Below are 110,644 nucleotides of genomic sequence, written 5' to 3' on the forward strand. Positions count from 1 at the left end.
TCAGGCAGCCGTCGCCCAGGAACACGTAGGTGCGGTGGTCGATCACCTCATGGCCCGGCCGGTTGAACTCCTCGGCCAGCAGCTTCTCGGCCAGGGCCATACCCACCGCGTTGCTGATGCCCTGCCCCAGCGGCCCGGTGGTCGTCTCGACGCCGGGCGTCACGCCGACCTCCGGGTGCCCCGGCGTGCGCGAATGCAGTTGCCGAAAGCGCCGCAGCTCGTCGATCGGCAACGCATAGCCGCTCAGATGCAACAGCGCATAGAGCAGCATCGAGCCATGGCCGTTCGAAACCACAAAGCGGTCGCGGTTCATCCAGCGCGGGTCAGCGGGGTCGTGCCGCAGGCGATGGCGCCACAACGCCTCCGCGATGTCGGCCATGCCCATCGGCATGCCCGGGTGGCCGGAGTTGGCGGCTTGCACGGCATCCATGGCCAGCGCGCGGATGGCGTTGGCGCACTGCGTGCGCAAGGCGAGGTTTTCAATCGTCATGCGAAGGTCCAGTCGGGTTCGTTTGCGAAGTGCGCGAGGTGTGGTGTGTGTACGGGCGCTCGTGTGTTCTGCTAGATCGCGTAGGACTTCTTGCGGCGCTCCATGAGGCGCAGGATCATCGGCGTGAAGATCAGCTGCATTGCGAGCTCCATCTTTCCGCCCGGCACCACCAGCGTGTTGGCGCGCGACATGAAGGAGTCGTGCAGCATGCTCAGCAGATACGGAAAGTCGAAGCCGATCGGATTGGCGAAGCGGATCACCACCAGGCTCTCGTCCGGGCTCGGAATGGTGCGCGCAATGAACGGGTCGGAGGTGTCGACCACCGGCACGCGCTGGAAGTTGATGTGCGTGCGCGTGAACTGCGGGCAGATGTAGTGCACATACTCGTTCATGCGGCGCAGGATCACGTCGGTCACGGCCTCGGTCGAATAGCCGCGCGTGTTCTTGTCGCGGTGCAGCTTCTGGATCCACTCGAGGTTGATCACCGGCACCACGCCGATCAGCAGGTCGACGTGGCGCGCAATGTCGACCTTCTCCGTCGTCACTCCGCCGTGCAGGCCTTCGTAGAACAGCAGCTCGCTGGCGGGCAGCGTTTCCCATTCGGTGAAGGTGCCGGGCTCCTGCTTGTAGGGCGCGGCCTCCTGCGCGTCGTGCAAGTACTTGCGGCTACGCCCGGCGCCACATTCGCCGTAGTCGCGGAACAGCGCCTCGAGTTCCGCGAACAGGTTCGCGTCCTCGCCGAAGTGGCTGAAGTTGCGGTTGCCGGCGGCTTCGGCTTCGGCCATCGCCCCCTTCATGGCGTTGCGGTCGTAGCGGTGAAAGCTGTCGCCCTCCACGATCGCCGCTTTGACGCTCTCGCGGCGAAAGATGTTCTCGAAGGTTCGCGTGACGGACGTGGTGCCCGCGCCGGACGAGCCGGTAATGGCAACGATGGGATGTTTGGCTGACATGGTGGCCTCGGAGAGATAAAGAATTCGTACGGGGCCGCACGGGCTCGACCCTGTTGTCTTGTGGCTGGCGCGCTATTGCGCTGTTGTTCAGGCGGCTGTCGCAAAGAGGCCGCGCTTGCCGAACAGCGGCGCCTGGTAGGTGTCCTGCGGGTCTTCGCTGTGGTACGCCTCCACGCGCGCCACCTCTTCCGACGAGCCGAAGACGAAACCGATGCGCTGGTGAATCGACTCCGGCTCGACCGCCATCAACCGGCGGCGGCCGGTGCTGGCCATGCCGCCGGCCTGCTCGATCAAGAAGGAGATCGGGTTGGCCTCATAGAGCAGCCGCAGGCGCCCGTCGCGGCCCGACTCCTTGCTGTCGCGCGGGTACATGAAAACGCCGCCGCGCATCAGGATGCGATGCGTCTCGGCCACCAGCGAGGCGATCCATCGCATGTTGAAATCGATGCCGCGCGGACCTTCCTTGCCGGCCAGGCATTCGTCAACATAGCGCTTCACGGCCGGCTCCCAGAAGCGGCTGTTCGACGCGTTGATTGCAAATTCGCTGGTGTGCCGTGGAATGCTCAGGTTCGGATGGCTCAGCACCCATTCGCCGAGCTGGGGGTCGAGCGTGAAGGCATGCGTGCCGTTGCCCAGCGTCAGCACCAGCATCGTCGAAGGGCCGTAGATCGCATAGCCGGCGCCCACCTGTTCCGTGCCCGGCTGCAGGAAGTCTTCAGGCTTCGCATCGGCATCGAGCGTCGGCGCGCGCAGTATCGAGAAGATGCTGCCCACGGCCACGTTCACATCGATGTTCGACGAGCCGTCGAGCGGATCGAACAGCAGCAGGTACTTGCCGCGCGGATACTGCTGCGGCGGCAGGTACGGTTCTTCCATCTCTTCCGAGACCATGCCCGCCACGTGGCCGCCCCACTCGTTGGCGCGCAGGAACATGTCGTTGCTCAGCACGTCGAGCGTCTTCTGTTCCTCGCCCTGCACGTTGTGCGTGCTGGCGCTGCCGAGCACATCGCCGAGTGCGCCAAGCGCCACCTTGCGCGAAATCGCCTTGCAGGCCAGGGAGACGTCGGTGATGAGCGCGTTGAGCGCGCCCGTGGCCCCGGGGTGGCGGCGGCGCTCCTCGATGATGTACTGGGTCAGCGTGGCCTTGCCTGCAATGGGCATGATCGTCTCCTGGTTGATTCAAAAAAATCTGGTCGCTGTCGTCGTTTCTTCTTCGCCGCGAACGCCGCGCGATTCGCGCACCGTCAACAACAGCTGCTGCGGCGTTGCGACGCGCCAGGCCGGCGGCGCCCCGGCAGCCGCCGCGTGGCCGCCATAGCCCCAGGCCACCAGCGCCGCCGGGCAGCCGGTCGCGTGCGCGGCCAGCAGGTCGGCCGGGCCGTCGCCCACCATCAGCAACCGCGCGGGCTCCACACCCAGCTGGCGTGCCGCGGCCTGCAGCAGGAACGGCGCGGGCTTGCGCTGCGCCGCTGCGTCGGCGCCGTAAACCCCCGCCATCGGCTGCAGCAGACCCGCTGCATCCAGCACGGCGCGTGCCAGCGGCGTCGGCTTGTTCGTAACCACCACCATCGGCAGCGAGCGGCGCAGGCCGTCGACGAGTTCGGCAACACCCTCGAACACGCCGCCGAACTGCAATGGCGCCGCCAGAGTGGCTGCATCGAAGGCCCGGCGCAATTGCGTGCGCAGCGCCTCGTCGGCGGCAACGCCCTGCTGGCGCAAGGCCTGCAGGATCAGCGCGTCGGGGCCGTCGCCGATCCAGGTGCGCACCGTGTCCAGGTCGAAGCGCGCCAGGCCGGCCTCTTTCAGCGCGGCGTTCAACGCCTCGCGGATGTCCGGCGCACTGTCGACCAGGGTGCCGTCGAGGTCGAAGGCAATCGCATCGATACCGCTTAGATCTTTCGTCATGCGGGAGAGCCTTCCATGGCATGCCGCGGTATTTGCCGGCCCTGCAGCGCCTGGGTGCGAATGGCGTCGATGGCCTCGCGATAGCGGCCGCCGCTGAAGACCGCCGAGCCCGCCACCAGCGTGTCGGCACCCGCGGCGCCGATGCGCGCGGCGTTGCCGGGCTTCACGCCGCCGTCCACCTCCAGCCAGATGTCGCGCCCGCTGGCATCGATGCGACGGCGCACCGCCTCGATCTTCGGCAGCACACTCTCGATGAAGCTCTGCCCGCCGAAGCCGGGGTTGACCGACATCAGCAGCACCAAGTCGATCTGGTCCAGCACATGGTCGAGCACCTGCAGCGGCGTGGCCGGGTTGAGCACCAGCCCGGCCTTGCAGCCGCTGTCCCTGATCAGCCGGATCGTGCGGTCGATATGCTCGCTGGCCTCGGGATGAAACGAGATGATCGAGGCGCCCGCCTCCGCGAACATCGGGATCAGCGCATCGACCGGCTTGACCATCAAATGCACGTCGATCGGTACCGTCGCGTAGGGCTTGATGGCCTCGCACACCAGCGGCCCGATTGTCAGATTCGGTACATAGTGGTTGTCCATGACATCGAAATGGATCAGGTCGGCGCCGGCCTCGATGACCGTCGACACCTCTTCACCGAGCCGCGCGAAGTTCGCGGACAGCAGGCTGGGCGCAATGCGCATCGCCGGGGCGGAGCCGGACAACGTGGCCTTTTGGTTCTGCATCTCAACAGTCCTCGCGGTAGAGCGCCTGCACGGCATTGAGCTGCGGCGCCGTGGAGGCCATCGCCAGCAGTTCCTCGATTCCGAGCCATGGCGCACGCTGGAGTTGGCCGCCCGGCTCGCCGGGCAGCGGATCGGTGGGGTCTCCCAAACCGGGCAGCACCAGCCCGGCACCGCTGAAATCGCTGCCCTCGGTCCAGAAGGTGGGTGTGACCAGCGTCCAAAGGCCGGCACCAAGGGCGGAGCGCAGGCCGTTGGGCGAGTCTTCGATGGCGATGGCGCGCTCGGGCGGCACGCCCAGCGTGTCGAGTGCCAGCAGGTAGATGTCGGAGGCCGGCTTTTTCGCGCGCACCTGGTCGCCGCACGCAATCACGTCGAACATCGTGAGGCCGCGCGGGCCCAGCGTGGCCTGCAGCAACGCGTCGATATTGACGGCGGTGGTGGTGCTGGCAATGGCCAGCCGCAAGCCGGCGTTCTGGGCCTCTTCGAGAAAGCGCAACACGCCGGGACGCAGCGCAATGCCGCCGCGCCGCGCAATGTCGGTGTAGTGCTGCGTCTTGGCGGCATGGACCTCGGGCACGCGCTCGCGCAGCCGCCTTTTCTCCGAAGCGCCCAGGGGCAGCGAATCGATATAGGCATTCATGCGCTCCTTGCCGCCCGTCACCGACAGCAGCGATCGGTACTCGGCCTGCTCCCAGTGCCAGTCGAGCCCCAGTTGCCCGAACGCCAGGTTGAAGGCCATGCGATGCACTTCCTCGGTGTCGGCCAAGGTGCCATCGACGTCGAAAACGAGGGCTTCGATGCTCATGACTTCGCTCCTTTCGTCTGCGCGGCATCCGCCGGCGGGTTGAAAACGCGGCTCGCGAGAATGTCCTGCGCCTCGAGCGTGCAAAGCTGCTCACGGGTCAGCGCCTGTTCGCTGCCGAAGAGCCGCGTGGCGTGGCGCAGCCGGATGCGGTCGAGCGCATTGCGGATCGATCGCGCATTGGCAAAGTGCGGCTGCTGCCGGCGCAGGCTCACGTAGCGTGAGAAAGTGGAAGCCGCGCCGTCGTCGAAGCTGTAGTTCAGCCGCCCCAGCATGAGCTGCGCAATCTGCATCAGCTCGGCCTCGCTGTAGTCCGGAAAGTCGATGTGGTGCGCAATGCGCGAAGCCATGCCCGGGTTGCTGCTGAAGAAGGTCTCCATGCGGTCCTTGTAGCCCGCAAGAATCACCACCAGGTCGTCGCGCTGGTTCTCCATCACCTGCAAGAGAATCTCGATCGACTCCTGCCCGTAGTCGCGCTCGTTCTCGGGCCGGTAGAGGTAGTAGGCCTCGTCGATGAACAGCACGCCGCCCATGGCTTTCTTGATCACTTCCTTGGTCTTGGGCGCCGTGTGGCCGATGAACTGCCCCACCAGGTCGTCGCGCGTCACCGCCACCAGGTGGCCCTTGCGCACGTAGCCCAGTTGCTTGAGCACCTCGGCCATGCGCATGGCCACCGTGGTCTTGCCGGTACCCGGGTTGCCGGTGAACGACATGTGCAGCGAAGGCGGCTGCGACTGCAGCCCCTGCTCCTGGCGCAGCTTGTCGATCAACAGCAGCGCCGCGATGTCGCGGATGCGGCCCTTCACCGGCGCCAGGCCGATCAGCTCGGCATCGAGCTGATCGAGCAGCGCCTTCACGCCCGACGACTCGAAGAGCTGCTTCGGCGCGGTGGCGACGGCTGGGGTGACGGGAGTTTCGGTGGCGTCCATGCGTGCCTCTGGCAATGTCCGTGGGGCGAAGTCCGCTCAGTACCGGCTGCCTTCGGGCCGTGCCTGCACCGCATAGCTTTCGATGCTGTAGCGGATCGTGCGGCCCGGCTCCTCCGAGCGGATGAGGCGAAAGCCCGGTTCGTTGGAAGGCCGGTTGACGATGAAAGACATCACCACCGACTCGGTGCCGTGCGTCGAGTCGAACGCCGTCACGCGGATGTACTGCTGCGGAAAGGTCTTGCGGCAGGACGCGAGTTCGAGCATGACGCCGGCCGCATCCTTGATGTCGAACATCGGGTTGCCGAACATCTCCCAGAAGGTGTTGCGCGGGTGCGGGTCGTCGGTGTATTCGAGGCCGATGGCCCAGCCCTTGTCGAGGCAATACTCGACCTGGCGGCTGATCTGCTCGTCGCTGAGGTCGGGCAGGAAGGAAAAGGTGCCTTGTGTGATTCGCATGTCTGTTGCTCCTGGAGAACTGCGGAACGGGATAACGGATTCAGGGATTCAGGCCACCGACGGCGTCGGCACGTAGTCCGACGTATCGGTGGACGCGTAGTTGAAGGAGATCTCGCCCCAGGTGTCGAGCGCGGCCGCCAGCGGCGTGCACCACTTGGCCGCATTGCGCAAAATCTGCGGCCCCTCGTTGGCGATGTCGCGGCCTTCGTTGCGGGCCAGCACCATGGCCTCGAGCGCCACCCGGTTGGCCGTGGCCCCGGCCTGGATGCCTTGCGGATGGCCGATGGTGCCGCCGCCGAACTGCAGCACCACGTCGTCGCCGAACAGGTCGAGCAGCTGATGCATCTGGCCCGCGTGAATGCCGCCCGAAGCCACCGGCATCACCTTGCGCAGCGCACCCCAGTCCTGGTCGAAGTAGATGCCGCGCGGCAAATCGACCTTGGTGTGCGTGTCGCGGCACACGTTGTAGTAGCCCTGCACCGTCATCGGATCGCCCTCGAGCTTGCCGACCGCCGTGCCTGCGTGGATGTGGTCCACGCCCGCCAGCCGCATCCACTTGGCGATGACGCGAAAGCTCACGCCGTGGTTCTTCTGGCGCGTGTAGGTGCCGTGGCCCGCGCGGTGCAGGTGCAGGATCATGTCGTTCTGGCGGCACCAGTTGCTCATCGACTGGATGGCCGTGTAGCCGATGACCAGGTCGACCATCACGATCACCGAGCCCAGCTCCTTGGCGAACTGCGCGCGGCGGTACATCTCTTCCATGGTGCCGGCCGTGACGTTCAGGTAGCTGCCTTTCACCTCGCCGGTGGCGGCGCTGGCCTTGTTGACCGCGTCCATCACGAAGAGGAAGCGGTCGCGCCAGTGCATGAATGGCTGCGAGTTGATGTTCTCGTCGTCCTTCATGAAGTCGAGCCCGCCGCGAAGGCCCTCATACACCACGCGGCCGTAGTTGCGGCCAGAGAGCCCGAGCTTCGGCTTGGTGGTGGCGCCCAGCAACGGCCGGCCGAACTTGTCGAGCCGCTCGCGCTCCACCACGATGCCGGTCGGCGGGCCGGGGAAGGTCTTGACGTAGGCGACGGGAAACTTCATGTCCTCCAGCCGCGCGGCCTTCAGCGGCTTGAAGCTGAAGACGTTGCCGATGATGGAGGCCGTGACGTTGGTGATGGAGCCTTCTTCGAACAGCGAGAGGTCATAAGCCACGTAGCAGAAATACTGGCCCGGGTTGTTGGGCACCGGTTCCACCTTGTAGGCCTTGGCGCGGTACATGTCGCAGGCGGTGAGGCGGTCGGTCCACACCACGGTCCAGGTCGCGGTGGACGATTCGCCGGCCACCGCCGCGGCCGCTTCGACGGCGTCCACGCCGTCCTGGGGCGTGATGCGGAAGAGCGCGAGGATGTCGGTGTCCTTGGGCACGTAGTCGCCGTCCCAGTAGCCCATCTGCGCGTACTTCAGCACACCGGCCGAATAGCGCTTCTTGGCGTCGGTGATCTGGATTGCTTCGTTCATGTTGCCCATGGAGTGCCTCTCGAAAAGAAGGGTTGGTGCTGTCTGGTGAAGCGAATGTAGGCCGCATGAAAGATAAAGAAAAATTAAATCTTTTGACATTCACATTTGCCAAACCTAATATCACTGAATGCCTCTTTCCAAGCACGCGAGCTTTCGCCAGCTCGCCACCTTCCACGCCGTGGCGCGGCTCGGCAGCGTTTCGCTTGCTGCAGACGAAATGCACCTGACGCAACCCGCGGTGTCGATACAAATCGGCACTCTCGAGGAGTCCGCTGGCACGCCGCTGTTGCAGCGCACGGGCCGCGGCATCCGGCTGACCGAAGCGGGCGAACTGCTGGCGGGCTATGCGGGCCGCATCCTCGACCTGTGGCGCGAGGCCGGCGACGAAATGGCCATGCTGCAGGGCGTGTTCTCGGGCACGCTGCGCGTGGGCGCCATCACCACGGCCGAATACCTGCTGCCGCCCATATTGGTGAACTTCGCCAAGGAACATCCGAAGGTGAAGGTGAAGCTGCAGGTCGGCAACCGCGACGAAATCGTGCGCATGCTCGCGGGCCAGGAAATCGACATCGCCATCATGGGCCGACCCCCTGCCGAGCTGAAGACCGACTCCAGCGCCTTCGCCAAGCACCCGATGGCCTTTCTCGCGGCGCCGAACCATCCGCTCATGTCAGCGCCCATGCCCACGCTCGCCATGCTCTCGGACACGCGCATGCTGGTGCGCGAGCGCGGCTCGGGCACGCGCACCACGGTCGAACGCTTCTTCAAGGACCAAGGGCTGCCGCTGCGCATCGGCTCCGAACTGTCGAGCAACGAGGCCATCAAGCAGATGTGCGCCGCGGGCTTCGGCATCGCCTTTCTGTCGATGCACACCTGCGTGCTCGAGATGAACGCCGGCCTGCTGGGCGTGCTGCCCGTGCCGGGAAATCCGGTGGTGCGCGACTGGTACGTGATGCACCTCGCGTCACGGCAACTGCCGCAGGTGGCGCTGGCGTTCGAAGACTATCTGCGCGCGAATGGACAGTCGCAGATCCTGCGACAGCTCGGCACGCTGCCGGCGGCGGCGCACCCCGCCGCAAAGAAACGCAGCACGCGGCGCGCTGCCTGAGCTTTCCGGCGTGCAGGCTCAGACGCCCAGCTGCATCCGCACGCCAACCCACACCGCCCGCGGCGCGCCCGGCGCCACGAACTGCGCGTTGCGCCATGCATCGGGTGCCGCCACCACGCCGCTCGCGTCGAAGCCGTTGCGGCCCAGTTGGCCGGCGGTGGCATAGCGGCGGTTGAACACGTTCGCCACCTTGGCAAAGAGCTCCACGTTGCGCCCCAGCTTCCAGCGCGTGGTGAGGTCGAGCAATGCATAGCCGCCGATGCGGCCGCTGCCGCTGAAGTCGGCCCCGTCGGGCGTGTGCAGGCCGTTCTCGTTGCCGCGCACGGTCTGCCGCGAATAGACGCGGTACTGGGCGCCGAGCGTCCAGCTGGGCGTCACGCGCCAGTCGACGTTGAGCTTGAGCGAATGCGCCGGCAGGCCCGGCAGGCGGTCGCCGGGCCGCACCGCGATCTCGCCTTCGCCGACACAAGCGGAACTGGTCTCTGCCGTGCTGTTCGCTTCGGCCACCAGGCATGCGGGGGAGTCGTATCTCGCCCGCAGGTAGCTGTACGACAGCGACCAGTCGACGCGCTCGGTCTGCTGCGAGAGGCCGAGTTCCACGCCCTGGCGCAGGGTGCGCCCGAAGTTGCTGAAGTACCCGCGCGAAAGCCCGCTGCTGACGAACAGCAGGTCGTCCTTGTTGACCGTGCGGAACACCGACGCGTTCCATCGCAGACCCGGCGCAAAGGTCCCTCGCAGGCCAGTTTCGAAGGTCTGCGACACGACCTGCTTGAGCGGCGGATCGGACTGCAGCGCATTGGGCAGCACGCAGGCATTTGCCGGATCGGAGCAACCCAACTCGATCGGGCTCGGCGCGCGGCTGCCCTGGCTCCAGCCTGCATAGGCCGTGAGCTGCGGCGTGGCCTGCCATGTGAGGCCGATGGCGGGGTTGAACTTCTTGTAGCGGCCTTCGCCGTCGAGCTGGGTGGAAAGCCCGAGCAATGCGCGCCCGTCGTCACGCGTGGACACGCGGGTGTCGTTGTAGCGGCCCGAAAGGCTGAGCTGCAGATCGGGCCGCAGCGTCACCAGGTCGGAAAAATAGATGCTCGCGGTGCGGCTCTTGCCCGCGAGCAGCGCATCGGCCTCGGCCTCTTCCTGCGGCACCACCGCACGCGTGCCATCCAGGAAGCCTTCCGATTCCGTCTGCAGGAAGTGCGTGCGGGCGCGATCGACCGAGGCACCGAAGGTGAGCTGGTGAATGCCCGCGGCATAGGTCGTCTGCAGCGCCACGCCTTCGCTGCGCTGGCGCGTGTAGGTGCGGTTCTCCACGCCCGAGGCCTCGACCTCGGGTGGATTGAAGTCGTCGTTGAGGTCGCCGTTGAGCGTGCTGTAGCGCGAGCGCCGCGTGTACGCGGTCATGGAAATCGTCTGCACGTCGCTCAGGCGGTAGCTGCCATTGAACGTCAGCATCGACATGCGGTTGCCGGTCTGGTCGGGCCGTGTGTACACCTGCTTGCGGTTCTGCATGAGCATCGATTCAGGCAGCAGGCCGTTGCCCACCATGCGGTTGTCGCCATGGGTAAAGCTCAGGTCCCAGGAGAGCTTGCCGCTGTCTTGCCCCACCTTGGCAAACAACTGGCGCACACGCGACGGCGAGTAATTGCGCCAGCCGTCTTCGTTGAGCCCGCCGAGTGCGAGAAACAGATGTCCGCCTTCGGCCAGCTTGCGGCCGTGCGTGAGCTCGGTGCTCACGCGGCCGAACGAGCCGGCCTGCAGCTCCAGCTCGGTGCCGGGATGCGTATCGCCCCGCTTGGTCTGGAGCGAGAGCGCGCCGCCGAGCGTGTTGAGGCCGAACAGCGGGTTGGAGCCGGGCAGCAGCGTGATGCTCGAGATGGCCGCCTTCGGAATCAGGTCCCAGTTCACCACGTCGCCGAAGGGCTCGTTGATGCGCACGCCGTCCTGGTACACCGACAGGCCCTGCGGCGTGCCCAGCACCGGGCTCGCACTGAAGCCGCGGTAGTTCACGTCGACCTGGTATGGGTTGCCCTGGATCTCGTTCACGTTCACGCTCGGCATCTGCGTGGCCATGAAGTCGGGCAGGTTCAGGCTCTGCGCGCGGCGCAGGTGCAGGTCGTCTGCCGTCTGCACGTTGGAAGGAATCTGGTCCTTCGGCACCTCGATGCCCGGCACGGGCGTGGTGCTGACCACTTCGACAGTCGGCAGGCTGCCCGCCTGCGGCGCGGCCTCCTGCGCCTGGCCCGGCGTCGGGCAGGCTGCGGCGGCCACGGCAAGGCCGATCAGCCGGCGGCTGGTTTGCTTGTTCGGTCGGATCACGGTTTCCCTTCCTCCTCAAGTGCCGGTGCGCGTCAGGCCCAGCTTCTCCACCATGGCGCGCTCCTGCGCGAAGATTTCGCGGCACGACTGTGCGTACGCCTCCGGCCCGAGGTAATCGACCTCCTGGTCGTACTTGGCGAGTTCGTCCTTGAAGCGCTGGTCGAACATGGCCTTCTTGAAGGCGTCGTGCAGCACCCTCACCACGGCCGGAGACAGGCCGCGCGGCCCGGCCAGCCCGTAGGGCGACTTGGCCACGATGTCGAAGCCGAGCTCGCGCAGCACCGGCACCTGCGGCCAGCGCTTCGAACGCTCGCCGGAAAAAATTGCCAGCAGCCGCAGCGTGCCCGCATCCACAGCGGGCCCGAAGCCGGTGGAATTGACGCCGGCCATCACCTGCCCGCCCGCAATCGCGTTGAGCTGCTCGGCCGTGCCCTTGTACGGCACGTGGATGTAGCGCAGGCCGCGCGCCGTGAACAGCGCCTCCAGCACCATGTGCGGCGTGGTGCCGATGCCGTTGGTGGCAATGGTCAGCTCCCCGGGCCGCGCACGCGCGAATGCAAACAGGTCTTCGAGCGAACGCACGGGGCTGCCGGCCGCAACCAGCATGCCGAAGGTCACGCTCGACACCTGGATGATCGGCGTCACGTCGCGAATCGGATCCCACAGCACCTTCTGCGTGTGCGGTGCACGGAACACCGGCTGCGGCATTTGCGCGATGGTGTAGCCGTCGGGCCGCGCCTGCTGCAGCACCGGCATGGCCAGCGTGCCGCCGGCGCCGCCGCGGTTTTCGGTCAGCACCGTCTGGCCCAACGAGACGGAGGCCAGTTCGGCGAGAAGGCGCAGCGAGATGTCGGTGGCGCCGCCCGCGGGCCAGGGCACCCACAGCGTGACGGGGCGGGAAGGAAAGGGCTCGGTCGAAGCCGCCGCGTGCGCCAGCGGCAACGCGCCCAGCGCCAGTGCGGCCGCATCGCGCAGCCAGCGGCGCCGGGTGGAACCGCCCTGCCCGGTCATGGCCCGCCTCCGCTCATGGCCCGCCTCCGCCCCGCTTGGTCAGGCCGCCGAAGCCGCGCTGCGGGTCGTAGCCCCAGCACGCGAGCCCGAAGAAAACGATCAGGCAGCCCAGCACCATGTAGGGTGCCAGGCCCGGGTCCTTGCCGTAAAGCGCGAAACGAATCCACTCCACCGCGTAGGTGAACGGATTGAAGCGCGCCAGCTGGTACACCCACTCGGCGCCGGACTCCTGCAGCTTCCACAGCGGATAGAGCGCGGTCGACAGGAAGTACATCGGGAAGATGACGAAGTTCATCGTGCCCGCGAAGTTCTCCAACTGCTTGATATGCACCGACAGCAGCAGCCCGAGCGCGCCCAGCATGAGCGCCCCGGCCGCCAGCGCCACCAGTGCGTGCAGGCCGGAAAGCGACAGCAGCGGCAGCTCGGTGCCGATGAGCGCCGCCACGATCACGAACACCAGCGCCTGCAGCACCGACAGCAGCGCCGTGGCGCACAGCTTGGAGAACAGCAACCACGGCCGCGGCAGCGGCGCCGTCAGCAAGAGGCGCATCAGCCCCATTTCGCGGTCGTACACCATGGCGAGCGACGACTGCATGCCGTTGAACAGCAGCACCATGCCGACCAGCCCCGGCACGATGTAGACGTCGTACGGAATGTAGGTGTCATAGGGCTCGACGATCGCCACCCCGAACACGTTGCGAAAGCCCGCCGCGAACACGGCCAGCCACAAGAGCGGGCGCACCAGCGCCGACACCAGCCGCCCGGTCTGCTGCGAAAACTTGTACAGCTCGCGCAGCACGATGGCGCGCATTGCCTGCAGCGCGTGGGCCACGCCGCGCCGCGCCAGCGGTTCGGTGCCGTCGCCCGCGGGCGTTTCCGTTTTCAGCGCGCGTTCGGACATAGCTTCTCCGGCGCATCGGCGCCCAGCGTGTCGAGCACGTTGCGCGCATGCAGCACGCCTTCCGCCGGCGCCTGCGCGATCACGCCCTGCCCGTCGGTCAGCAGCATGGGCTGGCGCAACTGGCCGTCCCAGGCGCGAAAGCTCAGGCCGGTGCCCTTGGAACCGTCGAGCGCACTCTTGGCGATGGCCTGGGCCCAGGCCGCGTTCGGCCCCTTGGGCGCGGCGATGGCGACGGCCGCCAAGGTCTTGCCTGCCATCCAGGCGGACCAGTCGTGCGCCGTCATCGGCCGCTTCGCGGCCTTGGCAAAGCGCCGCGAGACCTGCGGTGCGCCGTAGCGCTCGAACTGCGCGTGCCACGCCAGCGCCACCAGCCCGCCGTCGCCCACCACCGGGCGCGGCAGCACGGTGCGGTAGGGCAGCGTGCGGGCGAACTCGCCGTCGCTGTCGACCACCCACACGGCGTCGTAGCTGTTGCCGGCCGTGAGCAGCAGCGGGTTGGCCAAGTCGCGCTCGCGCGGGTCGGCGGAAAGCTTGAACGGCTTGCTGGCCACCACTTGCAGACCGTAGCGCTTGATCGACGCCTGCGCAGTGGCCGCACGCAGCGCATCCTGCGGACCGCCGCCCACCAGCAGGAGCAGCTTGTTCCATTTGCGGGACACCAGCGTCTGCGCCAGCGCATCGCTGCGCATGCGTTCGCTGGGCACCAGGTGGAACATGCGAGCCCGGCAATCCTGCTGTCGCAAGCGGTCGGATGCGTCGCTCAGGTTCAGCACCGGCAGCTTCACGGCGTCGGCCACGGCCAGCGTCCAGTCGGCGGGCAAGTCGGTCAGCAGCACTGCCGCGCCGTTCTTCTCGGCGGCCACCGCCGCGGCGCGCGCCGCCTCGAAGGAAGCGGCCGGCGTGGCGGTCAGCGCCACTTCGGTTCCCGCGGCCTCGAGCTCGAACTTCGCCTCCTCGAGCGCGACCTCGAGCCCCTCGGAAAGTGGACCGCCGGAATGGCCGAGATAGGCCCGTTCGATACGCGAGCGCTCCAGGCGGGGATCGTCGTCGGGCGTGATCAGCGTGGCCTTGAGCACGGCCGCATCCGCCGCCACGGGCGCAATGAGCGCCGCAGCCAACCACGCGCCCGCACACCACCGAACCGTTGCGCGCATCCTCATTCGACGATCACGAGCCCATAGGGCACGCGCCCTACCGGAACGCTCTTGATGGCCTTGGCACCGGCCACGTCGACCACCGTCACGTCGTCGCTCAAGCCGTTGACCACGTAGAGCCGCGCCTGCGCCTTGTCGAGCGTGACGTTCCAGGCGCGCTTGCCGACCAGCACCAGCGAGCCCACCTTGCGGCTGGCCACGTCGACGAAAGCCACGTGGTTGGCGCGGCCGAGGCCCACAAATGCCCGCTTGCCGTCGTTCGTCATCTGGATGCCCACGGGCGTGATGTCTTCGGCGCGCGCGCCCTTCACTTCGAATTTCAGGGTGTCGATCACCTCGTTCGTGGCGGTCGAGACGATGCTGACGCTGGCGCCCAGTTCGTTGGTGATCCACAGCTCCTTGCCGTCGGGCGTGATCGCCATGCGCCGCGGGCGCTTGCCGGCCTTGATGTTCTTCACGACCTTGCCGCTGGCCGTGTCGATGACGTGCACGAGGCTCGCCACCTCCGAGGTCACATACAACGTCTTGCCGTCGGCGCTGACCTTGACGCCTTCCGGCTCCGCACCCACCTTGACCGAACGCAGCTTCTTGCCGCTGGCCGTGTCGATGAAGCTGGCCTCGCCCGCGTCCTCGTTCGAAACGTAGATGACCTTGCCGTCCGGCGACAGGTCGAAGGCCTCGGGCTCGTCGCCCAGCGGAATGCGCCGCACCGACTTTCCGCTCGCCGGGTCGATCAGGTCGGCCTGGTTGGAATCGGTACAGGCCACCATGATCTGGCGCTCGGGCGTCAGCTGGATGTGGCGGCCTCGCTTGCAGGTCGGGATGGTGCCCTTCACCGTCAGCGTCGCGAGGTCGATCATCGTCAGCGCGTTGTCCTTCTCGCTCGAGACGTAGGCTGTTCCCTGCGCCAGCGCGGCGCCGCTCGCGGCCAGCGCGAGCGCGCTACCGGCCGCGCGAAGCAGCGCGGCGGAGTTCGAAAGGAAAGAAAGTTGCGGCATGCGATGTCTCCATTTTTTTGACTCGGATTCTTTTTGTTTCAAGCGGTGCGCGCGATGAAGCCCGCCTCGAGCGTGGCGCCGCCAAGGAGCTGGGTCACCTCCGCCGGCGTGCCGTCAGCCAGCAGGGAACCCTTGTGCAGCACGAGCACGCGGTCGGCCTCCTCGGCCTCTTCGACCCGGTGCGTGGCCCACAGCACGCACACGCCGCGCTCGCGCACATCCGCACGCAAGGCTGCCAGCAGGTCCTGGCGCGATTTGGGATCGAGCCCGACCGTGGCCTCGTCCATCAACAGCACGGCGGGCCGGTGCAGACCGGCGCGCGCAAGCTCGACCTTGCGGCGGTTGCCGCCCGACAGCTCGCGCACCTTGCGGTCGAGGTCTGCGTCGATGTTCAGGCGCTCGCAGGCCGAGGCGATGTGCTCGTTCGCGAGCCGCCGCGGCAGGCCGTGCAGGTCGGCCTGGAACAGCAGGTTGCGCCGGATGCTCAGGTCCAGGTCGAGCGACATCTGCTGGAACACCACGCCGATGTGCCGCAGTGCAGCAGTGGCCGAGCGGCGCAGCGAATGGCCGGCCACTTCGACCTCGCCTTCGTCGGCCGCGAACATGCCGGTCAGCACCTGGAACAGCGTCGACTTGCCCGCGCCATTGGGTCCGAGCAGCGCCACGAACTGGCCTGCGGGCAAGCGCAACGACAACGACTGCAGCGCCGTGCGCGTGCCATAGCGCTTGGTTAAGTCGATGGTTCGCAGCATGTAGGCCGATGGAATGTGTCGAGCAGTTCGGGCTCCGATGGTGTTTGCCGTTTGTATTCGATCCGCAAATTCTGTGCCTCTGTCCCGTCAAGGGTTTTCACTGTGCCGGGTGGCCTCCCAGCGGCCCGCGCAGGAGCTTTCGCGGTATCTCTGCACCGGACACCCGTACTTCGCACGAGACACTTTGCGTCAAATTTGGATGCCCACGCATGGCGAGGCTGCGGCAATGCGCCGCAGCCGGCGCAGGACGATGCGTCGAATGCTCGGGATTTCCCTAGGTTCGATTCTCATTGCGGTACGTCGACGCGAGCTGCGCGAACGCGGCCCCGCCCGGGCTCCTTCCGAATGAGGCCGCAGGCCTTCGCATGGAACGCACGACGGCCCGCGAAACGATCACCGCTGGAAACGGCAGGCATGGATGTTGCGGACCGGAGCATTCGCCAAAGCGATCGAAAGATCCGCAGGCTGCTGCCAGATCGTGTTCGAAACCCACTGAAATGTGAGGAGACATTTATGAAGTTTTCCAGGCAGATCGCCGGCCGTCTCGTACGGCATATCGGCGTCGCGATGTTGGCTCTTCCGGCTTTGGCGCTTGCCAACGCCGACGTAGAGAAAAACATCGCCAACTCCAAGAACTGGGCCACGCAAGCGGGCGATATGTTCAACCAGCGCTACAGCAAGTTGAATCAGATCACCAAGAGCAACGTGGGCAAGATGCAGGTCGCGTGGACGTTCTCCACCGGCGTTCTGCGCGGCCACGAGGGTTCGCCCCTGGTGGTCGACGGAACGATGTACCTGCACTCGCCGTTTCCCAACAAGGTGTACGCACTCGACATCGAAACCCAGAAGATCCTGTGGAAGTACGAACCCAAGCAGGACCAATCGGTGATTGCCGTCATGTGCTGCGACACGGTGAACCGAGGCCTCGCCTTCGCCGAGGGCAAGGTCTTCCTGCAACAGGCCGACACCACGCTGGTGGCGCTCGACGCCAAGACCGGCAAGGTCGTGTGGACGGTGAAGAACGGCGATCCGAAGGTCGGGGCCACCAACACCAACGCGCCGCACGTCTTCAAGGACAAGGTCATCACCGGCATCAGCGGTGGCGAGTTCGGGGTGCGTGGTTTCCTTGCCGCCTACAACATCAAGGACGGCAAGCTGGCCTGGAAGGCTTTCAGCACGGGGCCTGACGAAGAAATGCTGATGGACCCGGGCAAGACCATGACCTGGACCGACGGCAAGCTTGCGCCTGTGGGCAAGGACTCTTCGCTGAAGACCTGGAAGGGCGACCAGTGGAAGATCGGCGGCGGCACCACCTGGGGCTGGTACAGCTACGACAAGGCGACCAATGCCGTGTACTACGGCACCGGAAACCCGTCGACCTGGAACCCGTCGCAGCGGCCCGGCGACAACAAGTGGTCGATGAGCATCTTCTCGCGCGACGTGGACACCGGCAAGGCCAACTGGGTCTACCAGATGACGCCATTCGACGAGTGGGACTTCGACGGGATCAATGAAATGATCCTGGCGGACATCAACGTCAAGGGCAAGCCGACCAAGGCACTGGTGCACTTCGACCGCAACGGCTTCGCCTACACGCTGGACCGGGTGAGCGGCGCGCTGCTGGTGGCCGAGAAGTACGACCCCAAGGTGAACTGGGCCACGCACGTCGACATGAAGACCGGCCGGCCGCAAGTGGTTGCCAAGTACTCCACCGCGCAGAACGGCGCCGACGTCAACACCAAGGGCGTCTGCCCCGCCGCCCTGGGCAGCAAGGACCAGCAACCCGCCTCCTACGACCCCAACACCAAGCTCTTCTACGTGCCGACGAACCACGTCTGCATGGACTACGAGCCGTTCAAGGTCGAGTACACGGCCGGCCAGCCGTACGTGGGCGCCACGCTCTCGATGTATCCCACGCCGGGCAGCCATGGCGGCATGGGCAACTTCATCACCTGGGACGCGGGCACCGGCAAGATCGTGCAGACCAAGGCCGAGAAGTTCTCGGTGTGGAGCGGTTCGCTGAACACCGCCGGCGGGATCTCCTGCTACGGCACGCTGGAGGGCTACCTGAAGTGCGTGGATGCCAAGGACATCAACAAGGAGCTGTTCAAGTTCAAGACCCCGTCCGGCATCATCGGCAACGTGTTCACCTATGAGCACAAGGGCAAGCAGTACGTCGGCGTGTTCTCGGGCATTGGCGGCTGGGCCGGCATCGGCATGGCTGCAGGCATCGACCCCGAGAAGAGCACCGAAGGCCTGGGCGCCGTCGGTGGCTACAAGGAGCTGAGCCAGTACACCGAACTCGGCGGTTCGCTGACGGTGTTCGCGCTGCCGAAGAACTGACGAGACCGCAACCCGCGAGATAGATGAAACGCGGGGCCGGGAGAGCGCACTCACGAGAGGGCTCTCCCTTGTATTTCCCACAATATCGGAGACCCTGGAGCCATGAAATTCCGTACGTCAGCGTTGCTGTCTTCCCTTTTCCTGATTGCAGGCGTGGCCTGCACCCTGGCCGTTGCAGCGCCGGACCCGGCGCCCTACAAAGTGACCGATGGCTACAAGGTGGACCCCGAAACCATGAAGGGTTTCCGTACCTGGCGCTCCGCGGCCTGCGACCGCTGCCACGGACCCAACCAGGAAGGCATGGTGGGACCTTCTCTCATCAATAGCCTGAAGACCTTGAAGAAGGAAGAATTCATCAAGGTCGTGCGCGACGGACGGCTCGACAAGGGCATGCAGAGCTTCGGCAACAACCCGGCCGTGATGGAAAACATCAACCAGCTCTATGCTTACCTGAAGGGCCGCTCCGACGGCGCCATCACACGCGCCCGCGTGGAAGAAAACAAATGACCGCCCGGCCGCGCGCTGGCAGCCCCGTTTCCTTCGGCGCTCGCCTGCGGGCGGGCCTGGTGGGTGCGGCATGCTGCTGCGCGCTGATTCCGGCCATGGCCCAGGAGACGCCGCCGCGCAAGGCGCTGCGCGTCTGCCAGGATCCCAACAACATGCCCTTCTCCAACAACAAGGGAGAAGGCATCGAGAACCGAATCGCCGAGCTATTCGGCAAGACGCTCGGGCTTCCGGTCACCTACTACTCGTTTCCGCAGCGGCTGGCCTTTTTCCGCAACACGCTGCGCTACAAGCTGCCGGGGCAAGACTATCCGTGCGACATCGTGATGGGCGTGCCTGTCGGGCTCGACGAGGTTTCGGTCACCAAGCCCTACTACCGCTCGACCTATGCGCTGGTCTTTCCGAAGGGCAAGGGCATGGACAACGTGGCTTCGGCGGAAGACTTCCTGAAGCTCGATCCGGCCAAGCTCAAGTCGCTGCGCATCGGCATCTACGACCGCTCGCCGGCCTCGCAATGGCTCAACAGGCACGGCCTTCTGGAGCAGGGCATTCCCTACAAGCTCATGAGCGCAGACCCCGCCCAGTACCCGGGCGAGATCGTCGAGCGGGACCTGGCCGAAGGCAAGCTCGACGCTGTCGTCGTGTGGGGCCCGATTGCGGGCTTCTTCGCCAAGCGCGTCAAGACGCCGAACCTCGTCGTGGTGCCGCTGAAGTCCGAAAAGGGCCTCAAGCTCGACTACCAGATGGCCATGGGCGTGCGCTACGGCGAACGCGAATGGAAGCAGCAGATCGAGGGGCTGATCGAATCCAAGGCGCCCGAGATCCAGGCCATCCTGAAGGAGTACGGCGTTCCGCTGGTCGATGCATCTTTCGGAGCGCCCAACAACTGATCGGGTCTTTCATGCGCTTCGCCATTGCCTTCCCGCTGCGCACCTCGCGCCGTGCCTTGCTGTGCGCCCTGCTCCTTGCTCCCATCGGCCCGCATGCCGAGACCGACAAGCGCGACTTCTCGCAGGCGGAGCGCCTGCTTTTCATGGCGCCGCAGCTCAAGGGCCTGCAGGCGCCCATGCTGCTGCGCTACACCTTCGGCAAGACCGGCAGCTTCGAACAGAACTTCGACGACAGCGTGACCGTGGCGCTGAGCGCCAAGGCCGACGGCCGCTGCTGCGACGCCAAAGGCGTGTTCCTCAGCGACGCGCGCAAGGTGCAGGTGCCCGACGTGCCCGCGGCCGAGGGCAACCCCGTCATCCTCTATTTTCTGGAGCATGACGTGCGCGAGATGAAGCGGCTCACGCGCGGCTCCGAATTCCACTTCCGCAAGCGCATCCGCATGGCGGTCTACCAGAATGCCGAGGTCCGCGACGTGTCGCTGCGCTACCAAGGCCGCACCATCAAGGGCAAGGAGATCGTGTTCAGCCCCTTCCTGGACGACCCGAACCGGCCCAAGTATGAAAAGTTCGCGACGAAGAACTACCGCTTCACGCTGTCCGACGCGGTGCCGGGCGGTGTCTACGGCATTCGCACCTCCGTACCGGGCGAGAACGCCTCGGCTCAACCGCTGCTCGTCGAAGAACTTCTCATCGACGGAGCGAAGGCGCCCGCGCGCTAGCACCGCCTTTCCGACCATCAGCGAACGCCATGAAAAAAAACATTCTCCGCATTCTTTGCCTTCTCGCTGTGCCGATGGCCGTGCACGGCGCACCGCGCACGAATGACTTTCCCACCGTGGACCGCGTGCTGTACGTACAGGAGTGCATCGCCGCGCATCCGGACGCCGGAAAATTCGAGATGACGAACAAGTGCTCCTGCGCGCTCGACGCGCTCGCCAAGGAAATCAAGTACGACGACTACGTGCAGCTGAGCACCGCGGCCAAGGCCACCACCATCGGCGGCGAGCGCGGCGGCTACATCCGCGATTCGGAAAAGCTGCAGGCCGACATCAAGCGCTACAAGGCGCTGCAGGCCAAGGTGAACAACGGCTGCTTCGTCGGCCCGCCGACCGCCCGCTGAGGCACTGGCGCAGGGCAAGCCATGACAGCAGGGATCGCGACACCCGCGCGCTCGATGCTTGCCGCGATGCTGCTCTGCACCACGGCCGGGGCGTCGCCGTTCGCCTACATCACCAACCAGGGCAGCCATGACGTGTCGGTGATCGACCTTGCATCGCAGCAGGTGGCTGCCACTGTTCCGGTGGGGCGGTCGCCGGCCGGCGTGGTGGCGTCCAGCCGCGCCGGCCGGGCCTTCGTTTCCAACCCCGACAGCAAGACCATCTCGGTCATCGACATGCGCCTGCAGAAGGTGGTGAACACGCTGCCCGCGGGAGACGGGCCGGTGGGCATCGACATCTCGGGCGACGGCAAACACCTGTATGTGGCCGACTGGTACAGCAGCCGCTTGCTGGTGTTCGACGCACTGGCGGCCAAAGCCTCGAAGCCCTTGGCCTCGATTGCCGTCGGCCGTGCGCCGGCGGGCGTGGCCGCGCATTCCGACGGTGCGACCGTGTTCGTGGCCGAGCGCGACGACGACAGCGTGGCCGTGGTCGACACCGCCACGCGCCGGGTGGTGGCACGCGTGCGCGTCGGCAGCCATCCGTTCGCGCTGCTCTACGACGCCCAGCGCTCGCGGCTTTATGCACTCAACGTGCAGAGCAACGACGTCACGGTCGTCGACGTGCGCGACACCCGGCGGCCCGCCGTCGTCGCAACCGTGAAAGTGGGCAAGGCGCCCTATGGTGCGGCGCTGGCGCAAGGCGGCTCGCTTCTCTATGTCACCAACCAGCATGAAGACACCGTCAGCGTGATCGACGCCGCTTCGCTGAAGGTGCTGCGCACCCTCCCCGGCTTTGCCTACCCCGAGGGCATTGCCGCGCACGGCGACCGCGTGTATGTCGTGAACTGGATGGACGACAACGTGCAGGTGCTCGACGCCGCGAGCGGACAGAAGCTCAAGACCATTGCCACGGGGCAGAACAGCCGCGGGTTCGGCGCCTTCATCGGCGCGCCCATGGAGCCCTGATTTTTTTCAACCGACCCTTCTCTCATCTTTCATCACGGACGTTTTCCATGCCGACTCAACCTTTCAGCCGACGAACTCTCTCCGTCCTGCTCGCATCCGTTCTGCTCGCCGCATCGGCTCCCGCTCTCGCCCACGGCCCGACACGCCAGAAGGTGAGCGAGAAAGTCACCATCGAGGCGCCGGCCGATGCCGTGTGGGCAAAGATCAAGAACTTCAATGCACTGAAGGACTGGCATCCCGCGGTGGCGGACAGCGCCGCAGACAAGGGCAACGCCGAAGGCTCGGTTCGCACCGTCAAGCTCAAGGACGGCGGCACGCTGGTCGAGACGCTCGAAAGCTACGACGACGCGCAAAAGAAATACAGCTACCGCGCGAAGGACGGCGGCGCCCTGCCGGTAACCAACTACACCGCCACCCTCACGGTGGTGGCGGATGGCGGCAAGTCCGTCGTCGAATGGCGCGGCGCCTTCTACCGCGGCTTTCCCAACAACAACCCGCCGCCCGAGCTCAACGACGAAGCCGCGCTCAAGGCCGTGACCGGCGTCTATCGCGGCGGACTCGGAAACCTGAAGAAGATGATGGAGTCGAAGTAGCCCCCGGGGCTTTTCGAGCACACCAGCATGGGCACCGAAGAACAACTCGAAGACTGGCGAAGCCTTGCGCTGCGCGTCGAAGGCGAAGTCGCGAAGGCGATCATCGGGCAGGCGCAGACGATCCGCCTCATCAACGTGGCGCTGTTCGCGCGCGGCCACGTGCTGCTCGAAGGCGACGTGGGGGTCGGCAAGACGACGGTGCTGCGCGCCTTCTCGCGCGCCATCGGCGGCGACTTCGAACGGGTCGAGGGCACGGTCGACCTGATGCCGGGCGATCTGGTCTATCACACCTACGTCGACGCACAGGGCCGGCCGCGCATCGACCCGGGTCCCTTGCTGCGCCACGGCGAGCGCCTGGTCACCTTCTTCTTCAACGAGATCAACCGGGCCCGGCCGCAGGTGCAATCGCTGCTGCTGCGCGCCATGGCCGAGCGCACGGTGTCGGCCTTCGACCGCGAGTACAGCTTTCCGCACATGACGGTGTTCGCCGACCGCAACAAGGTCGAGCGCGAAGAGACTTTCGAGCTGGCTTCGGCGGCACGCGATCGCTTCATGTTCGAGCTGAACATGCCCAAGCCGAGCGACCGCGCCATCCGCCAGTCGCTGGTGTTCGACACCGCGTACCACGACACCGAAAGCCTGATCGACAAGGTGGCGCCAGCCATCCTGCCCTGGGACCGGCTCAACGCCATCGGCGCGCAGGTGCAGCGCAGCGTGCGCGCCAGTGAAACCATCGAGCGCTATGTGCTCGACGTATGGGAAGCCACCGAAACGCCGCAGAAGTTCGGCATCCGGCTCGACGGCGTGGACATGAACCGCCTGATCCTGGCCGGCGCCAGCCCGCGCGGCATGAGCGCGCTGCTGCGTGCGGCGCGCACGGTGGCCTGGCTCGAGGGGCGCTCGCACCTGGAGCCGGCCGATCTCGCGGCGGTACTTCCCTCGGTGCTCGGGCACAGGGTCTTCTTCACGCCGGTGTACGAGCTGCGCCGTGCCGAGCTGTCGGAAGCCCTTGTGATGCAGATCATGGACAAGATCGCGGCACCTTGACGCCATCGAGCCCGCCATGGACCGCGTCGACGAATTCCACTACCAGCTGCCGCGCCGCTTCGGCGGCTGGCGGCCGGGTTCGCAGCGCGGCCTGAGCCAGGGCAGCGGGCAGGAATTTGCCGCGCACCGGCGCTTGTTCGACCACCCCGATCCGCGGCGCATCGACCTGCGCGCCAGCGTGCGCGACGGCCGCGGCGACTGGCTGGTGCGCATCCACCGGCTGCGCGTGGCCATTCCCGTGCACGTGGTGGTGGATGTATCGGCCTCGATGCATTTCGGCGCCGAGCGGCGCAAGATCGACGTGGTGGCCGATCTGGTCGAGGCGCTCGGCTACAGCGCCTTTCGCGCCGGCGACACCGTCGGCCTGCTGGCCTTCGACCAGCGCGAGCGCGAAGACCTCTTCGTGCCCGCCCGCCACAGCCGCGGCAACGGCAGCCTGATGGCCCGGATGCTGCGCGACTGCCGCGCAACGCCCGGCGCACCGCCCACCGACGACTGGGCACTGGCAGGCCTGCGGCGCGCCACCGAACGCCTGGTGGGCCGCGGCGGCCTGGTGTTTTTGGCTTCCGACTTTCACTGGTCGATTGCCGCGCTTGGCGAACTGCTCGCGCAGTTCGCACCGGCCTGCGTCGTTCCGCTGGTGGTCTGGGACCCGGCGGAAATGGAACCACCCGATGCACGCGCGCTGGTCGCCTTGAGCGATGCCGAAACGGGCGTGCGGCGCAGCCTGTGGATGCGTGAATCGCTGCGCACGCGGTGGCGCGCGTCGGTCGCAAGGCGGCGCGCCGAACTCACCGCCTTGTTCGACGCGCACGGCATGCCGCCCTTTCACCTGCATGGCCGCTTCGACGCCGAGGCGCTCACGCGGTACTTCATGGAGACGGCGGCATGAACCGTTTTCATGCGGCGATGCTGGCGATCGCGATGGCCGTGGTGCCAGCCGCCCACGCGTTCGCAGCCGACCCTGCCGCGCCCGTGCCAGCCATAGCGACAGCCACAGCAGCCCCAGCAGCAGCCGCCGCCGTGGTCGAGCAGCCGCGCGCCTTCGGCCACGTGCTCGGCGATGTGCTCACGCAGCGCGTGCTGCTCGAGCAGGCCGGCCAGCCGCTGCGCCCCGCCGCACTGCCCAGCGCTGCGCGCATCGATCTCTGGCTGGAACGCAGGCCTTCGCGCACCGAGACCGATGCCGAGGGGCGGCGCTGGCTGGCCATCGACTACCAGATCATCAACGCCCCGCGCACACTGACCGGCATCTCGCTGCCAGCGCTCTACATCGCGACCGCATCGGGCCCGGCGCTGGCACTGCCTGCATGGCCGATCAGCATCGGCCCGATGACACCGCTCGAGGTGCTGGGACAAGGCGATCTGCAGCCGCTGCAGCCCGACCGCCCCGTGCCTGCGCTTCCGACCTACGCCGTCGAACGGCAACTGAAGCTCTCGCTCTTCGCACTGCTGGCCGTGCTTCTGGCGTGGCTCGCCTGGTGGGCGTGGCGCAACGCCCACGAAGCGCAGCAGCTTCCGTTCGCGCATGCCTGGCGCGAGCTGAAACGCATCCATGACCCTGCCAGCCCGGAAGCATGGCGCGTGGTGCATCGCGCGCTGAACCGGAGCGCCGGCCGCGTGGTGCACGGCGCCAGCCTGCCGCAGTTGCTGGCCGATGCGCCCTACCTGCGGCCGCTGCAGCCGCGCCTCGAAGACTTCTACCGCGAGTCGACGCGGCGCTTCTTCTTTGCCGAGAGCGCCGCCGCCACATCGGCAGAGGCCCAGGCGGCCTACCCGCTCAAGCCGCTGTGCCGCGCCCTGCGCAATGCGGAAAAGCGCCACCGGCATTGACGCCGCCAAAGCCATGCGCTTCGACCTCGCCCAGCCCTGGATGCTCATGCTGCTGCCGCTTGCGCTGCTGCCGCTCTTGCGCAGGCGCAGCGACACGCTCGGCTTCTCTTACCTGGCCTGGCTGCCGTCGGATCGCATCGGCCGCCTTGTCGGCTTTCTGTGGCGAGCGTTCGCGACAGGCGCCATGGCCTTCACCGTTCTCGGCCTCGCCGGGCCCGGGCAGTCGGGCGCCGTGGTCGAACGCGCCGGCCGCGGCGCGGAGGTGCTCATCCTCATGGACCGCAGCAGCAGCATGGACGCGACAGTGCACACCAACGGCCTGCAGACGGCAGGCCGCATGTCGCAGGAGCCCAAGGCCAAGGTCGTGCGAGACCTGCTGAGCGAATTCGTCGCCAAGCGGCCCGACAACCGGTTTGCGTTCATGACCTTCAGCACGGTGCCGATCGCGGTGGTGCCCTTCACGCAGAAGACGGACACGGTGCAGGCCGCGCTCGCCGCCACCGCCATCGGCCGCGGGCTGCCCGAAACACGCATGGGCGTCGCGCTGCTGGCCGCCATCGAGGAATTCGAAGGCCGCAGCTATTCGGGAAGCCGCGTGATCCTGATCGTCTCGGACGGCGGCGCCCAGCTCGACGAGGCGACGCGCCAGCGCGTTCATGCCGGTCTCGCGCGCGAGAAGATCGGCCTCTACTGGATCTACGTGCGCAGCGGCCCGAATTCGCCCAACCTGAACACCGAAACGGTGTCGGCCTACGGCCTCGGCGAAGAACTGGCGCTGCACCAGTTTTTCAAGACGCTGAGTACGCCCTACCGGCTCTACCAGGTGGACGATTCCAATGCCATGGCCGCCGCCATGGCCGAGATCGACCGTCAGCAGAATTTTCCGCTGACCATTCACGAACGGGTGCCGCGGCGCGACCACGGTGCGGCCTTCTATATTGCGGCGATGCTGTGCTGCGCGGGCCTGCTCGCCTGCCGTGCAGTGCAACTGCAGAGCTGGCGGAAAAACGCATGAAGCGATGTACGGTTCACCTGGTGTTCGGCGTGCTGAGCCTGTGCTGCGTCGGCGCGGCCTTGGAGCGTGGGCTGCGCCTGCGCCAGACCCAAGGCCTGAACGCGGAGATCGCCCGCATCGCCGCCGCCCCGCTCGGCAAGGACGCGGCGCCCGCCCCGCTCTCTGCGCCGCGCCAGCTACAACTGGCACAGGCGCTGGCACTTTCGAAAGCCGGCGCGCACGATGCCGCGCTCAAGGGCTATGCGGCCCTGATCCAGAGCGGCGAGCGCGATCCCGTTGCGCAACAGGCGTTGTTCAATCTCGGCAACATGTACCTGCGCCAGGGCATGGCGCAAGAGGCCGGCGCGCTGCCGCTGTTCGAACTCGGCAAGCAGCGGCTGCGCGACCTGCTGCGCGTCGCGCCGCAGGACTGGGACGCGCGCTACAACCTGGAGCGCGCGCTGCGGCTGGCGCCCGAAGACCATGAAGCTTTTTCCGCCGAGCAGCAGCCGGCGCACGAGCAGCGCCGGGTCCGGGTTCCGGGCTTCGTCGCCGGAGACCTGCCGTGACGCCATCGATGCCGCCGCAACGGCGCTCCGCCTGGCGGCGCATCGGCGGCACCACTGGCAACTGGCCGCTGGTGCTGGCCCTGCTCCTGCTCGCACTGGCCGTCTGGCCGCCACGCCTGCAGTTGCAGCAACCGGTGTTCAACTGGCAAGTCAGCTTCGACATCACGCAGAGCATGAATGTCGAGGACGTCGAGCTGAACCACACGGCCGTCAGCCGCCTGACGCTCGCGCGCGCCGCCATGCGCGATGTGCTGGGTGCGCTGCCTTGCGGCTCCAAGGTCGGCTGGAGCGTTTTCGCGGACTACCGCTCGCTGGTGATCCTCGCGCCGGTCGAGGTCTGCAGCCACTATGAAGAGCTGCTGGCCTCGCTCGAGCGCATCGACGGCCGCATGCGCTGGGCCAACGCCAGCAACGTCAGCAAGGGCGTGACTTGGGCGGTGCGCGGCGCCCGAAGCGTGGGGCCGGACACGGGCTTCATCTTCATCAGCGACGGACAGGAGTCGCCGCCGCTGCGCATCAACGAAACACCGCCGATGACCGACATCAAGCCCGGCGATGTGAAGGGCTGGCTGATCGGCGTGGGCGGCGATGTTCCGGTGCCCATTCCCAAGACCGGCAGCAGCGGCGAGCCCGCCGGCTACTGGCGGGCCGACGAGGTGGTGCAAGGCTCCGCGAGCGGCGGAACGCTGAACCACGAACACCTCTCGGAGCTGCGGCAGGATCACCTGCGCTCGCTGGCCGAACTGGTCGGCGTGAACTACCGGCGCCTGAACACGCCCGAGGCCCTGAAGACGGCGATGCTCGATCGCCGCTATGCGCAGTATCTGCCGGCGGACACGGACCTGCGGTGGATTCCCGCTCTGCTCGCGTTGCTGCTGCTGGTGTGGCGGTTCGCGCCGGATTTCGGCTGGCTGCGCGAGCGGCGGCCGATGATAAAGCGGGAGAAGAAAGCGACGGACCGCGTGCCGCCGCGCGGCCTCACGCGTCCGGCGTGACGAGCGCGGAAAGCCGCCGCGAATTGGCCGGATCGCGGAACACGAGCGGATGCTCGACCGGCGCCGCCGGATCGCGCGCGGCTGCATGCTCCACCGCCTCGACCACGCGATGGTGGTCCGGGCTCTTGACGCACACCGGATCGGCCGCGGCCGCATCCTGTGCCAGCAGATAGGCCTGGCAGCGGCAGCCGCCCAGGTCTTGCTCGCGCTGGTCGCAGCTCGCGCAGGGCTCCTTCATCCAGCCGGTGCCGCGGTAGCGGTTGAAGCCTTCCGAGTCGAACCAGATGTCGCGCAGGCTGTGCGCCTTCACGTTCGGAAACTCGAGGCCCGGCAGCATCTTGGCGGTGTGGCAAGGCAGCGCGGTGCCGTCGGGCGCCACGGTGAGGAACATGCTGCCCCAGCCGTTGACGCATTTCTTGGCCTTGCCCTCGTGGTAGTCGGGTGCCACGAAGAAGATGCGCATGCGTTCGCCGAGCCGTTTGCGCCAGGCATCGGTCACCTCTTCGGCGTGGCGCAACTGCTCATGCGTGGGCAGCAGCTGGTCGCGGTTCACGAAGGCCCACGAGTAGTACTGCGTGTTGGCAAGCTCGAGGTACTCGGCGCCCATCTCGTGCGCCATCTCGATGATGCGGTCGATGTGGTCGATGTTCATGCGGTGGATCACCACGTTCAGCACCATCGGCCAGCCCTGGTCCTTGATGATCTTCGCCACCCGGTTCTTCAGCTCGAAGGTCTTGGTGTGCGAGAGAAAGTCGTTCATCTCGCGCGTGGAATCCTGGAACGACAGCTGCACATGGTCCAGGCCCGCAGCCTTCAGCGCGGCGGCGCGCTGCGCCGTGAGGCCGACGCCCGAGGTCAGCAAGTTGGTGTAGTAGCCCAGGCGCGCGGCCTCGGCGATGATGATTTCGAGATCGTCGCGCAACAGCGGCTCGCCGCCCGAGAGGCCGCACTGCACCGCGCCGAGCTCGCGGCCTTCGCGCAGCACGCGCAGCCAATCTTCCGTGCCGAGCTCGTTCTCCTGCTGCGCAAAGTCGACCGGGTTGAAGCAGAACACGCAATGCAGCGGGCAACGGTAGGTCAGTTCGGCCAGCAGCCAGAGCGGTGGTCCGGGGCGGGGTGCCGCGTTCGTCATGATGCAGGTTCCCAGCGCAGCCAGTTCTGCTGCGCCGCCATTTCGACGAAGCCGCGCACCTCGGGTTCAAGCCCGGTGGTGTCGAAGGCCTGCTCCAGGTCGGCCACGATTTGCGCGACGCTGCGCTCGCCGTCGCAGCGCTTCATGATCTCGCCCGCGCTGCCGTTGAGCCGCACCATGCCTTCGGGGTACAGCAGCACGTGGCAGTCTTGCGCCGGCTCCCATTGCAGGCGAAAGCCGGGGCCGACACGGGGTTTGCTTTCGGCGGTGAGCATGGTCTTGTTCGCTGTCATGTGCTGCTGACCCCGTAGCGCGTCGCCATCGCGTCGTTCATGGCCCACAGGATGTCGAGCTTGAACTGCAGCACCTCCAGCGCGCGCTCCTGCAGCGCGCGGGTGTCGAAGTGCTCGAGCGTGATGGCCAGGCCCTGCTCCACGTCGCGCCGCGCCTGGCTCACGCGGTTGCGAAAATAGTCCAGCCCGGCCGGCTCGATCCACGCATAGTGCTCGGGCCAGGTGGCCAGCCGCTGCTTGTGGATTTCTGGCGCGAACAGCTCGGTGAGCGAAGAGCACACGGCCTCCTGCCATGGCGCACGGCGCGCAAAGTTCACGTAGGCATCGACCGCGAAACGCATGGCCGGCACCACGTGGCGCAGGTCGAGCACTTCTTCGCGCGACAGGCCCACGGCTTCGGCCAGGCGCAGCCAGGCCTCCACGCCGCCTGCGTCCTTGATGCCGCCCAGCTCGAATCCGTCGTGGTCGAGAATGCGCTGCACCCAGCCGCGGCGCACCTGCGGGTCGGGGCAATTCGAGAGCACCGCCGCGTCCTTGATCGGGATGGCGATCTGGTAGTAGAAGCGGTTGGCCACCCAGCCGCGGATCTGCTCCGGCGTGGCCCGGCCGGTGTTGAGCATGACGTTGAACGGGTGATGGATGTGATAGCTGCGGCCGCGCTCGCGCAGCTTGGCTTCGAACTCTTCACGGCCCCATGCCGGCGCAGTTTTCTCGCTACCGGTGGCTCTACGGGTGGCCGAGCGAAACGGGTCCTGGATTCTGTCGGCGTGCATGGTGGCGGCTTGCGCTTTCAGAGTTGAATCGTCATTCCGTCCTCGCACGGCTCGATGCCTGCGCGCCTGAGCGTCGCATGCTCTTCGGAGTCTTCGTCGAGGATGGGGTTGGTGTTGTTGATGTGGATCAGCATGCGCCGCGTGGCCGCGGGCAGTCGCGTCAGCCATTCGATCATTCCGCCCTCGCCTGATTGCGGCAGGTGGCCGATCTCGCGCGCACGCTTGCCGCTGACACCGAGGCGAACCATCTCGTCGTCGGTCCAGAATGTGCCGTCGACCATGACGGCATCGGCGGTTGCCATGGCGTCGAACACGGGGGGCGTGATGGCGCCCAGGCCCGGCGCATAGAACAGGCTCTTGCCGCTCTTGCGGTCGAACACGGTCACGCCGATGTTGTCGCCCGCCACCTGCTGTTCGCGGTGCGGTGAATACGGCGCGGCCTTGCCGGTGAGCGCCAGCGCGCGAAAGCTCAGGCCGGGCACGCCCGGCACCTCGAAGGCATTGCCGTCGAGCGCAATCGGGTGGCGCGCCACGCCGCAGTAATGCGAGAGCACGCGCAGCACGGGATTACCCTGACTCAGGTCTTCGGCGACCGGGTCGGTGCACCACAGCGGCAGCGGCGTGCCCCGCTCGCGCAGCATGAAAAGGCCGGTGGCATGGTCGACCTGTCCGTCGATCAGTACCACGCCGGCGATGGCGGTGTCGCGCATTGCGCGTGCCGGCTGCAGCACCGGGCTGCTGCGGATCTGCTCGAGGATGTCGGGCGACGCGTTGAACAGCACGCCGTCGGCACTGTCGTCGGGTCGCACGAAGATCGAGGACTGCGTGCGCGGTTTGGCGCGCACCGTACCCGCCCGTACACCGGCGCAGTTGGGGCAGTTGCAGTTCCATTGCGGAAAGCCGCCGCCGGCGGCCGAGCCCAGAACGGTGATGCGCATCGAATGAAAAAGAAAGGGTTAGAAACAACCCGCCCCGGGCGTACCGGGGCGGGTTGTGAAGAAGCGCGCAATCAGCGGGCGCTGACGTACATCGTGATCTCGAAGCCGAAGCGAAGATCAGTTGCCGTCGGGGTTTCCCATTTCATATCGTGTCTCCAGAAAGGTTGCACAGCGCCACACGGCGGCTGCGGGAACTTCGGTTGCTCCAATACGCATAGTGGACCGATGAACCGCGAAGACCCAGCCATGAAATCATGAATAGCACTTCATGATTTTCATGAATAGCGGCAACAGGGCCACCGCGTACCATGGCCCTCGTGCTTTCCACCGGCCTGTACCCCGAATCTCCGCCCTGGCGCACCCACGCATTGGAGGTGTCGCATGGGCATGTGCTGCACGTAGAAGAAAGTGGTGATCCGGCGGGTATCGGCGCGGTGGTGTTGCATGGCGGGCCCGGCTCGGGCAGCTCGCCGCTGCTGCGCCGCTTCTTCGATCCCACGCGGTATCGCGTGATTGCCATCGATCAGCGCGGCGCCGGCCGAAGCCGCCCGCGCGGGGCGACGGCGCACAACAGCACGGCCGAGTTGCTCGAAGACCTGCACTGCGTGCGCGAGCAACTCGAAGTGCCGCGCTGGCTCGTCGCCGGCGGTTCGTGGGGCGCCACGCTCGCGCTCGCCCATGCGGCCTTCGAGCCGCAGGCAGTTTCGGCCTTGCTGCTGCGCGCGGTGTTCCTGCCGCGCACCGAAGACATCGGGGGCTTCTTTCAGGACACGGCCGGCCGTGCGCCCGCCGCGTGGGCGCGGTTCGCCTCCGTGGCGCCTGCCGATCGACACCACGACATGCTGGGCTTCCTGGCCCACGGGCTGCAAAAGCCGGCACACGGCGGCGATGCGGAACTGCCCCGGCGGCTCGCACTCGCCTGGTGGCGCTGGGAAAAAACACTGGCCGGTGGCGCATCCGTGTCGGACGACGAGCCGCCCGAGCCCGAGCCCGACCGCGAAACGCTCGACGCGCTGGTGGACCGCTACCGGGTGCAGAGCCATTACCTGCTGCACCGCTGCTGGCTCGATGCGCCCCCGCTGCTCGACCGGCTCGATGCGCTCCCCCAGGTGCCCACCTTGCTGCTGCATTCGCGCGATGACCGCATCTGCCGGCCGGAAGGCGCGCAGGCGGTGCATGACCGCATCGCGCACAGCCAGCTTCGATGGGTCGACGGCGCGGGCCATGACCCCTCGCATCCGGCAATGGCCTCGGCCATGGTCGAAGCGCTCGACAGCTATGCGCAGCACGGCCACTTCGGCGGCGGGCCCGCCCCATGACGCTGCGCCTGAAAATCAACCTGATCGTCAGCCTGCTGACGCTGCTGTTCGTCGCCGCCATGCTCGCGCTGCAGATGCGCGCCATGCGCGAATCGGTGCACGAAGAAGTCGTGGCCGCCAATCGCGTGGCCGCGCAGTTGCTCAACCGCACTGCCTGGCTCTATGCGGCGCAGGGCACGCCGGCCATGCTGTCGTTCCTGCAGGGTGTGGGGCGCGTGCGCTCCAACGACATCACGCTGCTCGACAACGACGACCGTGTGCTCTACAGCTCGCCCACTTCGGTCTACAAGGCCGGCCGCGATGCGCCCGACTGGTTCGCCGGCCTCATCTCGCCGCCGCCCTCGCAACTGTCCATCGCCTTTCCGGGCGGCAAGCTGATGGTGCATTCCAACGCTTCGCGCGCGGTGCTCGATGCCTGGGACGATTTCGTGCTGTTGATGCTCAGCGCACTGGGCCTGCTGGCAGTCGTCAACGCGGGCGTGTTCTGGCTCGTGGGCCGCGCGACGCGCCCGTTCGCGGACATCGTCGATGCGCTGAACCAGCTCGAGAGCGGCCGCTTCGACGTGGCGCTGCGCGCCCTGCCCGGCACCGAGGCGGCGGCCATCGGCGCCGCCTTCAACCGCATGGTCGGCATGCTGCAGCAGCACATCGAAACCGAGCGGCGCGCGGTGCGGGCCGAAAGCCGCCTTTCGGAAAGCCGCGAGCTCGGCCGCTGGGTCGACCAGAAGATCGAGCAGGAGCGCCGCCTCATCGCACGCGAGCTGCACGACGAACTGGGGCAATCGGTGACCGCGATGCGCAGCATGGCCCTTTCGATAGCGCAACGCGTGCAGGCGCTCGATCCGCAGGCCGAGCAGGCGGCACGGCTCATCGCCGAGGAATCGGGCCGACTCTACACCGCCATGCACGGCATGATCCCGCGCCTGACGCCGCTGGTGCTCGACAAGTTCGGCCTGGTGGCCGCGCTCGAAGACCTGGTGGAGCGCACGCGCAACAGCCACGGCGACGTACAGGTCGAATGGCACCTGGAACTCGAGCTCGACCGCCTCCGGCTCGACACCGACACCGCACTGGTGCTGTACCGCGCCGCGCAGGAAGGCATTACCAACGCCCTGCGGCACGGCGAGGCGCACCGTATCGTGCTCGCCTTGCAGGGCGACGACCAGACGGTAAGGCTCACGCTGACCGACGACGGCCGCGGCCTGCCCGGCCCTGAGGCCGCAAGGGAAACCAGCGTAGGGCACTATGGCCTGCGATGGCTCGCCGAGCGCATCGACAGCCTGGGCGGCGAACTGCGCCTCGAACCCGCCGCACCCAGCGGTGCCCAATTGACGGTGCGGCTGCCCTTGCCGGCAACCGCCGCGGAGAACACATGACCCAGGCAATTCAGCCGACTCAGCCGATTCGAGTGATGCTGGTGGACGACCACGCGCTGGTGCGCATGGGCTTTCGCATGCTGCTGGCCGACGCGCAGATCGAAGTGGCGGCCGAAGCCGACACCGGTGAGCAAGCTTGCCAGGACTACCCGCAAGTGCGGCCCGACCTGGTGGTGATGGATCTCTCGATGCCCGGCATGGGCGGCCTGGAGGCGTTGCGGCGCCTGCTGGCCCACGACCCGAAGGCGCGCGTGCTCGCGTTGTCGGCGCATGAAGACACGATTCATCCGCGCCGCGTGCTGCGCGCGGGCGCCCTGGGCTACCTGGCCAAGCGCAGCGCGCCCGAAGCACTGATTGCTGCCGTGAAGGCGGTGGCACGCGGCGAGCGTTATATCGACGCGAACACCGCGCAAGCGCTGGCCACGGCGCAGATCGAGGGCGAGGCCAACCCCGCCGACCTGCTCAGCGAGCGCGAGTTCTCGGTATTCATTCAGCTCGCGCGCGGCATGACGGTGGCGCAGATTGCCAGCACGCTGAATCTCTCGCTCAGCACCGTGGGCTCTCACCTGTACCGCGTGAAGCAGAAGCTCGGGGCAACCAACCAAGCGGAGCTGACATGGGTGGCGCTGCGGTGGGGGTTGATCCAGGTTTAGCGCGGATCAGGTGCGCTCGAGAATCGGCCAGCCGGATTGCACGGCCCGGCCGCGCAGCCGCTCGTCCGGCGCCACCGCCACAGGGTCCGACACAGCCTCCAGCAACGGCAGATCGCTCGCCGAATCGGAATAGAACCACGACTGCTCCAGCGCCTCGAGCCGCGTGCCGCGCAGCGCCAGCCACTGGCTCACATGCGCCAGCTTGTGGACGCCGAAGCACGGGTCGCCGTCGATGCCGCCGTCCAGCGTGTCGTCGATCACGAGCGAGCGCGTGGCCAGCACGTCGGCGATGCCGAATACCCGGCCGAAGGGCTCGGCGATGAAGCGGGTGGTGGCGGTCACGATGGCGCAGAGGTGGCCCGCGTCCTGGTGCTTGCGCACCAGCGCGCGCATCTGGTCGGGCACCCGCGGCGCAATCTCCGCCTCGAACTCCGCAGCCCACTTTCGCAGCGCCGCCATGCCGAAGCTCGCCAGCGGCGCAACGCTGACGCGGTGCAGCTCGCGGATGTCGAGCGTGCCGTCCACGTATTGCTGGCAATAGCCGAGGTAGACCGTTTCGGCATCCGCCGGCAGCACGCTGCGCGCCACCAGGAAGCGCGTCCAGGCCATGCCGCTGTCGAACGGAATCAGCGTGTGGTCGAGGTCGAACAGTGCCAGCTTCATTGCATGCGGAATCGGCCGCGAACCGCCCACCTGCCCGGCCGCCCTACGCGGCCGACGCCTCGTGCGGCTCGTGCGGCTGCAGCTGAGGTTGCGTGAGCAGTTGCGCCGGCAGCACACCGCGCAGGGCGTTGCACACCACGAGCTTCTGTGCCGCGCGCAGGTCTTGCAGGTACAGGCTGCGTTCCGCGGCCTCCCATATCGAGTCTTCGATCAGCACGCCGCGCATCACGCCGGGCAGCGCGCCGTCGGACACGGGCGGTGTCCACCAGCGCCCGTCGATGCGCGCGAACAGCGTGCTGCGCCCGCCTTCGACGAGCCGGCCGTCTTCCGTGAAGAACAGGCTGTCGAAGGCACCGGCGCGTTCGGCGGCGCGCACGCCGGCATCGTAGTGCTGGCGCACGGTGGTCTTGTATGCGCCCAACGGGTTGGCATTGGGCAAGCGCTGGTCGGCGATAACGAGCTTTGCCGCGCCGGGAGGCAAAGGCGGCAACGGCGAGTGCGTGATGCCGATGCGCCCGTCGTGCGCAAGCGCCAGGCGAAGGCGCGACGGTTGGCTGGGCGAGAGCGCGGGCAATGCTTCCCGCAGCGCTTCCATCGCGGCATCGCGGCTGAACCTGAAGCCCAGTGCGCGCGCGCTGCCCGCCAGCCGGCCCAGGTGCCGGTCCAGGTAGCGGATGCCTTCGCCCGGTGTGACCAGCATGGTCTCGAAGAGTTCGAAGCCGGGGTCGAGCGCGGTGAGAAAGCGCGCCTTGAGCAAACATTCTTCGAACTCGTCGGCCACGATGCTGTCTTGCACGATGCCCGCACCGATGCCCAGGCGCAGCGGCCGCAGGCACTCCGTTTCCGCGCCGAGCGTGAGCGTGCGAATGGCCACCGACAGGCAGAAGTCGCCAATCGACGCGCCCTGCACCGGCGCATCGATCCAGCCGATGGCGCCGCAGTAAAGGCCGCGCGGTGTGCTCTCCAGCTCGGCGATCCATTCCATGGTGCGGTGCTTGGGCGCACCGGTGATGGAGCCGCAGGGGAACACCGCGCGCAGAAGTTCGGGCATGCCGACGCCGGCGCGCAGTTGCGCCTGCACGGTCGAGGTCATCTGGAACACCGTGGCGTAGGGCTCGATGGCGAAGAGCGTCGGCACCTTGACCGAACCGACTTGCGCCACACGGCCGATGTCGTTGCGCAGCAGGTCGACGATCATCACGTTCTCGGCCCGGTTCTTGGTGTCGACCGAGAGCAGGCGCGCCATTTCGCTGTCGCCCTCGGGCCCATCGACGCGCGCCGCGGTGCCTTTCATGGGGCGCGCCGTGAGCACGCCGGCATCGTGGCGCAAGAAGAGTTCGGGCGAGCAGGAGAGCACATGGGTGACGCCGCTCTCGCCCGCCTTTCCGGTGCCTTCCGGCAAGGCGATCAGCGCGCCGTAGGCCACGGGCTGCCGCTCGCGCAGCCGCCGGTACAGGGTAATGGGCGAACCATAGCTCCGGCCGTGCAGCCGGTAGGTGAAGTTGACCTGGTAGGTCTCGCCCGCGGCAATGGCCTCGTGAATGCGCGCAATGGCCGCGGTGAAAGCAGCCTCGTCGATGCTGGGGTGCAGATCCATCACGCCGGCGGGCTGCGGCTGGCCGGCCGTATGCGCTTTGCCAGCCTCGCACCGCTCGAGCTGTTCGAGCTTTTCCAGCTCTTCAAGCCAGGTGCCGACTTCGCCGGCCGAGAGCCTGGCGCATTCGCGGAACATCAGAACGCGCAATGCCGAATCGTCGTTCGGCGCGAGCCGTGCCTGCCCCGCATGCAGCAGCTTGGCGCCCCATTCGTAGTCGGCGAGCAGCACCGCGTGCAGGCCCTGCCGCAAGTCGGCATCGACCTGCGCCCACACCTCGTCGAGCCGGGCCGCGTCGGTGCACCGGTGTTCGCGGACGAATCCGGTGTGCAGCCGGCTGGTGGGCTGCTCGGGCGTCGAGCCGCAGTCGTCGAGAAGCGCGAAAGCAGGCAAGGTCAGCTCCAGTCGTCCATGTCGTGCTTGATGCGGTGGCGGTTGGCAATCAGCTCGTCCACCGAAGGCTCGTTGTTCAGCGCGCGCTGGATGGCCAGCTTGGTGGCTTCGTAGTTGGTGCGGTACATGTCTTTTTTGTCGAGGTTCTCGTCCTTGGCACAGCGCGGATCGATCCACACCAGGCTGATGATGCACAGCGTATTGGCAAGGTTCCTGGGAATGATGCCATCGATCAGGCAATCGACCACCGCGTCGGCCGTTGCGCCTTGCACCACGCCGCCGAACAGGTCGATGTTGGCCGCATCCTTCAGCGTGACCTTGGGCACCATGATGGTCGCGGGCCGCACGAGCTGGTTGCAGGCACGAATCGCAAACATCGCGGTGTGCCCTTTGCTCTGCGCCATCATGTTGGCGAAGGCCTGGCCCACCGGGCCGTCGGTCGCGCCGATCAGGATTTCCGGCATGGCATCGGTGAACTGGCCTTCCCTGGCTAGAACCGTGGCTTCACCGGCATGAAAAATGTAAGGATGCGTCATATGAATGGAGGATTCAGGAAGAGGGTTTTTGAAGAAACCTGGCGGCGGCTCACAGGCACACGATCAGCTCGCCCTTGCCATCGGCGGAAAGATCACCCAGATGGCGCTCGATGCGGCGTGAGGGCAAGCCGCTGAAAAGTCCGCCGTGGCGCGCGAGGTCGCGCGCCAGCAGCGCCCAGAAAACCGGCGTTGCGGCGCGGTTCTGCACGAATGTCAGCGCCGTTCTGATGCCTTCGGGCAAGGCCGCTCCGGCCTCCGCGAAAACGATGCTGCCGCGCCGCATGCCGTAGCCGGCATGCGCGCCGATACGCCCCCCCACGGCAATGGTGCCGGCCACCATGCGCGAGCCCAGGAAAGCGCCCGCGCCGCCATGAACCAATGCGGTTCCGCGGCGCATGCGGTCGCCGAAGCGCTCGCCCGCATTGCCATGAACGACGAAGGTGCCGCCGCGCATGCCGTCCATGCTGCCGGGCAAGGTGCTCGCGGCAAAGTCGCCGACGTCGCCCTTCACGTCGATGGCGCCGCCGGCCATTTCGCAGGCGGCCAGAAGACCGGCATGGCCTTCGATGTGCAGCTCGCCGCCTCGCATGCAGCCGCCGGCATAGTGGCCCGCGTGGCCTTCGATGCGAATGCGCCCGCTGTCCATCTGCCAGCCGATGCGGTCGAAGCGCTCGAGGTTGCCTTCGAAACGCAGCACGCCCTCCTCGCCCGGCGCAATGTCGAACAGCTCGGCCAATGCCGGCGTCTCGTTCCCATGGCTCACGGGCAATTTCTCGACCTGCGCAGCCGAAAGTTCCGCAAGTGCCCCCGGCGTGATGCCGCGCAGATCGACGCGCAATGCCGGCGCCTGCCGCAGCCTGAAATGCCATCCGCTCATGGCGCATCTCCCGCACCGAGCAGCTTGTGCAAATGAAAATGGAACGGGCCCAGCTTGCCGCCATAGTTGCCGGCCGAGATGCGCAGCAGTCCGCCGGCCGGTCCGATGGCGATGGCGGCTTCCATGCCCACGCGCATGGCGGCGGCCACGTCGGCTTCGGTCAGGCCATCGATCACGATTTCCATCACGCAGCCGATCTCCTGTACGGGCGCGCCGTCCTTGCTTGCCAGTTCGCTGCGAGGCACCAGCCCGACGAGGCTGGGGCAGAAGGCATCGTTGGTCGAGGCGTTCAGGTTCGCATAGCGGCTGCCGACCTTCGAACCGGAGCGCACCACGCCGCCTGGAAAAGGCATGACCACGTTGGGCAGTTGCTTCATCGCCGCCACCGCGGCCTCGGCGGCGGCCAGCGCGCCGTCGGTGTCGCGCGCCAGCAGCAGCAGGTTGCCGCCGCCCACGGCCTTGACCACGGGCGTGTCTTCCTGTGCGACGAACTCGCCGTCCATCACCGGCACGCGCCAGTAGCGCACACCGTCGATCACCTTTGAAATCTGCCAGCCGTCGCCGAAGAAGCGCAGGTTCTTGCCGAGCGCAGCCAGGTCGCCGCCTGCATTCCGCGGCAAGCCTGCGAACACCGCCGTGGTCGGACAGGTCAGCACGCACTGGCCGACGCGGCGCTCGAGCTGCTTGCCGAGCTCCTTGCCGGACATGGAGAACATCAGCACGCTCAAGCCGGGCCGGCCGTCAGGTGTTTCGTGCCCGCCAAGCTCGCGCTCGACGCCGGCTTCGCAACCGCAGGCGATCACCGAAGTCGCGAAGCCCGTGGCCGACACCGCGGCATGGCGCGCCCATTCGATGGTGTGCGCCGTGATGACGATGCGCGTGGCCTTCATCGGAAAGGCTTCGGCAAAGGTTTCGTCGATGACGACGCCGTTGCGCTGCAGGGCTGATGATGAAGCCGTCATGCCGCGCCCGCCTTCATGACGACGCCTCCTGGAAGCACGCGGCCGGCAGCAGGCGCCCGCCGTTGCAGCACTGGCAGAGTTCGTCGTGGCCGATGGCAATGTGGTCGAAGTTGACCGAGCCCTGCGCCGCGAGGTGCCGGCGCAGCCGCTTCTCGATGCCGCGGTCGTAGTCCGGCGCCACGAAATGCGTGCCGCCCACCGGCACCGCGGTAACGCGCCCGGCGCGCGAAACCAGCACGCCGTCCTTGAACACGTATTCGGGTGTTGCGAACATGGCCTCGCGGTTGTCGTCCTCCCGATATACCGCGATGTCGGCCGCGGCGCCCGCGCCCAGGTGGCCGCGGTCGCGCAGGCCCAGCAGGCGCGCGGGGCCGGCGCGGGTCATGATTGCGATCTCGTAGAGCGAGAGTTCGCGCGTGATCGAGCGCAGCGCGGCCTGGTCCGCCACCTCGGGGTGCAGCTTCGCCAGCTGCTCCTCGCGAAAGCTGCGGTCCATCAACAGCCGGATCAGGTGCGGGTAGCTCGTGAAGGGGCCGCCGTTGGGGTGGTCGGTGGTCAGCACCACGCGCCATGGATCGTCGACCAGCAGGAAGATTTCCAGCCCGATGACCCACTGCAGCGCATTCACGTAGCTTTGCTCGCGGTAGCGGAACGGCACCACGCCGCAGCCGGCCTCGCACTCGATGTCGGCACCGATCCACTTGCGCGGATCGGCCAGGCCCGACTGCGCGTGCTGGCGCATGGTGTCGCCCGAGGCCGTGACGGTCTGGCCGAACATGATCTGGCCCACGTCGATGCTCACGTTCTTGTTCGCGTTCACCACCTCCGAGAGCTGCAGCGCGGCCGAAGAGAACTTCTTCGGCCCCTCGGTGCCGTAGGCGTGGAACTGGATGTGCGTGAGGTGCCCGGGCAATCCGTCGAGCGCGGCGATGGTGTCGAGCGTGGACTGGATGTTGCCGGCCACGCCCAGGTTGCTGCCATGAATGTGCAGCGGATGCGGCACGCCGAGTTCGCGCAGCGCACGCGCCAGCGTGTGCACCACCTGCCGCGGCGTGACCTGCCAGTGCACGTGGTTCTCGTCGACGTCGAGCTTGCGCTGGTTGAACTTGAAGGCCGAGATGCCGCCGGGGTTCACCACCTTCACGCCCATCGCCTTGCTGGCGTTGATGGTCCAGCCCGCGTAGTCGCGAATGCGCTCGAAGTCCCAGCGCTCGGCCAGCATGCGCAGAAACAGCTCGTCGTTGCCGAGCATCACGTAGGCGCCGTGGTCGAGGATGGGCGTGTCGCCCATTTCCATGTGCGTATGGCGCGCGTTGCAGGCCATCATGGCCGGCTCGAAGGCCGCGGTGTAGCCCATCTCGACATAGCGGTAGCCGGTGGCCAGCGTGCCGGGCGTGCAGGTGCCGCAGGAGGCAAGCTCCAGCAGGTTGTCGGGCAGCGCCACGGGGTTGGCGTTGGCGCGGTGGTCTTCCGGCAGCAGCATGCGCGCAAGGTTCACCTTGCCGCCGCCGATGTGGGTGTGCATGTCGATGCCGCCGGCCATGACGATGCAGCCGCCGATGTCGATTTCCTCTGTTGCGGCTTCATTCGGCGCCAGGTCCACCATGCGGCCGTCGCGCACATGCAGGTCGCGCACTTCATCCCAGCCGTTCGCGGGGTCGATGACGCGGCCGCCGCGCAGGCGAAGTGTCGTCATTGCACGCGCTCCTGCTTCTTCGTCTTCACCGCATGCGTCAGGCGGCGGACCACATCGGCCGTGCCCGGCAGCCCGTCTTCATGCAACGGCCGCAGCGGCAGCAACACCGAGCCGTCGGTGCGAAACAAGTGGCCGCTGGAACCGATGCCGGGTGTCGACACCGGAATGAACACCTGTCCGCGCGCATTGGCCGCCCCATCTCGCGGCCGCATGCCCGGGTGACCGAGAACGATGCGCGGTATGTCGACCCGAGGCGGCGCAGGCTCGGGGCCGTAGCTCGACACCCACAACAACATGTCGACCGCGCCGCCGGCCAGCAAGCGCCCGGCATCGAAGCACAGCGGCTCATGCTCCAGGCCCAGCGGCCCGGCACGCGAGCGCAGAGGCAGGCCCGAAAGCCATGCGAACACCTGGTTCACGGTGGCGGCACCGTCTCCTCCACCCAGCGACAACGCCGCCGCGCGCGTGCTCCGGTTGAGCGTGGCGACGATGCGCTGAATGGCCTCGACAACCAACGCGCCCTGCGCCGGGAGGCGGCCGGGCTCATACACCAGCACCGAATAGCGCGCCGAGCGCAACCGCATCGACAACGCCGCGAGGTCGGCCGGCAAGCGGTCGTCGTCCACCGGAATGCGGCCCGCCACGACGGCCGCGAGCAGGGACACGGTGTCGAACAGGTCGCCGTGCACGGGCAGCATTTCGGTCTGCAGGTCGTCCCGTTCCCCGACGCCGCAGCGGCGGAAAAATTCCGGATAGCGCGCGGTGGGGTCCCCGGTCATGCAGACGATCAGTTCGGCCCGCGTTCTCACTTCCGCGAGCGTGGTGGTGAAGCCGCCGCGGTCTTGCAGTGCGCGCAATCCATGCATCATCGCCTGCCCTTGAGCGGCGTCGCAGATGGCGCCCGTTTCGCAGGCCAGCGCGTAGAGGGCGCGCGCGCCCGCGACGTCGGTTCCGAGGCCGCCGAAGAGCGGTTGGCGGCTGGCCGCGAGCAGGGATGCGGCGGCGGCAATTGCCGTGTCGAGGTCGCAGTCGCGGCCGTCGACCTGCGGCTGCACGGCGACGGGCGAACCGTCGAAGGCGGCGAGCGCGGTGCTCGCCCGCGGGCAGTTGCTGCCGACGAGCTTCAGCGACCTGCCGGGTGGCCCGACGTCGACGCCGAAGGTATCGCACAACAAGGGACAGAACGGGCAGGTCCACGGGGGATGACCGGGCTGCGCGGCGGCGGTATCGAATTCGCTCATGGGCAGGCAACTACGCAAGCCATGTGCCATTCACCGCTCAGGACGGGGCGCCTTGGTTGCCTTGGGAGGCCGCCCCGGAGAAACCCCTGGGGACGGCCCTCATGACACACACGTTGTGAGACACAGTGTTGCGCTTTTGGCGGTCAATGCGTGCCGCACGCGGCCATCGGCAGTACATGCAAGCCCCTGCCGGGATGGCACGGTTCGTGTGTGCGGCGGGTTGATGGCATGCCACACCCACCCTCGTTGCAACGGATCCGGCCGATCAGCGGCGCACCCGCGGCAATTGCAGGTCGTGCAGCGCGCTGGCGACCAGCCAGGCATCGGCGCCGGCCGCGCTGGCAAGCGCCAGGTCGTCCTGGCTGCGGATTCCGCCGGCACCGATGACCATGGCGCCCGGCGCCAGGCGCCGCACCTCTTGCAGGGTCTCCAGGTCGGGGCCGGCGCCGGAACCGACGCGCTCGAGCGTCATCACGATGAGCCGGTGCGGCCACAGGTCCACAGCGTCCCAGCAGCCGGCGTTGTCGAGGCGCTGTCCGTCGCGGCGGTCCAGCGACAGCGCGGCGCCGGGCCCGCCCGCATCGGCCCCGCCTTTCGCCGTACTGTCGAAACAGCGTTCGAGCGCCTCGCGCGAACGCAACGATTCGCTGCCGAACACGAGCACGGTGCGCGAGGCGAAAAGCCCGAGCTGTTCGCGCAGTGCCTCGCCGGCCGCGGCATCCGCCAGGCCCACGTCCAGCCAGAGTTCGATGTGGGGCAGCGCCTTCATCACATCGGACAGCACGTCGATCTGCACCGCCCCGCCCTGCAGGGCATCGAGGTCGGCCACGTACAGCTGCCGCGCCGCACAGTGGTCGCACAGGATGCGCGCCACCGTCACCGGATCGCTGCTGGCGCACAGCGCCGACACGATTGGCCGGTACGACTTGCGGTCGCCGCGCACGGCCCTCACCACCTGGCCCTGCAGCAGGTCGACGACGGGGATCAGGTTCAGTTCGGAAGTCATGGGGAAGCCTTGGGGAAAGTGCCCGGAAAGTGGATGATGAAATGACGACACGCGTTTTTGTTTACGAGTATCTCAGCGGTGGTGGCTGGAGCGACTATGGCGACGACGCGGCGGCCGATGAGCTGCTGCCGCTGGGCCTCTCGATGCGCGATGCCATGGTGGCGGACCTGATGCGCGTGGCCGATTGTTCGGTCTCGGCGGCGGTCTGCGAACCGGGGAACACCCTGCCCGCCAGGGCGATGCCGCTGCGGTCGCGCACCAACGAATCGGCTTTCGACTTCGTGGCGCGGCAGAGCGCGCTGCACGACCTGGTCTGGCTGGTCGCGCCCGAGACGGACGGCCTGCTGGCGCGGTTCCAGCGCGCGGTGGGCAATGCGCGCTGGCTGGGTTGCAGCGCCGAAGCCATCGAACTGACCGCCGGCAAGAAAGCCACGCTCGCGCACCTGGCTGCGCACGGCGTGCAAACACCCTTGGCCTTTGCCGATGCACCCGAGATAAGGCGCTGGGTGGTCAAGCCCGACGACGGCGCCGGCGGCGTTGCCACCCACGTGCACACGCGCCATGCGGATGCCCTCGAAGACCAGGCCCTGCGTACGCAAGCCGGCGCAACCTTGACGCTGGAGCCCTGGATCGAAGGTGAAGCCCTGAGCCTGTCGTTGCTGTGTACGGAGCAGAATGCCGAAATGCTGAGCATCAACCGACAGTGCATTTCGATCGATGCGCACGGAAGATTGTCCTTCGACGGCGTGAGCGTCGATGCGGTGGGCCCGGGCGACGCACGCCGTCAATCGCTGGCCGCGCTGGCCATGCAGGTGGCGCGTGCCATCCCCGGGCTGCGCGGTTTCGCCGGCATCGACCTGGTGTGGAATCCGCAGCGCGGGCCGGTGGTGATCGAGGTCAACCCGCGCGTCACCTGCGCCTATGTCGGGCTCTCGGCGACGCTGGGCCGCAACCTCGCGGCCGAGCTGTTGGCGGACCGTCTTCGCGGCGGCGTCCACGAACGGGAACTTGCACGTGCCGACGCCTGAACGAACCACCATCGGGTGGGACATCGGCGGCGCGCACGTGAAGGCCTGCCTGCTGCAGGGCGGCAAGGTGGTCGACGTGGCGCAATGGGGCTGTCCGCTCTGGCAGGGCCTCGACCACCTGGTGCAAGCGCTGCAAGCCGCGCATGCGCGCTGGCCGGTGCTCGATGCCGCACAGCATGCCGTGACCATGACGGGCGAAATGGTCGACCTGTTCCCCGACCGCGAAGCCGGCGTGCGCGGCATTGCCGCCGCGCTGGCGGCCAAGCTTCCCGCACGTCCGGGAGCCCTGCATTTCTTTGCCGGCGATGCCGGCTGGTGCGCCGCCGCTGATGTGGCCAGGCATTGGGAGCACATCGCCTCGGCCAACTGGCTCGCGACCGCGCGGCATGCCGCGCTGGTGTTTCCGCAAGGCGTGCTGGTCGACATCGGCAGCACCACCACCGACCTGATCGCCTTCGGCAACGAGCGCGTGCTGACCACCAGCCGCACCGATGCCGAACGCCTGGTGAGCGGCGAGCTCGCCTACCACGGCGTGGTGCGCACACCGATGTGCGCGTTGACCCAGCGCATCGAATGGCGCGGCCACGCACGCCATGTGATGAACGAATTCTTCGCCACCACGGCCGACGTGTACCGCCTGTGCGGCGAACTCGATCCGGCGCACGACCTGTACCCGAGCGCCGACAACGCGGCCAAGACCCTGCCCGCAACGCGCCAGCGGCTCGCACGCATGGTGGGCCTGGACGAACGCGATGCCTCCGCCGAAGAATGGCTGGAGCTGGCGCAGGCCTGGCGCACGGCGCAGGTCGAGGCCATAGGCTCGCAGTTGCGCCGCGTGCTGGCGGCTCATGCACTTTCTTCCCGTGAAGCCGTGATCGTGAGCGCAGGCTGCGGCGCCTTCCTGGTGCCGGAACTCGCAGCCGTCGCGGCAACCGGTGCATCCACCCCGCACCGCTTCGCCGCCTATGGCAACGACGTCGCAAACGTGGCCCCACATGCAGCTGCGGGCACCGCCACCTGGGCACAGGTGTGCGCACCCAGCGTCGCTGTGGCGGCGCTGTTCGAAAGGGAGCACGACTGATGTGGATCGTCAAGATTGGCGGCAGCCTCTGCTCCGATCCGGTGCTGCCGCAGTGGCTCGATCTGCTGACGCAGATCGGCGGCGGCCGCGTCACGGTGGTCTGCGGCGGCGGCACCTTTGCAGACGAAGTGCGGCGCGTGCAGGCACACTGGCAGTTCAACGACCTGGCCGCCCACAACATGGCGGTGCTGGCCATGGCGCAGACGGCTTATCAGTTGCACGCGCTGAATCCGGCTCTGCAGCTGGCAACGCGCAAGACCGAGATTCCCGACCTGTTGCGGCGGGGAAAAACGGCGCTGTGGATGCCGCTGGAATTGCGGCGCGACAAGCCTGATGGGCGCACCAGCTGGGACGCCACATCGGACACCATTGCGCTCGACCTGGCGAAGCATCTCAATGCCGAACAGCTGGTGCTGATCAAGTCGTGCGCCATTGACCCGCAGATGACACTGGCGGAGCTCGGCGATACCGGCGTGGTCGACCAGCAGTTTGCGGAGCGGTCAGGCGATGCCGCGTTTCCGATCACCCTGCTCCACAAGAACCAGCTGGAAACCATGCGTGCGCTGTTGCTGGGCGAGGCCACTTTCGCTCCGCGCTGAACGGGCCCTCCGCCCTCCGCGCAGAAAACTCAAGCCGGCATGGATTCGACGGCCTCGCCGTGCAGCAGCGCGGCCAGTGCCGCGAGCCGCTCCGGGCAGAGCGCCGTCTTGCGGTCCGCAACGCAAACGGCGCTGCGAAAGCCTGCGAAATCAGGCGCCAGCGACTGCAGCAAGGGAACATGCGCCACGCGCAGTGCGCCCGCCACGCCGACGAGCCGGCCCGATGCGCGCACCCGGGCCAGGAAGGCGCGCAACTCCGCCGTCGGCACGGCATCGAACAGGCTGCCGGCGAGCTTGTCGGCGGTGTCGGCCATGAGCGCCGGAAACCCCCGTGTGCAGGCATGCGCGATCAGCGCCGCATCGAGCCCGTGGTCGGCAATGAAGACCGGCACCACCGGCCAACCGCAGGCCGAGAGCGCGTCGAGCACCGCGAAGGCCTCGGGGCCCCGCTCGATACCGACCTTCACGTAGTCGACACCGCAGGCACCGACCGCGTCTACCTGCGCCAGGATGCGGTCCAGCGCATGCATCGGCAAGTCGCCGATCGTCGCGCTCACGGGCAGATGGATGCCGTGGGCGCGCAACGCATCCACGATGGCGCCGATGGTTGCCACGGGCAGGCCGCCCAATGCGCCGTCGCTGGGCTCCTTCAGGTCGATGAAGTCGGCTCCGCCGCGTGCGGCAAGCAAGGCTTCGTCCACGCTGCGCACGCTCACCAGCATGCGCATCATGATGCCCGCTCCGGTGTGCCGGTGCGATGCTGCGCGACAGCGGCGCGCAGCCACTCCCAGGCTTCGTGCTCCTCGGCGCCGGCGGTCTTGTCGATTGCAATCTGCAAATAGCTCATTTCGGTTTCCACTTTCTCGGGGGGCAGCATGTGAAGGCGGCTGACCAGCACGGCGCCTTCGATCACCGCGGCCTGTGCGCGGTTGAAGCCGACGAAGGGCGCATGGGTGGCCTCGTGCACGGGCACCATGCGCAATACCGGCCGCTGCACGTCGTCGCGCTGCTCGGCCAGTTCGAGTTCGACGTGGCGCAGCGCAGCCGCGAGCCGCACGCCTTCGATGCGCTCGGCCGGCAGCGTGGGCCACGTCTTGCGGCCGGTGACGCAGCCGGCGAACACGCGGGTGTCGCACACGATGTTCAGCACCGCATGGCCGGTGGCGACGATGTTGTCGTGCGTGGTCGACGGTTTGAACGGCATCAGCAGAATGCCGCTCTCCTGGTAACGGATGCCCATCGGCGCCACGTGCGGTTTGCCGCCGGGCGCCACGGTGGTGACCACGGCTTCGAAGATCTGGTCGTTCATGAGGGTGATGGCGCGGTGGTGCTCGGGGTGCTCGGGGTGCTCGGGGTGCTTGTGGCGCCAGCTTCGGCCGCGTTGTTCCTGGGTGTCTTCATGGTGGTTCCCGGTGCGCACCAGCGCGCGAGGTCTTCGGTGGGCCGTGGCGCGGCGCAGCCCCAGTCGAGCGGCTGGTCCTGCACATAGCGCTTGCCGAGCTGCCAGGCAATCTCGGCGCGGGCAAGCTCCACGCCCATGTAGAACGCATGGTCGGCATCGTCCTGCAGCTTGAGCTGAGGCCAGAGTTCGAAAGCGCCCTGCCCCAGCCGCAACCCGTCGCGGTTGTACACGTGCAGGCCGAGCGGCGAAATCTGCACGCGGAAATTCGGGTCGCGTACCTGCGAGGCGATTTCGCCGATTTCTTCCGGCGTGTCGGGGAACGGATGCTTGGCGTGCACCGTCATCAGCGCATCGCTCATGCCCTTGGGCAAGGTGCCGTGCTGGACTGCGGCATGCATGATGCGGCGCGCCCAGTCGGCCTCGCTCACCGCGCGGCGCGCATGCTGGCTCACCTGCGTGGTCAGCACCGCCGCCACGTTCAGCTCGGCGGCAATGCCGAACAGCACGGCGTTGATGCCGCTGGTGTCGGCCTCGGTAAGCTCCGTGAGGTTGCCCACGCCGAGCATGATCGGCGCATCGGGAAAGCGTTCGCGCAGCCGGTGGTAGCGCACGATGGATGCGGTCAAGCCGAACGGTATCGGGTCGAGAATGGAATCGGCCAGAAAGGCGCGGCCGCGGCGCTGCATTTGCACCACCGCTTCGTACAGCGATTCTTCGTCGGCCGGCACGCGCGGTATCAGCACCGGCGTTGCCGCCACCTCGTCGGCGATCCACAGGCTGTCGAGCGTGAGGCTCAGCAGGTAGTCGGCACCGGCCTTGCCGCCGAGCAGCAGTTCTTGCGGGTCGCTGGAGTCGACGCTGACCTGGAAGCCCGCAGCCTTCAGCGCCTGCACGCTTTCGCCCAGGTGATCGAAGCGGGTCTCGGGCAGGCAACCCAGGTCGATGACGTTGGCTCCGTCGGCCGCGAGCTGCTGCGCGCGCTCGATGATCTGGGCCACCGTGAGCCGCGGCGCATCGACGATCTCGGCAAAGATCGCGACCTCGTACTCGTTCAGGTCGACGGCGCGCGCGGTGCGGTTGAAGTGGCGCGGCAGGTCTTTCAGCTCTTGCGGCCCGCGTTCCACCGGAACGCCGAAGTGAAGACTCAAGGCCTCGACGTCGCCGCGGCAGCGGCCCGGTACCATGATGCGGTCGGCACGGCGCGGCGCGGCGCCCTCGCCTTCAGCTTCGGTGAACACGGGGGCCGCAACGCGGCGGCGGATCATGTCGGCGGTCATCAGCGCCGCCACCTGCAGACCGATCTCTCGCACTTCCCATGTGAACGGTGCCGCCTCGATCCCGGCCAGCACCCGCGTGAGGTTGGCTTGGGCAAGGCGCCCGGTCAGGAAGACGATGTGTTCCATGCGAGAGAGAGTTCCTTCAGGCGTGCATCGAGCACGGCTTCGAGTTCGGCGGGCGAGCAGACCACCTGGCAAAAATCGATGCCGCGCAGCCGCTCCACGTTGTCCAGTTCAATGCGCCGCGGACGCAGCGTGACCCAGTCGTGCGGCGACTTGGTCACCACCACGGGTTCTGTGTCACATGCAAACACGATGCCAGGAATGCCGAGCTTGCCGGCCTGGGCAAACATGTTGGTCGGCAGGGAGTCGCTGATGCCGAACGCGCACTTGGCCACCGTGTTGCTGGTGGCCGGCGCCACCACCACCGTGTGATAGACATCGTCGTAGAGCATGCCCACTGGCACGCCGCTGGCCGTCTTGTCGCGAAAGACGCGAAAGCGCGACTTCAGCGCTTCGATCTGCAGCTTGTAGATGGGCAGCACCTCCTCGGCAGCAGCCGAGAGGAACAGATCGACCGACGGCAGCCGCGCTGCAAGGGCCAATGATTCTTCGAGAAAATGCCCGGAGCCCGTGACGCACCAGGCCAGCCGCGAGCGCGGCGGCGACGCAGGCAACGGCGGCTCGCCGTCTTCCATTGCCAGGGCCGCGCCGCGCGGATCGATCTTGTCCGTCCCCGATGAGCCTCCGTTCGTCATGTCTGGCGAGCCTGCCGGCTCAATCGGGTGGAGAGATTTCGATGTGAAGCTTGTGGAGTTTTCGGTACAAGGTGTTGCGGCTGACATCGAGCGCCTTGGCCACGTTGCTCACGTTCCAACGGTGCTGCTCGAGCATCTGCAACAGCACCTGCCGCTCGTTGGCCTGAATGGGGTTGAGTTTGACGGCCGGTGCCGCATCGGACGGCGCTGCGTCCGGCGCCGAGGCATCCATCGGCTCCGATGCGGCGGGCAACGCGGCATAAGCCGGTACGGGCGAAGGCGCAACCCTTGCAACCAGCGAAGGCAGGTGTTCGCGTGTGATGGTCTTGCCGTCGGACAGCGCGGCTGCGCTGCGCAGCACGTGGCGCAATTGCCGCAGGTTGCCCGGCCACGGACAGGCCATGAGCATGCGCTCGGCATCTTCACCGAGCCTGCAGTCGCTGCCGCCCTCGTCTTTCAGCACGTCGTGAATCAGCTCGCGCTTGTCGGTGCGGTCGCGCAATGGGGGCAGGTCTAGTTCGATGCCGGCGAGACGGTAGTAGAGGTCTTCGCGAAAGCGGCCTTCGCGCACCAGGCTCGGCAGATGCTGATGGCTCGCGCTTACGAGCTGGAAATCGACCGGGTGCGTCTCTTCGGTGCCGAGCGGCGTGACCTGGCGCTCGTCGAGCACGCGCAGCAGGCGGGCCTGCAACTCGAGCGGCATGTCGGCAATTTCGTCGAGGAACAGCGTGCCGCCGTCGGCTTGCAGAATCTTGCCGCGCCGGCCGCTGCGCTGTGCGCCAGTGAAGGCACCGGCCTTGTAGCCGAAGAGCTCGGATTCGATCAGCGTCTCGGGCAGGCTCGCGCAATTGACGGCGACGAAGGCACCTTCGGAATGCGGGCTGCTCTCGTGGATGGCGCGCGCAAAAACCTCTTTGCCCGAACCGGTTTCGCCGCACAGCAGCACGGGGGTTCGGCGTGCGACCACGCGCCGCGCGGTGTCCAGGTGGGCAACGAGCCGCGCATCCTTGAAGGTGCGGATGCCCGGTGCACGCGCAGCGGCCACCGGCCGCAACGGCGCACGGAAGGAATCGGTGCCCGTCTCCGCCACCATGGGAGCCGTGCCCGCGCCGCCGGCACGTGCACGCGCCGGCACGGCCGCGTCGGATGCCGGCCGCCGCGCCACCGCGAAGAACCGCAGTGCCGCATTGGCCCGGTAGGCCACCACCGGATGGAATGAAGAAGAAAGACTGCGCTGCACGATGTCTTCGAGCGAGGTCTGGAACAGATCGTCGATGCGCTGCGTGCGGATTTCGTCCATCGACTGCAGGCCGAGCTGGAACAAGGCACTGCGGTTGGCCGCCAGAATGCGCCCGTCGTCGCCGACCGCGAGCTTGCCTTCATGCAGCGTGTAGACGAACTCCGGCCGGCTGTGAAAGTGCAGCGGATGCGCATTCGAAAAGCGCTTGTCGATGAGCCGGTTCTCGATCATGCGTGCCGTCATGCCGAGCAGCACCAGCACGTGCTGCTGCATGAGGCTGGAGCGGCTGGTCACGTCGAGCACGGCGATGATCTCGCCGGACGGATCGAACACCGGCACCGCTGAACAGGTGAGCTGCGTGAAATGGCTGAAGAAATGTTCTTCGCGCCGCACGGAGATCGGGTGCGCGGCCGCAAGGCAGGTGCCCATGCCGTTGGTGCCGGCTTCGGCCTCGCCCCACATGCCGCCGGCGCGCAGGCCCATGGGTTCTGCTTCAGCGGCGAACTCGGGCGAGGACACCATGTGCACGATGACGCCGTCGGTATCGGTCAGCACCACGGCGGACTCCGCATCCGCGAGCTGCTGGTAGAGCGTGGTCATCTCGTAGCGCGCGCATTCGATGACGTCGGCATGCTGGTTGCGCCGGCTTTGCAAGGCCGACGATGCAATGATCACCGGCTCCCGCGGGCGACCCGGATCGAGCTGGTACTGGTTGAGGCAGCGGCTCCACGAGCGCGTGACCAGGTCGTTGCCTTCTTCGTGAAAGCCTCGCCTCACCACGTCGAGCACACGGTCGGCATGTCGGTCGCCCTGTCGCAGCGTCAATGTCATTGGATGTCTCCAGCGCTTTCCATCGTGTCTCCTAGGTCGGTCCCATTGTTGTCCTTGCCGACACGTCGCACACCCGGTGAAACACCAAGCAGTGAAAAGCGCCGGAGGCGGATCCGCTCTCTGGCCTGCATTTTGCGTTGATGACTCCCGCCTGGGGGAACCGGCTCGCCAGCAGACACACTTTCAAACATATTCGTATTCACTGGAGACATCACTTGAACACCAGCCTGCGGCCTTCCATTGGCCACTTTCCTTCAAATGCTCCTCTTGCTTCCAGCGAATCCGCCGCCACCGGCGAGGCGACTACATCTCCGAACACCACACCCATGGACGTGATCTTCATCGAGGGCTTTCACGGCAACACCGTGATCGGCATTCATGAATCCGAGCTGCATCACGCGCAGCCGCTGGTGATCGACGTACACGCAGGTGTGCCCCGTGCGCGCGCCTGCGACACCGACCGCATCGGCGACACCATCGACTACGGCCTGGTTCGCGAACGGCTGCTGCGGCTCATGGCCGAGCACCGGCTTCAACTGCTGGAAGCCTTCGCAGAGGCCATCGCCGACATCCTGATCGACGAATTCGGCGCCAGCTGGGTCCGCGTGAAGGTCGTGAAGCCGCGCAAGTTCGACGATGTGCATGCGGTGGGTGTCCAGATCGAGCGCCATGCCGCAACGCACCGCGCTTCGAAGCCGGCTCACAGCGCAACCGTGCTGAAGTTTCTGGCCAGCGGCATGGTGCCCGCCAAGCACTGAACCCGACTCTGCCGCGCGATGCGGCACAGGCAAGGAAAAAGAAGCCGACCCGGTTCACGCGTCGGCTTCTTCCCTTTCAGGGCCTCAGAGGTGCTCAGAGGTGTTCAGAGGTGCGCGGCGAACGGGTGTGCCGTCGTGCCCTTCTTGTCGACCACTTCGGCGGCCGTCGGCGAGCCGGTCACTGCGCGCTGAATGGCTTCGCGGGTGGCCTGGTAGTTGTAGTCCTGGATCTTCTTGTCGTCGTCGGCAAGCCAGTGGATGAACACGCCGACGCAGATGAACAGGTTGTCCGCTTCGGCCATGGGGATGGTGCCATCCTCGACGCTGTCGGCTACCGCCAGTGCCACGGCGCGCTGCGCCGGCCCGAACATCTGCACCGCCTGTTTGGCGCCCTTGATGGTCACTTTGTTGAACATCACGGTCGCCGGCTTGGTCAGCAGGTTGGGCGCTACGACTGCGAGCAGCGAGGTGAAGCCGTCCTTGTTGTTCGTCAACGCGTTGGCGAAGGCGGTCTCGACAGCGCTGCCGCGCGGTCCGATGATCAGGTCGATATGGGCTACTTCGTTGCCGTCGCCGACGAGCGATTCGCCCACCATCAGTCGATCTATTTTTGCCATGGTTTCGGGTCTCCTCTTAGAGGTCCAAGGTGGTTAGGGTCATTACGACACCGGTCAGAACGACCAGCGCAATGCCATGGTTATCACGATCCGTGCCATCCGCCGGCCGTGCCGCGGGCGGGCGCCGCGCAGGACCGGATCCACCCCGACAGCAGCAGCGCGGCCACGGTGAAATCGGCGCTGGTTCCGGGGTTGACGCTTGCAGCCTTGAGAGAAACGTCCCAGGCGGCGAATTCAGGGTCTGCATCGAGCGCGGCGCCATCGCCGGCGCGCTCGCGCCAAGCCTGCGCCGCCGTCATGACAGTCTGTGCCACGCGCTCGCCGTGTTTTCGAACAATGTGTGAATCGGGAAAGGCACTCAGGCAGGCCAGGTAAAGCCGTTGGACAGAAGCCACAGTGGCGGCATCGGGCGGCGCATCGGTATCGGCCGGCGCCTTGCCGGAACCCGCTTGATGCACCGGGGCCTGGAATGCGAGCGCGAACAGATCCGCGAAGCCGTCGCGGTACTGGCGCGCAATGAGGTCGCGGTCCGCGGCGAGCGCCATCGCGGCGCGCAGATCGACGCTGGGCGCGTCGTGCACGTCTTCCTCCGGCGCGCTCCCAAGGCCACCCGGGTGTGCGCGCGCAATGGCGCGGTAGGCGGCACGGGCATCGTCGATGTCGAGCGTGGCCAGCACGGACTCCACGGCCGCACGCAATGCCGCAGGCGTCGCGGCGGCGGGGTTCAGCTCCACGGCCAGCGCAACGGGCGCGCACAGCAAGAGAATGCCGAGGTTGGTGTTGCACGCCGCCACGGCCCAGGTGGCCTCTACAGCGGCTTCGATGCGTTCTCCCACGCGCAGCCCGGGCTCGAACAGCGGGCCAGCCGCGGCCTTGGCACTGTCGATGAACATAGCGGCCTGCATGCCGTGACCGGGCGAAGCCTGGCTGACATTGCCCGGTTTGCGCACCGCAACATCGAGCCAGCAGGCGCGCAGGAAGCAGGACCGCGCCCGTTCGATGGCCGCCTGCCGGGCGTTCATCAGGCGCGGCGCTCCGGCGGCAGGCTCTCCTGCACGTGGCGGCGGGTCTGCGCCATCTTGCGGTCGAGCAGGTCGTCGACGATGGCGCGGGCAATGTTGAAGCCTGTGACACGCTGCAGGCCCTGCCATGCTGCGACGCCGTTGACCTCGATCACCTGGATCTTCGGCCCGTTGGCCGCGGCGATGAGGTCCACGCCCGCGTAGTCCATGTCGAGTGCGCGCGCGGCCCATTCCGCCAGTTGCGCGAGTGCCGGCTCCAGCCCGGCGGGCTCGCAGCGTGCGCCCTGGGCCACGTTGTGGATCCAGTGCGTGCTGACGCGCCGCATCGCGGTGATGGCGCGCCCGCCCACCACCAGCACGCGCCAGTCGAACCCGGGCGACGCCGTCGGCGGAACGAAGCGCTGCAGATAGGCCAGGCCCGCGTAGCGCGCGTCGATGTCGGGCATGGGATGGTGCACACCGTCGACCTCGCCCACGAGCTGGAGGTTCTTTCCCTGCGAACCGAACAAGGGCTTGAGCACCAGCGCATGCCCCGCGGCCGTTTCGCGCATGGCGATGCGCCGGGCCTGCGCCGCCGATTCGGTGGCCCATGTGGCGGGTGCTGGAATGCCCGCGGCATGCAGCAGCAGGCTGGTCATCGACTTGTCGACCGAGCGCTCGATGGCGCGCGCATCGTTGTAGACCGGCACGCCGAGCTCGCGCAGCGCATGCAGCACGCCAAGACGCTTGGTGACCTGCTCGAAGCTTCCGCCGGCGATGCCGCGCACCAGCACCGCGTCGGGCAACTCGCGGCCGTAGCCTGGAATGACCAGGCCGTGCCACGCGGCGGTGGTGTCGATGCTGCAGTCCGCCAGATCGACGCAGCGGCCCACCGCGCCGCGCGCGCGCAATGCGGCCTGCAGCTGGCGCGTGTGCCAGCCGATCTCGTCCGTCATGATGGCGATGCGCGTGGTCATCGAATGGCCCTCATGCTTGCTGCAGCCACAGGCGCTGCAGCAGCGCCATGTCGGGTGCACCGCCGTGCCAGGTGTTGCCGCTGTCGATGTTGCTGACCCACACCTCGGCCGGAGCGAACAACGCGCCGTCGATCTTGTAGAAGTCGTACTCGACCTCCTTGAAGATGTCGGCAAACGAGCGCCCATAGTCGCGTGAATTGCCGGAGGGCAGCGCACGCGCGAGCCCGCGCGCCGCATCGTCGTCGCCGCGAACCGTGAGGTGAACACGGCCGCCGTACAGAATGGCGTCGTTGGTGCGGCCCATGGCTTCGACGCCGTCGGCGCTCGGCGACGGCAGCGGCGCGGTGGCAGCGCCATCGACGATGTTGGCGAGTGCAAAACCCAGTTCATGCGCCTTGTGCAGCGCCACCTCGAGCACACGCGCCACCACCTGCGTCGTGCCTGCGAGGCTGGTGGTGGGCGTGAGGATCAGTGTCAGCGCCTCGGGGGCCAGGTCGCAATCGCGCAGGAGCTTGTCGATGATGATCTTCGGCGGTGCGCGATCGACTTCCAGCACCAGCACGCCGCACTGCGCGTGGTCGCGGTAGTTCAGTTCGGCAAAGAGTTTTTCCTTCACCGCCAGCGCGCGCGCCGGTCCGGAGCCGAGCGAAAAGAATTTCTTGCCGCCGGTCTCTTCCTTGGTTGCCGCCAGGCTCCACCCCGCGTACTGGCTGCCAAGGCAGGCCAGCACTGGCTGCGAGCTGCGCACGTCAAGCCACGTGGGCCAACCCTCGGCGTCGCCGCCGCTGCGCAGGTTCACATGCCCAAGGCCGCCCATGCAGATTTCACCGACACGCAAGCCGGCTGCGATGCTGCCCGGCGCCTCGATGCCGGCATCGACGATGTGCGCGCCGGTTTCGTCGCGGCGCACCTGCAGCCCGAGCGCATCGGCATCGGCCAGCAGGCGTTCGACCAATGGCCGGGCCATCAGATTGACGCTCAGGCCCGCGGCGGCCGTGGGCGGTGATGTGTTGCTCATGCCAAGGTCTCCAGTGATTTCAGCAGCCGCTCGCGGCTTTCGTTCAAGCGGGCGCGCACCTCGTTCGCACTCGTGCCGCTCACGGTCAGGGTGCACAAGGGGTCGTCGATATCGAAGCGCTGGCCGGCACCGGGCAAGTCGCGAACGCCGGGCCATGCGGCGAGCTGCCGCGCCGCGGCCGCATCGAGCTCCATGGGTCGCCGTGCGAACACGATTTCGATGCCTTCCGTGTCTTCCGTGTCTTGTGCGCCCTTTTTTCCCTGCGTACGCGAAGGCGTTGATGGCAGTTCGCCATGCAGGCAGGCGCGCAGATGCGCCTGCATCAGGCCCGGCGTGCCTGCCGGCCAGCGGTAAAGGCTCATGCTCGCCGGCGGCCTGGGGTTGACCTCGAGCACGCCGATGGTCTCGCCGTCGCGCATGAAGTCGAGGCTGCACAGGCCGCGCAGTTCGAACTCCACAGTCAATGCGCGCGCAATCGAAGTCACGCGGCTTGCAATGTGCTCCGGCACAGGCACCGGCCCGACGGCACCGCAGAACACGAAAGGCCGCGTGCCGAAACGGCGCACGTTCATTTCGTTGAAGCCGAGCACGTGAACATCATGGCCGTTGGCAATGAAGGTGGCCGACATCGGGAGCCCCGGCATCTCGCGCTGGAAGTAGTGGTGCGAAGTCGGCGGCTCGTCCATCGACCACGGCGCGTGGCGAACATGCCATCCGCCGCAGCCGTGTGCGTCTTTCATCAACCACCCCGCGGGGTCTTCGGGCGGCTGCAACAGAACCTGCGGATACGGCATGACGTGCGCCGCAAGAAAGCCGAAGAAAGTTGCCGGATCGCGCAGGCGGCGCACGGCATCGGGTGCGGTGCCAATCAGCGGCAGCACGGCCGCGCCCTCTTGGAGCAAGTCGGGCTCGCCTTCGAAGCCGCTGCCCGCGATCCAGCCCACCACCGGGTCGCCGCCCTCGCCTTCTTTTGCCAACTGGCGCAATGCGGCCAGCACGCTTGCGGCGTCGATGTGCAAGCTGCCCGGCGCGCCGATAGGCAGCCAGCGCGATGCGGCGCGGAGCGTATCGATGTCGCCGAACAGATCGAGCGCGACGACCTTGAACCCCTCGTTCGCCGCAGCCTCGGCCATGGCGCGCGCGGAGATGGCGGCAACGGCAATCGTCTGCATTTCGCGGGCGTGCTTCACGCCGTCTTTGCGGCTTGCTCGACCAGGAATGCGCGCGCGACCGCAAAGGCTTCGGCGAAGCCCAGCACCTGTGCTTTCTCGGCTTCGCACATCTGCACCAGCAGGCGATGCTGCGTCTGGTACTTGACGTTGCCTACGGCCAATGCACCGATGCCGACGGCCTGCGTGCCGGCCAGCGGCTTGGCGTCGTCCATCACGCCGACGCCCGCAATGCCTTCGGGCGGCACGGCGTTCACGTCGGCCGCGACCTTGAGCCGCGTCGCGGCACCGAGTGCCTCGCTGGAGACCACCTGCACGCCCGCGGCCGCGCAGGCCAGCAGCACGTCGGCATCGGCGATGGAGCGGCGCACGGCATCGGGGTCGCCGCCCGAAAGACCGTGCAGCTTCACGCCGAAGCGCTGCCCGGTTTCGTCCGCCGCTTCTTGCGCCGCATCGATGCCGTTGCGGCTGGACAAGTACACATCGGCGCCGGCCTGCGCCGCGATCACGCCGGCCACGCGGCCCACCGGCCCGGTGCCGCCAAGAATCACCACGCGCTGGCCTTCGAGGCCCTGGGCGTGGTGACGCTTCAAGGCGGCCTCAACACAAGCCACCATGGCCGCAGCCGTGGTGTAGGCACCGCTCGGGTCGGCCATGAGCGAGACGATGAAAGGCTTGACCATCGAGGTTCTTGCGCGCTCGAGCATGTCGGCCGCCAGCTGTGCATCGCGCCCGCCGATGAAGATGCCGGTGCGCGCAACGCCCTTCGGCCCGCGCGAGAAGATGGTGTCTTGCGTCAGCCCTGTGATGCGGTCGAGGGCCACATCGCAATAGGGCACGATGATCTGGTAGCCCGCGTCCGCCGCCATGTTGATGTCGAACGGACTCATCTGACGGCCGGGGGTGAACATGTGAAGAATGCGGGGACGTTCCATGAGAGCCTGCGTGGGTGTGGAGAAAGGTTGATGTGTTCAGCGCGTGCGCGGCTCGGCGATGCGGTCGCGCACCACCGCACCGCTGTTGCGGCCCGAGACAATGTGCAGTTCCAGCTGCGGCCCGATGCGCCCGGATGCCCGCGCGGCATCAACGAGCACCTGCGCCTGCGCCTCCGAAGGCACGATCGCAAAACCGGTAGGCCCCCAGGAGCTCTGGCCGATGGCGGCGCCTGCACGGCTCGCATCGGCGAACCATTGCATCAGCCGCGCGACCGCGGCGCTGGTGAAGATACCGCCCTGCGCCGGCGCGAAGTGCTCGCCGAGCAACTGCTGCATGCGGTTGATGCCTGCGGCGAACGGCGCAAACTCCGCGCTAGCAGCGGCAGGCAGAACGCGCATCAGTACCTGATGGCAAATATCGGCAGCGGCCCCCTGCGGCAACGGCGGCAAGGCTGCAATGGCTTGTTTTTCCGCACCGCCCGAAAGGCCGCGATGCGCAAGGTCCTGAACGACCACGATGCGCCAAGCCTGTGGAAACGCAATGCGCGACAGCAGCGGCGCAGGCAGGCCGTCGGGCCCGGGGCCGCCATCGAGCAGCAAGCCGCCGGTATCGAAGCCCGCGATGCCGATGCCCGAGCGCAAGCCCCGGCCAAGCCAGTGCGCCAGCGTCGCAGTGCCCAGGTCGAGGCCATGCCATTCGGCAAAGGCCCGCCCGATCGCCGACGCGAGCTGCGTGCCCGAGCCAAAGCCCGCGTGCGGCGGCAGCACCCGGCGCAGCCGCAGAGACAGCGGTGCGTGACAGCCACTGCGCTGCCTCAGCCGTTCGAGATGCGCTGCCGCGCGATCGAGCTCCGCCTCCCCGGCCGGCGTGTCAGCCGCCAGATGGTCCGCAGCAGACGCGGTGAGTTCGAGCTCGGTGGTGAACCCGTCGATGACCAGCCCGAGGCTTCCGAATGCGCGCCCCAGCGAGCCGGAAGGGTCGAGAAACCCGAGGTGCAGGCGCCCGGGAGCACTCACGCCCACCGTGCGAACACTCAGGTCATGCCGGGGAGCGAGGGCGAAGTCGGCGGAGGTCATGGGCGGGTTTGGGCGGCGTGACGAAGTCATGGACCTGCTTGTCATAGCAAGGGCCGTTCCGTCCGTGCGCCCACAGGGTGGCGCCGCAGCTTTGCGCACGCGCAAGACGGGCGATGTCCCAGGAGCGTGACAATGTGTCACGCCCTCCGTCGGCAAAGGAGATGGCTGCCGCAATGCAGCCGAGCGGGCTACCGAAGAAGCACCGTGCCCGAGGGCGTGGCGGCGCCGGCCGGCGGATGCGGCTCGAGGGTCAGGCCATGCATCTTCGCGAACGCACCGGGCGAGCATCCCCTGTGCTTGCGAAACACCAGCCCGAAGTAGGCAGGATCCGTGAAGCCGCAGTTGTAGGCGATCTGTGAGATCTGGGTGTTCGAGATGCCGGAGGTACGCAGCATCCGCATGGCGGCCTCCATGCGCTCGTGCTGTACCGCATCCAGAAAGGTCATGCCGCGTCCGGCGCTTGCGAAGGCCTTGTGAACGTAGCGCACTGAGACGTTGAAGTCGGCTGCAAGCTTGGCCGCGCTGACTTCCGGGTCTGCGTAGTGATCGCGAATCCACATGCGCATTCGGGCATGCAATGCGCGATCGCGCGCGGAGACCGCTTCCACATCGTATGCAAGCTTGTTCTGCGAGAGCGCCATCGACAGCATCGACAACACGTGCTCACCGACCAGCTCGCGCTCGAACGGACTGGCAGCGGCATTCAGATGCTCCAGGCTCATGGCGCGCAGGTAGCTTGCCAGGACATTTGTCCATCCCTTGTCGCCCTTGAGCGCGACAGCCGAGGCATTGCTCGCATCGGGCAGCCAGCGCGTCACGAGCGACTGCGACAACCCGATGATCCAGGCATCGGTGCCATGATGCGAGCACAGCCGCATGGGCTCATTGGAGTCGATGATCAACATGTCGTTGACACCGATGGTGGCGCTGCGGCCTTGCTGCTCGCTGGTGGTGAAGCCGTTGTTCAGCTTCACCAGAAGGTGAAAAGGGTACTCGGCGGCTTCCTGTATGCGGCTGGGCACGCCGCGGTACACATCGAGCGGGCTTCCCCGGGCCCGCATGAAAGTCACACCATTCGCATTGACGACCGACAGTTCCTGGCGGAAGGTGTCGCGCTCGGGGCTGTCGTAGCTTGTGAAGCCGCGCTTGGTGCCCATTTCCTCGGCCCAGAACGCAAACTTGTCGCGCGCCGACAGCGCATCGGTGTCGATGCGCAAGATGGCGGAGGGCTTTTCATCCATCATGGCTTGGGCCTGCGGGATTATTTGGCAACTGCTAACAGTTTGCAATCCGGACATCTTCTGAGCCGTGCCGTCTATCGAGCCGCGCAGGCCTTACCAGCCGCCGGAAGCTTCAGCAGTTGCTTTTCGCCTCTTGCGAAGCCAACTTGACGCATTGCGCCGCAGCATTTCGCGATGCCGGCGACATGGCAAGCCACGTCAAAGCCATGGCTTGGCCGGCCAGAAAGCCGATCAGCACACCCGCAAGGGTTGTTCGCCATGTGCGAAAGAAGGAATTCGCGTCAATATTCCCGCGCCACGGCGATGGAAATTGGTTCACCACTCACCCGTTTCGCGCACGCGCTGGTCGAAATCCATCCGCTCCAACCGCTCCAGTTGCTGCATTCGCTCGAGCACGCGCTCTTCATTCGTGCGCGGTGTTCCGTCGAGCCTTGCAAGGCTGCGCGAGATCCTGGCCCATAGCGAGCGGGTTTCCGCAGGCTTCTGCCGGCGAGCGGTTCTTGAAGTGTGGACCAGACTTTTCATGGTGTTTCGTTTGGATAGACGTTCGATCTGGAGAGCAACGCTGTTCCGAACAAAAACGCGTACCGCGTACGAATTGGAAGAGGCCCGAAATCGGTCATTTCGCACACTGGCCGCTGCAGACTCGCCTTCATGAACGCTCATCGCAAACTCGCGCAGTAGCCCCGGCTCGAATGGCTGCGAAACCGTTCGGGTTCGGCCCTGGGCAGGCCTTCAGGCCGCGGCAACTCCGCCAGGAACATCGAAACGACCAGCGCCGCCGCACGCTCGAACTCAAGCACCTGGAGCACGCTGTAGTGCCGCCCCTGCCGACGGCCGTCGGCACTGGGCAAGCCCCGGACTTCGAGCAGAACTTCGGCGGCCAGGTCCCGGTCGCTGCGCGGCTTTCCGTTGGAAACGAGCCAGTTGTCGATGTTGTCGCTCGGCATGTACCGAAAAGCGGCAATCACCGGAACATATTTGCATTCCTCTCCAATCAGGATCGGCAGATCCATCGGACGGCTGAATTTCTCGTTTTCAGCTTTGAGCATATTTGCTCCTTTCTTGAATGCGTGCCGCGAATGGGCCGGCCAATTGCTAAAGCGCCCTGGCAGCCTGGCTCAACTGGTAGCCCGTGCCCCAGATCGACTGCAAGCTCAACCCATGCTTGCCCGTGCGCAAGCCGAGCTTTCGGCGAAGGCACGACATGTTGGTGTCGAGCGATCTCGATTGCAGGTCGAACCCCCTCTCCCACACGGTGGACCAAAGCCACTCGCGGGTCAGCGGCCTGTCGATATTGCGAAAAAGCTCCATCGCCAGGTCGAACTCGATCGGCCGCAGCTTGACCTCATCGCCCGCCACATCCGCCTTTCCCAAGGGCAAGACGAAGCGGTAGGCGCCCCACCCGACCACGCGCTCCGGCACAGGAATCCGGTGCTGGCCGAAGAACGATTCCAGCATCGCGTATGCACCTTCGAACGTGCTGGGGGTTGCAACCACGGTATGGAAGGCATCCGAATACACATCGGACAGCAACCGGGCCTGGCGCTTGGACGTGCTCAGAACCAAGGGAAGGTAGGTTCCCAGGCTCTTTCGCACCTGCGCCACGAGCGCCCTCGCCTTTTGCGCGTCTTCCGGGCACATCAGCAGCACAGCGCCGAAGGGCGCCGCCGAGCTGCCGCATTCCTGCAGCAACTCGGGCACGCCGCCAAAGGTGACGGGCGTGTGCCCGAGCCTGCGAACGGCGCGACGCACGCGCTCGCGGGTTTTAGCGGTGGAATCGACTATGGCAATGCGATATCCACCATCACCTTCGCGCAGCACGGCTTACTGTTCCCCAGACACCTCGATGTCCACGCGCCGGTTGGGCTGCAGGCAGCTCACCAACTCCGGCGTCTTGCGCGTGCCCGGGCATTCCGCCACCGGTTGGCGCTTGCCCATGCCCTGCGTGCGAATTGCCCTGCCGTCGATACCCTGCTGTACCAGCAGTTCGCGCACGGTGTTGGCCCGCGCGAGCGACAGCGCATCGTTGTACGAATCGCTGCCCAGGCGGTCCGTATGGCCCGTGACGCTGATCGCCGTCAGCGACTTGACATTGCCCTTGATGTCGCGGGCCAGCGCCTCGACCTTGCGCCGGCCTTCGGGCATCAGGTCGGCCGCACTTCCGCCGTCGAAGCGAAAGAGGCCGTCGGCGCCCAGGGTCACCTTGCGCAGCACCGGAGGCGGCACCGGGACGGGTGCCACCGCAGCTACCGGCTGCGCCAGCACGTCGCCGCAACCGGCCGGCAGCCAGTGGAAGGTCTGCGCCTTGTAGTCCTTGTCGAAAATCGCCTTGTACTGGCAGGTGGTGACCCCACCGTCGGCCTTGCGAAAGTGGAAGATGTAGTCCCACTCGCGCGGGCCGGCCATGCCTTCCCTGAAGTGCGGGCGGCCGAGCAGGTCGTACAGCTGGTCCTTCGTGACGCCAGGCGCCACGGCGCGCAGGTTGGCCAGGTTGGGGAACGTGCCCTCCTTGAGCCAGGCGTCGTTGTCGATGCTGGGGAAGACCACTTCCGTGGCCTTGCCGTCATCGGTGATGCCCTTGCTCACATAGGAGCTGCAGCCCTGCAGCACCAGCAGTGCCGCGGCTCCCGCTGCAATGGCCGAGAAGCGATGAAATTGCGTTTTCGTCATGATGATGTTGTTCCTGTTTTGATGCGGCCGGCTTACCAATGGAAGCCCGCACCGGCCGACACGCCGACCTTGCCGCGCGAGTTGGCCGAGCCGCTGAACTTGACAATCCAGCGACCGTTGTCCGACAGCTTGGAGACGCCGATGGCCAACGCGGCCTGGCCGTCGTAGCCCGCCACGCCCGCGGCCAGCATGCTCTTGCCCGGGATGTAGGCTTGCGGCATGCCCGCCATGGCCATCGCGCCCGCCGTGCCGGCACTCGCATCCCTTGCCGCCCCCTTGATGTCGCCGCGCAACTGGTTGACGCGCGAGTCGGTGTACGCGTTGGCGCCGGCGATGCCGCTGTTCAGTTGATTGACGTTGACTGCATCGTTGCCGGCGACGCCCGGTGCCACGTTGTGGATCGTGGTCGGGCCCGTGTTGTTGCCCAGCGTCACGTTGTTGTAGTTCACCGAACCATCGGCGTTGGTGTCGTACTTCACACCGCCGGCCTGCACCGCCTGCAGCTGGCGCACGTTCACCGCGTCGGTGGCTTGCGTGCCGCCCGCCACATTGGTGATCTGCCGCTCGTTGCCGGCGCTACCCACCGACACCGCGCCCTGCGTGGAACCCACTGCGGTGTTGGAGAACAGCTCCTTGCCGCCCGCCATGCCCGCGCGGTCGGCCGTGGACCCCGCGCCCAGCGCCACGCCGTTGGCAGCCGTCGCCAGCGAGCTGTTGCCCACCGCAATCGAGCCCGCGCCTTGCGATACAGCCTGCGGGCCGATGGCCACGCTTTCCGCGCCCGCGGCATTCGAATCGGCCGCCGCCGAGTTGGCGTGGAAATACTTGATGCCGGCGCCGCCGATCGCGATGTTGTTGATCGCCTGGTTGGTCGCGTAGAGCTGGCTGCCGTTGATGGCGTCCGTGCTGGTCGCGCTGATCTGACCGGCTGCCACGTTGGTGATCTGCCGCTCCTGCCCCGCGCTGCCCACGCTCACCACGCCCGCCGGTGCTGCACCTGCGAAGTTGTAGGTGTCGCCGCGGATGGTCACGCTGGGTGTCGCCACCGCCGTGCCGGTGGTCGAGCTGTTGCCCAGTGCCACGCTGTTGGCGGTGGTGGCCGTGGCCCCCGTGCCGACGGCCACGCTGCTGTTGGCGCTGACCGAGGCGCCAGAACCGACCGCGGTGCTGTCGGTGCCCGAGGAAGTCGGTGCCACGTAGGTCGTCGGCGAGCCGATGATCCACTTGCTGGCTGCCGCAACCGCGTTGCCGTTGACCGCGCGCAGCTGCGCCACGTTCACTGCATCGCTGTCAGCCGTGCCGGCCGCGACACCATTGATCTGGCGGAAGATGCCGTTGGCAGCATCGCCCACCGAAACCGCCCCACGCGTCCCGGTGGTTGCATTGATAGCATCAATTTGCGTCTGATCGGCCGGCGGGGGAACGTAGCCGGCAATGCCTGCCGCTTTTCCAGCAACCGACTCACTACCCAAGGCAACGCCACCTACAACGGTGGTCGTCGCACCGGCGCCAATTGCAATCGCCTGATTCTGATTGGCTTGCGCAAGCGTGCCCAGGCTGATCGTCTCGTTGGCTGCCTTCAGAATCCCTGCTTCTCTACCGATGGCAATGTTGTCGTTGCCTTGTACCTGCAGACCCGCAGCGCGCCCGAGCGCGACGTTGTTGTCGCCTTGAACATTCTGGCCCGCCTGATAGCCGTTGGCTGTATTGGAATCACCCGTCACGCCACCACCCGACTCTCGCCCAGTGGTCGTGTTGTTGTCTCCAGTCACATTCATGCCTGCGCTCGGACCCACTGCGGCGTTGTAGTCACCGGTCACGCGCCCTCCTGCACCGTGACCCAGGGCAGCGTTGTCGTGGCCCGTGACATTGCTGCCCGCGCCGAAGCCAACACCCAGGTTGTAGTAGCCGTCGACCAAAGAACCTGCGTCAGTGCCCACCGCGATGTTGTCGAAGTTGTTGGGCGAGGCCGTCGCGAGCTGCCCGGCATTGGTGCCGATGGAGATATCTCGGTTGTTGGTGGCCTGCGCGCCATCGCCCATGGAGATCGAACCGCTCCCGCTGGCTGCCGCATCCACACCCGCCGCCAGCGAATTAACGCCTGTGGCACCGTTGTTGGTGTAGTTGCCGCCCTGCGTACCACCGTCGTTGACGCTGTAGTAGTGCGTTGCGCCGGCATCGACCTTGGCGGTGAGTGCATACAACTGGGAGCCGTTGATGGCGTCAGTGCTGGCCGTGCCGATCAGGCCGGCAGCCACGTTCTGCACGCGGCGTTCCGCGCCCACCCCGCCCACGCTGACCACGCCCACTGGCGTGCCGCCGGCGTAGTTGTATGTGTTGCCGTTGATGATGCTGCTGCTGTACGCCGTGGTACCCGCGGTCTGGGCGGTCAGCGCGCCTTGCATGGCAGTGTTGCTGCCCAGCGCCACCGAGTTGCTGAGGGTGGTGGTGATGTTGTTGCCCAGAGCGAACACATCCGTCTGGCCCGCGGCCAGCGTGTTGTTGTTGCCAACCGAGTAACTATTCGCCGCATTGATGATGCTGGGGTCGCCGAAGGCACCCGAGTTGGCGCCACTGACGATGTTGCCCGTACCGATGCTGATCGACTGCACGCCGGTAGCCTGCGCGCCATCACCAATAGCGATGCTCTGCTGGCCGCTGGCAGTCGCCTGGAAGCCTACCGCCGCAGCGCGAAAGCCCGATGCGGTACTTCTGCGACCCAGCGAAGTAGAACTATCGCCGGAAGCATTCGCCTGTATACCCAGCGCGGCTCCGTTCGCACCTGCATTCGTCAATACACCGATGGCCGTGCCTTGCATTCCAGCGGTGGCATCCGCACCCACTGCTGTGCCGGCATTCCCGGTGGCATTGGCGCGGACGCCGAGTGCCACGCCATCGCGATGCGCCACTGAATCGACGCCTATGGCAGTGCCGGTAAAGCCATCGGCCAACGCATTCTGTCCAATCGCGGTGGCGCTTTCCGCCAGCGCTCTGGCGTTGTAGCCCACCGCCGTAGCCTGGAAACTGGTCGCTTGAGCGCCAACGCCCGCCGCCAGCGAATTCGTGCCCGTGGCGCCGTCGTTGGCGTAATTGCCGCCCTGCACGCCGCCGTCGTTGACGCTGTAGTAGTGCGTGCTGACTGCGTCCTGCGCCGCCCGCAACTGCGCCACATTCACCGCATCGGTGTCTTGCGCACCTGCCGCCAGGTTGGTGATCTGGCGGGTGCCGCCGTTGCCGCCCACGCTCACCGCGCCCAGGGTGCTGACCCAGGTAGACGAAGTATCGGTGGAAGGCAGGCGCGTGGCTGGGTCGTAACCCACCACGCCGGCCGCCGTGCTGGCCACCGAACCGCTACCCAGGGCCACGCCGCCCGCTACGGTCACATCGCTGTTGGAGCCCAGCGCCACCGCATTGGACACGTCGATGTTCACGTTGTTGCCCAGTACGAACACATCGCTGGCGCCGGCAGCGATGGCGTTGTTGTTGCCCACGCTGTAGCTGTCGGCGCCATCGATGATGGACGGGTCGCCGAAGGCACCCGAATGAGCGCCGCTGACTACGTTGCCCGTACCAATGCTGATGGATTGCAGACCGCTGGCTTGGGCGCCGTTGCCGATAGCGATGCTTTGCTGACCGCTCGAAACCGAAGTATCGCCTATCGCTACCGAAAACTGGTCAGTTGCTCTGGACTGCCAGCCGAGCGCCAGTGCATTCGAGCCAGAAGCCGTGCCTCTGCCGAACGCGGCACTACGCTCGCCGCTTGCCTCGGAAAAGTATCCCACTGCCGTGGAGGAGATACCGCTGGCCCTCGCCACCACGCCTACGGCCGTGGCATCCGACCCCGCAGTCGACTGTACGCCTACGGCAGTACCGTTCCCGCCGGCCGTGGCGTTATGTCCCAGGGCGGTTGCGTCTGGGGCGCTGGCATTCGCGCTATGGCCCAACGCGGTGCTCCAGGTTCCGGACGCTCTGGTGCCATCGCCTACCGCGGTCGCGGCGATAGCTGTGGCACGAGCGTCGAAACCGACAGCGGTCGAAGTGGACTCGGTCGCGGACGCTCCGAAGCCGACGGCGGTTGCCTCCTCTGCAATCGCCTGAGAGTTGCGACCCAACGCAGTCGTGTTGAGGGCGGTGGACTGGGCGGCATCGCCTATCGCGATCGCACCGTCGCTTGAAGCGTTGGCAAGCCCGCCAATCGCCAGACTGCGCCACGCAGTCGCCTGGCTGCCGGTCCCGATGGCCGTCGTATTCAGCCCCGTCGCCGTGCTGCCGAAGCCCAGCGCGATCGAACCCTCGGTGGTCGTCCCTGCGCCCGTGGCAACAGCGTTATGGCCGATAGCGATATCGTTGGCCTGATTGGTCTGTGCATCGGTACCGATAGACACCGAATCGGGCGCATTGTTGGCCGACCCACCCAGCGCGATGGTGCCGGCGCTGTTGGTGACCGTATTCAGCGCACGCGCGCTGCCGTAGAAGAACGTATCGGCTGAATTCGTAACCGGCTGCGCATACGCACCGGCCGTACCGCCGTAAGCGAGACCATCCGGTGCGAAGACGACCGAACGAACGGAGCCGCTGTCCAGCCTCACGAAGTTATTGCCCACCAGGATGCCGGACTGGGCACTGTTATTGAGTTGGGTGCCAAGCGCGATCGCGTCGGTGGCGCCTGCGCTGCCTACTACGGCGCCGTTGCCGATGGCAATGGCATCGCTGCCGCCCGGCACTGCCACCGTGCTTGCGCCCGGGCCATAAGCGGACTGGGCCGGACCGCCCGTGCCGCCATCCAAACCGCCAGCAGCAACCTGCCCGGCGGCTACGAACGCCATGGCAGCCACCGCCAGCACGCGCGACGAGCTCTTCTTGCCACGCCCGCTCGTGAGTTCAGACGCCGCCACCCAAGCGCCGAGCGCCTCATTCCAGATACTTCGATATGACTTATTCATTACATGCTCCTCAATAATTTGACAACAAACATCCAGTTAATTTCACAAAGAAAGGTTTTGAAAAATCCCAAATGCCTCGCCAATTGCCAATTGCGCAGTTGACAATTAAATTGACATTTGTCCAAAAATCCCAAAGCCGTGCTCGCACTTTAGTTACTACTGGCTGGGCCTGATATCAAATATGGGAACAACAACTATGAAGATCGTGCACGGAGAGGAACCAATGCACGAAGTTAATTAACGATTGATGTATGGAGGGGCTGCCTGTGCCCCGCAGCGAGAGCCGGCACCTCAGTTCAGCAGGAGCGTGGAACGCGCTCCTAGTCGCACCGGAAACGGGCACTTTTGAATTAATAAATGACCAAAGAACCACCAAAGTTCCCAGCACATTGCACGCTGCAGGATTCGTTGGATGGAGATCCGCAAGCGGATCAGTTCGCTGACAGCCGATACCGTGTACGTAGCGTCGTCGGGTTTCAATGGAGCTGCGCGGCCAATTTCCCTTCTCGTTCTTGAGCCGATGTGTGAATAAATTCACACTATTCGGTCGAAAATGAGAAGCATGTCTCAGTTAATTGTCTTCGGTGCCCGGAATCGGATTCGGGGGCAATGGAGTTTTTTCCAGACTTTGGGTCTGGCCAGGAAGGCCGATGTCCGAGCGCCCCCTGTTTGACGCAAAGGCCCGCGGCGAGCAGCCGTACCTTTTGCGGAAAACAAGCCCGAAATAGGCGGGATCGGAAAACCCGCAGCGGTATGCGATTTGCGCCACGAACGTGTGCGAAACCGAGGCGGTTCGCAGCATGCGCACGGCCGCCTCGAGGCGCTCGTGCTGCAGCACGTCCAGAAAAGTGATGCCGCGGCCGGCGCTGGCAAACACCTTGTGCACGTAGCGCACGGACACATGAAAACGGGCGGCCAGCTTGGCGGCGCTGACGTCCGGGTCTGCGTAGTTGTCGCGAATCCAGTTGTACATGCGCAGGTGAAGCGCCCGGTCGCGGGAGGACACCGCATCACTGTCGCGCAAGAAGCCGTTTTGCGAAAGCGCGAACGAAAGCATGGACAGGATGTGTTCGCCGACCAACTCCTGCTCGAACGGGCTGCCGATGGCCTGCGCATGGTCGATGCTCATGGCGTTGAGGTAGGCGGCCAGCAGGCTCGACCAGCCCTTGGTTCCATCGAGGCGCTGGGCCGCCGCGGCTTCCGCGTCTGGCAGCCATCGCGCGACCAAGGGCTTTGGCAAGCCGACCAGGAGGGAGTTGGCGGCCACATGCGCCTGCATGCGCATTTTTTGCAGCGAATCGATCAGCACGAGATCGCCCGTCTGGACGATGGCCTCGGTGCGCTGCTTGATGGTGGAAGGCCCGTCGCCAACCTTGAGCATGAGCTGGAACGGATGCAACTCCACGTCCTTGATCTGGCCAGGCTCGGCCGACGACGACACGGGGCTCCCGCGCAAGCGCGCAAGGCTCAGTGAGGATAGGTCCACGATGCTGAGCCATTGATGAAAATCGTCTCGCTGAGGGCTCTCGAGGCCGACATAGCCGACGCTCTTGCCGAACTCGTCGGCCCAGTAAGCGAAGCGGTCTTCAGGGGGCAAATGCTCGGTGTCGAAACGTTGCACGAGCGGTGGGCGATCCGGCATTAAGTACAGATTGGTTGGGTGCTGAACCGAGTGATTTCTTCGCCCATGGCAACGCCTTGCTGCGCAATGCGACACGCGGGAAAAGCGGCCCTCTGCGAACGAGAAAACCAGGCAGAGCGGCTCTTGCCTGGCGCGCTGCGCGCACGTCGGAATCAACGCGGGCAGAGGCAGGACGTTAAGGAAGCGGCTTCGATTCAAGAAGCCAAAAAAGCGAACGAAAAGTATGAAGATTGCGCACACGCGAAGAGAACTTCACGAATGCACTGACTGCTTTGCGCAGACGTCGTTCGGCTTATGGGATACGGGCCCTGAACCGGGCCCCGAGATCGACGAAAACCTTGGTGCTCGTTTGCTGCAAGGCCGACTGCTCGCAGGGGATACAAACTCCTGCCTGCCGCTCAGCGCACGCAGGAGTTTTCTGGCAACACGAAGCGGCCGCCGCGTGCCGCGATTCGATGAGGAGAACGCGCCGCGAAGCGCGCTCCAAAGAAGCTATGGAATCAGCGCAGCACGTAGCCGCTCAAGCGCCAGCTGCCGTCGCGATCGAGGCGAAACGTCGTCATTTCGCGCACAACGCGATTGGCGGCATTCGCGAATCGCGTTTCGTATTCAACGTTGACATACTGGCCGGCCAGTTCGGCGTCCTCGTTGGCGACGGTCTGCCGATTGACGGCAACCCAGGTGCGCTGCTGCGCCGCGCCGAGCGGCGAGCGCGACTGGCTCACCTGCTGAATGAAATCGGAACGCGTGACGCGCTTCTTGGCGGCGGGTGTCGCGCCGTCCCAGAGCTCACCGACCTTGCCCTGGTCCACCATTTGAATCACCTGCAAGCCGCCGCGGACCATGTTGGTCGGGTCTGCTTCCTGGGCCGATGCAAGCCCCATGCATCCTGCGGCCATCGCTGCACCGAGCAGCAGTTTTTTTGCCAGTATCATTTTTACTCCCACGGTTGGTAGTTTCGTTGCGCCATGTCGCATGGATTGCGCCACAGCAATGCAATCGCCGGCCGATAAATCGGCCGGGCGATGACGACTGTAGCTCAAGCTGCAGCTCGTCAGAAGTTCAGCTTGACGCCCACTGAAGCTTGCACCGTGAGCTCCGAGGCAGCAACCCACGTACTCGTGGCCGCACACCAGACGCTTCTGTAGACGATGTTCATCTTTTTCTTATCCCCGAATGGAAGAAAACAAAAAAACGGCGACCCAGATAACTGGTTCCGTTCATGTAGTGAGTTGGCTATGCGTTCAAGCGGGCGGATTGGCAGTGGATCGACGGACATCGGTGCAGCACGGCGACTCGCAGCCGTCGACAGAAGTTGCCCAACGCGGTGAGTTGCAATGGCAAACAAAATGCCACAAAATGCGGCCACCCATGGCTCTCCAGCCCTACTCCACCCAGCGCCGCCTCGGCAACACCGGTGGCCCTGTAGCCGCCGGAAAAAGGTTTTCGTTCTGGATCGATAACACCACCAGTGCGAAGCGCGAACATTCGAAGCGAGGGCGTTTTTGGCAAGAACTCAAGGCCGTCGATGTCGGCAGCCTGGCTTTCATGTGGGTCCGAGGCAATGCGGTGGATGTGAGCGATGTCATGCACAGCCGCATGAAAGACGCCACCTCTCACCCGCTGTACCTGGTTCTGAAGCTCAACACCTTCACGACGAACGAGACCAACGACATCGTGCTGGTCGACGCCGCTCGCTTCCTGAAATTGCGCTCGCCTGCCTGCACGGACATGTGGTTCATCGGATTGCCGCATTCGCTGGTCACGCGCTGGCTGCCCGGCACGGACGGCCCCGTGGCAAAGATTCTCAAGGGGCACGAAGGCTGGTCAGGTTTGCTCTCCGCTTACTTGCGAGGGCTGAACTTCAATCATCTGCAAGGCATTGCAAGCTCGTTCGAGCAAGAGCTGCTTGGAGAACATGTTCTGTCGATGCTTTCTTTTGCGCTGCTCCAGAACGGGCAGGCAAGCAATGGGGATCCGACTTCCGCGCGCAATCGCGCCCTGCACGAGGACATGTGCCGCTGGATCCGGGACAACTACGCAGACCCGGGCATCAGCGCAACCAGGCTCGCGAATCAATTCCATTCGTCCGCGCGCTACGTTCACAAGGTTTTCGCCAATGCCGGCCGAGGAATGACGTTTCGGGACACGGTGCAGCAGGTTCGGCTCGAGGTGGCCGCGCAGATGTTGCGCGCGCCCCTGACACCGGCGATGACCGTGGCGCAGATTGCCCACCGATGCGGCTTCTCCGACCCCGCGTACTTCGGGTTCGTATTTCGCAAGCGGTATGGGTGCACGCCCCGAAGCTTTGTGCCTGCCCTTCCCGCCCCTTCCGGGCCGGCTGATCGCGCGGGCTGATAGGCCGCGGCCTCAGCCCTCAGCCGGCCTGCGAACGCTGCCACTTTCCGCGCTCTCGGTTCGGCTCAGGAAACCGGGTTGGCTCTGTTCATCGAAGGATTCGGGTGCGCCGCTTAGCTGATAGCCTTGGCCCCAGATCGCCTGCAGCCTGGAACGCAGGCCGAGCTTCCGGCGCAGGCCCGAGACGCTGACATCCAGCGATCGAGAAGCGGGGCCGTTCTCTTCTTCTTTTCTTCCCCAGACATTCGCAAAGAGCCATTCGCGCGTCAAGAGCCGGTTGACATTGCGAAAGAATGCCACCGCCAGATCGAACTCCCGGGGGCGCAGCTTGATGGGAGCACCGGCAAACTCCGCCTTGTCCTGATCCATGACAAAACGATAGCCCTGCCATTCGAGGATTCGCTCCGCAATGGGCACTCTGCGGCGCAGCAAATCGGTTTCCAGCAGACGGTAGGTGTCTTCGAACGATGATGGCGCGTGGACCACTGTGGAAAGGGCGTCCGCATGAAGAACCGACATGACTCGGAACTGGCTCTTGGATGCGCTGAGAATCAGGGGCACCCGGCCTCCCAGAATCTCACGCACTTGGGCGATGAGCGGCTGAAACACGGCAGGGTCTCTCGGGCATGCGAGCAGCAAAACGTCGAAGGTGCTGGCGGCATCGCCGTGCTCTTGCAGTTCGTTCGCGCTGGTAAAGGTTACCGGCACATGGCCCAGCCTGCAGATGGCACGGCGCGCCAACTCTCTGGTTCGAAGTGTCGGATCTAGTACAGCAATTTGCAAAATGGACTCTCGCGGTCAATCGCTTCCTGACGGAAAGCAGTGGAGTCGGAGTTGCACTGCGAAGCAGATGACTGCTCGCAAGCGTTAACGAATTCCGACCTGACTGGAGAATCTAAAGAACCTGGTTGCTTGAGTCCGCAAAAATCGTGCACCATCTATATGCAAATTTGTGCATACCCTCGACGAACTCGAAAGAAGCGCAAACTAAGTCCGCAAAAGGATGACTTGATCCTTTTCACAAACACTCTTCGTCGGAGCAGGAAATAGTTTCAAGCCTCGCACCGAGGCACAACATATTTCACAGTTCGGCGGCCGATTCGTGAAAAGCAGCCGCTGCTGTCGTCCTGCGGACCTTCCCTTGAGTTGTTATCAACAGATTGCAATCGCGCCAGTACCAACCACGCCGATTGCCGTCTCCACTGAAACCACTCTGAAAGGTCTATGAAAATCAAACTCCTCTCCCTCGCGCTGGTCGCCGTGCTCGCCGCAGGTTGTGCAACCGAGCAAGGCACCCATACCGCCGTAGGCACCGGTACAGGCGCCGTGGTCGGTGCGGGCGTCGGCAATCTGATCGGACGCGACAAGAAGAGCACCGCCATTGGTGCGGCGGTTGGCGCGGCAGTCGGTGCAGGCGTCGGCTACAACTGGACGGCAATCCGCAACAAGCTCTCGGGACAGACCGCCGGTACCGGCACGGAGATTACCGAGCAGCCCGACGGCTCGCTGAAAGTCAACATTCCGAGCCAGGTGACATTCGATACCGACAGCGCCACCATCAAGCCTTCGTTCCGCAGCGTGCTCGACGGCGTCGCCCAAACCATCTCGCAGGAACCCAGCGTCAATGCGCAGGTGATCGGACACACCGACAGCACCGGCAATGCGGACCACAACATGGCGTTGTCGCAGCGCCGGGCGCAGAGCGTGGAGGCCTATCTGGGCGACCGCGGCATTGCAAGAACCCGCCTCACGGCGGACGGCCGTGGACAGACCCAGCCGGTGGCAAGCAATGCGACCGAAGAGGGCCGCACGCAGAACCGCCGCGTCGAGATTTATCTGAAGTCCGTGCAGAGGTAAGAACGAAAAAGAATGGAGCGGCCGTTGCCGCGTCGGCGGAGCAGGCGCCGCTCCATCGCATCGTTCCATGTGCATTTTCTGCACAAGTCTTGTCTCGCCGAATGGCTATCGCCCTGGATGAATGGTCCCTACGCTACGGGCCTTCACATCCAGCGGAGAGCCCCTCATGAACCACCCCAGCATTCGCACCCTGACAGGTGCCAGCGCCACGACACAGATCGATCCCGCGTCCACGGCCCTGATTGCCATTGACTTTCAGAACGAATACTTCAGCGGCAAAATGCCCATCCCCGACGGCATGGCCGCCATGCGCCAGGCCAAGCGCCTGATCGAGCTGGCCGACAAGCACAAGATGCCCGTGTTCCACGCGCAGCATGCGGCACCGGCGGACAGCCCCATCTTTGCCGAGGGTGGAAAGTTCTTCGAGATTCATGCGGACATTGCGCCCGCCGCCCACCACATGGTGCTGAAGAAGCCAACGCCCAGCGCTTTCGCGGGCACGGGGCTTGAAGCACAACTGCAGGCCCGCGGCATCAAGACGCTGATCATTACCGGCCTCATGACGCACATGTGCGTTTCGGCCACGGCCTTCGACGCCGCACCGCGCGGCTATCACAGCATCATTGCGAGCGACGCCTGCGCCACCCGCGACCTGGACCAGGAAGACGGCGGCGTATTGAGCCACCGCGACTTGCACCGCGCCGCATTACGCGGCGTATCGGATGTGGTGGCCGAAGTGCGGACCACCTCCGAGCTGCTGGCCCTGCCCGTTCACGGCTGAGCCCGCACAAACCGAACAGACCGAACCACCCGAACAAACATCCGAAAGAAAACCATGAAGAACATCATCAAGAACTTGACCGGCGCATCGGTCTTTCTCGCCATCGCGGTCGCAGCGGCCTCGGCATCGGCCGCCTCCCCGACGAAGAAGAACAGCCACAAGCCCGCTACCGCCGCTGAGGCCCTCGTCTCTCTTCCGGCCAAGGACATCACGTGGCGCGAGATTCCCGGCACCGGGGGCATCCGTGCCGCCGACGTGCGCGGCAGCATCACCGGCCAGGGCCCTTACGAAGCGTTCGTGGAGTTTCCCGCGGGCAAGAACAACCCGCATCATTTCCACACCCAAGGCTTGCCCACGGTTGTGTTGAGCGGCGTCTTCTACGCGGTCTTCGAAGACGGAAAGAAGGTGCTGTATCCCGCCGGATCGTATTACTACATTCCGGGCAAGCTGCCGCACTTGAGCGGCTGTGAACCGGGCGCCAACTGCGTGCTGTTCCAGTACCAGCGCGATCACTTCGATCTGGTTCCTACCGCCAAAGCGGAAAAATAACCGGGACAGGCTCCGTTCGCTTCGAGTTGATGCGCGGGCTAGGCAGGCATTCCTGGCGCGCAAGGCGCCGCTTGCCCTACCAGCGCGGCGCCCGATACTGGTTCGCGGCAAAGTCGACGAAGGCACGCACCTTGGGCGAAAGATGGCGGTTCTGCGGATACTGCACATAGAGCGCCAAAGGCTGCTGCTCGAACTCAGCCAGCACGCGAACGAGATCTCCACGCTTCACGTCTTCATGCACCAGAAACGCGGGCGAAGCGGCAAGGCCCGTTCCTGACATGGCCGCAGCGCGCAACGCAATGCCGCTGTTGGCCTGCAGGCTTCCGGTGACAGCTACGACATGGGCACTGCCATCCGGCCCGATGAAGCTGGGCTGGCTGGATTTTTGCGCGAGCGAATAGACCAGGCAGTTGTGCTGCGCCAGGTCGGCCGGCACCAAGGGCGTTCCGTGCTTCTGCAAATAACCGGGCGAAGCCACCCACCACTCTTCGCAGGTTGCCAATCGCTTGGTAATCAGGGTGGAATCCGACAGCGCATAGGCCAGGCGCAAGCCCACATCGAAGCCCTCTTCAATCAGATCGACGAAACGGTCGTTGCAGACCAGATCGATCGTCACTTTGGGATAGGCGGCGATGAACGCCGGCAACCAATGCGCGAGCTCCTGCAGACCGAACGACATGGGCGCGTTGATGCGCAGCACGCCAACGGGTTGCGCTTGATGCCGCGTCACTGCCAGCGCGGCTTCCTCTAGCTGCTCGAGAATTCGCGTGCTGTATTCATGGTACGTCTGCCCGGCCTCGGTCAAGGCGAAGCGGCGTGTCGTCCGGTTCAGCAGTTGAATGCCCAGCAGGGCTTCCAGTTGCGTGACCTGCCGCGAGACGACCGTGTGCGAAACCTGCAATATCTTCGCGGCGGCGGAGAAGCCGCCAGCAGTCACTACGGTGTGAAACGCCTTCATTGCGGCGATTTGGTCCATGCAGGTTTACTTTTTTGGAAGGTAGAGACGAATGGTAGCGGCGCGGCACAATCTCCCGCGTGCCGCTCTTCAAACACCGCCTGCCTGCCGGTCTCCTATCCCTCGCGTCCCTCGCATGGGGTCCCGCTCTCGCCGCGCCCATGGTGGCGCACGCGGCCGAGCCGCTGCTTCTCGTCACTTCGCCGGTCGCGCTGCAGGCCGCTGAAAAGTCAGGCGCCGGTTTCGCGCGCTGGTTCGGTGAGGTGCCCGTTTCTTCGCCCGACGGCATCGCGAACAACCAGGTGCTGATGCGCTCGCAGGCCTGGCAATCCATCGCACGCCCGCTGAACGAAAGCGTCGCGCGCATCCAGCGCAGCGACAGGCAGGCCGGCGTCGGCATCTCGCGCTATCCGCACCGGCTGTTCGATGCGCGCTGGCTTGCCAGCCCGGATGCCTTCTTCGAACTGGTGGGCGTCGCCAACCGCATGGACCGCCGGCCGTTCCAGAGCGGCGCCTGCGGCGAGACGCGGCTGGTGTACCGGCTCGCCTATCGCACGCCCGCGATGCAGTCCCGCCTGCCGATGACCGTCAACGTGGAATTGCGCGGCGACGCGCCCGATGCCGACGGCAGCTGCGCCGGCACCGCACGGCGCTGGCAACCGCCGCAGCCTTCGATGACGGACGAAGCACTCGGCCGCTGGCTGGTGTCGCCCCAAGGTCCGCTGGCACCGCAGCGCCTTGCAACCGCACGCATTGCGCAGATCACCACCAACCTGCAGAGTGTGCGCTGGCCCTCCGCGGTGCGACCCGACCTCGGCGGCCATGCGGAATACATGCTGCGCGCCTTCCGCTGGAACGCAGGCGCACAACGCTTCGACGTGGCCCCGCTGGAGAACACGCCCGATGTCGCACGGCTCAAGGCCAACACACCGTTGCGCAAGGAACTGCAGCAGTGGCTGCAGCAGTCCGCCAACCTGCGCGCACTGGATGAAGCCACGCTGCAACTTCCCGAAAAGTTCTTGGCGACCGAAGCCGTCTCGGTGGCGCCACGCGGTCTCGAGCGGCTCGCGAACCGTCCGTTCGCCCAGGTCTTTTCAGCCGGCGAGTGGCAGGCCGTGCCCGGCAGCCGCACGCTGCAGTCGCCGCAGGCCGTGCTGCGGCGGCTCGACGATCTCAGCTGCGCGGGCTGCCACCAGAGCCGCGCGGTCGCGGGCTTTCACCTGCTGGGTATCGACCGGCGCGGCGCATCGCGCACCTTCACCGCAGGCAATGCACTCGCGCTGCCGCAATCGCCGCACCTGCAGGACGAACTGGCGCGGCGCGGTCGCTATGTGCATGCCGCGCTTTCGACACCGCAGCCCGATCCGTTCCGGCCGCTGGCCGAGCCGGACGACTCGAATGGCGTGATGGAAAAGGCCACGGTCGGCGCAAGCTGCGAGCCCACCCGTATCACGCAGTCGGCCAACCCATGGCTCGACCGCGCCGAGAAGCTGCCACGCGTCGCCTGCGAAGGCGCCCACTCCGTCTGCGAGAAAACCTCGGTCGGCTTCCCCGGCGGCATGTGCTCCGGTCCGTGCGATCCGCTCGACAAGAACGGCACCTGCGGCGGCATCGCCATCCTCAGCGACTTCAACCAGTGCCTGGCCGCGAACAAACCTTTTGGTGAATGCCTGAGCAAGCACACGCGGCCCGGCAACCTGCGCAGCTGCTCTGCGCAGCAGCCCTGCCGCGACGATTTCATCTGCGCGCAAGCGGAAGGCCAGCCGGAGGGCCGGGGCGCCTGCATTCCGCCCTACTTTCTCTTCCAGATGCGGGTGGACGGTCACTCCTGACCGTGAAAATCGGGAGACCGGGCAACCACTGCGCGTATCTCCTGCATCAGGGCCCGTGCGCCCGGTGACGGAAACGCGCCGAGGCGCTGGCTGAGCCCAATTTCGCGCCGCGTCTCCTCGAGCGGAAAATCCAACACCACCAGGCTGCCGTCGCGAATTTCATAGCGCAGCTGATGGGCCGAGATCGCGGTCAGCATGTCGCTTTCGAGCAGCAGGCCGCGCAGTACCGCAAGGTCGCCCGTTTCGACGACGGGTATGGGCGGTGCCTCCCGGGCCGCGGAGAAAAAGCGCTCGAGCAGCTCGCGTCCCGGCGTGCCGTGCCGCGAGAGTGCCCAGGTCGCCTGCCGCAAGGCATCGAAGTCGACCTGCGCGGCGCGCTCGAGCGGATGGCCGGCGCGGGCGATCACCGAAATGCGATCCACGAAAAGCGCTTCCTGCTGCAGGTCCTTGGCCGCGGCGCCGCTGCGCAGCGCGCCGAGAATGAAGTCGATGTCGCCGCTTCGCAGCGATGCCGCCAATGCGTCGTAAGGACTTTCGACCGTGGCAATGTGCAGCCCCGGATGGCGCGCGACGAGCGATGCCATCGCGAGCGGCAATATCTGCGTTCGGCCGAGCGGCAGTGCGCCGACCGTCACGCTGCCCTGCAGCGTGCCTTCGCTGGCTGCGATGTCGGGGCCGATGTGGCGCAGCTCCGCAAGCACCCGCTTGAAGTAGAACGCCACGATGTCGCCCGCCGTCGTTGGCACGAGCCCGCGCGACTTGCGCTCGAGCAGCGGCAGCCCGAGCCCGTTTTCGAGGTCTTTCAACGCACGGCTGATGGCCGGTTGCGTGATGCCGAACCCGCGCGCGACAACAGGCATGTTGCGCTTCTCCACGAGGCTCGCGATCACGGCGAGACGCCGGCCGTTGAGGATCGACGCAAACAGCGAATGCACGTCGGCGGCTGCCCCGATGCCGCCGCGCGCGACGAGTTGGGCGCGCGCGTCCTCGAACTCGCGCTCGATGCGGCGCGCGCGCACCAGCACCAGGTCGCCGTACGAATTGAGCGCCATGCCGCGCGAGCCGCGATCGAACAACGGCCTGCCCAGCGCGCTCTCGAGTTCGGAGATGGAGCGCGTCACGCCCGAGGCCACGCGGTACAGCTGCTCGTCTGCGGCCCTGGCAATGCTCCCGGCCGCGGCCACGGCCGAGAACGCGCGCAAGTGCCGCAGGTTGATGCCGAGTGCGCCAGCATGCGTCCTGTCGATAACTTTGTCTCGTTGATTCACGGGCTTGGCTTCTTGCGGATGTTCTCTCTCTCTCGGGGTGGCCCTATCAGAGCCGGGGTAAACCCTGATCGATAAAAAAGTCTGATGGTAGAGCAACCCGAACTCAGCCCGCACGATCGCTGCGCAAACCACACTGCTCACACGCGCTGCCACCTTCACCGCAACCCAAGCAAGCAACCAACGGAATTGCAAATGATCATCGACTGCCACGGCCACTACACCACGGCGCCCAAGGCGCTGGAGAACTGGCGCAACCAGCAGATTGCGGGCTTGAAAGACCCCGTGCTGAAGCCCCGCGCCGCCGACTTGAAGATCAGCGACGACGAGCTGCGCGAGTCGATCGAGACCAACCAGTTGCGCCTCATGAAGGAACGCGGCAGCGACCTGACGATCTTCAGCCCGCGTGCAAGCTTCATGGCGCATCACATCGGCGATTTCGAAACGTCGTCGACCTGGGCCGCCATCTGCAACGCGCTGTGCTTCCGTGTGAGCCAGTTGTTCCCGGAGCATTTCATCGGCGCGGCCATGCTCCCGCAGTCGCCGGGCGTGGACCCGCGCAGTTGCATCCCCGAACTGGAGCGCTGCGTGCGCGAGTACGGTTTCGTGGGCATCAACCTGAACCCCGACCCCTCGGGCGGCCACTGGACTTCGCCGCCGCTGTCGGACCGCCATTGGTATCCGCTCTACGAGAAGATGGTCGAGCACGACATTCCGGCCATGGTGCATGTGAGCACGAGCTGCAACGCGTGCTTTCACACCACCGGCGCGCACTACCTGAACGCCGACACCACGGCCTTCATGCAATGCCTCACGTCGGACCTGTTCACCGACTTCCCGACGCTGCGCTTCGTCATTCCGCATGGCGGCGGCGCTGTGCCCTACCACTGGGGGCGCTTCCGTGGGCTGGCGCAGGAGATGAAGAAGCCGCTGCTCAAAGACCACCTGCTGAACAACATCTTCTTCGACACCTGCGTGTACCACCAGCCGGGCATCGACCTGCTGACGCGCGTGATTCCGGTCGACAACATTTTGTTCGCCAGCGAAATGATCGGCGCGGTGCGCGGCATCGATCCGGAGACCGGCTTTTTCTACGACGACACACGGCGCTACATCGACTCCACACCCATGCTCGACGACGACGCCAGGCACAAGGTGTTCGAAGCCAATGCACGCCGCGTGTACCCGCGCCTCGACCGCGCACTCATCGCCAAGGGGCTCTGATCTCATGTCTTCTTCCAACACTCTTCAACAGCTCGGCGTCGTTCACCGCAACGTGGTGCGCGCGGATGCCACCGCGGTCGAAAAGCTTTCGCGGTTCGGCGTCTCCACCGTGCACGAGGCGCTCGGCCGGCTCGGGCTGATGCAACCTCGCATCCGCCCCATTCATCCCGATGCGCGCTTCTGCGGCCCCGCTGTCACCGTGCTGCTGCAGCCCGGCGACAACTGGATGCTGCATGTGGCGGCCGAGCAGATCCAGCCCGGCGACGTGGTGGTCGCAGCTTGCACCAGCGACAGCACCGACGGCTTCTTCGGCGACCTGCTCGCCACCTCCTTTCAGGCGCGCGGCTGCAGGGGCCTGGTGATCGACGGTGGCGTGCGCGACGTGCGCGATCTCAACGCGATGGGCTTTCCCGTGTTCAGCCGCGCGATCCATGCCAAGGGCACGATCAAGGCCACCCTCGGCTCGGTGAACGTGCCGGTGGTGTGTGCAGGCGCCCTGGTGTACCCGGGCGACGTGGTGGTGGCCGACATCGACGGCGTGGTGGTGGTGCCGGCTGCGCGTGCGCATCAGGTGGCCGATGCGGCCGAAACCCGCGAAGCCAACGAAACGGCCAAGCGCGAGCGCTTCGCGGCCGGTGAGCTCGGCCTCGACATGTACGCCATGCGCGAGCCGCTCACCCAGGCGGGCCTGCGCTACATCGATTGATCTGGAAAAAGAACCCCTTCCATCCGCAAAGCAATGAAGACGAACACAATTCGACGCCAGGCTCTGGCGTTGGCCGGCCTGCTGGCGCTCGGCATCTCTTGGGGCACGGCTGCGGCCGACGCCTACCCTTCGAAGCCCGTGAAGATCCTGGTCGGCTACAGCGCCGGCGGCGCGGTGGACGCGATTGCCCGTTCGGTCGGCCAGCGGCTGTCGATCATCCTCGGTCAGCCGGTCATTGTGGAAAACAAGCCGGGCGGAGGTAGCGCCATCGCCGTCAAGGCGCTGATCGCAAGCCCGCCCGATGGCTACACCCTGATGCTGGCCGCCAATGCGCTGGCGGTGAACCCTTCGCTGTTCCAGCCGGCGCCCTACGACCTGGAGCGCGACCTGACGCCGGTAGCAAGCGTGGGCCGCGTGCCGGTGGTCTTTGCCGTGCGCGAAGGCGCGGCGATCAAGACGCTGCCCGAGCTCGTGGCGGCAGCCAAGGCAAAGCCGGGCGGCGTGACTGTCGCCACCCCCGGCAACGGCTCGACGCCGCACCTGGGGATGGAACTGTTCCAGCACACCGCAGGCGTCTCGCTGCGCCACGTGCCCTACAAGGGCGGCGCGCAGGCCATCACGGACTTGCTGGGCGGGCACGTCGACCTGGTCGCCGTCAACGCGCTCGAGGCGCTACCGCTGGCGAGGTCCGGAAAACTCAAGGTGCTCACGGTGATGAGCGCGGAGCGCGCCGCCGTTCTTTCGGGCGTGCCGACCGTGGCGGAGTCGGGCTACCCGGACTTCGAGGCCAGCGTGTGGTACGGCTTCATCGCGCCCCCGGGGCTCCCCAAACCGATTCAGGCCAGGCTGCATGAGGCGGTGCAGAAGGCGCTCGAATCCGCAGAGGTGCGCGACCAGCTCGCCGCGGCGGGCGGCACGGCCCTGCCCGGACCGACAGCGCAGTTCGACAAGCTGATCAAGACCGAGGCGGTGCGCTATGGCAAGCTGATTCGCGAAGCCAACATCAAGCCTGACTGAGCCATGCCCGTGGCAGGACTTTGCCGACCATCATGACGACAACCCTTCAAGGCCTCTGCTCGATGGCAACCCGGGCGCTGCTCGAAGAGCTTGCCGCGGCGCATTCGCATCGTACCGGCGTGGCCGCTTCCTTTGTGGCAATGGGTGGCGTTGAAGCCGCCCGGCGCGTGGCCGCGGGCGAACAGTTCGACGTGGTGGTGCTGGCTTCGGACGCCATCGACAAGCTGGTTGCCGCAGGCAGGCTCGATGCAGCGGGCAAAGTGGACCTGGCGCGCTCTGGCGTGGCTGTGGCGGTGCGCGCCGGTGCCCAGCGGCCTGACATTTCCACCGGCAACGCATTGCGCAGCGCAGTGCTGGCCGCGCCGCGCATTGCCTATTCGACCGGGCCCAGTGGTGTGGCCCTTGTCGCGTTATTCGAGCGCTGGGGCATTGCCGACGATGTGCGAAGCCGGCTGGTGCAGGCCCCGCCGGGCGTGCCGGTCGGCTCGCTGCTCGCGCGCGGCGAGGCGGCCCTGGGATTTCAGCAGCTGAGTGAGCTGATGGGCGTCGAAGGCATCGACTTGCTCGGCCCGTTGCCGCCGGAGATCCAGATCACCACGGTGTTCTCGGTCGCTCCGGTCATCGGCTGCACGCAGCCTGAGGCCGTGCGCGCGCTGCTCGAATTCATGGCTTCGGCCGAGAGTGCCCCCATCAAGCGCCGTCACGGCATGGAGCCGGCCTGAGCGAACGCGCTTCAGGCGCTCAGACCTCCTCCTCGTACCACCGGTCTTTTCCCAGCATGACGCGGTGATGCCCGTGCCCCGCCGGCATCATCGGAAAGCAGTTCTCCTGCGGTGCGACTTGCACGTCGAGAAAGAAAGGGCCCTCGCTCTCCAGGCATTCGGCCAGCGCCGACTCGAGTTCGGCCGGTTCCGACACCCGCCGCGCGCCCCAGCCGAAGGCCTTGGCCAGCGCCACGAAATCGGGCAGCGCCTCGTTCCAGCTGTGGCTCAGCCGGTTGCCATGGTTGAGCTCCTGCCACTGCCGCACCATGCCCATGTAGCCGTTGTTGCACAGCACCAGCTTCACCGGCGTGCGATGCTGCACCGCCGTTGAAAGCTCCTGGATGTTCATGAGCACCGAGGCGTCGCCGCTCACGCACACGACAAGAGCCTCCGGGTGCGCAACCTGCGCGCCGATGGCCGCCGGCAATCCGTAGCCCATGGTGCCGGCACCGCCGGAGGTGAGCCAGCGCCGCGGCCGCTCGCAGCGCAAGTATTGCGCGGCCCACATCTGGTGCTGGCCCACGTCGGTCGACACGATGGCGTCGCGCCCGCCGATGGCCTGCTGCAGCGATGCCATCAGCTGCTGCGGCAGGATGGCATCGCCGCGCGGCGCGAAGCCCAGGCAATCCTCCGCGCGCCAGCGCTCGATGCGCTGCCACCAGGGCGCAAGCCGCTCGGGTGCAGCAAAGTCTTCGGCGGGCAGAAGTGCAAGCAAGGCTTCGACGATGGCGCCGCAATCGCCAACCATCGGCACATCGACCTTCACCACCTTGTTGATGCTGCCCGGGTCGATGTCGATGTGGATCTTGCGCGCATGCGGGCAGAACTCGTCGAGCTTGCCGGTTACGCGATCGTCGAAACGCGCGCCGACGCACACCACAAGATCGGCCTCGTGCATCGCGAGGTTGGCTTCGAGCATGCCGTGCATCCCCAGCATGCCGATGAACTTCGGGTCGGACGCGGGAAAAGCGCCGAGCCCCATCAGCGTGAGCGTGCAGGGTGCGTGCAGGCGGCGCACCAGCTGCGTGAAGGCTTCGCACGCGGCCGGCCCCGAGTTGATCAACCCGCCGCCGCCATAGAGCACCGGCCGGCGCGCCGTCGAAATCAGGTCGGCCGCGCGCTGCAGCATGGCGCGCGGAGGCAGCGCCGCCTTCCCCATGCGCAGCGTGCGCAGCGCACGCTGCGGCCTGGGTGCGGTGCCGTGGCCAAGCCGCGCGAGCTGAATATCCTTCGGCACATCGAGCAGCACCGGCCCCGGCCGACCGGAGGCGGCAATCTCCAGCGCGCGCCGTACCAGCTGCGGCACATCGTCGGCCGCGCGCACCTGCTGGTTCCACTTGGTCACCGAGCGGGACATGCCGAGCGCATCGCTCTCCTGGAAAGCCTGAGTGCCGATCACCCCCGTGGCCACCTGGCCGCTGATGCACAGCAGCGGCACCGAATCGCTGATGGCATCGAGCAGGCCGCTGATGGTGTTGCCTACGCCCGGCCCTGAAGTGACGAGCACCACGCCCACGCGCCCCGTGGTGCGCGCATAGCCTTCGGCCGCATGCACCGCCGCCTGCTCGTGCCGCACCAGCACATGGCGCAGCCGCGGTTCGCCGTGCAGCGCGTCGTAAAGCGGCAGCGCAGCGCCGCCGGGGTAGCCGAACAGAGTGTCGACACCGCATTCGACCAGCGTATCGAGCAGGGCCTCGGCCCCGTTACGCACGCGGGGCACGTGCCCGGGAGCCGTCGGCTGAAGGGGTGGGGAGGAAGCGGGAGGAAGGTCGAGCAGTCGCATGCCGTCGATTCTTCCGGCTTTGATGCAGAATTTGCATCTTTCTTTTGGCTTCTTTGGCTCAAATCATGAAAATCAATCGTCAAACAGGCGGAAATGAAGAAGGATCTTTCGACAAGACCGATCTGGCGATCTTGCGGGTGCTGCTGCTCGACTCGCGCAAGACGCTGCAGGACATCGGCAACGAGGTCGGTCTCTCGCCCACCAGTTGCTGGACGCGCATCAAGAAGCTGGAAGCCACCGGCGTGATCAAGCGCTACACCATCGACGTCGACCCGGCCAAGCTCGGCTATCACGACTCGGTCATCGTTCAGGTCACGCTCGAGAGCCACACCGACGAAACCCTGTACGACTTCGGCCGCGTGCTCGCGACCATTCCCGAGATCCAGGAGGCCTACCTGGTGTCGGGCGACTACGACTACTACATCCGCATCGCGGTGCGCGACACGCGCGACTACGAGCGGCTGTTGCGCGAAAAGCTCTACAAGATTCCCGGCATACGCCACAGCAAGTCGCACTTCGTCCTGCGCGTGCTGAAGGAAACGAGCGTGCCGCTCATCTGACGGCGCGCCCTCCCCCTCCCTTGCCCGGGTTCAGAGCCTGATCAGCTCGACCCGCCGGTTCTTCGCGCGGCCCGCCTCGTTGTCGTTCGGCGCGACCGGTTCGGCCGCACCGGCACCACGGGTGGTGAAGCGGCGCGGGTCTACGCCGGCCTTCACCAGCGCGGCGATTACCGCGAGCGCTCGCCGCTTCGACAGGTCGTCGTTGTGCTTCGCATCGCCCTGCGCGTCGGTGTGGCCCACCACCGAGAGCTTCAGCGGCGGATTGCTGCGCATGAGCTTGGTCATCTCGTCGAGCGTAGGCTGCGACTCGGGCCGGATGATGTCCTTGTCGAGGTCGAACAAAATGCCGTAGAGGTTGATGCGCCCCGTCTCGGCCAGGCTCTTCTGCATGGCCGAGGCGTCGACGAACACGATCTTGTCGCTCTCCATCGCCTTGCTCTCCACCACCCGCACGAAGGCATGGTTGCCGACCTCGGCGTTGTGCTCGGCCAGCGCGATGCTGGCGTAGACGGTGCCTGTGGGCCCGGCCTTCTTCGCGAGCAGATAACGGCCGCTCACCGAAAAGTAGTTGCGCACGTAGTCGCCGCGGCTGCCGAGCCGGGGCCACTCGGGATCGTCGAACGCCAATGCAAAGTCGTACGGCGTGGTGGTGTTTACGCTGTTGGGCCGCGGCTTGTAGCAAGAGGCGTTGGCCGTGCCGCAGGTGAACAGCACCTCGAAGCCCTTGGCCTTCAGGCTGGCCTCGTAGTTGCGCTGCACCTCGAGCAGCGAACGCTCGCCGGGCAGCTTGTAGTGATAGAGCGAGACCTTGCCTTCGAGCTTCAGCAGCTCGGGCTTGCCGCCGCCCCAGTTCTGGAACGGCTCCTTGATCAGCCCGACCTCGTCGTAGGCCGTGACCTTGGTACCGTCCAGCACCGCGCCTTCGTAGCGGCCGACGAGCGGATGGTCTTTCTCGGGCGCGGCGGCCGAGGCAGCCAGGCAAAGCAAAGCCGTGGCAGCGAAGAAGGCGAGCTGTTTCATCGGAGCGTCGGGGAGAGCGGCAACGCTCCGGATGCTAGGCCGGGCGATGGCGGTTGTGCATTCGACGGACGGTCTATGCCGTTGCGGATGCGGGCGGGCCGGCGTGTCCTACGTGCTTCGCCTCGTCGGGCCTTCGCCTCGGGCAACGGGTTGTTCAGCGCTCAACTGGGTGCTGAGGTATTCCGCGCAGCCTACAGTTCGAGCTGCTCCCACGGTTTGCGGGCCCACTCGTACTTCTCGCACGCATAGGACACCAGGGTATCGACGGCTTCATCAGCGCTGATGGGCTCGGGACTGCGGTAGTGCGCCCCAGTGGTAACCAGCTGGTGCTCCAGATGAAATCCCTTGTGATCGGCGAACACCTGCATGTAGGTTCCCCCGCGCCGTTCAATAACCGCGAATGCAGACGGCTTGTCTTGAAGCAACGGAACCCAGTGACGGATGTTGGCTTCGTCCGCAGGCTCCGCCACGCCGAACTCGGGGCAATCGAGCATGGGCTGTTGGTATTCCGCGCCGATATCGAAAAGAAGGTACTCCTGTGCGGTGGACGCACCGTTCCTGAAGATGGCGATGAAGAAGCAATCCCTGATGTCGAGCGGCACATGAACCAGCAGTGCATCGTGCGCCTTGGAGCGGCGGGCAAAGACTCGCGCCAATTCGGGAGCCGTCCACGCCTCCAGTTTCAGGGGCTCACGAAGGCTTCGCGCAAGCTCCACGGCATTGCGTTTGACCGCATCGCTTCCAGCGTGATCCTCGGTGCCTCCTTCGAGCAGGTCGAGGTACTCGTGGAGTTGCATGAGCCTCGAAGGAGGCGGCTTCGGTTTGCGAGAAAAGAACATGTGGATGTAGCTCCCATCAACCCGGGATTCTGTCGCAAGACCGGGTGACTGCCATCTACAAGCTCGCCGCAATCTGCTCCCGCAGCCACCTATGCGCCGGATCGCGATGCCGCCGCTCATGCCAGAGCATGGCCATCTCATACCCCGGCACCTCCAGCGGCGCCTCCACCACGCGCAGCCCCGGCGCGCCACGCGCCAGCCGCTCGGGCAGCATCGCGACCATGTCTGTGCCGGCCAGCACCGACATCATGAAAAGGAAATGCGGCACTGAGAGCGCCACGCGCCGCGTGAGGCCATTCTCCGCCAGCGCCTCGTCAGTGGGCCCGACGAAGCCGCCGCCACCCAGCGACACCACCACGTGCTCCAGCGCGCAGAACTGCGCGAGCGTGGGCCGGCGTTTCAGCCGCGGATGGCCGGCCCGCCCGGCCAGCACGTAGCGCTCGTTGAAAAGCACGCGCCGGTGCAGCCCGGACGGCGCGCCCACGCTGGTGTGAAAGAACAAATCGATCTCCCCCTGCTCCAGCTGCCGCGCCATGCGTGATGGCACCGCCTCCACCACGGCCAGCCGGGTGTTCGGCGCGGCGGTGCGCAGTCCGGCGAGGACCGGCAGCAGGATCGCCGACTCGGCATAGTCGGCCGCGGCCACGCGCCAGATGGTGGTTGCTTCCGCGGGATCGAAAGGTTTTGTGGGCGCCACCGCACGGCCCAATGATTCCAGCGCTTCGCGCAGCGGCTCACGCAGCTCGTCCGCGCGCGCGGTGGGTCGCATGCCGCGTTGCGCGGGCACCAGCAGCGGGTCGTTGAATACCTCGCGCAGCTTGGCGAGCTGCACGCTCACCGAAGGCTGCGACAGGTTCAGTCGCTCGGCGGCGCGGGTCACGCTGCGCTCGGCCAGCAGCACATCGAGCGTGAGCAGAAGATTGAGATCGAGCCGGTTGAAATTGTTCACCACTATTCCATGAATTTTGAATATTCATTTCCAATATAGCTCGATGCTCCCTAACCTGCATGCATCTTCATTCAATGAAACATGCTGCCGTGAAAATTCTTCTTGTTCATGCCCACCCCGAAGCCCGTTCGCTCAACGGTTCGCTCAAGCAATTCATGGTGGAACGCCTTGTGCAGTCCGGACATGAAGTGCGCGTGTCCGACCTGTACGCGATGCAATGGAAGCCGACGCTGGCTGCCGATGACTTTGAACACATCGATCCGGGCGCCTACTTCGATCCGATAGCCGACTCCCAGCGCGCCTTCGAGGCCGGGACCCAGCGCGATGAAGTCGCGGCCGAGCAGGCCAAGCTGCAATGGGCCGATGCCGTGATCTTCCAGTTTCCGCTGTGGTGGTACACCATGCCCGCCATCCTGAAGGGCTGGGTCGATCGCGTCTACGCCTATGGTTTTGCCTATGGCGTGGGCGAGCACTCCGACAGGCATTGGGGTGACCGCTTCGGCCAGGGGGTGATGGTCGGCAAGCGTGCCATGCTCGTGGTCACGACCGGCGGCTGGGACACGCACTACAGCCCGCGAGGCATCAACGGGCCGATGGACGACCTGCTGTTTCCCATCCACCACGGCATCCTCTACTACCCGGGCTTCGACGTGCTGCCGCCCTTCGTGGTCTACCGCACCGGCAAGGTCGACGCACCCGCCTACACGCAGATCACCGAAGAACTGGGCCGCCGGCTCGACACCCTGTGGACGACGGACCCGATTCCGTTCCGTCCGCAGAACTTCGGCGACTATGAGATTCCCGCCCTGACCCTGCGCGACGAAATCTCACCGGGCGAATCGGGCTTCGCGGTGCACACCGCGCCGAAGAAGAACGCGCGTTAGGGCGGCGCCGGATTGCCGCTGCCCTACCCGACTACCCGGCCGATCGACTACTGGACTACTCGGCCTCGATACCGGCGGCCTTCACGATGCGGCCCCACTTCTGCGACTCCGCCGTCTGGAACTTGGCAAGCTCCTCAGGCGAGGTGGTGAACACCTCGGTGCCCGTGGGTTCGTAGAAGGCGGTCTTCGCGGATTCGCTCTTCGCGGCCTTCACCAGCAGCTCGTTGAGCCGCTTGACCACGGCCGGCGGCGTCTTCGCGGGTGCATAGGCCGCGAACCAGTAGCCCATTTCGTAGCCCTTCACGCCGGCTTCGGAAATGGTGGGCACGTCGGGCGCAAGCGGCGAACGCGCGGCGCTCGAAACGCCCAGCGCGCGCAGCTTGCCGCCCTTGACCTGCGGCAGGCCCGTGGCCGCGTCGGTGATCATCATGTGGATCTGCCCGCCCAACAGATCGGTAACGGCCAGCGTGTTGCTCTTGTAGGGCACATGCAGCAGTTTGATGTCGGCCATCTGCTGCAGCAGCTCGCCCGCCATGCGGCTCGACGAACTGCCGCTGCCGAAGCTGTATTTGCCCGGCTCCTTCTTGGCGAGCGCCACGAATTCGGCCACGCTCTTGGCCGGGAACGACGGGCTCACCACCATGATCTGCCCGCCTTTGCCCAGCGCGGTAATGGGCGCGTAGTCCTTCACCGGGTCATAGGGCAGCTTCTTGAACAGGTGCTCGTTGGCGGCATGCGTGGTGTTGGTGGTGATCAGCACGGTGTAGCCGTCGGCCGCCGCCTTGGCCGCCTGCTGCGAAGCGATAAAACCGCTGGCCCCCGCCTTGTTGTCGATGACGACGGGCTGCTTGGTCTCCGCGGTAATGCTGTTGCCCAGCGCACGCGCGATCTGGTCGGTGGCCGTGCCGGCCGCGAACGGCACGACGAAGGTGATGGGCTTTTCTGGGAAGGCCTGCTGCGCCTGGACCAGCAGCGGCGCCAGGGCCAGGGCGGCGGCCGAAAGGGTCAGGGAACGTCGTTTCATTTTTTTGTCTCCGGATGGATGGGTAAGGGAAAAAGAAAGGCTGCTGCTACGGCCCCGCCAGCAACGGCACGAGCGTGCGCGGCACGCGAATGGGCATGTCGAGCAAGAGGAACGACAGCGCCTTGCCGTGCGCGTCGAGGTTCAGCGCATCGTTGACGCCGCCGTCGAGCACCGCGTCGAGCACGAAGTTCATTGCATGCAACCTGGGCAAGAGGAAGCGCTGCACCCGTGCGGGCGCGCGGTGGCGGAACTGCGCCGACACGCTCTCGGGTGTGAGCTGTTCGGCCAGCAGCGGATAGAGATCCGCGTGCCAGGCAATCACGCTGATGTTGGAGCGGTCGCCCTTGTCGCCGGTGCGCCCATGGGCGGCGCGGTAAAGCGGTACTTCGATGATGTCTGCCGCCGTGTTCATGCCAAAGCCTCCGCGCCAAGCAGTTCGAAGCGCACCGCCACCGCTTCGCGCGGCAGCAGGCAGGACAAGGTGTTGAGCCGCGGCGTGAGTGCCGTGCGCACGCCGCCGCCGCCCGCGGGTCCGCAGGTGTAGAGCGCCATGACTTCGCGCGTGAGGCGCTCGGCTTGCGCGCGGTCCGCATGCGTGGCCGCGACGCGCAGGCGCACGTCGCGCAGGCCCAAGTCGGGGGTGTCCTCGAGCATGCGGCCGGCATCGTCACCCAGAATGCTCAGCGCGCCGATCAGGTCCACGCGCAGCGCGAGGCCGTCGAGCCGCTTGCGCAGCACGTCCGCCGCGAGCCGTGCGCGCGCTTCTGCGCGTGGGCCCGCATACGAAATTTCTCCCTCGGCGAGCCAGCCGCCTTCATGGCAGACATTCACCTTGTAATGGCTCGGCCGCGTATGGCCGCGCACGCCCGACAGCGCCACGCGATTCGCGACGCCCGGCTGCTGCTCCACCGCGGCTTCGGCAATGTCGGCCACCACATCGGGCGTGAGGTAGGCGCTCGGGTCATGCACCTCGTACAGCAACTGCTCCTTCACGGTGGCTGCGTTCACGAGCCCGCCGGTTCCGTGGGCCTTGCCGATGGTGCAGTGGCCGTCGGCATCGATCTCCGCAATGGGGAAGCCCACCGCTTCGAGGCCCGGCACATCCTTGTAGCCAGGGTCGGCGAAGTAGCCGCCGCAGACTTGTGCACCGCATTCGAGCAAGTGGCCGGCCATGGTGGCGCGGCCCAGCCGGTGCCAGTCGTCGGTGCGCCAGCCGAAGTGGGACATGGCGGGGCCGACGGTGAGTGAGGGGTCGGCCACGCGGCCGCACACCACGATTTCCGCGCCAGCGTCGAGCGCTGCGGCAATCGGCTCTGCGCCGATGTAGGCGTTGGCGCTGACGATGCGAAGGCCCTCCATCTGAACGCCGAGCGTTTCATGCAGCAGCGGGCGGTATTCGGAACCGGAGAGGTCGTCTCCCTCTACCACCGCGATGCGCGGCGCGGCAGCTCCGAGTTCGCGCGCCATGCGGGCAATGTGGCGCGCCGCGGCGCGCGGGTTGGCGGCGCCGAAGTTGCTCACGATGCGAATGCCGTGCGCAAGGCAGCGCGCCAGCACGGGCCGCAGCATGGCATCGAGCAATGGCTCGTAGCCGGCATCGGGGTTGTCGCGGCGGCGCAGTTGGGCAAGCGCGAGCGTACGCTCGGCCAGCGTTTCGAAGATCAGGAAGGCGCGTTGCCCCGCCGGGCCGCTTGCGAGCCGCGCGATCAGCGTATCGACCACCGGTCCGGCCGCGTCGGTGCGGTCGCCGGAAAAGCCGGCCGCGCAGCCGATCAGCAGTGGAGGCGATGCAATGGCGTTCATTGGAGCGCACTTTAGGCAGGCCGCCGTCATCCGTAAAATCGAAAATTCGGATCAATTGATCTGAATTTCGGATTACATGCCCCAACAAGGCGGAGGCGTCATTGGTCGAGCCGGATGCCGACCTTGGCAATGATGGCGCCCCATTTGCGGCCCTCGCTGTCGATGAAGGACCTGAATTCGTCGGGCGAGCCGCCGCCAACCACAAGCCCCTGGTTGGCCAGCAGCGCGCGCACGGCCGGCTCCTGCAGCACGGTGTTCACATCGGCATTGATCCGGCGAACCACCTCGGGCGGCGTGCCGCTCGCGGTGAACAAGCCGTTCCAGGCCAGCGCCTCGAAACCCGGATAGCCGGACTCGGCCACCGTGGGCAAGTCTTTCATCAGCTCGGAGCGCTTCGCGCTCGTGACCGCGAGCAGTTTGATGCGCTTGCCCTGGATGAGCGGCAGCAGCGCCGGCGCAACCGTGAACAGCGCCTGCGTATCGCCCGCCGCCACCGAAAGCCCCGCCGGTGGCGAGCCCGCGTAAGGCACGTGCACCGCCTCGATGCCGGCGGTGCTGCGAAACAGCTCCATCGTGAGATGCGACGAACTCCCCGCCCCCACCGACGCATAGCTGAACCCGTTGCCCTGCTTCTTCGCCCACGCCACGAACTCCGGTAACGTGTTCGCGGGATTGCCGGCCTGCACCGCCAGCACGTTGGGCTGCGAAGTCGTGAGCACGATCGGCATCAGGTCGCGCGCGGGCGCATAAGGCATGCGGCTGTACATGTAAGGGCCGAAGGCGATGGGCCCGTTGAACCCGATGCCGAGTGTGTAGCCGTCGTTCGGCGCCTTGGCCACCGCATCCATGCCGATCAGGCCGCCCGCTCCGGGCTTGGTCTCGATCACGATGGGCTGCTTCCACATCGTGCGTAGCCGATCGGCCAGCGTACGGGCGATGAGGTCGAGCGAACTGCCAGCCGGTGCGGGAACGATCACGCGCACGGGCTTCGCCGGCCATTCCTGTGCGGAGGCGCACACGGCCAATGCGCAGCCGAGGAGGAACACGGCGAGCTTGTGCTTGTTGTTCATTTCGGTCCTTGCTTGATCCGCTGATCCGGACCGGCAACCTTAGCTCAGCCGTTGCTCCTCCGGCACGCCCAAAGCAAAAAACCGGGCCTGCGTTCGCAGGGCCGCGATGGCCGTTACCCACAACGCCGAGGTCAACGTCCCATGCTCTCCATCAACCGCCGGCTGGGCTTTGCGGCGCACAGGCATGATGCGGTCTACCAGATCGGCCCGGAAAGCCTGAGGGCCTTCCTCTCGACCCGCCCGCTGGAACCGACGGAGCGGTATCAATGAAAGCACCACCACGACTGCAGTCGCTGGTCGACGAAGGCCTTATCGACACGGTGGTACGCCAGCTGATGAGTGGCAAGGAAGCCATGGTCTACGTGGTGCGCTGCGGCGACGAAACGCGCTGTGCCAAGGTCTACAAGGAAGCCGACAAGCGCAGCTTTCGCCAGGCCGTGGACTACACCGAGAACCGCCGCGTGCGCAACTCGCGCGAGACGCGCGCCATGGCCAAGGGCACGCGCTTCGGCCGCCAGGTGACCGAGGCCATCTGGCAGAGCGCCGAGGTCGACGCGCTCTATCGCCTGGCGGCGGCCGGGGTGCGCGTTCCCGTGCCCTACAACTTCCTCGAAGGCGTGTTGCTGATGGAGCTGGTGACCGACGCCAACGGCGACGCGGCGCCGCGGCTCAACGACGTGGCCTTTACGCCAGAGGAAGCGGTGCAGCACCATGCCAGCCTGTTGAAAGAGGTGGTGCGCATGCTGTGCGCGGGCGTCGTGCACGGCGACCTGTCGGAGTTCAACGTGCTGCTGGCGGCCGACGGCCCGGTGGTCATCGACCTGCCGCAGGCGGTGGATGCGGCGGGCAACAACCACGCCAAGCGCATGCTGCTGCGCGACGTGGAGAACCTGCGCAACTTCTTCGGCCAGTTTGCGCCGGAGCTCCTGGGCACGCACTACGGCGACGAGATCTGGCACCTGTACGAGCGCGGCCTGCTGCGCGTCGAATCGGTGCTGACCGGCACGCACGTGCGCGATACCGGCCCGGTCGACCTGGGCAACGTGCTGCGCGAGGTGGATGATGCGCGCGAGGAAGAAGCGGCGCGGCGAGTGCGCATGCAGCTGCCGCGGCTATAGCAATAGCTTGCTGGCGCCGGCTGTCATGGCCGTTCTTTTCTCAGGTCGCGCAGTTGCTCTTCGGCGTGTTCGAGTTCCGAGCGAAGCGCGCGGATTTCCTTCTCGAGCTTCTCGATGCGGGCCGCGCGGCTCTGCGGCGACTCCGATGCCTGGCAGCGCGTGCGCAGCGACGCCAAGGTCTCGGCGAGTTGTCGGCGGCGCAGCATCTGGCCCCTTGAGCGAGCCAGGTCCATGTCACGCTCGAGTGCGGCTTCTTCCGCCTGGCAAGACGCCCCTTCCGCTTGCTTCGCCGGCTCCGACGGTTGTGCGAAGACAGGGGTTGCCAGGGTCAACGCAACAGTCAGGAGCCAAGGTTTCACGCGCGGCTCCCGTCGCACTCTTGAGGGCTACCGAGCCAATCGAAATCCATTGCGACTCCCGTTGCAGTTGCGGGTACAAGCGCCCGCGTTGGGGCGCATTCTGTCTCAGGTTGGAGAGAAAGGCCTCACGCCAGTTCCTCTATCCGGAGCGAGGTCACCGCGCCCGCTACCGCCGGGTGCGCTTGCAGCGCGTGCAGTGCCAGGTCCATCTCGGCTTGCCGCACCGCGTGCGTCAGCACCAGTACTTGCGGGCCGATACCGGGCTGTCCGGCGGCCAGCGTCACTTGCCGAACCGGCAGTTGCCGGCCCGCGAGCCAGCTCGCCACCGCCTCGATGCCGCTGGCAACATGCACGGGCACGCGCAGGTAGTGCGGGGAACACACGGCAGCGCGAGGAAGCACCGGCAAGGCATTCATTGCATGCGCATGAAAGCCAAGGTGCGGCACGCGCTGTGCAGCGGTGGTGCCGGCCAGCCGTGCCACGTCCACCAGGTCGGCAATGACCGCCGATGCAGTCTGCTCCGACCCGGCACCCGCGCCGTAGTACATCGTCACGCCCGCGGCATCGCCCTTGACCATGATGCCGTTCATCGAGCCGTTCACATGCGCCATGAGGTGCGACGCGGGCACCAGCGCGGGCTGCACACGCAGCTCCATGCCCTCCTCACTTCTTCGCGCCACGCCCAGCAGCTTGATGCGGTAGCCCATCTGCTCGGCACAGGCCACGTCCGCCCGCTGCAAGGCGGTGATGCCTTCCACCTGCACGTCGGCGAAGCGCACCGGGGTGCCGAACGCATTCGCGGCCAGCAGCGTGAGCTTGTGCGCGGCGTCGATGCCCTCGATGTCGAAGGCCGGGTCGGCCTCGGCATAGCCTAGCGCCTGGGCCTGCGCGAGCGCGGCGGCGAAGTCCAGGCCTTCGTCCTTCATCTTGCTCAGGATGAAGTTGGTGGTGCCGTTGATGATGCCGGCCACCCACTCGATGCGGTTGGCCGTGAGGCCCTCGCGCAGCGCCTTGATGATGGGAATGCTCACCGCCACGGCGCCTTCGTAGGCGACAGCCACGCCATGCTCCCGTGCAGCCGCGAAAATTTCGGCGCCGTGCACGGCCAGCAGGGCCTTGTTGGCCGAGACCACATGCTTGCCGTGTGCAATGGCAGCCAGCACCCAGTCGCGTGCGGGGCCTGTGCCGCCGGCCACTTCCACCACCACATCGACATCGGGGTGCGTGGCAACTTGCAGCGGGTCGTCCGTGAGCGGAATGTTCTCGCCCACGATGCCGGCCGCGCGTGCCAGGTTGCGTGCCGCGACCATCACCACCTCGATGGGCCGGCCGGCGCGGCCTGCGATTTCAGCCTGGTTGCGGGCCAGCACGCGAAACGTGCCCGCGCCGACGGTGCCGATGCCGATCATGCCCACGCGCAGCGCGCGGACGGCCGCGTGGCGGCTGGGCAGGGGTTCGAGAGACTGAACTGGATCGCGGTACATGGAAATCTCCGGACAAAAAAACAAAAACCCAGCTGCCAGAGCTGGGTTTCAATCATTCGGAGAAGAAGAGCGATACACCAGGTGGCTGCCGAAACGGCCACCTGCGCGTGCTCAGGTGGCCGCGGTGGTAATGGTGGTAATCATTCGTGCAACCAATGCCCCATTCGCCCGCGCAAAGGCAGGCGGCATCATGCGGGCCATGGAGGCGGCGCAGACGGTGGTGGGGAAGAAATGGCACGACATGGGAGGGCAAGTGTACAGGAGCCTGCCGGAGCGGTTCGCAAAGAATCCCGAACCAACCTGCGGAAATATAGGAGCAGGCCTACAGCACACGGCCCGCCAAAAGCCTAGTGTGGTGACCAAAGAACTGCACTACCCCAGGAGGCAGCATCATGAAGCACTTCGTCCTAGAGCCCCGCATGCGGTCGAGCATCGGCGGCGCCTTCTACCCCACAGGCTATTCGATGGTGATGTTTCCGAGCGCGGAAGACGCCAACCGCATCGGCCATCGCCTGCTGGAGAAAGGCGTGAGCGGCGACGAGATCTACCTGATTCCCGCGGCAACGGTCCTGGCGGAGATCTCACCCACCGTGAGGGAATCTGACGACCCGCTGCCATCGGCCGGCACCGAAGCGGCCACTGTGCGCGCCTACACCCACCTGGCGCGCGAAGGCCACACCGGCCTGCTGGTCAGGACCAAGAACGAAGACGCTGCCAACCACCTGATGGAGGTCGTGCGCACCGTGCCCTATTCGATCGCGCAGCGCTATCGCACGCTGGTCATCGAAGACCTCTGAAGCGTTCCTGGATGGCGGTTCACACCGCCGCCACGGCTCGCCGCACCACGTCGCGGGCCATGGCCTGCGCCAGTTCCTGCTCGCCCAGGAAGACAGTTGCCGCCGTTTCCTGCGTGAGCAGGCGCGCTTCGTCTTCGTTGTGGCTGCGGATCACGGTCTCGATCGCCGGATTGAGCGTGCGCGCAATTTCCATCATCTGGCGCACGTTCATGGCGTCCGGAGTTGCGACCACCAGCACGCGGGCACGTGCAATGTGCGCCTGAACCAGCACGGCCGGCTCGGCCGCATCGCCCCACACCGCCGCAATGCCGGCCTCGCGCAGCTTCTCGACCAGCTCTCGGTTCTGCTCGGCCACCACGTAGGGAATGTCGTTCGCCTCGAGCTCGGCCGCAATGCGGCGCCCGACGCGGCCATAGCCAACCAGCACGACCTGCCTGGACAGGTACCTGGCCTCGGTGGTGGTCGGCAGTTCGGCCAGCGGATGGTCGTGCGATTCGAGCTCCCGCGCCAAGGGGAAACGGGCATACAGCCATTTTTGCAATGGCGCGATCAGGCTGAACCACAGCGGATTGGTGGCAATGGAAATCAGCGCGCCGGCCAGGATCAGGCTCTGGCCTTCGACCGGCAGCACACCGAGCGATACGCCGAGCCCCGCCAGAATGAACGAGAACTCCCCGATCTGCGCGAGGCTCGCGCTCACGGTGAGCGCGGTGCCCAGCGGGTAGCGAAACACAAGCACCAGCGCACACGCGGCGAGCGACTTGCCCAGCACGATCACGCCCACCACCGCCAGCACCTGCAAGGGACGCTCGATAAGCACCGAAGGGTCGAAGAGCATGCCCACCGACACAAAGAACAGCACCGCGAACGCATCGCGCAGCGGCAGCGACTCTTGCGCCGCGCGGTGGCTGAACTCCGATTCGCGCATGACCATGCCGGCGAAGAAAGCACCGAGCGCAAACGACACGCCGAACAGTGCCGCCGACGCAAAGGCGATGCTGACGGCCGCCGCTATCACGCACAGCGTGAACAGCTCGCGCGAGCCGGTGCGCGTGACCTGCCAGAGAATCCAGGGGAAGGCCCGCCTCCCGACCACGAGCATCAGCGCCACGAAGCCGCCGACCTGCAGGAGCGTGAGCCCGAGCGTCTGCCACAACGGGTCTGCGGAACCTGCAGCCTCGCCGCTTCGACCGCCCAGGGCCCCCGCGAGCGGCGGCATCAGCACGAGGACCAGCACCATGGCCAGGTCTTCGACCACCAGCCAACCCACGGCGATGCGGCCCGTGAACGAGTCGAGAATGCCCAGGCTTTCGAGCGCCCGCAGCAGCACGACCGTGCTCGCCACCGACAGGGCCAGCCCGAAGACCAGCGCTTCGCCCCAGGACCATCCCCACCAGAGCGCCAGCGCGCCGCCGAGCAGCGTGGCCACCGCAATCTGCGCCAATGCCCCCGGCAAGGCGATCTTGCGCACCGCCAACAGGTCGTCGAGCGAAAAATGCAGGCCCACGCCGAACATCAGCAGCATCACGCCGATTTCAGCCAGCTGCGCCGCAATGCTCCCGTCGGCCACGAAACCCGGCGTGAAGGGCCCGATGATCACGCCCGCCAGCAGGTAGCCCACCAACGCGGGCAGCCGCAATCGCACCGCGAGAAAACCGAACACAAGCGCCAGCCCGAGGCCGGCGGCAATGGTGTTGATCAGGGAAACGCTGTGGGGCATCGCTCCATTTTGCAGGAACGAATGCCGGCCTTCTATTTCACTCGGCTGCTGATGGCCCCTTGAGCGACCTTGATCGGCCCTTGATCGGCTCTCAGTCGGCCATCTTGCTGACGCGGGCGCCCTCGAGCACTTCCGGCTCCTGGGACTCGACCCAGTTCTCGTTGTTGAGCCCGGCCTGCAACCGGGTTTCGTCGAGCTCGTTGGTCCACTTGGCCACCACGATGGTGGCCACGCCGTTGCCGATCAGGTTGGTCAGCGCGCGCGCCTCGGACATGAAGCGGTCGATGCCCAGAATCAGCGCCAGGCCGGCCACCGGCACATGGCCCACGGCCGACAGCGTGGCAGCCAGCACGATGAAGCCGCTGCCGGTCACGCCCGCCGCGCCCTTCGAGGTCAGCAGCAGCACGGCCAGCAGCGTGATCTCCTGGGTCAGCGTCATCGGCGTGTTGGTGGCCTGCGCAATGAACACCGCCGCCATCGTCAGGTAGATGGAGGTGCCATCGAGGTTGAACGAGTAGCCGGTGGGAATCACCAGGCCCACGCAGGCCTTGTTGGCACCCAGGTTTTCCATCTTCTCCATCATGCGCGGCAGCACCGATTCGGAGGACGAAGTGCCCAGCACGATCAGCAGTTCTTCCTTGATGTACTTGATGAACTTCCAGATGCTGAAGCCGTGAAAGCGCGCAATGAGCCCCAGCACTACAAAAATGAACAGCAGGCAGGTCAGGTAGAACGTGCCCATCAGCTTGCCGAGCGAGAACAGGCTGCCCAGGCCGTACTTGCCGATGGTGAAGGCCATGGCACCGAAAGCGCCGATGGGCGCAAGCTTCATGATATAGCCGACGATCACGAAGAGCACGTGCGAGCCCTTCTCGATCACGTCGAACACCAGCGTGCCGCGCCCGCCGAAGCGGTGCAGCGCAAAGCCGAACAGCACCGCAATGAGCAGCACCTGCAGGATTTCGCCCTTGGCGAAGGCGTCGACCACTGTGCTGGGGATGACGTTCAGCAGAAAGTCGACCGTGCCGGTCATCTTGCCTGGACCGGTGTAGGCGGCAATCGACTTGGTGTCGAGCGAAGCCGGGTCGATGTTCATGCCCGCGCCGGGTTTCAGCACGTTGACCAGCAGCAGCCCGACCACGAGCGCGATGGTGCTCACGATTTCGAAGTACAAGAGCGCCAGGCCGCCGGTCTTGCCGACCTTCTTCATGTCTTCCATGCCGGCGATGCCGACCACCACCGTGCAGAAGATGATTGGCGCGATGATCATCTTGATGAGCTTGATGAAGCCGTCGCCGAGCGGCTTCATGGCCTCGCCTATCGCGGGATAGAAGTGCCCGAGCAGCACGCCGATGACCACCGCGGTGATCACCTGAACGTAAAGGGAGCGGTAGAGAGGAAGTTTCTGGGTCGGTGTGGTTGTTGTGTCTGCCATGTCGTTGCCTCCAAGGGGAGGGAAACTTTATGGCCGTTCTCGCGGCTTTCCATTCGTAGAAGCCACATCGCTGGAAACAAAAAAACCCGCCGAAACGGGTCTTTCGATCAGGTGCCAGTCAGCATGCTTAGTGCATGTGGAGCCCGCCGTTGACCGAGAAATCAGCCCCGGTGGAGTAGCCGCCTTCGTCCGTGGCGAGCCACGAGATGATGGAGGCAATTTCGCTCGGCTCGCCCAGGCGCTTGACCGGGATGGTGGCCACGATCTTGTCGAGCACTTCCTGGCGGATGGCTTTCACCATGTCGGTGCCGATATAGCCCGGGCTCACTGTGTTGACCGTGACGCCCTTGTTCGCCAGCTCTTGCGCCAGCGCCATCGTGAAACCGTGCATGCCGGCCTTGGCCGCCGAGTAGTTGGTCTGCCCCGCCTGGCCCTTGGCGCCGTTGACCGAGCTGATGTTGATGATGCGGCCCCAACCCTTCTCGACCATGTCGCCCACCACCTGCTTGGTGACGTTGAACATGCTGTTGAGGTTGGTCTCGATCACCGCGCTCCAGTCTTCGGGCGTCATCTTCAGGAACATGCGGTCCCGCGTGATGCCGGCGTTGTTGACGAGCACGTCGATGGGACCGTGTGCCGCCTTGGCGGCGGAAAACGCTTCGACCGTGGATTGCCAGTCGCCGACATTGCCGACCGACGCGTGGAACTCGAAGCCCTGGGCCTTCTGCTCGGCCAGCCATTTGGCATGGTCGCGCGTGGGGCCGCAGCCTGCGACGACAGTGAACCCGTCTTTATGCAGACGCTGGCAGATGGCAGTTCCGATGCCACCCATGCCTCCGGTGACATATGCAACTTTCTTGCTCATGAAATTTTCCTTGATGTGTGCGAAGCAAAAGCCTGAACGGCCGCCTTCACTCTAGCGAGTTTCGAGCCATCGTTCTCTGAGGAAAACACTGAGCCAAGCTTGCAACCAGCTGTCACGGCACGGCCAATATGCAACCAGATGCGCGAGTCTGTACCTTCTTGCTCGTTTTCGCCGCGCGTCAGGAGTTCGAAAGTATGACTTTCAACCCGCGGCACACCCCGCTGGCGACGAGCGCGGTGACAACAAGCATTGCCGCCGCGTGAACGCCAACCGCCGCAAGCGCCAGCATCAGCGAACCCGATGCGCCCGCCTCCCGCGCGGCCGTCTCGCCCATGCACAGCGGAATGAGCGCAGGTACCAGCATCAACCCGGCGCCGTGCGCGGTGGCCATCATGAAAGACCAGAGCGCCACCCCTGCATGCCCGGCCGGCGCGCGCACCGCCTTGGGTGTGCGGCCCGAGAAGTGCAGCACTGAAAAAACGACGACCAGGCAGCCCGCCACCACTTGCATCACCACGCGGTCCATCGACATGCCGAACGCGACCGCGGCCGCCACCAGCGCAACCGACGCGGCATGCCCGACCGCGATGGGCACCAAGGCCCGCAGCGCCTGGCGCCGGTCTTTCGACCGCACGCCCCAGGCGGCGGCCCACATCCAGCCGGTGGCAGGGTTCAGGCCGTGAAGGGCGCCGACACCCGCCACCACCAACCACGACCAGAGGTTTTCCACGGCATGCCTTCGCGGTCAGCCTAGTTGCCGGTCAGTTCGACGGATGGCAGCACGCGTGGGCTGCTGCCGGCTTTGCGGCCGGCGCCGGCTGGTAGCGGTCGTGGTGCCGCACCCAGTCCATGGTGTAGACCGCGTTGTGCTCGTCGCGGCCCTTGGGGGTGAGATCGAGCAGGTTGTATGTGCCCATCATCACTTCGACGCCGCGCTCGTAGGTCGAGTAGGTGTGGAAGATCTCGCCTGCGTCGTCCTTGTAGAACACGCTGATGCCGGGCGCTTCCTCTGCCGGGAACGGCCGCACGCTGTAGTTGTAGTAGACCTCGCCCCTGCCCTCGGCCCACTCCTGCGACTTGAAGCTGACGCCGAAGTCGTAATTGAAATCGCTGCCATGCGCCGACACCCATTTGAACTCCCAGCCCATGCGCTGGCGAAAGCGCTCGATCTGGTCCAGGGGCGCGCGGGAGACGACCAGCAGCGTGACGTCGCGGTGTTCGAGGTGCACCTGCATCCCGCCGATGTGGTCGGCCATGTAGGAGCAGCTCGGGCAGCCCTGCTCCCAATCGGGGCCGAGCATGAAGTGCTGCACCAGCAGCTGGCGGCGGCCTTCGAACAGATTGGCGAGCGCGCGCGGGCCCTCGGCCGTGTCGAAGGTGTAGTTCTTCTCGACGCGCGTCCAGGGCAAGGCGCGGCGCTCGCGGGCGATCTGGTCGCGCAGGCGCGTCAGTTCCTTTTCGCGGGCCAGCAGCGCCTTGCGCTGGGCAAGCCATCGGTCTTTGGACACGACGGCATGGTTCACGGTGCTGGCTTCGGCAATGGCGGTGTTCATGGTGTTCAGCTCCTTGGCTCGATGAATCGTTTCGGAGAGAGCGGCACGGTCAGGACCTGGCGGCCGCCTTCGGGCGCCGCACGGCGCGGACTTTTCCGCTGCCTCCGCCGCCGCAATAGAAGAGGTCGGCCCCGTCGGATTCGAGCCCGCTCACGCCGGTGCCGTGCGGCATTTCCAGCCGCTCGAGCACGGCGCCGTCTTCGGGGTCGATGCGGCGCAGTTCGCTCTCGTCACCCTCCCAGGTGCCGTGCCACAGCTCGCCGTCGACCCAGGTCACGCCGGTGACGAAGCGGTTGGACTCGATGGTGCGCAAGACGGCGCCGGTCGCCGGGTCGATCTGGCGGATCTTGCGGTCGCGGTACTGCCCCACCCACAGGCTGCCCTCAGCCCAGGTGAGCCCCGAGTCGCTGCCGTTGCCGGGCGCGGGAATCGATGCCACCACCGTGCCCGTGACCGGATCGATCTTGTCGATGCGCGCCTCGGTGATCTGATAGAGATGAGTGCCGTCGAAGGCGGTGCCGGCGTCACCGGCGCAAGCCAGCGTGCGCGTCGTCTCGCCGCTCGCGGGATCGAAGGCGATCAGCCCGTCGCGCGTGGCGGCCCAGACACGCTGGCCGTCGTGGGTCACGCCGCCCACGCTCGCCTCGCCGGCCAAGGGGCCGTACTCGCGGACGATTTCGGCCGCACTTGCCGTGACCTGGGTTTTGCCCTTGCTTGTCTTGTTGCTGCTGTTGCTCATCGCTGCTCCTTGTTTGCGCCCCGGATCGGGGCCTTGGAGACAACTCTATTCAATCGGCAGCGCCGCGGGGAGTAACAAGATCGTCGTGAATCCAGTCAGCGGCGGCGCAAGCCAACGCTGTGCCCGCGCCCGCCCGATGGCGCGCACGCGCCCGGCGGCCTCCAGCTCGGCGAGCGCACGCTGAACGGTGCGCTGGCTGGCTCCCAGGGCCAGTGCCAGTGCCGAGGTCGACCAGGCCGCCCCGTCGGAGAGCAGCGCCACCACCGACGCCTGGTCACCGTCGATGGGCGGTGCCAGCACGACGACTTCGCGCTCGCCGTGCGCCTTGAGGACGAAACCTCGCGAAGTAGCCTCGATGCCGGCCAACGGCGCCACGAGTGCGCGCAAGCGGCCGATCTCGACCCGCAGGCGCGCGCGAAGCGTCTCGTCGGGGTGGCGGGTGTTGAAGGCGTAGGCAATCAGGCCTTCGCGATCGACGTCGCCGGGCCACGCCTCGGCCAGCGCGCGCGCCAACGCGAACAGTACCGGCCGGCGCGCCAGCGGCCGCCATGCCTCGCCCGCCCCCACCCCGCGGCGGCAGGCATCGATCACCAGCGCGTCCGAGGCCAGGAGCGCCGCGACCTCGTCCAGGCGCAGCGTCTGCTCGCCCCCGGCGGAGAGGCGCCGCGCGGCGGGACGGTCGAGCGCGGCCCGCGCCTCTGCCACCTCGGCCAGGAGCGCCGGCACCTGTGCACGCTCGGCCGCATCGTGCGCGCGAGCAAGCGCCGCCTGCGCCGGCCCGGTGCGCAGCGATCGCAACGCCAGCTCGGCCGCGGTCAGCTCGGCCACCGCCGCCAGCGAGGGCGGCAGGCCGCGCGCATCGAGCGGCGCCAGCGCAGCCGCGGCCTCGTCGAGCCGGCCGAGCAGCAAGAGCTTGCGCGCCGCAATCAGCCGCGCCTGCAATGCGTTGCCGTGATCGGCATGCGCCTCGAGCGTGGCCGCCGCGGCCGCGAGCGAGCGCGGCGAGCCACCGAGATCACGCATGGCCAGCGCCACCTCGGCCTCGGCGACCACGCAGCGGGCGCGCGCCAATTCCTCGTGGGCGCCAAAGCCTCGGGCGGCCCGCCGCAGGAGCTCGCGCGCACGCGGATGCTCGCCAAGCTGCGCCATGGCAATGCCGCGCAGCGCCAACGCAGGCGGATCGTCGCGCAAGGCAACCCGCTTGAGGGCGCCGAGCGCGTCGCCGGCGGCAAGGGCTCGGGCGGAGGCGGCAATCAGGGAATCCATGGCGACAGATTAACCCGCCGGGATGGTGTTGTTATTTCCATTTCTTCCTTTAGAGTTGCACAGTGCAACCATATTGAAAGGATGCCGAGCCTTGAAACCATCCAACGCGCAGGCCGAGCTGAAATTTCCCAGGCCGCTGGTCACCGTCGACGTGGTCATCTTCACCGTACTGGAAGATGCACTGAAGGTCGTTCTGGTACGCCGCCCGAGCGATACCGACGATCCTTTTCCGGGCCGCTGGGCCTTGCCCGGAGGGTTCATCGATGTCAACAAGGACGCCACCCTGCTCGACTGCGCCTTGCGCAAGCTGCGGGAAAAGACCGGCGTTTCCGCGCCGTACCTGGAGCAACTTGGCAGTTGGGGCGATGCGGGCCGCGACCCCCGGGGCTGGTCGACCACCCATGCGTTCTTCGCGCTCATGCCCAGCCAGGACCTCGTGCTTGAGAAAGGGGCGAATGCCGCGCAAGTCGAGTGGATCGACGCCGCTGCGGCCGCCCGCAAGCGCCTGGCTTTCGATCACGCCGAAATCCTGGAGGCCGCCATCGCCCGCCTGCGCAGCAAGGTGGAATACACCTCGCTTCCCGCCTTTCTCCTGAACGAACCCTTCACGCTGCCGCAGCTGCAGCACACCTACGAAGTGGTGCTGGGCCGCCCGGTCGACAAGAGCGCGTTCCGCAAGCGCATGCTCGACGCCGGTTTCATGGAGGAAGCCGGCACCGTGGAAGGTACCTTCGGCCGGCCGGCCATGGGCTATCGCCTGCGCGACCGGTCCCAGGCGGCCCTGTTCCCCCGCACATTCAGCCCGCGAGACTCTGCGGAGCCCGGTGCTTGACTTCTTCCGAGTAAGTTGTACTATACAACCCATATAGTTGTACAGTACAACTAAACCGAGAACACCATGAAGCAGAACATCCAACTTCTCCTGATCGATCCGCAAAACGACTTCTGCGATCTTCCGGCCAGCTGGCTTCCGGCTGATCCGTCCACCGGCGCGCAATTGCAGCCGGCGCTGCCGGTCGCGGGCGCCCACGCCGACATGCTGAGGGTGGCTCAGCTCATCCGCGAAGGTTCGGGCGGCATCGGCGGCATCACCATCACGCTGGATTCACACCACAGGTTCGACATTGCGCATCCCACGTTCTGGCAGACGCGCGATGGCGCCGATGTGCCGCCTTTTACGTCGATTACGGCGGCACAGGTAAGCGCCGGCGACTACCGCCCGCGCGACCCCGCTGCCCTGCCCCGGGCGCTGGCCTACATCCACGAGCTCGAGCGCCGGGGGCGCTACACGCTGATGGTATGGCCGGTGCATTGCGAAATCGGCAGTTGGGGCCACAACGTGCACGCGGCCGTCAAGGACGCCTACAACGCCTGGGAGGATGCACAGCTGCGCGTGGTGGAAAAGGTCGGCAAGGGCAGCAACCCCTGGACCGAGCACTACAGCGCGATCCAGGCCGAAGTGCCGGATGCGGACGACCCCGCCACCCTGCTCAACATGCCGCTGGTCGAATCGCTCGACCGCGCCGACCTGATCGTCATTGCCGGTGAAGCCAGCAGCCATTGCGTGAAGGCCACCACCGAGCACATTGCCGCCAACCTGCCTTCGGGCAGGCCCGCCAAGCTGGTGCTGGTCACCGACTGCATGAGCCCCGTGGCCGGCTTCGAGGCGCAGCACCAGGCGTTCTTGCAAGACATGAGCAACCGCGGCGCGCAGCTTCGCACCGGCGCCGAAGTGCTTTCCATACTGGCCGCCAACACCTGACCGAAAACACCCGACCGAAAAGAACGGCGAAGGACCGCACCATGCAACCCATCATCCAAAGCCTGCTGGACACCGACCTGTACAAGTTCACCATGTGGCAGGCCATGCTGCACAGCCACCCGCAGACGCAGGCCGAGTACACCTTCGTCTGCCGCAACCAGCCGGCCTATCCGCTCGCCGAGCTGCTCTCGGACGTCAACCAGCAGCTGGACCACCTCTGCTCGCTGCGCTTTGCGCCCGGCGAACTCGCCTACCTGGGCAGCCTGCGCTACATCAAGAGCGACTTCGTCGACTTCCTGCGCATCTTCAGCTTTCAGCGCGAATTCATTTCCGCCACGGCCGAAGGCGATGCGCTGCGCATCCGGGCAGTCGGGCCGCAGGTTCACACCATGGGTTTCGAGATCTTCGTTCTCGCCATGGTCAACGAGCTGTACTTCCGCCGCTTCGATGCGGAGGCGGCGTTGGTGCAGGGCCGTGCGCGCCTGCAGGCCAAGATCGAGCTGCTGCGCAACTTCGCGAAGGAGCCGGCGGCCCGGCATCCTTTCGAGTTCTTCGACTTCGGCGTGCGCCGCCGCTTTTCCCGCGACTGGCAGCGCGAGGTGGTCGGCACGCTCAAGCGCGAGGTGCCGATGTACTTCAAGGGCACATCCAACGTGCTGCTGGCCAAGGAGCTGGAGCTGGTGCCCATCGGCACCATGGCCCACGAATATCTGCAGACTTACCAGGCCCTGGGCGTGCGGCTGCGCGACTTCCAGAATGCAGCGCTGGAAGGCTGGGTGCAGGAGTACCGTGGCGACCTGGGCGTGGCGCTGACGGACGTGGTCGGCATGGACGCCTTCCTGGCCGACTTCGACCTCTACTTCGCCAAGCTGTTCGACGGCCTTCGCCACGACTCGGGCGACCCGGTCGTCTGGGGCGAAAAGGCACTGGCGCACTACACCAGGCTGCGCATCGATGCGCACACCAAGCGGCTGGTGTTCTCCGACGGGCTCGACCTGCAAACGGCCATCCGGCTCTACCGCACTTTCGCCGATCGCACCCAGACCGGCTTCGGCATCGGCACCAACCTGACCAACGATGTCGGCCTCACGCCGCTGAACATCGTGATGAAGCTCACCGGGTGCAACGGCCAGCCCGTGGCCAAGCTGTCGGACAGCCCGGGCAAGACGCTGTGCGAAGACCAGACGTTCCTGGCCTATCTGCGCCAGGTCTTTCAGATAGAAGGTTGAGAGCCATGCTCCGAATCACTGCCGCCCAACTCAACTACACGATCGGCGACCTGTCCGGCAACGCTGCGCGAATGATCGAGGCTGCGCGCCAGGCCTCGGCCGACCAGGCCGATCTGGTCGTCTTTTCAGAGATGTCGCTCACGGCCTACTACCCGGCCGACCTGCTGGAAGAAGAAGGTTTCATGGACCGCGTGGAGGTCGCTTTCCAGGAGCTGCTGTCGGCGTCCCGCAAGATGCCGGCGCTGCACTGGGCTGTCGGGCTGCCGGCACGGCGCGAGGGCGCGGGGAAGAAGCTTCGCAACGTGCTACGCGTCATCCGCGGGGGCGAAGTGCTGCTCGAGTACGCCAAGCAGCTGCTGCCGACCTACAACATCTTCGACGAGCGCCGGCACTTCGAACCCGGGCCCGATGTGGCGCGCGTGCTTCGCATCCGCGGCTTTCAAGTCGGCCTGCTGATCTGCGAAGACGGCTGGAACGACGAGGGGCAGGACTACCTTGTGAATCCGTTCGAGCGCATGCGCGATGCGGCACCCGACCTGGTGGTGTCGATCAACGCGAGCCCGTCGAACATCGGCAAGCGCGAACAGCGGCACCAGATCTTCGGCGCAGCGAGCCGCCGCAACGGCCTGCCGATTCTCTACGTCAACCAGGTTGGCGGGCATGACCAGCTGGTGTACGACGGGGCATCGTTCGCCGTCGAGCCGCAAGCCGGCGTGGTCTACGAGGCACGGCGCTTCGCGGAAGATGTGAGCACGCTGTGCTTCGAGAACGGCCGTTTTCTCACGCCGGCCGGCAAGCCGCCACCGCCCGTGCCGCCGGAAGGCTTGTCCGCCCTGGAGTTCTACCGCCAGCAGATCGTGCTGGGCCTGCGCGACTACGCGCGGCGCTGCGGTTTCCGGCAGGCTGTTGTCGGCTCGTCCGGCGGCATCGACTCGGCGCTGACGCTGGCGCTGGCGGCCGAAGCGCTGGGCGCCGAGAACGTGGTGGGCATCACCATGCCGTCGCACTTCTCCTCGGAGGGGTCGGTGAGCGACTCCGAAGCCCTGTGCCGCAACCTCGGCGTGCCGCTGAAGCACCATGCCATCGCGGACATCGTGTCGCAGTTCACGCAAGGTTTCGGATCGGCATTCACCGGCGAATTGCGCGGCGTGGCTTTGGAGAATCTTCAGGCGCGTGTGCGAGGCACCATCCTCATGGAGTACTCCAACAGCTTCGGCCACCTGCTGCTGACCACAGGCAACAAGTCCGAGATCTCGGTCGGCTATTGCACGCTCTATGGCGACACCAACGGCGGCCTGGGCCTGATCGGCGACCTTTACAAGACCGAAGTTTTCGCTCTGTCGCGACACCTGAATGAAACGGCGGGCCGCGAGATCATTCCGCAGGCGATCATCGACAAGGAGCCCTCGGCCGAACTGGCACCGGGACAGAAGGACGTCGACAGCCTGCCGCCCTATCCCGTGCTCGACCAGATCCTCAAGCTGCTGATCGAAGGCCCGCGGCTCGCGAAGTGGGAGTACGACCAGGCACGCACATTCGTCGACGCGCTGCGGGCGGAGCCTTCCGGCGAAGCCCTGGTCGAGCGTATCCGCGGCATGATCGCGCGCAACGAATACAAGCGGCGGCAGTCGCCGCCCATCGTCCGGGTCAGGGCGCGCGCCTTCGGCTCCGGCCGCCAAATGCCGATTGCAGCCAAACTGTCCTGAGAACGAAATGACAAACCAAGCCCAAGCCCAAACACACGACGTCGCCGTCTACATCGGCCGGTTCCAGATCTTCCACAACGCACAGCTCGCGCTGCTGCGGCGCGCCCTGGCCGCGGCGCCCGAGTGCGTCGTGGTGATGGGCTCGGCTTTTCAGGCCCGCACACCGCGCAATCCTTTCACCTGGGAAGAGCGCGCGGAAATGATCCGCCTCGCCCTTCCGCCGGCGGACCGGGAGCGCCTGAAGTTTCTGCCCGTGCGGGACTACTACGACCAGGCGCGCTGGGTGGCCGCCGTGAAGCAAGGCGTGGCACAGATGTATCCCGGTCAGCCGTCGGTGGTGCTGGTGGGCCACCTGAAGGACGCGACCAGCGTGTACCTGCGCGACTTCCCGCATTGGACGCTCGACGACACCGGGTTGCAGGGCGACATTCACGCCAGCGCACTGCGCGACGCGTATTTCGGAGCAGCAGACGATGGGTCGCTGGAGCCTGCGCTGGCCGCGCTGGTAAACCAGGCGCCGGCGAGCACGCTTCAGTTTCTGCGCGCCTGGGCGAAGCTGCCCCACTACGCCGTGCTGGCGCAGGAATGGGAGAGCTTGCGCCAAGACAAGGCCATGTGGGCCGGCACGCCCTACCCTGTCGTCTTCGTCACGGTCGACACCGTGGTTCAGTGCGGCGACCAGGTGCTGGTCATCCGACGCGGCCGCTCGCCGGGCAAGGGCATGTGCGCGGTGCCGGGCGGCTTTCTCGAGCCGCGCGAAACGGTCTGGCAGTCGGCCCTGCGGGAACTCGACGAGGAAACCGGCTTGCGTCTGCTCGACAGCGACATCGAGGCTGCGTTCAAGGCGGTGCGGGTGTTCGATCATCCGGACCGCAGCCAGCGCGGGCGTGTCATTACCCATGCGCATTGGTTCGACCTGGGCCCGCGCCGCCCGCCGGAGGTGACGGCCGGTGACGACGCCGCGTCCGCCGAATGGGTGCCCATTGCAAAGCTGGCCGGCATGGAAGACCAGTTCCATGACGATCACTTTCACATCCTTGATTTCTTTTTCGGGCTGACGCTGACCGACTAGGGGCTGCAGGCTGCTACAGCCGGATCCCGGATTTCGCCGCGCTCGTTGCGGCGGATTTCCTGTTGCGCGAAGGCCTCGCGGCGGCGGCGCTGTCGGTGCCCATCCTGGCCTCTTCTGCAGCGGCTTGCGTCGCGGCCTGCGCCTTTGCCGCGGCCACCGAACCATGGGCATTGGCGTAGACCTTGGTGAACTCCGCGCCAAGCAGGAAGATCTGCGCGGCGTAATACACCCAGGCCAGCAACACCACCAGCGATCCGGCTGCGGCGAAAGACTCGTTGACGCTGCTCTTGCCCAGATAGAGGCCGATCAGCACCTTGCCGATCTCGAAGAGAACGGCGGTCACCGCCGCGCCGACCCACACGTCGGGCCATGCGATGGGCGCGCTCGGCATGAACTTGAAGATCATCGCGAACAGCAGCGTGAGGATGCCCAGCGTGACCAACGCGTTGAGAAGTTGCAGCAGGAGCTCCCACCCGGGAAAGAGCCCGCTGCTCCAGCTCCCCAGCGCTGCCAGCACGGCACTGACGATGAGCGACACCATCAGCAGAAAAGCGAGCCCGAGGATCAGGCCGAACGAGAGCACCCGCGCACGAAGAATGCCCCACACACCGCTTGGTTTTGCGCGTTCGGGCACATGCCAGATGCGATCGAGCGCGCTTTGCAGTTCGGCGAACACCG

General features: G+C 66.2%; 111 protein-coding genes (2 of these 111 running past the window's edge). 40 read left to right on the forward strand and 71 right to left on the reverse strand.

All coding sequences use genetic code 11. The features are described from left to right. The 9 genes from tkt to ABIC94_RS18050 all read right to left on the reverse strand — a co-directional run. Positions 1-490, reverse strand: the 5' portion of a protein-coding gene (tkt, locus tag ABIC94_RS18010) for a transketolase (protein ID WP_354374355.1). Its footprint begins 1,595 nt before the window's first position; only the first 490 of its 2,085 coding nucleotides appear in the window; the start codon lies at positions 488-490; its stop codon lies off the left edge, out of view. 71 nt (positions 491-561) lie between these two features. Further along, positions 562-1,440 (reverse strand): phosphoribulokinase, encoded by an 879-nt coding sequence (locus ABIC94_RS18015; protein ID WP_354374356.1) that lies wholly within the window; start codon positions 1,438-1,440, stop codon positions 562-564. An 87-nt stretch (positions 1,441-1,527) separates the two neighbouring features. After that, positions 1,528-2,601: a class 1 fructose-bisphosphatase gene (locus ABIC94_RS18020; RefSeq protein ID WP_354374357.1), complete on the reverse strand. Its 1,074-nt coding sequence runs from the start codon at positions 2,599-2,601 to the stop codon at positions 1,528-1,530. Between the two features lie 18 nt (positions 2,602-2,619). Continuing rightward, the gene (locus ABIC94_RS18025; protein ID WP_354374358.1) at positions 2,620-3,345 is read right to left on the reverse strand and encodes an HAD-IA family hydrolase; all 726 of its coding nucleotides are present in this window, start codon (positions 3,343-3,345) and stop codon (positions 2,620-2,622) included. Continuing rightward, on the reverse strand, positions 3,342-4,079 hold the full coding sequence (rpe, locus tag ABIC94_RS18030; protein WP_354374359.1) for a ribulose-phosphate 3-epimerase: 738 nt from the start codon (positions 4,077-4,079) through the stop codon (positions 3,342-3,344). The genes ABIC94_RS18025 and rpe overlap by 4 nt, the downstream gene beginning before the upstream one ends. A 1-nt stretch (position 4,080) precedes the next feature. Then, entirely contained in the window at positions 4,081-4,884 is an 804-nt protein-coding gene (locus ABIC94_RS18035) for an HAD-IA family hydrolase (RefSeq protein WP_354374360.1), read from the reverse strand. Next, positions 4,881-5,810: a CbbX protein gene (gene cbbX, locus ABIC94_RS18040; protein WP_354374361.1), complete on the reverse strand. Its 930-nt coding sequence runs from the start codon at positions 5,808-5,810 to the stop codon at positions 4,881-4,883. The genes ABIC94_RS18035 and cbbX overlap by 4 nt, the downstream gene beginning before the upstream one ends. Before the next feature lie 36 nt (positions 5,811-5,846). Next, positions 5,847-6,266: a ribulose bisphosphate carboxylase small subunit gene (locus ABIC94_RS18045; RefSeq protein ID WP_354374362.1), complete on the reverse strand. Its 420-nt coding sequence runs from the start codon at positions 6,264-6,266 to the stop codon at positions 5,847-5,849. A 48-nt stretch (positions 6,267-6,314) separates the two neighbouring features. After that, the gene (locus tag ABIC94_RS18050; RefSeq protein ID WP_354374468.1) at positions 6,315-7,772 is read right to left on the reverse strand and encodes a form I ribulose bisphosphate carboxylase large subunit; all 1,458 of its coding nucleotides are present in this window, start codon (positions 7,770-7,772) and stop codon (positions 6,315-6,317) included. A 127-nt stretch (positions 7,773-7,899) separates the two neighbouring features. Here ABIC94_RS18050 and ABIC94_RS18055 point away from each other — a divergent pair, with 127 nt between their 5' ends. After that, on the forward strand, positions 7,900-8,880 hold the full coding sequence (locus ABIC94_RS18055; protein WP_354374363.1) for a LysR family transcriptional regulator: 981 nt from the start codon (positions 7,900-7,902) through the stop codon (positions 8,878-8,880). An 18-nt stretch (positions 8,881-8,898) separates the two neighbouring features. Here ABIC94_RS18055 and ABIC94_RS18060 read toward each other — a convergent pair whose 3' ends face one another. Genes ABIC94_RS18060 through ABIC94_RS18085 form a run of 6 tightly spaced genes read right to left on the reverse strand, consistent with a single transcriptional unit; the run spans position 8,899 to position 16,009 of the window. After that, positions 8,899-11,193 (reverse strand): TonB-dependent receptor, encoded by a 2,295-nt coding sequence (locus ABIC94_RS18060; protein ID WP_354374364.1) that lies wholly within the window; start codon positions 11,191-11,193, stop codon positions 8,899-8,901. 15 nt (positions 11,194-11,208) lie between these two features. After that, the gene (locus tag ABIC94_RS18065) at positions 11,209-12,204 is read right to left on the reverse strand and encodes a tripartite tricarboxylate transporter substrate binding protein (RefSeq protein ID WP_354374365.1); all 996 of its coding nucleotides are present in this window, start codon (positions 12,202-12,204) and stop codon (positions 11,209-11,211) included. Between the two features lie 13 nt (positions 12,205-12,217). Next, positions 12,218-13,105, reverse strand: coding sequence for an ABC transporter permease (locus ABIC94_RS18070; protein WP_354374366.1), 888 nt, complete (start codon positions 13,103-13,105; stop codon positions 12,218-12,220). After that, positions 13,087-14,265 (reverse strand): branched-chain amino acid ABC transporter substrate-binding protein, encoded by a 1,179-nt coding sequence (locus ABIC94_RS18075; protein ID WP_354374367.1) that lies wholly within the window; start codon positions 14,263-14,265, stop codon positions 13,087-13,089. The genes ABIC94_RS18070 and ABIC94_RS18075 overlap by 19 nt, the downstream gene beginning before the upstream one ends. Then, the gene (locus tag ABIC94_RS18080; protein ID WP_354374368.1) at positions 14,262-15,257 is read right to left on the reverse strand and encodes a PQQ-dependent catabolism-associated beta-propeller protein; all 996 of its coding nucleotides are present in this window, start codon (positions 15,255-15,257) and stop codon (positions 14,262-14,264) included. Before ABIC94_RS18080 ends, ABIC94_RS18075 begins: the two co-directional genes overlap by 4 nt. 38 nt (positions 15,258-15,295) lie before the next feature. Beyond that, entirely contained in the window at positions 15,296-16,009 is a 714-nt protein-coding gene (locus ABIC94_RS18085) for an ABC transporter ATP-binding protein (protein ID WP_354374369.1), read from the reverse strand. Positions 16,010-16,576: 567 nt separating this feature from the next. Between ABIC94_RS18085 and ABIC94_RS18090 the strand changes: the two genes are divergently transcribed. From ABIC94_RS18090 to ABIC94_RS18150, 13 genes are all read left to right on the forward strand, one after another. Next, positions 16,577-18,352 (forward strand): methanol/ethanol family PQQ-dependent dehydrogenase, encoded by a 1,776-nt coding sequence (locus tag ABIC94_RS18090; RefSeq protein WP_436318046.1) that lies wholly within the window; start codon positions 16,577-16,579, stop codon positions 18,350-18,352. Positions 18,353-18,454: 102 nt separating this feature from the next. After that, positions 18,455-18,859: a c-type cytochrome gene (locus tag ABIC94_RS18095; RefSeq protein WP_157613452.1), complete on the forward strand. Its 405-nt coding sequence runs from the start codon at positions 18,455-18,457 to the stop codon at positions 18,857-18,859. Further along, complete coding sequence (locus ABIC94_RS18100) at positions 18,856-19,746, forward strand: substrate-binding domain-containing protein (RefSeq protein WP_354374371.1); 891 nt, start codon at positions 18,856-18,858, stop codon at positions 19,744-19,746. Before ABIC94_RS18095 ends, ABIC94_RS18100 begins: the two co-directional genes overlap by 4 nt. Positions 19,747-19,757: 11 nt before the next feature. Beyond that, complete coding sequence (locus ABIC94_RS18105) at positions 19,758-20,465, forward strand: hypothetical protein (RefSeq protein WP_354374372.1); 708 nt, start codon at positions 19,758-19,760, stop codon at positions 20,463-20,465. Between the two features lie 29 nt (positions 20,466-20,494). Beyond that, on the forward strand, positions 20,495-20,866 hold the full coding sequence (locus tag ABIC94_RS18110) for a hypothetical protein (RefSeq protein WP_354374373.1): 372 nt from the start codon (positions 20,495-20,497) through the stop codon (positions 20,864-20,866). A gap of 21 nt (positions 20,867-20,887) precedes the next feature. Beyond that, complete coding sequence (locus ABIC94_RS18115; RefSeq protein ID WP_354374374.1) at positions 20,888-21,871, forward strand: YncE family protein; 984 nt, start codon at positions 20,888-20,890, stop codon at positions 21,869-21,871. 47 nt (positions 21,872-21,918) lie between these two features. Then, entirely contained in the window at positions 21,919-22,464 is a 546-nt protein-coding gene (locus ABIC94_RS18120; RefSeq protein WP_354374375.1) for an SRPBCC family protein, read from the forward strand. Positions 22,465-22,491: 27 nt separating this feature from the next. Then, positions 22,492-23,511 (forward strand): AAA family ATPase, encoded by a 1,020-nt coding sequence (locus ABIC94_RS18125; protein WP_354374376.1) that lies wholly within the window; start codon positions 22,492-22,494, stop codon positions 23,509-23,511. 16 nt (positions 23,512-23,527) lie between these two features. Beyond that, on the forward strand, positions 23,528-24,403 hold the full coding sequence (locus ABIC94_RS18130; RefSeq protein ID WP_354374377.1) for a DUF58 domain-containing protein: 876 nt from the start codon (positions 23,528-23,530) through the stop codon (positions 24,401-24,403). Continuing rightward, positions 24,400-25,344 (forward strand): calcium incorporation protein MxaA, encoded by a 945-nt coding sequence (locus ABIC94_RS18135; RefSeq protein WP_354374378.1) that lies wholly within the window; start codon positions 24,400-24,402, stop codon positions 25,342-25,344. The genes ABIC94_RS18130 and ABIC94_RS18135 overlap by 4 nt, the downstream gene beginning before the upstream one ends. 13 nt (positions 25,345-25,357) lie before the next feature. After that, the gene (locus ABIC94_RS18140) at positions 25,358-26,359 is read left to right on the forward strand and encodes a vWA domain-containing protein (RefSeq protein ID WP_354374379.1); all 1,002 of its coding nucleotides are present in this window, start codon (positions 25,358-25,360) and stop codon (positions 26,357-26,359) included. Then, complete coding sequence (locus tag ABIC94_RS18145) at positions 26,356-26,907, forward strand: MxaK protein (RefSeq protein WP_354374380.1); 552 nt, start codon at positions 26,356-26,358, stop codon at positions 26,905-26,907. The genes ABIC94_RS18140 and ABIC94_RS18145 overlap by 4 nt, the downstream gene beginning before the upstream one ends. Before the next feature lie 8 nt (positions 26,908-26,915). After that, a complete protein-coding gene (locus ABIC94_RS18150; RefSeq protein ID WP_436318047.1) occupies positions 26,916-27,902 on the forward strand; it encodes an MxaL protein in 987 nt (328 codons plus the stop codon). Here the strand turns inward: ABIC94_RS18150 and pqqE are convergent. From pqqE to pqqA, 5 genes are all read right to left on the reverse strand, one after another. Beyond that, positions 27,886-29,034 carry a pyrroloquinoline quinone biosynthesis protein PqqE gene (gene pqqE, locus ABIC94_RS18155; protein WP_354374382.1) on the reverse strand — a complete coding sequence of 383 codons (1,149 nt, stop codon included), beginning with the start codon at positions 29,032-29,034 and terminating at the stop codon, positions 27,886-27,888. The genes ABIC94_RS18150 and pqqE overlap by 17 nt on opposite strands. After that, positions 29,031-29,327: a pyrroloquinoline quinone biosynthesis peptide chaperone PqqD gene (gene pqqD / locus ABIC94_RS18160; protein ID WP_354374383.1), complete on the reverse strand. Its 297-nt coding sequence runs from the start codon at positions 29,325-29,327 to the stop codon at positions 29,031-29,033. The genes pqqE and pqqD overlap by 4 nt, the downstream gene beginning before the upstream one ends. After that, entirely contained in the window at positions 29,324-30,100 is a 777-nt protein-coding gene (gene pqqC / locus ABIC94_RS18165; RefSeq protein WP_354374384.1) for a pyrroloquinoline-quinone synthase PqqC, read from the reverse strand. The genes pqqD and pqqC overlap by 4 nt, the downstream gene beginning before the upstream one ends. A gap of 17 nt (positions 30,101-30,117) precedes the next feature. After that, complete coding sequence (pqqB, locus tag ABIC94_RS18170) at positions 30,118-31,038, reverse strand: pyrroloquinoline quinone biosynthesis protein PqqB (protein ID WP_354374385.1); 921 nt, start codon at positions 31,036-31,038, stop codon at positions 30,118-30,120. Between the two features lie 71 nt (positions 31,039-31,109). Further along, entirely contained in the window at positions 31,110-31,184 is a 75-nt protein-coding gene (gene pqqA, locus ABIC94_RS18175; protein ID WP_010100094.1) for a pyrroloquinoline quinone precursor peptide PqqA, read from the reverse strand. Positions 31,185-31,346: 162 nt separating this feature from the next. Here pqqA and ABIC94_RS18180 point away from each other — a divergent pair, with 162 nt between their 5' ends. From ABIC94_RS18180 to ABIC94_RS18190, 3 genes are read left to right on the forward strand one after another with little or no spacing between them, the layout of a single operon-like run. After that, complete coding sequence (locus ABIC94_RS18180) at positions 31,347-32,357, forward strand: alpha/beta fold hydrolase (protein WP_354374386.1); 1,011 nt, start codon at positions 31,347-31,349, stop codon at positions 32,355-32,357. After that, positions 32,354-33,733, forward strand: a complete 1,380-nt coding sequence (locus ABIC94_RS18185) for a histidine kinase (protein ID WP_354374387.1) — start codon at positions 32,354-32,356, stop codon at positions 33,731-33,733. Before ABIC94_RS18180 ends, ABIC94_RS18185 begins: the two co-directional genes overlap by 4 nt. Next, positions 33,730-34,386 (forward strand): response regulator transcription factor, encoded by a 657-nt coding sequence (locus tag ABIC94_RS18190; protein ID WP_354374388.1) that lies wholly within the window; start codon positions 33,730-33,732, stop codon positions 34,384-34,386. Before ABIC94_RS18185 ends, ABIC94_RS18190 begins: the two co-directional genes overlap by 4 nt. 6 nt (positions 34,387-34,392) lie before the next feature. Here the strand turns inward: ABIC94_RS18190 and ABIC94_RS18195 are convergent, their stop codons facing one another. From ABIC94_RS18195 to ABIC94_RS18230, 8 genes are all read right to left on the reverse strand, one after another. After that, on the reverse strand, positions 34,393-35,049 hold the full coding sequence (locus ABIC94_RS18195; protein WP_354374389.1) for an HAD family hydrolase: 657 nt from the start codon (positions 35,047-35,049) through the stop codon (positions 34,393-34,395). A gap of 43 nt (positions 35,050-35,092) precedes the next feature. Next, positions 35,093-37,036: an aminodeoxychorismate synthase component I gene (pabB, locus tag ABIC94_RS18200; RefSeq protein WP_354374390.1), complete on the reverse strand. Its 1,944-nt coding sequence runs from the start codon at positions 37,034-37,036 to the stop codon at positions 35,093-35,095. A 2-nt stretch (positions 37,037-37,038) separates the two neighbouring features. After that, the gene (gene fae / locus ABIC94_RS18205; protein ID WP_354374391.1) at positions 37,039-37,572 is read right to left on the reverse strand and encodes a formaldehyde-activating enzyme; all 534 of its coding nucleotides are present in this window, start codon (positions 37,570-37,572) and stop codon (positions 37,039-37,041) included. Positions 37,573-37,621: 49 nt separating this feature from the next. Next, positions 37,622-38,449: a formylmethanofuran dehydrogenase subunit C gene (locus ABIC94_RS18210; protein WP_354374392.1), complete on the reverse strand. Its 828-nt coding sequence runs from the start codon at positions 38,447-38,449 to the stop codon at positions 37,622-37,624. Beyond that, on the reverse strand, positions 38,446-39,411 hold the full coding sequence (gene fhcD, locus ABIC94_RS18215; protein WP_354374393.1) for a formylmethanofuran--tetrahydromethanopterin N-formyltransferase: 966 nt from the start codon (positions 39,409-39,411) through the stop codon (positions 38,446-38,448). Before fhcD ends, ABIC94_RS18210 begins: the two co-directional genes overlap by 4 nt. A gap of 13 nt (positions 39,412-39,424) precedes the next feature. Beyond that, complete coding sequence (locus ABIC94_RS18220; protein WP_354374394.1) at positions 39,425-41,107, reverse strand: formylmethanofuran dehydrogenase subunit A; 1,683 nt, start codon at positions 41,105-41,107, stop codon at positions 39,425-39,427. After that, entirely contained in the window at positions 41,104-42,348 is a 1,245-nt protein-coding gene (locus ABIC94_RS18225; RefSeq protein ID WP_354374395.1) for a formylmethanofuran dehydrogenase, read from the reverse strand. Before ABIC94_RS18225 ends, ABIC94_RS18220 begins: the two co-directional genes overlap by 4 nt. Before the next feature lie 265 nt (positions 42,349-42,613). Then, positions 42,614-43,354, reverse strand: coding sequence for a HisA/HisF-related TIM barrel protein (locus ABIC94_RS18230; RefSeq protein ID WP_354374396.1), 741 nt, complete (start codon positions 43,352-43,354; stop codon positions 42,614-42,616). A 41-nt stretch (positions 43,355-43,395) separates the two neighbouring features. On the opposite strand from ABIC94_RS18230, the gene ABIC94_RS18235 reads away from it, so the two are divergent. The 3 genes from ABIC94_RS18235 to ABIC94_RS18245 are packed head-to-tail and all read left to right on the forward strand — an operon-like array spanning position 43,396 to position 46,062. Next, complete coding sequence (locus tag ABIC94_RS18235; protein ID WP_354374397.1) at positions 43,396-44,382, forward strand: ATP-grasp domain-containing protein; 987 nt, start codon at positions 43,396-43,398, stop codon at positions 44,380-44,382. Then, the gene (locus tag ABIC94_RS18240; protein ID WP_354374398.1) at positions 44,369-45,463 is read left to right on the forward strand and encodes a hydantoinase/oxoprolinase family protein; all 1,095 of its coding nucleotides are present in this window, start codon (positions 44,369-44,371) and stop codon (positions 45,461-45,463) included. Before ABIC94_RS18235 ends, ABIC94_RS18240 begins: the two co-directional genes overlap by 14 nt. Further along, positions 45,463-46,062, forward strand: coding sequence for an amino acid kinase family protein (locus ABIC94_RS18245; protein ID WP_354374399.1), 600 nt, complete (start codon positions 45,463-45,465; stop codon positions 46,060-46,062). Before ABIC94_RS18240 ends, ABIC94_RS18245 begins: the two co-directional genes overlap by 1 nt. Before the next feature lie 29 nt (positions 46,063-46,091). Here ABIC94_RS18245 and ABIC94_RS18250 read toward each other — a convergent pair whose 3' ends face one another. The 6 genes from ABIC94_RS18250 to ABIC94_RS18275 all read right to left on the reverse strand — a co-directional run bounded on the left by ABIC94_RS18250 (position 46,092) and on the right by ABIC94_RS18275 (position 51,913). Next, on the reverse strand, positions 46,092-46,793 hold the full coding sequence (locus tag ABIC94_RS18250; RefSeq protein WP_354374400.1) for a (5-formylfuran-3-yl)methyl phosphate synthase: 702 nt from the start codon (positions 46,791-46,793) through the stop codon (positions 46,092-46,094). Beyond that, complete coding sequence (locus ABIC94_RS18255; protein WP_354374401.1) at positions 46,790-47,371, reverse strand: DUF447 domain-containing protein; 582 nt, start codon at positions 47,369-47,371, stop codon at positions 46,790-46,792. The genes ABIC94_RS18250 and ABIC94_RS18255 overlap by 4 nt, the downstream gene beginning before the upstream one ends. Beyond that, complete coding sequence (locus ABIC94_RS18260; RefSeq protein WP_354374402.1) at positions 47,368-48,867, reverse strand: DUF6513 domain-containing protein; 1,500 nt, start codon at positions 48,865-48,867, stop codon at positions 47,368-47,370. The genes ABIC94_RS18255 and ABIC94_RS18260 overlap by 4 nt, the downstream gene beginning before the upstream one ends. Next, positions 48,846-49,439 (reverse strand): flavoprotein, encoded by a 594-nt coding sequence (locus tag ABIC94_RS18265; RefSeq protein WP_354374469.1) that lies wholly within the window; start codon positions 49,437-49,439, stop codon positions 48,846-48,848. Before ABIC94_RS18265 ends, ABIC94_RS18260 begins: the two co-directional genes overlap by 22 nt. A gap of 79 nt (positions 49,440-49,518) precedes the next feature. Next, positions 49,519-51,570 (reverse strand): sigma-54-dependent Fis family transcriptional regulator, encoded by a 2,052-nt coding sequence (locus tag ABIC94_RS18270; RefSeq protein ID WP_354374403.1) that lies wholly within the window; start codon positions 51,568-51,570, stop codon positions 49,519-49,521. Between the two features lie 211 nt (positions 51,571-51,781). Further along, on the reverse strand, positions 51,782-51,913 hold the full coding sequence (locus tag ABIC94_RS18275; RefSeq protein ID WP_354374404.1) for a hypothetical protein: 132 nt from the start codon (positions 51,911-51,913) through the stop codon (positions 51,782-51,784). Between ABIC94_RS18275 and ABIC94_RS18280 the strand changes: the two genes are divergently transcribed. Beyond that, entirely contained in the window at positions 51,897-52,328 is a 432-nt protein-coding gene (locus tag ABIC94_RS18280) for a dihydroneopterin aldolase (RefSeq protein ID WP_354374405.1), read from the forward strand. The two genes, ABIC94_RS18275 and ABIC94_RS18280, sit on opposite strands and share 17 nt — an antisense overlap. A 104-nt stretch (positions 52,329-52,432) precedes the next feature. Here ABIC94_RS18280 and fae (ABIC94_RS18285) read toward each other — a convergent pair whose 3' ends face one another. The 16 genes from fae (ABIC94_RS18285) to ABIC94_RS18360 all read right to left on the reverse strand — a co-directional run bounded on the left by fae (ABIC94_RS18285) (position 52,433) and on the right by ABIC94_RS18360 (position 70,900). Then, positions 52,433-52,945, reverse strand: a complete 513-nt coding sequence (fae, locus tag ABIC94_RS18285) for a formaldehyde-activating enzyme (RefSeq protein WP_354374406.1) — start codon at positions 52,943-52,945, stop codon at positions 52,433-52,435. Positions 52,946-53,028: 83 nt separating this feature from the next. Further along, the gene (locus ABIC94_RS18290) at positions 53,029-53,967 is read right to left on the reverse strand and encodes a triphosphoribosyl-dephospho-CoA synthase (RefSeq protein WP_354374407.1); all 939 of its coding nucleotides are present in this window, start codon (positions 53,965-53,967) and stop codon (positions 53,029-53,031) included. Then, positions 53,967-54,923 carry an ATP-grasp domain-containing protein gene (locus ABIC94_RS18295; protein WP_354374408.1) on the reverse strand — a complete coding sequence of 319 codons (957 nt, stop codon included), beginning with the start codon at positions 54,921-54,923 and terminating at the stop codon, positions 53,967-53,969. Before ABIC94_RS18295 ends, ABIC94_RS18290 begins: the two co-directional genes overlap by 1 nt. A gap of 10 nt (positions 54,924-54,933) precedes the next feature. After that, positions 54,934-55,941, reverse strand: coding sequence for a methenyltetrahydromethanopterin cyclohydrolase (gene mch, locus ABIC94_RS18300; RefSeq protein WP_354374409.1), 1,008 nt, complete (start codon positions 55,939-55,941; stop codon positions 54,934-54,936). Continuing rightward, on the reverse strand, positions 55,938-57,131 hold the full coding sequence (locus ABIC94_RS18305; RefSeq protein ID WP_354374410.1) for an ATP-grasp domain-containing protein: 1,194 nt from the start codon (positions 57,129-57,131) through the stop codon (positions 55,938-55,940). Before ABIC94_RS18305 ends, mch begins: the two co-directional genes overlap by 4 nt. Further along, on the reverse strand, positions 57,128-58,045 hold the full coding sequence (locus tag ABIC94_RS18310; RefSeq protein ID WP_354374411.1) for an NAD(P)-dependent methylenetetrahydromethanopterin dehydrogenase: 918 nt from the start codon (positions 58,043-58,045) through the stop codon (positions 57,128-57,130). The genes ABIC94_RS18305 and ABIC94_RS18310 overlap by 4 nt, the downstream gene beginning before the upstream one ends. A gap of 36 nt (positions 58,046-58,081) precedes the next feature. After that, positions 58,082-59,122: a beta-ribofuranosylaminobenzene 5'-phosphate synthase family protein gene (locus tag ABIC94_RS18315; protein ID WP_354374412.1), complete on the reverse strand. Its 1,041-nt coding sequence runs from the start codon at positions 59,120-59,122 to the stop codon at positions 58,082-58,084. A 188-nt stretch (positions 59,123-59,310) separates the two neighbouring features. Next, a complete protein-coding gene (locus tag ABIC94_RS18320) occupies positions 59,311-60,366 on the reverse strand; it encodes an AraC family transcriptional regulator (protein WP_354374413.1) in 1,056 nt (351 codons plus the stop codon). A gap of 312 nt (positions 60,367-60,678) precedes the next feature. Further along, the gene (locus ABIC94_RS18325; RefSeq protein WP_354374414.1) at positions 60,679-60,888 is read right to left on the reverse strand and encodes a hypothetical protein; all 210 of its coding nucleotides are present in this window, start codon (positions 60,886-60,888) and stop codon (positions 60,679-60,681) included. 137 nt (positions 60,889-61,025) lie between these two features. Beyond that, on the reverse strand, positions 61,026-61,415 hold the full coding sequence (locus ABIC94_RS18330) for a hypothetical protein (RefSeq protein ID WP_354374415.1): 390 nt from the start codon (positions 61,413-61,415) through the stop codon (positions 61,026-61,028). Between the two features lie 46 nt (positions 61,416-61,461). Then, positions 61,462-62,187, reverse strand: a complete 726-nt coding sequence (locus ABIC94_RS18335; protein WP_354374416.1) for a helix-turn-helix domain-containing protein — start codon at positions 62,185-62,187, stop codon at positions 61,462-61,464. A 3-nt stretch (positions 62,188-62,190) separates the two neighbouring features. Beyond that, complete coding sequence (locus ABIC94_RS18340; RefSeq protein ID WP_354374417.1) at positions 62,191-63,036, reverse strand: OmpA family protein; 846 nt, start codon at positions 63,034-63,036, stop codon at positions 62,191-62,193. A gap of 32 nt (positions 63,037-63,068) precedes the next feature. Then, on the reverse strand, positions 63,069-67,979 hold the full coding sequence (locus ABIC94_RS18345) for a YadA-like family protein (RefSeq protein ID WP_354374418.1): 4,911 nt from the start codon (positions 67,977-67,979) through the stop codon (positions 63,069-63,071). Positions 67,980-68,550: 571 nt separating this feature from the next. Beyond that, positions 68,551-69,861, reverse strand: coding sequence for an AraC family transcriptional regulator (locus ABIC94_RS18350; protein ID WP_354374419.1), 1,311 nt, complete (start codon positions 69,859-69,861; stop codon positions 68,551-68,553). Between the two features lie 260 nt (positions 69,862-70,121). Continuing rightward, positions 70,122-70,664, reverse strand: coding sequence for a DUF4019 domain-containing protein (locus ABIC94_RS18355; protein WP_354374420.1), 543 nt, complete (start codon positions 70,662-70,664; stop codon positions 70,122-70,124). Positions 70,665-70,675: 11 nt separating this feature from the next. After that, positions 70,676-70,900, reverse strand: a complete 225-nt coding sequence (locus ABIC94_RS18360) for an ESPR domain-containing protein (protein ID WP_354374421.1) — start codon at positions 70,898-70,900, stop codon at positions 70,676-70,678. Between ABIC94_RS18360 and ABIC94_RS18365 the strand changes: the two genes are divergently transcribed. Further along, positions 70,798-71,979 carry a helix-turn-helix transcriptional regulator gene (locus ABIC94_RS18365; RefSeq protein WP_354374422.1) on the forward strand — a complete coding sequence of 394 codons (1,182 nt, stop codon included), beginning with the start codon at positions 70,798-70,800 and terminating at the stop codon, positions 71,977-71,979. The two genes, ABIC94_RS18360 and ABIC94_RS18365, sit on opposite strands and share 103 nt — an antisense overlap. A 12-nt stretch (positions 71,980-71,991) precedes the next feature. On the opposite strand, the gene ABIC94_RS18370 is transcribed toward ABIC94_RS18365, so the two are convergent. Continuing rightward, on the reverse strand, positions 71,992-72,762 hold the full coding sequence (locus tag ABIC94_RS18370) for a winged helix-turn-helix domain-containing protein (protein WP_354374423.1): 771 nt from the start codon (positions 72,760-72,762) through the stop codon (positions 71,992-71,994). 441 nt (positions 72,763-73,203) lie between these two features. On the opposite strand from ABIC94_RS18370, the gene ABIC94_RS18375 reads away from it, so the two are divergent. From ABIC94_RS18375 to ABIC94_RS18385, 3 genes are all read left to right on the forward strand, one after another. Continuing rightward, the gene (locus tag ABIC94_RS18375) at positions 73,204-73,836 is read left to right on the forward strand and encodes an OmpA family protein (RefSeq protein WP_354374424.1); all 633 of its coding nucleotides are present in this window, start codon (positions 73,204-73,206) and stop codon (positions 73,834-73,836) included. Between the two features lie 166 nt (positions 73,837-74,002). Further along, entirely contained in the window at positions 74,003-74,617 is a 615-nt protein-coding gene (locus ABIC94_RS18380; protein WP_354374425.1) for a cysteine hydrolase family protein, read from the forward strand. Positions 74,618-74,671: 54 nt separating this feature from the next. Next, positions 74,672-75,166 carry a cupin domain-containing protein gene (locus ABIC94_RS18385; RefSeq protein WP_354374426.1) on the forward strand — a complete coding sequence of 165 codons (495 nt, stop codon included), beginning with the start codon at positions 74,672-74,674 and terminating at the stop codon, positions 75,164-75,166. Between the two features lie 76 nt (positions 75,167-75,242). Here ABIC94_RS18385 and ABIC94_RS18390 read toward each other — a convergent pair whose 3' ends face one another. Further along, the gene (locus tag ABIC94_RS18390) at positions 75,243-76,142 is read right to left on the reverse strand and encodes a LysR family transcriptional regulator (protein ID WP_354374427.1); all 900 of its coding nucleotides are present in this window, start codon (positions 76,140-76,142) and stop codon (positions 75,243-75,245) included. A gap of 59 nt (positions 76,143-76,201) precedes the next feature. Between ABIC94_RS18390 and ABIC94_RS18395 the strand changes: the two genes are divergently transcribed. Further along, on the forward strand, positions 76,202-77,953 hold the full coding sequence (locus tag ABIC94_RS18395) for a hypothetical protein (RefSeq protein ID WP_354374428.1): 1,752 nt from the start codon (positions 76,202-76,204) through the stop codon (positions 77,951-77,953). On the opposite strand, the gene ABIC94_RS18400 is transcribed toward ABIC94_RS18395, so the two are convergent. Beyond that, positions 77,944-79,221, reverse strand: coding sequence for a LysR family transcriptional regulator (locus ABIC94_RS18400; RefSeq protein ID WP_354374429.1), 1,278 nt, complete (start codon positions 79,219-79,221; stop codon positions 77,944-77,946). The genes ABIC94_RS18395 and ABIC94_RS18400 overlap by 10 nt on opposite strands. A 192-nt stretch (positions 79,222-79,413) precedes the next feature. Here ABIC94_RS18400 and ABIC94_RS18405 point away from each other — a divergent pair, with 192 nt between their 5' ends. From ABIC94_RS18405 to ABIC94_RS18420, 4 genes are read left to right on the forward strand one after another with little or no spacing between them, the layout of a single operon-like run. Beyond that, positions 79,414-80,442, forward strand: a complete 1,029-nt coding sequence (locus ABIC94_RS18405) for an amidohydrolase family protein (protein WP_354374430.1) — start codon at positions 79,414-79,416, stop codon at positions 80,440-80,442. A 4-nt stretch (positions 80,443-80,446) separates the two neighbouring features. Beyond that, positions 80,447-81,148, forward strand: a complete 702-nt coding sequence (gene ligK, locus ABIC94_RS18410) for a 4-carboxy-4-hydroxy-2-oxoadipate aldolase/oxaloacetate decarboxylase (protein WP_354374431.1) — start codon at positions 80,447-80,449, stop codon at positions 81,146-81,148. A 33-nt stretch (positions 81,149-81,181) separates the two neighbouring features. Beyond that, positions 81,182-82,165 (forward strand): Bug family tripartite tricarboxylate transporter substrate binding protein, encoded by a 984-nt coding sequence (locus tag ABIC94_RS18415; RefSeq protein ID WP_354374432.1) that lies wholly within the window; start codon positions 81,182-81,184, stop codon positions 82,163-82,165. A 32-nt stretch (positions 82,166-82,197) separates the two neighbouring features. Then, positions 82,198-82,887 (forward strand): substrate-binding domain-containing protein, encoded by a 690-nt coding sequence (locus ABIC94_RS18420; protein WP_354374433.1) that lies wholly within the window; start codon positions 82,198-82,200, stop codon positions 82,885-82,887. A gap of 19 nt (positions 82,888-82,906) precedes the next feature. Here the strand turns inward: ABIC94_RS18420 and ilvB are convergent, their stop codons facing one another. Beyond that, complete coding sequence (gene ilvB, locus ABIC94_RS18425) at positions 82,907-84,712, reverse strand: biosynthetic-type acetolactate synthase large subunit (RefSeq protein WP_354374434.1); 1,806 nt, start codon at positions 84,710-84,712, stop codon at positions 82,907-82,909. A 65-nt stretch (positions 84,713-84,777) separates the two neighbouring features. On the opposite strand from ilvB, the gene ABIC94_RS18430 reads away from it, so the two are divergent. Beyond that, a complete protein-coding gene (locus tag ABIC94_RS18430) occupies positions 84,778-85,272 on the forward strand; it encodes an Lrp/AsnC family transcriptional regulator (RefSeq protein WP_354374435.1) in 495 nt (164 codons plus the stop codon). 30 nt (positions 85,273-85,302) lie between these two features. Here ABIC94_RS18430 and ABIC94_RS18435 read toward each other — a convergent pair whose 3' ends face one another. The 3 genes from ABIC94_RS18435 to ABIC94_RS18445 all read right to left on the reverse strand — a co-directional run bounded on the left by ABIC94_RS18435 (position 85,303) and on the right by ABIC94_RS18445 (position 88,080). Beyond that, positions 85,303-86,292 (reverse strand): OmpA family protein, encoded by a 990-nt coding sequence (locus tag ABIC94_RS18435; RefSeq protein WP_354374436.1) that lies wholly within the window; start codon positions 86,290-86,292, stop codon positions 85,303-85,305. A gap of 191 nt (positions 86,293-86,483) precedes the next feature. Next, on the reverse strand, positions 86,484-87,089 hold the full coding sequence (locus tag ABIC94_RS18440; RefSeq protein WP_354374437.1) for a hypothetical protein: 606 nt from the start codon (positions 87,087-87,089) through the stop codon (positions 86,484-86,486). Positions 87,090-87,186: 97 nt separating this feature from the next. Next, positions 87,187-88,080 carry a LysR family transcriptional regulator gene (locus ABIC94_RS18445; protein WP_354374438.1) on the reverse strand — a complete coding sequence of 298 codons (894 nt, stop codon included), beginning with the start codon at positions 88,078-88,080 and terminating at the stop codon, positions 87,187-87,189. 89 nt (positions 88,081-88,169) lie between these two features. On the opposite strand from ABIC94_RS18445, the gene ABIC94_RS18450 reads away from it, so the two are divergent. Beyond that, the gene (locus ABIC94_RS18450) at positions 88,170-88,964 is read left to right on the forward strand and encodes an NAD(P)H-dependent oxidoreductase (protein ID WP_354374439.1); all 795 of its coding nucleotides are present in this window, start codon (positions 88,170-88,172) and stop codon (positions 88,962-88,964) included. A 55-nt stretch (positions 88,965-89,019) separates the two neighbouring features. On the opposite strand, the gene ABIC94_RS18455 is transcribed toward ABIC94_RS18450, so the two are convergent. The 4 genes from ABIC94_RS18455 to ABIC94_RS18470 all read right to left on the reverse strand — a co-directional run bounded on the left by ABIC94_RS18455 (position 89,020) and on the right by ABIC94_RS18470 (position 92,861). After that, positions 89,020-89,988, reverse strand: coding sequence for a Bug family tripartite tricarboxylate transporter substrate binding protein (locus ABIC94_RS18455; protein ID WP_354374440.1), 969 nt, complete (start codon positions 89,986-89,988; stop codon positions 89,020-89,022). A gap of 46 nt (positions 89,989-90,034) precedes the next feature. Continuing rightward, on the reverse strand, positions 90,035-90,400 hold the full coding sequence (locus ABIC94_RS18460) for an AtuA-related protein (RefSeq protein WP_354374441.1): 366 nt from the start codon (positions 90,398-90,400) through the stop codon (positions 90,035-90,037). Beyond that, positions 90,397-91,791, reverse strand: coding sequence for an acyclic terpene utilization AtuA family protein (locus ABIC94_RS18465; RefSeq protein ID WP_354374442.1), 1,395 nt, complete (start codon positions 91,789-91,791; stop codon positions 90,397-90,399). The genes ABIC94_RS18460 and ABIC94_RS18465 overlap by 4 nt, the downstream gene beginning before the upstream one ends. Positions 91,792-91,889: 98 nt before the next feature. Then, complete coding sequence (locus ABIC94_RS18470; protein WP_354374443.1) at positions 91,890-92,861, reverse strand: Bug family tripartite tricarboxylate transporter substrate binding protein; 972 nt, start codon at positions 92,859-92,861, stop codon at positions 91,890-91,892. A gap of 141 nt (positions 92,862-93,002) precedes the next feature. Here ABIC94_RS18470 and ABIC94_RS18475 point away from each other — a divergent pair, with 141 nt between their 5' ends. Together ABIC94_RS18475 and ABIC94_RS18480 are read left to right on the forward strand one after the other, a co-directional pair. Beyond that, positions 93,003-93,131 carry a hypothetical protein gene (locus ABIC94_RS18475; protein WP_354374444.1) on the forward strand — a complete coding sequence of 43 codons (129 nt, stop codon included), beginning with the start codon at positions 93,003-93,005 and terminating at the stop codon, positions 93,129-93,131. Continuing rightward, complete coding sequence (locus ABIC94_RS18480) at positions 93,128-93,979, forward strand: PA4780 family RIO1-like protein kinase (RefSeq protein WP_354374445.1); 852 nt, start codon at positions 93,128-93,130, stop codon at positions 93,977-93,979. The genes ABIC94_RS18475 and ABIC94_RS18480 overlap by 4 nt, the downstream gene beginning before the upstream one ends. Before the next feature lie 23 nt (positions 93,980-94,002). Here ABIC94_RS18480 and ABIC94_RS18485 read toward each other — a convergent pair whose 3' ends face one another. Then, a complete protein-coding gene (locus ABIC94_RS18485) occupies positions 94,003-94,311 on the reverse strand; it encodes a DUF1090 family protein (protein ID WP_354374446.1) in 309 nt (102 codons plus the stop codon). Positions 94,312-94,463: 152 nt separating this feature from the next. Continuing rightward, positions 94,464-95,822: a homoserine dehydrogenase gene (locus ABIC94_RS18490; RefSeq protein ID WP_354374447.1), complete on the reverse strand. Its 1,359-nt coding sequence runs from the start codon at positions 95,820-95,822 to the stop codon at positions 94,464-94,466. Between the two features lie 392 nt (positions 95,823-96,214). On the opposite strand from ABIC94_RS18490, the gene ABIC94_RS18495 reads away from it, so the two are divergent. Beyond that, positions 96,215-96,619, forward strand: coding sequence for a hypothetical protein (locus ABIC94_RS18495; protein ID WP_354374448.1), 405 nt, complete (start codon positions 96,215-96,217; stop codon positions 96,617-96,619). 19 nt (positions 96,620-96,638) lie between these two features. On the opposite strand, the gene ybaL is transcribed toward ABIC94_RS18495, so the two are convergent. The 7 genes from ybaL to ABIC94_RS18530 all read right to left on the reverse strand — a co-directional run bounded on the left by ybaL (position 96,639) and on the right by ABIC94_RS18530 (position 104,197). Beyond that, positions 96,639-98,339, reverse strand: a complete 1,701-nt coding sequence (gene ybaL / locus ABIC94_RS18500) for a YbaL family putative K(+) efflux transporter (protein WP_354374449.1) — start codon at positions 98,337-98,339, stop codon at positions 96,639-96,641. A 91-nt stretch (positions 98,340-98,430) separates the two neighbouring features. After that, entirely contained in the window at positions 98,431-99,774 is a 1,344-nt protein-coding gene (locus tag ABIC94_RS18505; protein WP_354374450.1) for a dicarboxylate/amino acid:cation symporter, read from the reverse strand. A 127-nt stretch (positions 99,775-99,901) separates the two neighbouring features. Continuing rightward, entirely contained in the window at positions 99,902-100,639 is a 738-nt protein-coding gene (phbB, locus tag ABIC94_RS18510; protein ID WP_354374451.1) for an acetoacetyl-CoA reductase, read from the reverse strand. A gap of 178 nt (positions 100,640-100,817) precedes the next feature. Next, entirely contained in the window at positions 100,818-101,369 is a 552-nt protein-coding gene (locus ABIC94_RS18515) for a hypothetical protein (protein ID WP_354374452.1), read from the reverse strand. 31 nt (positions 101,370-101,400) lie between these two features. Next, positions 101,401-102,192, reverse strand: coding sequence for a DUF899 domain-containing protein (locus ABIC94_RS18520; protein WP_354374453.1), 792 nt, complete (start codon positions 102,190-102,192; stop codon positions 101,401-101,403). 49 nt (positions 102,193-102,241) lie between these two features. Beyond that, on the reverse strand, positions 102,242-102,931 hold the full coding sequence (locus ABIC94_RS18525; RefSeq protein WP_354374454.1) for a Vgb family protein: 690 nt from the start codon (positions 102,929-102,931) through the stop codon (positions 102,242-102,244). 45 nt (positions 102,932-102,976) lie between these two features. Then, complete coding sequence (locus ABIC94_RS18530) at positions 102,977-104,197, reverse strand: helix-turn-helix domain-containing protein (RefSeq protein WP_354374455.1); 1,221 nt, start codon at positions 104,195-104,197, stop codon at positions 102,977-102,979. 91 nt (positions 104,198-104,288) lie between these two features. Here ABIC94_RS18530 and ABIC94_RS18535 point away from each other — a divergent pair, with 91 nt between their 5' ends. The 5 genes from ABIC94_RS18535 (at position 104,289) to ABIC94_RS18555 (ending at position 109,966) form a co-directional block, all read left to right on the forward strand. Further along, positions 104,289-105,029, forward strand: a complete 741-nt coding sequence (locus ABIC94_RS18535) for an NUDIX hydrolase (protein ID WP_354374456.1) — start codon at positions 104,289-104,291, stop codon at positions 105,027-105,029. Between the two features lie 66 nt (positions 105,030-105,095). Continuing rightward, a complete protein-coding gene (locus ABIC94_RS18540) occupies positions 105,096-105,959 on the forward strand; it encodes a cysteine hydrolase family protein (RefSeq protein WP_354374457.1) in 864 nt (287 codons plus the stop codon). Positions 105,960-106,000: 41 nt separating this feature from the next. Further along, positions 106,001-107,188, forward strand: a complete 1,188-nt coding sequence (pncB, locus tag ABIC94_RS18545; protein ID WP_354374458.1) for a nicotinate phosphoribosyltransferase — start codon at positions 106,001-106,003, stop codon at positions 107,186-107,188. A gap of 5 nt (positions 107,189-107,193) precedes the next feature. Then, positions 107,194-108,894, forward strand: a complete 1,701-nt coding sequence (locus ABIC94_RS18550) for an NAD+ synthase (RefSeq protein WP_354374459.1) — start codon at positions 107,194-107,196, stop codon at positions 108,892-108,894. A 7-nt stretch (positions 108,895-108,901) separates the two neighbouring features. Then, positions 108,902-109,966, forward strand: coding sequence for an NUDIX domain-containing protein (locus tag ABIC94_RS18555; RefSeq protein ID WP_354374460.1), 1,065 nt, complete (start codon positions 108,902-108,904; stop codon positions 109,964-109,966). Between the two features lie 13 nt (positions 109,967-109,979). Here the strand turns inward: ABIC94_RS18555 and ABIC94_RS18560 are convergent, their stop codons facing one another. Beyond that, a protein-coding gene (locus tag ABIC94_RS18560) for a YihY/virulence factor BrkB family protein (protein ID WP_436318044.1) crosses the window boundary here: on the reverse strand, positions 109,980-110,644 show its 3' portion. The gene runs 331 nt beyond the window's last position; only the last 665 of its 996 coding nucleotides appear in the window; its start codon lies beyond the right edge, outside the window — the gene reads right to left on this strand; it ends in the stop codon at positions 109,980-109,982.

It is taken from the genome of Variovorax paradoxus (assembly GCF_040544635.1).
In the GTDB taxonomy this organism is placed as follows: Bacteria; Pseudomonadota; Gammaproteobacteria; order Burkholderiales; family Burkholderiaceae_C; genus Variovorax; species Variovorax paradoxus_R.

What these genes read in the sequence shown, in the direction of transcription:
- ABIC94_RS18015 (WP_354374356.1), bottom strand. Translation starts at nt 1,440, where the DNA reads ATGTCAGCCAAACATCCCATCGTTGCCATTACCGGCTCGTCCGGCGCG.
- ABIC94_RS18020 (WP_354374357.1), bottom strand. Translation starts at nt 2,601, where the DNA reads ATGCCCATTGCAGGCAAGGCCACGCTGACCCAGTACATCATCGAGGAG.
- ABIC94_RS18025 (WP_354374358.1), bottom strand. Translation starts at nt 3,345, where the DNA reads ATGACGAAAGATCTAAGCGGTATCGATGCGATTGCCTTCGACCTCGAC.
- rpe (WP_354374359.1), bottom strand. Translation starts at nt 4,079, where the DNA reads ATGCAGAACCAAAAGGCCACGTTGTCCGGCTCCGCCCCGGCGATGCGC.
- ABIC94_RS18035 (WP_354374360.1), bottom strand. Translation starts at nt 4,884, where the DNA reads ATGAGCATCGAAGCCCTCGTTTTCGACGTCGATGGCACCTTGGCCGAC.
- cbbX (WP_354374361.1), bottom strand. Translation starts at nt 5,810, where the DNA reads ATGGACGCCACCGAAACTCCCGTCACCCCAGCCGTCGCCACCGCGCCG.
- ABIC94_RS18045 (WP_354374362.1), bottom strand. Translation starts at nt 6,266, where the DNA reads ATGCGAATCACACAAGGCACCTTTTCCTTCCTGCCCGACCTCAGCGAC.
- ABIC94_RS18050 (WP_354374468.1), bottom strand. Translation starts at nt 7,772, where the DNA reads ATGAACGAAGCAATCCAGATCACCGACGCCAAGAAGCGCTATTCGGCC.
- ABIC94_RS18055 (WP_354374363.1), top strand. Translation starts at nt 7,900, where the DNA reads ATGCCTCTTTCCAAGCACGCGAGCTTTCGCCAGCTCGCCACCTTCCAC.
- ABIC94_RS18065 (WP_354374365.1), bottom strand. Translation starts at nt 12,204, where the DNA reads ATGACCGGGCAGGGCGGTTCCACCCGGCGCCGCTGGCTGCGCGATGCG.
- ABIC94_RS18070 (WP_354374366.1), bottom strand. Translation starts at nt 13,105, where the DNA reads ATGTCCGAACGCGCGCTGAAAACGGAAACGCCCGCGGGCGACGGCACC.
- ABIC94_RS18075 (WP_354374367.1), bottom strand. Translation starts at nt 14,265, where the DNA reads ATGAGGATGCGCGCAACGGTTCGGTGGTGTGCGGGCGCGTGGTTGGCT.
- ABIC94_RS18080 (WP_354374368.1), bottom strand. Translation starts at nt 15,257, where the DNA reads ATGCCGCAACTTTCTTTCCTTTCGAACTCCGCCGCGCTGCTTCGCGCG.
- ABIC94_RS18085 (WP_354374369.1), bottom strand. Translation starts at nt 16,009, where the DNA reads ATGCTGCGAACCATCGACTTAACCAAGCGCTATGGCACGCGCACGGCG.
- ABIC94_RS18090 (WP_436318046.1), top strand. Translation starts at nt 16,577, where the DNA reads ATGTTGGCTCTTCCGGCTTTGGCGCTTGCCAACGCCGACGTAGAGAAA.
- ABIC94_RS18095 (WP_157613452.1), top strand. Translation starts at nt 18,455, where the DNA reads ATGAAATTCCGTACGTCAGCGTTGCTGTCTTCCCTTTTCCTGATTGCA.
- ABIC94_RS18100 (WP_354374371.1), top strand. Translation starts at nt 18,856, where the DNA reads ATGACCGCCCGGCCGCGCGCTGGCAGCCCCGTTTCCTTCGGCGCTCGC.
- ABIC94_RS18105 (WP_354374372.1), top strand. Translation starts at nt 19,758, where the DNA reads ATGCGCTTCGCCATTGCCTTCCCGCTGCGCACCTCGCGCCGTGCCTTG.
- ABIC94_RS18110 (WP_354374373.1), top strand. Translation starts at nt 20,495, where the DNA reads ATGAAAAAAAACATTCTCCGCATTCTTTGCCTTCTCGCTGTGCCGATG.
- ABIC94_RS18115 (WP_354374374.1), top strand. Translation starts at nt 20,888, where the DNA reads ATGACAGCAGGGATCGCGACACCCGCGCGCTCGATGCTTGCCGCGATG.
- ABIC94_RS18120 (WP_354374375.1), top strand. Translation starts at nt 21,919, where the DNA reads ATGCCGACTCAACCTTTCAGCCGACGAACTCTCTCCGTCCTGCTCGCA.
- ABIC94_RS18125 (WP_354374376.1), top strand. Translation starts at nt 22,492, where the DNA reads ATGGGCACCGAAGAACAACTCGAAGACTGGCGAAGCCTTGCGCTGCGC.
- ABIC94_RS18130 (WP_354374377.1), top strand. Translation starts at nt 23,528, where the DNA reads ATGGACCGCGTCGACGAATTCCACTACCAGCTGCCGCGCCGCTTCGGC.
- ABIC94_RS18135 (WP_354374378.1), top strand. Translation starts at nt 24,400, where the DNA reads ATGAACCGTTTTCATGCGGCGATGCTGGCGATCGCGATGGCCGTGGTG.
- ABIC94_RS18140 (WP_354374379.1), top strand. Translation starts at nt 25,358, where the DNA reads ATGCGCTTCGACCTCGCCCAGCCCTGGATGCTCATGCTGCTGCCGCTT.
- ABIC94_RS18145 (WP_354374380.1), top strand. Translation starts at nt 26,356, where the DNA reads ATGAAGCGATGTACGGTTCACCTGGTGTTCGGCGTGCTGAGCCTGTGC.
- ABIC94_RS18150 (WP_436318047.1), top strand. Translation starts at nt 26,916, where the DNA reads ATGCCGCCGCAACGGCGCTCCGCCTGGCGGCGCATCGGCGGCACCACT.
- pqqE (WP_354374382.1), bottom strand. Translation starts at nt 29,034, where the DNA reads ATGACGAACGCGGCACCCCGCCCCGGACCACCGCTCTGGCTGCTGGCC.
- pqqD (WP_354374383.1), bottom strand. Translation starts at nt 29,327, where the DNA reads ATGACAGCGAACAAGACCATGCTCACCGCCGAAAGCAAACCCCGTGTC.
- pqqC (WP_354374384.1), bottom strand. Translation starts at nt 30,100, where the DNA reads ATGCACGCCGACAGAATCCAGGACCCGTTTCGCTCGGCCACCCGTAGA.
- pqqB (WP_354374385.1), bottom strand. Translation starts at nt 31,038, where the DNA reads ATGCGCATCACCGTTCTGGGCTCGGCCGCCGGCGGCGGCTTTCCGCAA.
- ABIC94_RS18180 (WP_354374386.1), top strand. Translation starts at nt 31,347, where the DNA reads ATGGCCCTCGTGCTTTCCACCGGCCTGTACCCCGAATCTCCGCCCTGG.
- ABIC94_RS18185 (WP_354374387.1), top strand. Translation starts at nt 32,354, where the DNA reads ATGACGCTGCGCCTGAAAATCAACCTGATCGTCAGCCTGCTGACGCTG.
- ABIC94_RS18190 (WP_354374388.1), top strand. Translation starts at nt 33,730, where the DNA reads ATGACCCAGGCAATTCAGCCGACTCAGCCGATTCGAGTGATGCTGGTG.
- ABIC94_RS18195 (WP_354374389.1), bottom strand. Translation starts at nt 35,049, where the DNA reads ATGAAGCTGGCACTGTTCGACCTCGACCACACGCTGATTCCGTTCGAC.
- fae (WP_354374391.1), bottom strand. Translation starts at nt 37,572, where the DNA reads ATGACGCATCCTTACATTTTTCATGCCGGTGAAGCCACGGTTCTAGCC.
- ABIC94_RS18210 (WP_354374392.1), bottom strand. Translation starts at nt 38,449, where the DNA reads ATGAGCGGATGGCATTTCAGGCTGCGGCAGGCGCCGGCATTGCGCGTC.
- fhcD (WP_354374393.1), bottom strand. Translation starts at nt 39,411, where the DNA reads ATGACGGCTTCATCATCAGCCCTGCAGCGCAACGGCGTCGTCATCGAC.
- ABIC94_RS18220 (WP_354374394.1), bottom strand. Translation starts at nt 41,107, where the DNA reads ATGACGACACTTCGCCTGCGCGGCGGCCGCGTCATCGACCCCGCGAAC.
- ABIC94_RS18225 (WP_354374395.1), bottom strand. Translation starts at nt 42,348, where the DNA reads ATGAGCGAATTCGATACCGCCGCCGCGCAGCCCGGTCATCCCCCGTGG.
- ABIC94_RS18230 (WP_354374396.1), bottom strand. Translation starts at nt 43,354, where the DNA reads ATGACTTCCGAACTGAACCTGATCCCCGTCGTCGACCTGCTGCAGGGC.
- ABIC94_RS18235 (WP_354374397.1), top strand. Translation starts at nt 43,396, where the DNA reads ATGACGACACGCGTTTTTGTTTACGAGTATCTCAGCGGTGGTGGCTGG.
- ABIC94_RS18245 (WP_354374399.1), top strand. Translation starts at nt 45,463, where the DNA reads ATGTGGATCGTCAAGATTGGCGGCAGCCTCTGCTCCGATCCGGTGCTG.
- ABIC94_RS18250 (WP_354374400.1), bottom strand. Translation starts at nt 46,793, where the DNA reads ATGATGCGCATGCTGGTGAGCGTGCGCAGCGTGGACGAAGCCTTGCTT.
- ABIC94_RS18255 (WP_354374401.1), bottom strand. Translation starts at nt 47,371, where the DNA reads ATGAACGACCAGATCTTCGAAGCCGTGGTCACCACCGTGGCGCCCGGC.
- ABIC94_RS18260 (WP_354374402.1), bottom strand. Translation starts at nt 48,867, where the DNA reads ATGGAACACATCGTCTTCCTGACCGGGCGCCTTGCCCAAGCCAACCTC.
- ABIC94_RS18265 (WP_354374469.1), bottom strand. Translation starts at nt 49,439, where the DNA reads ATGGAAGACGGCGAGCCGCCGTTGCCTGCGTCGCCGCCGCGCTCGCGG.
- ABIC94_RS18270 (WP_354374403.1), bottom strand. Translation starts at nt 51,570, where the DNA reads ATGACATTGACGCTGCGACAGGGCGACCGACATGCCGACCGTGTGCTC.
- ABIC94_RS18280 (WP_354374405.1), top strand. Translation starts at nt 51,897, where the DNA reads ATGGACGTGATCTTCATCGAGGGCTTTCACGGCAACACCGTGATCGGC.
- ABIC94_RS18275 (WP_354374404.1), bottom strand. Translation starts at nt 51,913, where the DNA reads ATGAAGATCACGTCCATGGGTGTGGTGTTCGGAGATGTAGTCGCCTCG.
- fae (WP_354374406.1), bottom strand. Translation starts at nt 52,945, where the DNA reads ATGGCAAAAATAGATCGACTGATGGTGGGCGAATCGCTCGTCGGCGAC.
- ABIC94_RS18290 (WP_354374407.1), bottom strand. Translation starts at nt 53,967, where the DNA reads ATGAACGCCCGGCAGGCGGCCATCGAACGGGCGCGGTCCTGCTTCCTG.
- ABIC94_RS18295 (WP_354374408.1), bottom strand. Translation starts at nt 54,923, where the DNA reads ATGACCACGCGCATCGCCATCATGACGGACGAGATCGGCTGGCACACG.
- mch (WP_354374409.1), bottom strand. Translation starts at nt 55,941, where the DNA reads ATGAGCAACACATCACCGCCCACGGCCGCCGCGGGCCTGAGCGTCAAT.
- ABIC94_RS18310 (WP_354374411.1), bottom strand. Translation starts at nt 58,045, where the DNA reads ATGGAACGTCCCCGCATTCTTCACATGTTCACCCCCGGCCGTCAGATG.
- ABIC94_RS18315 (WP_354374412.1), bottom strand. Translation starts at nt 59,122, where the DNA reads ATGACCTCCGCCGACTTCGCCCTCGCTCCCCGGCATGACCTGAGTGTT.
- ABIC94_RS18320 (WP_354374413.1), bottom strand. Translation starts at nt 60,366, where the DNA reads ATGATGGATGAAAAGCCCTCCGCCATCTTGCGCATCGACACCGATGCG.
- ABIC94_RS18325 (WP_354374414.1), bottom strand. Translation starts at nt 60,888, where the DNA reads ATGAAAAGTCTGGTCCACACTTCAAGAACCGCTCGCCGGCAGAAGCCT.
- ABIC94_RS18330 (WP_354374415.1), bottom strand. Translation starts at nt 61,415, where the DNA reads ATGCTCAAAGCTGAAAACGAGAAATTCAGCCGTCCGATGGATCTGCCG.
- ABIC94_RS18340 (WP_354374417.1), bottom strand. Translation starts at nt 63,036, where the DNA reads ATGACGAAAACGCAATTTCATCGCTTCTCGGCCATTGCAGCGGGAGCC.
- ABIC94_RS18345 (WP_354374418.1), bottom strand. Translation starts at nt 67,979, where the DNA reads ATGAATAAGTCATATCGAAGTATCTGGAATGAGGCGCTCGGCGCTTGG.
- ABIC94_RS18365 (WP_354374422.1), top strand. Translation starts at nt 70,798, where the DNA reads ATGGAAGAAAACAAAAAAACGGCGACCCAGATAACTGGTTCCGTTCAT.
- ABIC94_RS18360 (WP_354374421.1), bottom strand. Translation starts at nt 70,900, where the DNA reads ATGTCCGTCGATCCACTGCCAATCCGCCCGCTTGAACGCATAGCCAAC.
- ABIC94_RS18375 (WP_354374424.1), top strand. Translation starts at nt 73,204, where the DNA reads ATGAAAATCAAACTCCTCTCCCTCGCGCTGGTCGCCGTGCTCGCCGCA.
- ABIC94_RS18380 (WP_354374425.1), top strand. Translation starts at nt 74,003, where the DNA reads ATGAACCACCCCAGCATTCGCACCCTGACAGGTGCCAGCGCCACGACA.
- ABIC94_RS18385 (WP_354374426.1), top strand. Translation starts at nt 74,672, where the DNA reads ATGAAGAACATCATCAAGAACTTGACCGGCGCATCGGTCTTTCTCGCC.
- ABIC94_RS18390 (WP_354374427.1), bottom strand. Translation starts at nt 76,142, where the DNA reads ATGGACCAAATCGCCGCAATGAAGGCGTTTCACACCGTAGTGACTGCT.
- ABIC94_RS18405 (WP_354374430.1), top strand. Translation starts at nt 79,414, where the DNA reads ATGATCATCGACTGCCACGGCCACTACACCACGGCGCCCAAGGCGCTG.
- ligK (WP_354374431.1), top strand. Translation starts at nt 80,447, where the DNA reads ATGTCTTCTTCCAACACTCTTCAACAGCTCGGCGTCGTTCACCGCAAC.
- ABIC94_RS18415 (WP_354374432.1), top strand. Translation starts at nt 81,182, where the DNA reads ATGAAGACGAACACAATTCGACGCCAGGCTCTGGCGTTGGCCGGCCTG.
- ABIC94_RS18420 (WP_354374433.1), top strand. Translation starts at nt 82,198, where the DNA reads ATGACGACAACCCTTCAAGGCCTCTGCTCGATGGCAACCCGGGCGCTG.
- ilvB (WP_354374434.1), bottom strand. Translation starts at nt 84,712, where the DNA reads ATGCGACTGCTCGACCTTCCTCCCGCTTCCTCCCCACCCCTTCAGCCG.
- ABIC94_RS18430 (WP_354374435.1), top strand. Translation starts at nt 84,778, where the DNA reads ATGAAAATCAATCGTCAAACAGGCGGAAATGAAGAAGGATCTTTCGAC.
- ABIC94_RS18435 (WP_354374436.1), bottom strand. Translation starts at nt 86,292, where the DNA reads ATGAAACAGCTCGCCTTCTTCGCTGCCACGGCTTTGCTTTGCCTGGCT.
- ABIC94_RS18440 (WP_354374437.1), bottom strand. Translation starts at nt 87,089, where the DNA reads ATGCAACTCCACGAGTACCTCGACCTGCTCGAAGGAGGCACCGAGGAT.
- ABIC94_RS18455 (WP_354374440.1), bottom strand. Translation starts at nt 89,988, where the DNA reads ATGAAACGACGTTCCCTGACCCTTTCGGCCGCCGCCCTGGCCCTGGCG.
- ABIC94_RS18460 (WP_354374441.1), bottom strand. Translation starts at nt 90,400, where the DNA reads ATGAACACGGCGGCAGACATCATCGAAGTACCGCTTTACCGCGCCGCC.
- ABIC94_RS18465 (WP_354374442.1), bottom strand. Translation starts at nt 91,791, where the DNA reads ATGAACGCCATTGCATCGCCTCCACTGCTGATCGGCTGCGCGGCCGGC.
- ABIC94_RS18470 (WP_354374443.1), bottom strand. Translation starts at nt 92,861, where the DNA reads ATGAACAACAAGCACAAGCTCGCCGTGTTCCTCCTCGGCTGCGCATTG.
- ABIC94_RS18475 (WP_354374444.1), top strand. Translation starts at nt 93,003, where the DNA reads ATGCTCTCCATCAACCGCCGGCTGGGCTTTGCGGCGCACAGGCATGAT.
- ABIC94_RS18480 (WP_354374445.1), top strand. Translation starts at nt 93,128, where the DNA reads ATGAAAGCACCACCACGACTGCAGTCGCTGGTCGACGAAGGCCTTATC.
- ABIC94_RS18490 (WP_354374447.1), bottom strand. Translation starts at nt 95,822, where the DNA reads ATGTACCGCGATCCAGTTCAGTCTCTCGAACCCCTGCCCAGCCGCCAC.
- ABIC94_RS18495 (WP_354374448.1), top strand. Translation starts at nt 96,215, where the DNA reads ATGAAGCACTTCGTCCTAGAGCCCCGCATGCGGTCGAGCATCGGCGGC.
- ybaL (WP_354374449.1), bottom strand. Translation starts at nt 98,339, where the DNA reads ATGCCCCACAGCGTTTCCCTGATCAACACCATTGCCGCCGGCCTCGGG.
- ABIC94_RS18505 (WP_354374450.1), bottom strand. Translation starts at nt 99,774, where the DNA reads ATGGCAGACACAACAACCACACCGACCCAGAAACTTCCTCTCTACCGC.
- phbB (WP_354374451.1), bottom strand. Translation starts at nt 100,639, where the DNA reads ATGAGCAAGAAAGTTGCATATGTCACCGGAGGCATGGGTGGCATCGGA.
- ABIC94_RS18520 (WP_354374453.1), bottom strand. Translation starts at nt 102,192, where the DNA reads ATGAACACCGCCATTGCCGAAGCCAGCACCGTGAACCATGCCGTCGTG.
- ABIC94_RS18525 (WP_354374454.1), bottom strand. Translation starts at nt 102,931, where the DNA reads ATGAGCAACAGCAGCAACAAGACAAGCAAGGGCAAAACCCAGGTCACG.
- ABIC94_RS18530 (WP_354374455.1), bottom strand. Translation starts at nt 104,197, where the DNA reads ATGGATTCCCTGATTGCCGCCTCCGCCCGAGCCCTTGCCGCCGGCGAC.
- ABIC94_RS18540 (WP_354374457.1), top strand. Translation starts at nt 105,096, where the DNA reads ATGAAGCAGAACATCCAACTTCTCCTGATCGATCCGCAAAACGACTTC.
- pncB (WP_354374458.1), top strand. Translation starts at nt 106,001, where the DNA reads ATGCAACCCATCATCCAAAGCCTGCTGGACACCGACCTGTACAAGTTC.
- ABIC94_RS18550 (WP_354374459.1), top strand. Translation starts at nt 107,194, where the DNA reads ATGCTCCGAATCACTGCCGCCCAACTCAACTACACGATCGGCGACCTG.
- ABIC94_RS18555 (WP_354374460.1), top strand. Translation starts at nt 108,902, where the DNA reads ATGACAAACCAAGCCCAAGCCCAAACACACGACGTCGCCGTCTACATC.